Below are 101717 nucleotides of genomic sequence, written 5' to 3' on the forward strand. Positions count from 1 at the left end.
TTTTAATACACCTCTTATTCGATTTTAGTTATCTTTAATTAACCAATATCTTTAATGAATTATTATCTATTTTCGTTTTCATTTTTGTATATAAAGAAAGTTCCTCCTTCCTGGTACTATCACAATAGACATGTTGTTAGATAAAAAACAACAAAGCTTTTATAATGAATCTTTAAACCTACCTATACCTATAATCATGCACATCTTTTTGCATGATTATAGGTTAATTAAGATTATTTTCACTAGCCCATAACCATTTAGATAGCCCGTAAAAGATAGTCCGAGCATATTTTAACTCGTCAACTTCCTCTTAAGAGATAGAGATATAACTTTCTAAAGAATCAAGGTAAGAAATAGAGTCAGGAGTAAGTGCTTTATAGAATATAAGGGTGACCACTTCATCTAGAGTTATAAATATACATTTTACATCTAGCTGTACTACTCATTTGCAAATATTTCTTGTCCTCTCTTGCCACTATTCTTTCTTCAGTAAGCTTATTTTCTATTTTACTTCAAAAAACATATATTTCATATACATCTTAAAGGGGTGAATTTCTGCCTCAATGTTATGAAATCGAAAATTACATAAACCATGTTACAGTAATAAAGATTTTATACATTTTTTCAATTGTAAATACATTATTTCATAGAGGATAATTATCTTATAAGGTGTTTCTCACTCTACACATTAGGCCCTTGAAACAACGAATCTTGTTGTATGTCGTGTATTGGCTGATTCTGTTACAACTTGCATCGAGATGGCGTATGAAATTTCCCTCTATCAAAACAAACATCATTATTACCAAGTGCCACAGCTTGCTCAACAAGACATGCAAGAAATAATCAATGCATTTGCACCTGCTCAAGGTCAACCGCAGATGCCAAATAACAATACCACTCATTAATATAAAAGAAGTGGCTAAAGCGTAGTGTATTTGCTATTCGTAAATTATTTATATGAATGAATTGCAATGGCTTTAACAGATTACTTAAGAAACTGTAAAACTTCTATCCTTTAATGTAATATATGCAATAAAACAAAGTTCCTGATCGGCCCCAGGAGTTTTTAATTGTATACTTCATACATATCGAATCTATATAACGTTGTTTACCAAAAATTAAGTGTCAGTATATGTCGAACGGGTAATATAAAAGAAATAACATCAGGAGGGGAGGACATGCTGGATAACTATGAACGATCTCTATTTTATAGGGAGATGAAAGGTTTAATTGCAGATTACAATAGGTGTAAAGATTTAGCTATTAAAAATGAATTATATTATCAGATAGTACTTCTCAAAACAGCACTTAAATATAAACGAAATAAGATCTTGAGATAAAATAGGCTATGTATTTATTGAGGAAAACGATTTATCTCTCAAATTAAATTGTTTTTCTCTTTTTTTATGTAAATAGACTTTTAATCTTTAACACGAAATAAAGAAATAATAAATATGGAATAAAAAGCTACACTTAAGGTGCCTAGCCGAGGTGGTAATTAACTTGTTGTTAGTTTATATAAAAGATATTGGGCAATTGATCACACGATTGTTAGCATTAGAGGAAAACATCGTAATGTAGTCACTTATTTAATCTCGTTACTACGTGGTGAAATTTTATTAAGAGTTTCTCCTGACCGAGGGGCAGACCCTTACATAAGAAAAGGCAGATGTAGTTTCTTTCCTTAGAGCTGTAAAGCCAACTAAATCTTTTAATAAAGAAATGATCTTTGATGTAAATATTGTGAATGTTAATTATTCGCAGAATTAATCGGTGGATCGCTGGTTTAATTATAGGGAATGATGTTCCCTTTTTAGTTTGTTATAATAAAAGTACATATAATACGGGGGGCAAAGGATTTAAACATGATACTTATTAAAAACACTGAAGAAGTAATAAGAGAAGCAAAGTATCAACTTCACCTAACTATGGATGACTATCAAACCAAAATTATCTCTATTTTTGATAAACAACGTATTCTTGTGAATCAACGAATTAGATTGATGATTCTCCTTTCGGATATAAAAGAGCAGGCTGTATTAATTGGAAAACACTCTGCAGCCAAAGGGAGATTAGAATATGAAGGACAGGATCAACTAATTACAGAAGTTATAGATGAAGTTCCTTTTCAATACAGTAAAGAGACAGTAACTGATTTGGAAAATAATATACAAATTAGTAAAGGCGAAATTGAAGAGCTAGCAAAAGAGTGCGGATTAGATACAGAAGAAATAATTAATCTCAAGGCTCTTTTACTTAATTTAAAAGTATCTAGTTACATAAATGGGCATTATGAAATGTATGTAAAAGATAACACTTTATCTTGCAAAAGAACCTAGAATGTCAGTATAAAAACAGTAAATATTTACATATAAGTAAAACTACTCAAGATGTGTTGAGACATTAGTACTCAAACATAAGGTATCTGCGTAACAGAAAAATTACTATACGAAAGCAGTATTTGTCTATATTTAAGCTTTATACTTCATAAATTTTTAGTTACCATAATGGATTTTCTAGGAAAAAATATATTTTATGTTTCATTTTTAATCATAAGGGTAAAGTATTAAGCTGGATTGAATTTTAAAGAAACATTCTTGCCCAAGTTTGTTTCTTTTTTTTTGATATTATAGTATGAATAAATAGTATTTTGAGCAAACTACTCAAGATACGTTACGTATCACTTTTAATACCTTGATACGTTACTGAAAAAACTCCTGACCAATGACAGGAGTTTTTCTCTTTTTAATCTGTAGACGCTATACAATCTTAGTTAACATAATGTGAGTTATCGGTATCCAATCTTTATAGAGTTGATTTTAAGGTACTTATCCTTAAAAAAGAAGAACATCCAATTCAGTGTTCTTCTTTTTTATAAAATTAATTTACTTTAAAAACATTGATGCAACTATAAAGCCTATAATGATTAAAAGGATAAGTATCCCAATATCCTTATACTTTATAAATACGGAGGATATTATGATTAAAAAATATGTATTGGCTATATTGCTATCTTCAATTTGTCTATCTTTATTGTATTTAATCATTGAATACGGAGTTAAAGATCTTATTTCACCTGCATTGCCATTCATTATAATTATAAGTACAGTAGTTTACTTCATTTTATATACAGTTTTTGGGCTACCTACATCTCTACTTTTAATTAAAAAATTACCCAGATTCAGTATAATAAGTCTGCTTTGCTATTTATTAATATCTTCTATTGTTTACTATATTTTTTATACTTTAACGTATAACTCCGTTCCATTTATAAAAAGCTCTGAGGTTTACATTTATATAGTTAGTACATCAATTGTTTATTGGTTTTGGTGCAATATTCTGGTGTCAAAACCTAACTTATAAAAGGTTTTTGAATCGGTTAATAATTGTATACGATATACAAAGTTAGTTAACATAATCACTCTTAAAGGAATCAAGCAAGCAAAAGAACCCTTGCAGCAGTAGGGTTCAGCTAAGGATTCTTTTGCTTGAGTATGCAGCTTTTTATACATCTTTGATATGACGATGATCTTCAGGTGTGTGGTCGAAGAAAGAATGTATAAAAAGCGATCCTTTTATACATATGCTCAAGGTTGTCCTATATTGCCTTATTTATAAATTTGTTGTAAAATTATTCAGACTTTTTTATGAATTGAAGCATACAAATTCCCTAAAAGCTATCCGTCCTGCAACGATGGGGTAGCTTTCTTTTTTGTTAAAGATATTAATCACCTTCAGGGTGATTTTTTAGCCTTGAGGGTTTTTCTAACGAAAAAAATATAAAAAGACCCTTGTGATTCGAACAGCGAATTGATATTTAAATAGAGTGAGAAGAGATAATTAGAAGAATGTCGTAATATTAATATTTATAACGAAGTAACAATTTTTTCAGAAGGATAAAAGTAGAAAAACTCTCATTTTAATCAATATTTCCACTCTGAATTCAGTCGATTCTTAATACTTTCTTCTCTAGGACAAACTTTACTATGACCTATTTCATTACTATACCAATTAATTTTATGGTCAATCATTGCTTGATAAGACGTCAATTGATTTATTTTTGACTGTATATATTCATTTTGTTTTTTAAGCATTGATATGCGTTGATCAATTGTTTCATTCCCCTGCATTACGAGGGTCACAAATTCCTTTAGATCAGCAATAGTCATACCCGTAGCCCGAAAACAGCAAATATATTTAAGCCATTCAATATCTTTAGTTTCATAAATACGTCTGCCACTTTCATTTCGCTTAATAATCGGAGTAATACCTTCTTTTTCATAATAACGCAAAGTATGAATTGATAAGCCTGTTTGGTCTGATACTTGACTAATCGTGTAGCTCATAGTTAATACCTCCTATCTCTTTATTATTTATTCCATCATTGTCTGGAAGGTACGACTGGTTTAAACTGGTTGGCTTGTTCAAGTTTTTAAAACAGTATTGAGTTAATTAACTATTAAATTTCTTGCAATTAAAGGCCCACTTACAAAAAAAGTGAACCACAAATATCAATATCTTTTTTTATTATAGTTCTTGTTTAGTTGGTCTTACAATTATTTCATTGACATCTATATTATCTGGTTGAGAAATTGCATATAAAATCGAATTAGCGATAGCCTCTGCAGGAAGTCCAAATTCCATAATTTGTTCTTCAATACCTTTTTTAATTTCTTGATTAGAAATGCAATTGACCAATTCTGTATCTACTGCTCCAGGTGAAATAATGGTTGTACGAACATTATTTTCTACTTCTTCTTGCCTCAACCCTTCAGTAATAGCCCTTACAGCAAATTTTGTACCTGAATAGACAGCACTTGATGGAAAAGCTATGTGCCCTGCAACAGAAGAAACATTAATAATATGTCCTTGCTTTCTAGTTCTCATATATGGGAGAACTGCAGCAATCCCATAAAGGACACCTTTAATATTTACATCAATCATTTGTTCCCATTCTGTCACTCTTTTTTCATGTAAATAAGAAAGTGGCATAAAACCAGCATTGTTAATTAGGACATCAATCTGTCCAAAATTATCTAAAGTAAAGCTTGCCAGTTCTTCTACCTCTTGTTGAGAAGTAACATCCGTTACTTTATATTCAACTGTACCACCTTGTTTTTCAATTTCTGACTTGAGTTTTCGTAATCGTTCCTCACGTCTTGCTGATAGTACAACTTTAGCTCCTTTATTAGCAAGTACTTTAGCAGTTGCTTCACCGATTCCACTTGAAGCTCCAGTTAAAATAACTATCTTCTCCTCAACATTTAACATGTCTGATCAGCCCTTTCTATTCTTAAGATGTTTCTCATTATAATACCTAGACTACGCTCTAGCTCAAGAGTTTTATAAAAAAATTTAGTTAGCCTAAAAAACAATATAGTTCGTCTATGGTGAGTACTGTTCAATGTAGATAGTATAAAAAGGTACACTTATTTAGACAGTAAAAAAGCTAATGCCAAAACGTCTATGCTTTAATACTCTTCATTTTTCAAAAAATTCTTTATGTTTTTAAATATGTATATTTTATTTAGCACAATAAAAATCACGTATATTAGTTCTAATTGGAAGAAGAATACTCTTATCTTTTGATTTGGAGGAATCTATAATGAAGAAAGCACATATCTTACTTGTTGGTAGTTGTTTATGTTCCATCATTTTTGGTTCTGTTAATACTTACGCTTATACACCAGAAAAGCTTCCTACGTCTCAATCATCAGACCATTGGAAAGTAAAGATAGACAAACCCGATACTAACGACTTGAAGGATAATGATGAGTTTAATACCTATAGTATCGATGTGAGAAACTTAGGTGGACAGGTTTATGATGCTACAGTAGAGATCTATAGAGATGGGACAAATACAAATACTAAAGCTGAATTAATCACATATAAAATACCTGATTCACAGAATTTCTTCCATCATCAAAATCAACCTATTTCGGTTGACTCAAACAAGATTGAAGTAGTTGTGACATGGAAAGAAGAACCCTTTAGAGTTATGAAGGACGGAAAGAAATATCCTGCACGAAAGTTTAAACAAGCATTTTTATTTCCAAAAAATTAAACTTAAAAGCCCTCTTTGTTTAAAAGAAGGCTTTTCTTTATTTACTCTTCATTTAAATAATCACTATTTTCGGAAGGGAAATATGTATAAAAGGCTCAATTTCTTTAACACTTTATAATCGATTTTAATATCGCGTCCGCAAAAGTATACTTTTACGAACCTTTATTTTATATAAGAGATCTATTATTTTTATCGTCCGTTTAAAAGTTTGAAAATTAATTACGAACGAAAGTCTCATAAAATACACATTTTTACGAATGTTTTTGATAGAAGAAAATAGGAATTTTGCTTAAATATCATTCCTTTTTAACGGCCCTAAACTTTCCAAAATAATCTATCTATAATTGGACTGACTTATACAACTACTTACTTTTCTTGATATGTAAATTTTCACTTTAGCTTATTATACCCTTGTTTATTACCTGTTAATTAAACGATCCCTAGAATAAACTGATTTATCATTTTAACCCCTGCTATTCCTAATAAGAATTGTTTATTATTTGTTTGAGAAAGTAGATTTAAAATCCATCTGCACCAGCCAATTTCATCTTCGTTTAGTTTAATTGCTCGTTTAGTAACTATATATTTCCCAAAGTTTTTAGATGTAATATCTAACTCTTTTTGCTCAGAATTCATTTCAAATATTACTGTTTGTTCTAGGTGTTTTTGTAATTCTTGTGACAAATAATCAATCCGGTTTTGGATTAGATTCTCTGCTTTCTTCTGATCACTTAACCAGATAGAGTACATTTTAACAAGAAATTCGTCACGTATTACAGGGGCAGAAGAATTTGTATTTAGCCATTCTGCTAACTGCTGTTTTCCCCTCAAGGTAATTGAATATAACTTTTTATCTGGCTTACCTAGTTGCTCAACATATTCACAAGTAAGAAAATTTTCATCTTCTAATTTTTTTAACAAAGGGTAAACCTGGCTGTGTTTTGCTGGCCAGATAACTTCTAAATGGTTAGCTAAATCGTACCCAGAGCAAGAGTGTCTAGCAAGTACACTTAAGATAGCATAGCCTAAAGTATTCATAAAACCCACCTCATCCAATTCTAATATTTTTTAATTAAGAACATGTATGCCTTCACTAAAAATATTTCATTTATATTTGTTTGAAGGTATATTGTACTATTATTACTAAGCTTAAAGGCTATAAATCCTATTTTATAATTAAAAAAAGTATTTATACTCAAAAATATATGTGAAATCTCCGTTATTAAAAATTAGCATTAAATAAAATAGCATAAAAAAGCCAGTAATTCTGATGAATTACTGGCTTTTCATTTTAATATTTCCTTAAGGAACATGTGTTCAAATTAAACCAATCATTATTAATAATCCTATGACAAGCATTGAATACTCTTTCAATTAGCTGGGTAGAATTAGCTAAAACTCGAATAGATAATCCAGGTACTGATAGATAAGAAAATCCTATTTCACAGTCCTCACCAAATTCCTCTATACATTCAGATAGTTTCTCTAACAATTCGTCTCCTGTTTTTGGACCAATAGCAAACATTGAACCTAGGTGCGAGAATTCTTCCATATATCCCATTCCATTAATTTCTTTTATATTAGGTTGTAATTTTAGGTGATCATATACTACTATTTGTTCTTCCATGTATATTTTAGTTATAAGTTGCAACATATTATAACTAAATTGCTTTCCATTTGGAGACCAGCCAGGTGTAAGAATATCAGAACAGATCAGTGTTGCTTCCTTATCCATATGAATAATATTTTTCTGTTTATAACGTGCATGCTCATATGCTATGAGGGGATCGGGAATATACTCAAGGTGACTGCCTTTATCTAGCGTTATTATTGTCTCTTGATAAGCCTGCTCATAGGGTGTTTTATATACTTTTGTAGCAGATTGAGTAGTTAAGGTTACTTGAGCTTTCTCCCTTAGACAAATATTTAATTTATAGGTATCACCATCTAGATATCCCCCTCCAGGATTTAAAATATAATAACATACCTTTCCGGAGTTATCATGGTAAACTGGACGCATGATCTTTAAGGCACCTTGAAAGTACAAATTTTTTGAAACCGTTTTTCCATTTTTATTCTCAGCTGTTAACTGTAAGATACCTGTCCAATCTTCCACTTATACCAAGCCCTTTAGAAAAACATTTTGCTTAATCCATTCAATTACCTGTTCTATACCTTCGTGTTCTTTTAAATTAGTAAATACAAAGGGCTTATTTCCTCTAAAAACTTTTGTATCAGATTCCATTACTTCTAGGCTGGCACCAACATATGGTGCTAAATCTGTTTTATTTATAATAAATAAATCAGATTTAATCATTCCTTGACCTCCCTTCCGTGGAATTTTTTCTCCTTGTGCTACATCGATAATATAAATAGAGAAGTCAACAAGCTCCGGACTAAAAGTAGCTGCAAGATTATCTCCACCACTTTCAACAAATATAAGTTCAACATCTGGATGTTTCTCCTTAAGCTCTTCAATTGCAGCAAAATTCATTGAAGCATCTTCTCGTATAGCAGTATGAGGGCATCCGCCTGTTTCAACACCTACAATCCGATCAGCAGGAAGTATACCGGTTTTTATTAATATTTTTGCATCTTCTTTCGTATAAATATCATTAGTAATAACTGCTATACTAATTTCTTCACTTAAATACCGAGTGATTTTTTCTATAAGCATAGTTTTTCCTGCTCCTACAGGTCCCCCTACACCAATTCTAATAGGTTCCATAATGAACACTTCCTTTTTGTTTAAGTTGTATTAAGACATAAAAATACGAATATTAACACGTTCATGCTTCATTTGTGACAATTCTAATCCAGGGGAAACGATACCAAAATCATCTTCATGCAAATTTTGAATATTCATGGTTGCCTCATGAATTTTACCTTGAAACTCTTGAATAATCTGTTGACCCGCGGTTTGCCCCAAAGGGATTCCACGTACAGCATTTTGAACAAGGTTTAAAATGGATGAATATAGATAATATAGAATCGCTGTTGATTTATCCACTTCAAGGTGGTGAGCTATTAACGTAAAAGCAATACACGGATGTCCAGAAGATAGCTTTTTATTTATACGTTCACTGTATAGTGAAATTATGTCTGCATTATATAAGCTTCCTAAAAGCTTTAACATGTATCGCCCAACTTGTCTATTTCCTTCTCTCACCTCTCGAGGAAGACTTTGTACTGTTATCATCCTATCTATGTCCCATATTTTCTGAAAATTCCTTTGCTCTAAAGCTTGATACACTAAAAGACATGCAAGTCCGTCTGAATAAGTGAGTTGCTCATTTAAATATACTTCTAGCCATTTTGAAAAGGATTGCTTATCGTACACTTTATTTTCTTGAATATATGTCTCTAATCCGTAAGAATGACTGAAAGCCCCTGTAGGAAAGTTAGAGTCACATAATTGAAGCAAAGAAAGCTTATTATCAATCATGCTTATGACCTATGTGGCGAAATGCTTCTTTTACCTTTCTATTTTCGCGCTTAAAAGGAACGCCTAACTTTATTAACAATTCTTCTACTAAATAATCGTATTGAACCATCATCTCATCCTGTTCGAACTGGGCAGGTAGATGACGGTTACCTAACTGATGAGCAATCTCCCCCATTTCAGCTAAGCTACGAGGGCTTATGACTAACAGATCGTCAGCTAAAACATCTACTACAACCAAGTTTTTCTCATCCATGTATAAGACATCTCCGACCTTAAGCTCGCGTGCTTCCTTTAAACGTATGCCTATTTCTCTTCCATGATCTGTTTTAGCTCTTTGAATTCGTTTTACTAAATCTCCACTTTCCATATATATTTTTTCAATATGATACCTTTGGAGATCATCTTTCATTTCATCTAAATTTGTTATTACTTTTTCAATTAACAATTTATTCACCTCAAAATAAAAAGTATCTTTGGCCCATTGGCACCTTGCTAACAGGCTCACAGCTAATTAATTTACCATTTACCTTAACCTCATAAGTTTGAGGATCTACCTCAATGTTAGGAGTTTCACTATTTAGTTTCATATCTTTCTTAGTTAGGTTTCTAATATTTTTAACAGCACGAACATCTTTTTCTAATCTAAGTTTTTCGTGTAATTTATTATCGAATGCTGCTTGAGAAATGAATGTTAGAGAACTTCTCTTTAAAGCTTTATCGTAAGATGCATACATAGGACGATAAATAACTGGCTGTGGCGTTGGAATAGATGCGTTAGCATCTCCCATTAGACTTTGGGCAATCATTCCTTTTTTTAGAATCATCTCAGGTTTTACACCAAAGAATGCAGGCGACCAAATTACAATATCCGCAACTTTACCTAACTCTATTGAGCCTACATAATCAGAAATCCCATGAGTAATTGCTGGATTAATAGTGTATTTAGCGATATAGCGCTTTACACGGTTGTTATCACAGAGTTTGCTATCTCCCTCCATTGTTCCTCTTTGCATTTTCATCTTATCAGCTGTTTGCCAAGTGCGTAGGATGACTTCCCCAATACGTCCCATTGCTTGAGCATCAGAACTTACCATGCTAAATACACCCATATCTTGAAGAATATCTTCCGCAGCTATTGTTTCCCGACGAATTCGAGAATCAGCAAAGGCGATATCCTCAGGAACCGATGGATTAAGGTGATGACATACCATTAACATATCAAGGTGTTCGTCTATTGTATTAATTGTATAAGGTAAAGTTGGATTAGTTGATGAAGGAAGAACATTCATATAACTAGCAGATTTAATTAAATCTGGAGCATGCCCTCCTCCAGCTCCTTCTGTATGATACATATGAATGACCCTGTCTTTTATCGCAGACATCGTATTTTCTACAAATCCACCTTCATTTAACGTATCTGCGTGAATAGCAACTTGTACATCGTATTTATCAGCAACCTTGAGAGCATGATCGATTGCTGAAGCAGTTGCTCCCCAATCTTCATGAACTTTTAAGCCAATGGCACCTGCCAAAATTTGATTTACAAGTGGCGCTTCAGCTGCAGCTTGTCCCTTTCCTGTAAATCCTATGTTAATAGGAAACCCCTCAGCTGCCTGTAGCATTCTATGAATATGCCATTCTCCTGGAGTAACAGTTGTAGCTCTTGATCCAGCGCTCGGTCCTGTTCCTCCACCAATTAACGTAGTTAATCCAGAACTTAGGGCAGTTTCGACTTGAGCTGGATTTATAAAATGTACATGGGCATCAATGCCACCGGCAGTAACAATCATTCCTTCTGCTGCAATAATCTCTGTAGATGCTCCAATAATAATATCCACTTTATCCATAACTAACGGATTACCACTTTTTCCAATACCAGTTATTTCCCCTTCAGTAATTCCAATATCTGCTTTATATATTCCTGTATAGTCAACAATAGTGGCATTAGTAATGACCGTGTCAGCTGCCCCATCTGCACGTGTCGCAAGAGGGTGTTGACCCATCCCATCACGAATAACTTTTCCACCCCCAAATACTACCTCGTCTCCATAAGAGGTGTAGTCCTTTTCAATTTGAATAAACAAATTAGTATCAGCTAAGCGAATAGAATCTCCAGTAGTCGGCCCATACATTTGTGCATATTGTCTTCTTGACATATGAAAACTCATAAATTATCCCTTCCTTCTATACTTCCATCTATTTTATTATTGAATCCATATATCTTTTTTTCACCGGCAAAATCAACTAACTCTATCTCTTTTTTATCTCCTGGCTCAAAACGAACTGAGGCGCCTGCCGGGATATTTAATCGTTTTCCTAAAGTTTGTTCACGTGTAAACTTAAGTGCATCATTCACCTCGTAAAAGTGAAAATGGGATCCTACTTGTATAGGACGATCTCCTGTATTTAATACCGAAACGCTAAGGGGAACTCTTCCTTCATTACAAACTATTTTTTCCTCTTTTAAAAATACTTCACCAGGTATCATTTATAAACTCTCCCTCTCACTTATCGAATTGGGTTATGGATTGTGACAAGCTTTGTACCATCTGGAAAAGTAGCCTCAACTTGAACGTCATGAATCATTTCTGGAATACCTTCCATAACATCACTTGAAGAAAGAATAGTTGCACCGAATTCCATCAATTCAGCTACTGTCTTTCCATCACGGGCACCTTCAAGTACTTCATACGTAATAATAGCAACTGCTTCTGGATGATTTAATTTTAGTCCCCTCTCTTTTCTGCGTTTAGCTAGATCTGCTGCCACTACAATCATTAATTTATCTACCTCGCGGGGTAATAATTGCATTAAAAAACCTCCCATACATGCCATTAAGAAATTAATAAAGAAAACTCAGAATATTAATTGAATTCAACAAAATTATATATATAAAAATTTATATAGTCAATTTTAATACATTTAGATAATAATGATAATTCAACAATATAAAATCACTATTCATACTCATAATTTACCTATAAGTTTTTAATATACAAAAACTATTATTAATAATTCGTTGTTTATATATAAAAATTTATATATAATTCATTGTTATTAGAAGGTATAAGAAAAGTTAATAAGAAATTTAAAATAAAGGGGGAGATATAGAATGTTTATAAGACAGATATCTACATTAAAAAATAGCTCTATTGCTGATTCTATTAAAGTTCTCTTAAGGGGAATTTCACAAGTTATTCTTATAGAGAATGCCATAAGTGGCTTTCTTATACTATTAGCTATAATGATTTATTCTTATTCGCTAGGATTAATGGCCCTTCTTTCTTCTTTTATAGGAACTGTAGTAGGAAAACTTGGAGGGGCTGATACAAAGGATATTGATCAAGGTCTTTTTGGTTACAACTCTGTACTTACTGGAATTTCACTATCTTTATTTTTAGAAGGATCTTTTAGATGGTTTATAGCATTATCTGGAGCTTTCATTGCTGCGATCTTTACAGCAATAGTAATGCATATTACCAAAAAAATAAGGATTCCCACCCTTACTTTTCCATTCATTATTGTAACGTGGCTGATCCTATTATCTTCTTACAAGCTAAAAGCACTTAAATTGAGCCCATTATTAGTTCCTCAAGACTTAGTTCATTGGAAATTATATATATCAGGGAATATAAACTGGGTGGAAGGGGTTTTTAGTGGAATTGGACAAGTCTTCTTTTTAGATCATATATTATCAGGCATTATATTGTTTATTGCTGTCTTTTGGAGCAGTTGGAAATTTGGTGTTTTAGCGATTATAGGAAACGCCTTAGCATTAATGACTGCCTATCTATTAGGGGCCGAACACCCTTTAATTATAAAAGGTCTTTATGGATACAATGCAATATTAACTATGTTAGCCGTAGCAATTGTTTTTAGTTCTCCTCAAAAAAAATACAACTTTTTATCTGGAATTATAGCAACAATTTTAACAGTGCCTATTACCGCAAGTATAAGTATATGGTTAATCCCTTATGGTCTTCCTGCTTTAACTATGCCCTTTGTTCTTAGTTCTTGGATATTTATTGGGGCAAGGAACATCCTACCTAACTTATAAGTTATAACTTATTACAAAAATATTTTAAAAGGAATGAAGAAATTTGAACATTTATCGTGGGTCGTTTAAATATATACTTATAGTTGTTATATTACATATAGCAGGATTTATTGGTTTATATATCTCCTTACCCCAACATCCTTTTTTATTAGGTATGGGGGTCCTTGCTTACACACTAGGATTAAGACATGCATTTGATATTGATCATATTGCTGCAATAGATACTACTGTTCGTAAACTAGTTGAACAAAAGAAGAATCCAGCTGGCGTGGGATTTTTCTTTTCCTTAGGGCATTCAACCGTCGTTTTTTTATTGGCTATTTTTACATCATTTTCGGTTAAGTTTGTGAAAAATAATTTGCCACAGATGCAGGATATCGGAGGTTTAATTGGAACTGTTGTTTCTGGCACTTTTTTAGTAATTATGGGTGTAATAAATCTGGTTATACTACTTAATATAATTGGTGTCTTTAAGAAAATGAGGAAGAAAAATTATAAAGAATCTGAATTAGAAGTTCTATTGAACTCTAGAGGTTTTTTGACTCCAGTCATTCAACCTTTATTTAAATTTATAAACAAAAGCTGGCATGTATATCCAATTGGTTTCCTATTTGGTTTAGGATTTGATACTGCTAGCGAGATTGCACTATTGACTTTATCAGCAGGTGCTGCTCAACACAATTTATCATTTGTTAGTATTCTATCTTTACCTATTTTATTTGCTGCTGGTATGAGCTTAATGGATACGCTAGATGGTGCATTTATGACTTCAAGTTATAATTGGGCTTTTGATAAGCCTATACGTAAAGTGTATTACAACATCACAATAACCACTCTATCAGTTATTGCAGCTATATTTGTAGGATTTCTGGAACTTATACAAATAATAGGTGAAAAACTACATATTCGAAATAATTGGTTTAAAATTATAGATAAGTTAGATTTAGGCGATATGGGATATATTTTAGTTATAATGTTTATTCTTGTATGGAGCATCGCTTATTTTATATGGAAATACTTTAATATTGAAGAAAAGTGGAGCATGCATGTATAGTTGTCATCACTAAAAATTAATATGATACAAGGAAAGATTCTTGAACAAACAAAGTAGAAACCCAACGGATTTGTTTAGTTATATAGTCCATCTCCTACTTGGGTTACGTTCATATTGTGTTACACAACATAAAATTATCCTTTTCATCAGAAAGTAATTTCTGGTATAGATATTTCTGCATTAAACTCGAATAACATTATTTTTCGCATAAATTTACCTCTTATGATTTATATACTATATACAGGTCTCCCTAGTTTACATAAGCTCGATTTCCAGTACACATCATCAAAAAGAACCCTTGTTGCAGAACGGTTCAGTTCACCGCCGAGGGTTCTTTTTCCGGAGTATACAGCTTTTTATCCATCCTTGATATAACGGTTATTTTCCTCAGGTGATTGAAGATAAGATGTATAAAAAGTGCACGTTTTATTCATATGCTTAAGTTTGTACTATGTTGCCTTATTTATAAATTTGTTATAAAATTATTCAGACTTTTTATAAATTAAGTTTATGAATTCCCTTAAAAGCTATCCGTCCTGCAACGATGGGGTAGCTTTCTTTTTTTGTAAATGATAATAATTAATTTAATATCTTGTAATAGGTACGAATATCTCGCCAGTAAAAGTATATTTTTATTAAACAAAAGTTAAGGATGATAAAAGAGGTGAATTTATAAGAAAAAGCTTAGTACATAAAGTTGTTGATTTTCTACAAAGAGCATTTTGTCTTACTCACTGGTCTTTGAAAGCCTTAAGAATAGTATATAACCAGTTTAGTTTAATAAAGGTAAAAACTCGCTTTACCTCTAAGACAGTTTTTACTAGGGAGAAGGGAGCTATATTATATGAAAATGACAAAAATGATTGCAAACGCTTTATTATTAGTAGTAGCCGTGCTGTGGGGATCTGGATTTGTAGCAACAAAATTTGCGTTAGATGCCAATGTACCTGCAGGGTTTATTAACTTTTTTCGAGGACTAATCTTTGCTTTTTTTATATTTCTCTTTTTTTATAAGAAGATATGCAAAATGAATTTAAAAGAATTTAAAGTAGGATTAGTCGTAGGATTGCTTAATTTTGGAGGTTATATTACACAGACTGTAGGTATTAAATACACCACGCCTTCAAATAGCGCCTTTATTACAGCAGCATATGTAGTTATTGTTCCAATTATAGTCTGGGGGATTTATCGGAAGAAAATAGAGATAAAAAGTTGGATTTCTATTGCTTTTTGTTTATTTGGCATGACCATACTTACGGGGGTAATAAACAAGGGATTAACAATAAATGTAGGTGATATTTACTCCATAATTTGTGCATTATTTTGTGCAGGTTGTATTGTGTATTTAAGTTACGGAGCTAAGGATGTGGATGTAAGTATCGTATCCTTTATGATGGCAATGGTACAAGCAATTGGTGGATTAATATTTTGTCTAGTCAGTGAGAGGGCGCAATTTGTTTATATTGATTGGTCTGCAGCAATTGTTCCCTTGTTATATATGGGAATAATGTGTTCATTTGCTGCTCAAACTATCCAAGTTTTAGCTCAAAAGCATACCTCTGCGACCTCTGCTGCACTAATCTTAATGCTTGAGGCGCTATTTGGAAGCGTCTTCTCAATCGCTTTTGGCTTTGAATTATTTACAGTCAAATTACTTTTGGGTGGAATCCTTGTTATGTTTTCATTAATCATAATGGAAATCAAATTACAACCAATATCGACAAAGACCCATAGTAATTTTAAAGGATAATTGAATAGACAACTTTACCTTCAAATTTAAATTAAGCCATAATAATAATATTGATGAAATAAGTTCATAGCGTATCAAGCTATATGTTTATCTTGAGCTTTGGGATGACAAACAAAAAAGACTTGCTTCATGATGAAAGCAAGTTAAAAGAAAGATGATTGATTTAACAATTCCATTATAATCCATAATGCATAGCAAAACATTAAAATATAGTTAAGATTGAATTGAAAGTAAATTAATTCATAAAAAAGGATTAATTCACTTTTTCCTTCAACAGCGTTAAAAAGATTCAAAGAAAATTTTTGACTTTATCCCTATGGCTTTTAAAAAAGAATTAAGTGTACCTTCCGTAAAAGTATACTTTTACGGACTGTGAATATGTATAAAGAATTTATCATTCTCGACGTTTGTTTAAATTTAAAAACAATTTCCGAACGTTTTTGGCAAAATAAGAGGAAGAAAATCATAAAAAGAGTATAAAGATGGGAAATGGAAAATTTTAATCTATACATGTAAGCAGCTGAAATCAAAATGAAGGTCGTCAACTTCAATCAATGCAAGAGATGGATATTTCTCCTTGTGTTATTTTTGTCGACAAACAAAGTAGAAAACACTTCAATTGTGAAAACAACTACTAAGATGATTCATAAACTGGATGCCCTTTACATTCATTAGATTGCTTTGGTCGTGATAAAGAGAAAAGAATTTACAGTGTTATTAGTGACCTTATTCTCCCTTCATTTAATCAATTTAGTTGAAATAAGTTTTTATTAAAAAAAAGAAAGCTTAATTCCTAAGAGCCAAGCTTTCTTTTTTCTTATTATATTAAAAACAACACAGTTTTAATTATTAATAAGATTTAGTCATGTCTATAGTCGTAAGAACCTTTAATAACATCTATTTTCTTATTATTAATACTTACAATATTTTTATCTTTCCACACTATATGTGCAGACTTTGCTTCATCCCAGTAAATTACTCTTTTCTTTGAATCTTCATTATCCTGGACCACACCTTTTATTGTCCAGTTGGTAGTAGCGCCTCCACTTGACTTATAGGCTTTAACAGTATAATTCTCATCTGGTGAAGTTGAACTAGAAATTAGTTCTCCACCTGGCAACCTGTTTAAATCATATTGAAGATAATAATAACCCCAGGCAAGTAAACAAGCCGTCATCATAGTTGCAATTGTCATGGAGATGCACGTTGTTTTGGTAAATACTTTCATGGTGAACCCCTTCTATACATACAAAATTTAAGTTATATGGATATATTACACTAAATATAAGGGTTTGCCTGCCTAGATTCAAGAAAAACATACCTTTAAGTATGCGAGAGGCTTTGAGAGTTTAACAAAGTACCTCAACTGTAAACCCTCCAGGTGCCTCTACATAAAATGTATAACCGTGTAATTGTTTTGGAGGTTCGACATTAAATCCATCTTCTTTTAACCTTTGATTAATTTTATTTACCTGCTCTTCATTCTCTTGTGGGAATCCAATATGAAAGGTCTTTGGATAATTGACTTTGCTTCCCTTCATTAAAGTTAGTACAAAGCCATCTTCATCATGCATTATAGCAAAACCTTTACCTCTGTTCGCCTTGCATGTCATACCAAAATAAGTTTCCAAAAATTCTTGAGTAGCAGAGACATCTGTAACAGTTAGATTGAGATGATGAATTTTCATGTTTTCACCCTTTCTTAAATACATCCAATAATAAGACTTGTATTGTTCCCTATACAAAACCGTTTAGTTAGATGAATAGTTTACTCTATGAATGTAAATATTTATCTATATCTCTCTTAACCATTCGTTTTACCTCTTCAAAAGCTTTTGTCTGCCCCTCGTAAAATATGGAGCTATTTAAGTCCTTTCTTTTTTCTGCATCCTTAGACCACCTTTCCGACCTATCAATTAACTTATCTAGTACCTCAATTAATTTCTCATTTCCCACGAATATCCCACCCTCAACTGGAAATTTTTACACGATCTATTATCCATAATATCTTCTCCAGTTTTTATAGAATTCCTGTTTAACAAGTTTCTTCTATGTAAGTCTTAAGGTTCGTATTTATATAAAAACGAACCTATATATACAACCAGTGTTCAAAAATCAATGTCATATTCACACTTTTTCTTATGTCTTTAAGTTATATGTTTAGTTATCTTATTAATTCTTAAAATGATTGCCGAGGACGATGATTATGGTAACTAAAAAATCCTACTTAATACTAGCTTAGCTTTCCATCAAAAATAGAACCCTATTGACTTTGAGGCTCTATCTTTGATAGAAGATAAATGTTTCTTGATATTCTCTTTCTTCGCCTTTTTCTTTCCATGTTATCACAATATTTAAGTCGATTGCTTCTTCAGATAAACCAAAATTAGAAACATGTAAGGGATGTCCATCTTTCTGAGAAAGATCTGGTAACCCCAATACATTTGATAAAGAGGTTAATTTCTTCCACTGTGTCGAATATATTTTTACATGTTCCTTTTTCACTTAGCTCTTGCGAAAGTTGTAGAAGGTTCAATAAACCATATAGAAAGAATGAAAGGAGGATGTAGAGAGTGAAAACAAGCAAAGTAGAAATAATTGTAAGTGTCCTCATCAATATTGTTTTACCGTATTTAATCTATACCATTTTAAAAACGCATATAACAAGTATTATTGCATTATCTTTGGCAGCTTGTGTTCCATTAGTAGATACACTTTATCATCTTATAAAGGATAAAAAGTTGGATACGTTCTCTTCTTTTATTTTTTTAGGAATTGTTCTTAGCATAGTGGCGGCATGGATTGGAGGAGATGAACGTTTTATTCTGTTAAGGGAATCATATGTGACAGGCATAATGGGACTTGTCTTCTTACTTTCTTTATTGACACCGAAGCCACTGATCTATTACTTTGCAATAAGGTTTATTTCAAATAAATCCGTCATAACAAAACGATGGGAAGAAGAGGTATCATTCCGTCACTTTATACGGATAATGGCAGCTGTTTGGGGTATCGGCCTGATGATAGAAGCGTTAGTAAAAGTTGTGATTGTGTATGAGTTTCCTATCTCTAAAGCTTTAGTCATTTCTCCTATTGCGCAGTATATCATCATTGCCATTTTAATTTACTGGAATATTCATTTTGTCAAACAACATAAACAAAAAGCGTAGATAAGAGAGGGCACAGAGGGCTATTCTGTGTCCTCTTTTATTTATGTAAACCGACATTATATATACATTCTAATTAATTCTTTTTATGAGCATAACTAAATAATTTTATGATTTTATTGTTAGATCTAAGTAAAGGAGCTTTGGTTTTTGTAAACAAAGCTTCTTTACTTAGCTTAAGGGCACTACTTTTTTTATTTAAAATCTTCATCCTTGCTCTTCCCACTTTATTAGGTTGGGGTTTTCGTCCAATATGGAATCGTATTGTCCCTTCATTCCATATTGGCCATGAGGATCTAGGGTCAAATATCTTTTGTATTTTTCTAAACGATACTCTAATTTCGACCACCCATAATGTTTAACTCTTAAGTTGGAGATACTATTCGGTAATTGAAATATATTGTTAGGGAATCTCCCACAGTGCTGAGGAGTTTCTTTCCAGGTGTAGGAGAAATCATCTCGATATCTAACTAGAAACGGTCGATAGTAAAAATGTGATCGCCAGTAGTCATCCTCACGGTAATGAGTATCATTCCAAAAGTCATAGAGTCTAAAAGAATAAAGATCATAGTCTCCCTGAGTGAGAAGATGTTGTATGTCTCGATCAAATTTGTCCTCAAATATCTCATCCGCATCCATATTTAAAATCCAATTAGGTTCTGTATTGACTGTTTCCTCCTCCATTGCTGTTTACGAAGCTCCACTTCATTAGAGAATTTTGAGTCTTCATTTCGTATAATTTTATAGGACACCGTTTTTAACACTTCTTTACAAACTTCAACCGAGTTGTCAGTACTGCCGTCGTCGATAATCACAGCATCGTCAATATAGGGGAGGTGACTTCTCAAAACTTCTTCTAAATATCGATTTTCTTCATTTTTGATCACCATAGACAAAGTAAGTTTTGTTTTTTTAGGAGTAGAAACATAGATATTGGATTGGACTGGTTTCTGCCTTTCCTTTATTTTGGTTACAAATTCTTGCCCCTTTTTAATGTCAATATCCCGATAAATATGATGGGCGGGGTAATGTGTATCTACATACAAAGAAAGACCCATTGCAGCTGCGCGTATACAAAAATGGCGATCTTCTCCCCAAAATGTTAAATTAGGTATTTTACTAAAGTTGACTCCTTTTTTAAGGGCATTTTGCGAAATAAGAGTACAGGCACCAAGTCCTCCCACCTCATAAACCCCTGGATTTCTCATTTTAGTTATAAATTCTTGATAACGAGCATTTATCTGTTCAGTAGATAAATTCTCTCCCGGTTGTTTATCGTATTGGGTATATTCATCATAGAGCCATACCTGTGGTTGCTCCATCGAATCTGGCTGCCATTTTGTCCAAAATACCTCAGAGATAATATCTTTTTCTTGCTGAACTAGATGAGAAAGAGTCTCTGGAAATAATAAAAGATCAGAGTCCACCAAAAATAAATAATCATAATTTTTCTTCTTTGCATATTGAATGATTGAGTTTTTAAAATCAGCTACTTTCCAAACGAGATGTTCATTCCAGTAGTGTGTTTGTCCATCACGGGAATAAACATCTTGGTAATCTGATTTTTCGACAATCACTGATTGAATATACTCTTGAAATTGTATAAGAAGACAACTTGAATCTACATTTTCGTTATCATCTATGAAATAGAAATCTACTATCATTTCTTCTTTATTGAGGTGTTTTAAAGATTCTAGGAATAATGATAAAATTTCTCGTTTTTGGTGAACGGGACTTGCGACTAGTATCCTTTTTTTAAGTTTCATTTCCTACACCAACTTTTTCTATCGGAAGTTTCGTTTTTAAATATTCCTTATTATGAAGATATTTAGGGTCGTTAGGTCTGTAAGTACCTGCTAATTCATTATGATGATTTGCTTTTTCATAATCTCCTAAAGCATCGTAACAAACACAAAGCTGAATATGAGGAATCCATGTGGAATAGGCTTGATTTTGAATTCCTAAATTATCTGATGTGATTCCTGTTTTTGTTGCTAAGTCATACCAAAAAACAGCAGATTGGTAATCATTTTTGTCAATAAAATAATGAGCCAATCGACAACAAATTTCAGGTCTAGGAGCAGTATAAGTAAAGGATCGTAGTAGAGATTTAATCATTCTTTCTTTATCAAAAATTTCATGATAACAATCAGCTAAATTTCTACATGCTGCAATATTATCTTCAATCCATCCTTTTTCCGTTGAAAGAAATTTTTCATAAAACTCAATTGCCCTTTTAAATTGTCGATGATCTTTTAATTCATTTGCGAAATAATATAAATCCCTCGGAGAAAACTCTTCACCAGTAAGTAGCTTTCTCTCATAGATTTTTAAATTACGGTCGGAGTCGTGGTGAATACTTTTATGGGTCACGGCAACTTCGCTATTCATAATATTTCCCCATACTTCAAGGTATTCGTGGACAGCCCCAATCCAACGGAAGCCATTCCTTCTTTTTACTAATCGATTTCTCCTTAAACTTGACGTAACGTTACCATATTCATCTGTAGCTAAAATATATTTCATCGTTACTGAGTCAACAGAGGATTCTAGGTTCAGTTTTAGTGCCAGCAATTTCTGTTGATCTTCCTCTAGGAAAACATCATCCGCATCCAACCATAAAATATAATCTTTTGTGGCTTTCTCAAACGCGTAGTTGCGGGCCTTTGAAAAATCATGAACCCATTCAAAATCATAAATTCGATCCGTATAGTTACTCGCAATTTTTTTTGTTTGGTCATTCGAACCTGTGTCAATGATATTTATTTCATCAACTAATTGGTAAATACTCTCTAAGCATCGTCCAATCGAATCCTCTTTCATTTTTTACAATCATACATAAACTAATAGAAACCATAACTTGTTCCTCCTATAAATTTTTAATACATGTGTGGTTATCATCCATCTTTATAAATAAAAAAACTGGACGCCTCGTTATAAAGCAATATGGAATTTATCCAATCATGGGTTAGAGTAACAGTACATGTAGGATAAAGAGTGAAAAAAATTTAAAATTATCATTTTCTCATAGCTCATCTTATGTATGTTTTATTAAGATATTAACCTTAAATTTCGTTATATAAATAGTTAATAAAAACGGTTGTTTTCGTATATTTACAATAATTCTATTGAAATACTTGTAAAATATTTGTGATTTTAGTCATATCTATATCCTTGTAAGGCATTTTTAAAAGTAGGAGGGACCATAGAACGAAAATGGATGAATTCCTAAAAAGTCATTTAATGAAACGGAGGACAAATAATTGAATGTCTATTCAAAACCTAATCGTTAATGGAGGATTTGAAACAGGAACACTTTCATCGTGGATAACTGCTAATACAACAATCGACAGCCAGTATTCACATTCGGGATTTTATTCGGCGAGATTACAAGGAGGGGCAACCTTCTCTTATATTTCGCAATTTGTGCCAGTTGAACCAGGGGAGAGATTAGAGGTTTTGGCCTCCTTAGCTACGATAGGACAGGCACCTGCCATTTTCATTACTATCCAAGTGTTTTACTATGATAATCAGTCTAATTTACTTGAAAATGGACTTCTCGTAACAGTTCCAGGTGATCAAATTCCTAATGTAGAGAATCATACGTGGCTAGAAAACTATCACACTACAACCGCAGCTCCACCAGGTTCTACACGAGCCTTTATTGTTATTAATACTCTTCCACAAGTGGAGACTTCAGATGTTTTGGTGGATGATGTGGCCGTATTGGTTGTAAATACCAATGGAGCAATAGGAGTCACCGGAGCGACAGGTCCTACTGGAACCACGGGAACTACTGGAGTTACTGGGGCTACTGGAGTTACTGGGGCTACTGGAATTACTGGAGCCACTGGAACCACTGGAGTTACTGGAGCTACTGGAACCACTGGAATTACTGGGGCTACTGGAATTACTGGAACTACTGGTGAAACTGGCGCTACGGGAGTCACGGGGACAACCGGAGCTACTGGAATCACTGGAGTTACGGGGACAACCGGAGCTACTGGAATTACGGGAGTCACTGGCGCTACTGGAATCACAGGAACTACTGGAATTACTGGCTCTACTGGGGTGACGGGAGTCACTGGAGCAACCGGAATCACCGGGGCTACTGGAATTACTGGAGCCACTGGAACCACTGGAGTTACTGGAATTACTGGAGCTACTGGAACCACTGGCGCTACTGGGGCTACTGGAATTACTGGAACTACTGGTGAAACTGGCGCTACGGGAGTCACTGGGACAACCGGAGCTACTGGAATCACTGGAGTTACTGGGACAACCGGAGCTACTGGAATTACTGGAGTCACTGGGGCTACTGGAATTACTGGGGCTACTGGAGTTACTGGAGCCACTGGAGCCACTGGAGCCACTGGAACCACTGGAATTACTGGAGCTACTGGAACTACTGGAACTACTGGAACTACTGGAACTACTGGTGAAACTGGAGCTACTGGAACCACTGGCGCTACTGGAATTACTGGGGCTACTGGAATCACTGGAACTACTGGAATTACTGGCTCTACTGGGGTGACGGGAGTCACTGGAGCAACCGGAATCACCGGGGCTATTGGAATCACTGGCGCTACTGGAATTACTGGGGCTACTGGAATCACTGGAACTACTGGAATTACTGGCTCTACTGGGGTGACGGGAGTCACTGGAGCAACCGGAATCACCGGGGCTACTGGAATCACCGGGGCTACTGGAACCACTGGAGTTACTGGAACCACTGGAGTTACTGGAACCACTGGAGTTACTGGAACCACTGGAACCACTGGAGTTACTGGAATTACTGGAGCTACTGGAACCACTGGGGCTACTGGAATCACAGGAACTACTGGAATCACAGGAACTACTGGAATCACAGGAACTACTGGAACTACTGGAATTACTGGCTCTACTGGGGTGACGGGAGTCACTGGAGCAACCGGAATCACCGGGGCTACTGGAATCACTGGCGCTACTGGAATTACTGGGGCTACTGGAGCCACTGGAGCCACTGGAACCACTGGAGTTACTGGAGTTACTGGAATTACTGGAGCTACTGGAACCACTGGGGCTACTGGAATTACTGGGGCTACTGGAATTACTGGGGCTACTGGAATCACAGGAACTACTGGAATCACTGGAGTTACTGGAATCACTGGAGCCACCGGAGTTACTGGAATCACTGGAGCCACTGGAGTGACGGGAGCCACTGGAACCACTGGAGTTACTGGAATTACTGGAGCTACTGGAGCTACTGGAACCACTGGGGCTACTGGAATTACTGGGGCTACTGGAATCACAGGAACTACTGGAATTACTGGCTCTACTGGGGTGACGGGAGTTACTGGAGCAACCGGAATCACCGGGGCTATTGGAATCACTGGCGCTACTGGAATTACTGGAACCACTGGAGTTACTGGAATTACTGGAATTACTGGAGCTACTGGAACCACTGGGGCTACTGGAATTACTGGGGCTACTGGAATTACTGGGGCTACTGGAATTACTGGGGCTACTGGAATCACAGGAACTACTGGAATTACTGGCTCTACTGGGGTGACGGGAGTCACTGGAGCAACCGGAATCACCGGGGCTATTGGAATCACTGGCGCTACTGGAATTACTGGGGCTACTGGAACCACTGGAATTACTGGCGCTACTGGAACCACTGGAGTTACTGGAATTACTGGAATTACTGGAGCTACTGGAACCACTGGGGCTACTGGAATCACTGGCGCTACTGGAATTACTGGGGCTACTGGAATCACAGGAACTACTGGAATCACAGGAACTACTGGAATTACTGGCTCTACTGGGGTGACGGGAGTCACTGGAGCAACCGGAGTCACCGGGGCTACTGGAATCACTGGCGCTACTGGAATTACTGGGGCTACTGGAACCACTGGAGTTACTGGCGCTACTGGAATTACTGGGGCTACTGGGGCTACTGGAGCCACTGGAATTACTGGAGCTACTGGAACCACTGGGGCTACTGGAATTACTGGGGCTACTGGAATTACTGGGGCTACTGGAATCACAGGAACTACTGGAATCACTGGAGTTACTGGAATCACTGGAGCCACTGGAGCCACCGGAGTTACTGGAATCACTGGAGTTACTGGAATCACTGGAGCCACTGGAGCCACCGGAGTTACTGGAATCACTGGAGTTACTGGAATCACTGGAGCCACTGGAGCCACCGGAGCTACTGGTCCTACCGGACCAACTGCTAGTTCACCAACTCTAGCTTTTTCTGAAGTACCTGGAACAATAACTATCTTTCCACCTTTAAACACTGAAGTAACAGTTGCGAGTGTTACCCAAAACGTTCTGATTAATCAACGACTTAAAATTGATTATGCTTTAGCTGTTGAGATAATTACTACAGCCAACTGGTCATTTATACTTGAAATGCGATTATATAGAGACACAACATTAATTGATACCAGAATACTTAATAGCAACTCGCAGCAAGCAGGTACTCACAGATTTCCATTAGCTAATACACAGGTAGATGTAGCTCCTGCTACTACAACTTCTACCTATAGTCTCAGACTCATTGTTACAACAGCTTCAAGTGTTACTTCAGCTACGGCAATTAATCGAGATTTGAACATTATAACATTTACACCCTAACATGCTATAGATGTTACTTTGGATACTCTTTGAGTATCCTTTTTTAGTTAAAAACGTTAAGTTGTCAGTTGATGTTTTTCAACTGAAATTTACTATCAGATCAAGATTTCCCCAAAAGGCTAACTATTTGTTTTATGGTAACTAAGGTTGTATATCATAGTCGTCTAAAAAACAGAAAAACCTATCTCTTCCGAGTAAAAAGAGGTAGGTTTTTTCTGTTGCAGAATTTAGTTGTATGAGTCGATGTTTGGTGACATCTTGAGTAGTTGGCTTAAGTTGTTATTTATTATCCGTTTATAGTGGGGACAGAATATAAATCAATCTCTTTTACTGGTTATTTGTACCAAAAGGTCGGCAAGAAAGATAATAGCAAAGGGAACAATGCAAACAATGAAGATCTCACGAAAGACAATATAAGCCTTATTATTCATTTATATTGGATCCACCTTTATATTTTAGAGTAAACATTCTAGGGTTTCTTAAGTAGTAGAATGTGAAAGTATTCATATCAAGTAAAACAACAGGGTTAATCATGCTGATATTCTTATCATTTACTTCTCAGAATGGTGATATGATAGGTTATTTGTCTTGGATGGCATAAAAAAAGCCAGTTCATTGAATAAACTGTAGCTTATTGTTCTTTATTGGATTAAAACTGTTGAGATAGACCTTTTCTTGAGCATACTTGAAATAATACCCTAGTTCATCTTGGTGGATTTTACGAGTAAAGAATCTTTCAAGTGTAGTGTTCTTAGCAGAACCAAAAAAGTGATCTCCTGTATCAGTATAAAAGATGTCAATAGCGTAAATAGAGAAGTCATAAACATATGGAAGGCTGTACACAGCAAACTTACTAGTAATACCTTGTTCATACCTCTTGATGTGCTCTGTCTTTTTCACAATCTTTCAACTCCCTTGACTTAAGAATAACAGTACTCTGGAGAGTAATTCATTGTTTTTATATAAAATTAAAAGGAGGAACAACAAACAATGAAATTGTCCCTCCAAAGCAGAAAATGAACAAAACATGCTGCATATACAGTATTTTGTAATTAATCGACAGTATACCATGAGAACGATGTCCTATAACCTTTGACATACGTATGTATAGAAAATGAAACATCTTGTAGCACTACTGACACATTGTTGATAAAAAAAGGCATCATCCCATCATAAAACATGGCATATACAGCCTGAAATAGAAAAGCTACTGTGCCTCAACAGTAGCTTTTCATTAAAGAAAGTAGGTTGCAAATACCAATGTCGGAAGGTATTAAATTACATTTTCTCTATTTTCAAAAAATATACTAATAGCAAATGAAAAACCTACCCCAAATGCGTTAAGGTAGGTTTTTCGTTTATACGTTAGAAAAAAGAAAATGTTGGGAGGATTAATCCTCTTTTGTAGTTTGCTCAACATATAGAATGTTATTCATTATTACAAGTACGCAATGATCTAAAACTGAATATGATTGTTGAATCTTCATTTACCTAGTAGGCTTTTTTTCCTAAATTGTCCCTTCACAAAGGTGCAATTTCGTGTATGTTCGCTTAAAACTGCCGTTAGTTTAAATACAGTTTTTTACCAAGCTAATTATGTGTTCGCTATTATGTCGTGGCTTTCTTTTTTTCATCCAAAGAAGCAAGTGCAGATTCACTGAATCCTTTAACGATGAGCCATACTGCTAAAATCATTTCATTAGCTGCTACTGGTAGCGACAATATAGCACCCCAAACAGAGAGTTGAGAAAATACATCAAACATTTCTAACAGGCCTGCTATAAAAACAAGAGTTGCTCCAATCATACCTAAGATTGGTATAAATCTAGGCACAAGTTTAGATCTATAAAATATATAACTGTACATCATCGTATTTATACCTAGCATGATATTTGGTCCAAGTAAAAATGTCCAATCGTGTATTGCTTTTAATACAGTTCCTGAAGCTTGAAAAGAGGCAGTATCCTGAGTTCCTGTTGCTACAAATTCTTGACTTAAGGTCAACAAGGACAATACGCTGATTACACCCACAGTAATAATTACTGCTTCAAGAAATCTGAAGCAAACATGCCAAAGAGCTATAGTTTCGTTATACTTTTTTAAAAATGGAAACATTATAGTCGAAGTACCAATGGCTGATGCCACAAGGATTAACTCCATAAGTGCTCCCACTATCACTTGGTTGGTATGTTCAGAACCTTTAGTAAGATAATCGGGACTGTTTAAGATGGGGTCGTATAAAATGAGACCTATTATTGCCGTAACGGCTGCAAGTATAAACAGTACCCCCACCAGTTGTGCTGCTTTTTTGTTTGAATTCACTTTTCATCCCCTCCTTTGATCATTCTTTTTTGAACTAAACTAATATCGTAATTACCTCGATGACAACAGCTATTTTCACGTTATCATTAAGTATGTTGTTTGCTATGATATTATGACTGTCAAAGTTTGTATAGAAGGTTTATAAAAAGACCAACTCCCTTGTAAGCTAGTCTTTTTATTAGGTTGCTATTTATCATCTTCTACATTAAATCTTAATTAATTATATAAAAAGACATATATTGCGAGGAATAGAAATAATTTTGTGGAATTATACATCGTTTGTAGATGGGGATTAATCGCTTACCCAACTGCTAAAGATAAATCTACTATTATTATAATTTTCCAATGAAAATTCCTATGCATCAGGTGGATAGCATGCGTGACTATCATTGTATTTGGCGTAGGTGGGGCTCATACTGAAAGAAAGAATGAACTTTTTTAACTCTATATGATGTTACATAACGGATAATACAATAAATACATTATTAATTTGTATGTATAAGAGATTACTAGATAGGAGATGATAGAAGTAAGAAACATAAATAAAGGAGGGAAAAATGTTGAAGGAATATAAACAGGTATTTTCCAATTTTATTGACGAAGACCGATTCGAACTACATTCATACCTTACTTATTTATTCAATCAATCTCAGGACAAAGATGTAATTCAGGTAGAAAATGAACATCTAACATAATAAATATACACATATTGTAGAGCGAAAGGGTAAATATATGAATAAAAAATAAGATAAGCGATCTTACTGTTCGCGTTAGGATAGATGAGTCGCTTATTATTGTTCGCATGTAAAGGTTTCAAAATAGTAGGTTAATTCTATTACATAAGACATTCTATGTAATACCTCGGAGCTGTTTACTTAATCGTAAGAGAGTTTCTTTATCTTTATTCTTTGAAGCTTGTTCCATCTGTACCAAAATTTCTGTTTTTCGAACGTCGCGTAGATTTTTCATTGACAAGAGTTGATTAAACGTGGCATTCATGTCTTATAACCCTCCTATCCTTGCGCAACCGTTTTTCTTTGTATTCCACACCAATCATTCTTTTTCCTTTAAAAGCTTTCCGTATTTAATAAAAAAACTCAGTCAAAAAAGACTGAGTTTCTGCTTATTATATGCTATTTACACCACTTTCTACCATAGCATGTTCCCAGCTAGGGAAAAAATAAAGTGCATTTTTCATTAGTTTTGGATGCGTTTGCTTTACTTTTTTCTTTTTTAGAGATTGTCCATTTGTTCCTAAGTACTGGATTTGGGCTTTGACTTCTTCGACCGTCATATCGGCTTGCATAAGATCACTCCCTTTATCAAGTTGGCTCTATTATTCCCTTCTTTTAGAGAGGCAAAACATATGCTTCTAGAATTAGCTTATATTTGATACAAATTATGAAGAATAACTACAACAAAGACTGCCCTTTATGTATCTTTCAACTGAAAGAGGTAATTCTAAGCCTGAGTTATTTTTTAAAAGAAATGGTGTTTCAACAAATGAATCACGTATTTTAATGAGTGTCGGAATTGAAAACTAATATTTAGCTAATTAAACAAAAGCACACAAGCTTTTCAAGACTTGTGTGCTTTTGTTTTACTACCTAGAATTCTAAGTATATAACATAACGTATAAAAAGGTATATTATTTTTCGTACGTATAATAAGGTTTATTCCGAAGTATAAATTGTCACTTTAGGAGTTATTTTGCACCTTTTTCAAGCGATATTTTGCACTATAAATAAGTATAAAAAGCCCAATTTCTTAATATTAAAATTAAGAAATTGGACTTTTATCATCACTTCGGAATAGTGCTCTATAGTGGAATAACTGTAAAGCTAATAAAACTTTTTAAAAGCTGCATTTCTCTGCCCAAGCTCCTTGCATTTTACTAAGGAATACAATTTGCCCAATATGATATGCGTCGTGCATTGCTAAACTCTTCAGTTCAAGCACTAATGGATTGTCATCAGGAATCGATCTATACAAATCTTCTAGTTCTGATTTTGCTAGTATTTTTTCAAGTTCACGATGAACAGAAAAGTATTCTTGTTTTGTTTCCTTCCAATTTTGAAAGGTCTCAGTTGGTAATCGATATGTAGCGTCATTATTTTCTGCCTTTGGTTCATTTGCTGTTTCACCTAGAAAGCGTAACAGAATTCTCTTTTCATAGAAAAGTAAATGACAAACTAATTCCCAAATGGAATGTGCCCCTTCAACTGGTTTCCAAATTGCCTGTTCCAAAGTAATATTCTCTAGTACTTTTTCAAGTGGTGGAAACCAGTCTTCTTTATCTAAGCAGCTTGCCCATTGTTGTAACAAAAGTGTCCTTACATCCATTTTCTATTCCCTCCAATCTTATCCCTTTTAATAGATAATCCCTTTGGTCAATATTCATTTGAGGCATGTTGTTCTGGCATAACTTACAATTTCGAGATGAACCATCTGATTACCTCCCTTACCCAATTGCTGAGCAACGTTAAAAAAGCACACATTTTATTATTTGTTCCAAAACTCTTACCTTTTTGGACTTTATACATCAATGTGATGATATAAACTTTACGTTATATCGTTGATTTATCAATATTTTTAGCTTTTGTTGAATCATACGTACTGTATAAAAAAGGGGACTTTTATACAAGACAATTTATGGTACTTTAGAATAAAATTTAATTATTTTTAGATGTACCCTATCTAACTAACACACTTGAACAATGGAATTACATCAATTTCTTCAAACTACTACTTACTGCATTTCATTTACCATATTGCCGAGCTTTTTGATTGTTTTCCAATTGCGTGATGTTCCTGGAACACCAACCTTCTGAAGTTGAACAGAAAGCTTAGAATGTCGAATACTTTGTCGCAAATATAAATAAATCTCTTTGCCCTTTATGTAACATTGCTCCATCTCACTTTTATAATTGAGTAAATGATTTATACATTCCTTAGAAGGTTCTTTAGCTAACAAAGATATATGTACACTCTCCCCTTCCGATAACGAGTTAACTGGATAAGGACAACTGCTAATAATTTGTTCCCATTCTGAAGCTGTTCTTAAAATAATAATGACAGAAAAACCGAAAGCCCTTCTAATCTCTTGCTCCATTTGCTCTTCTAATTGTTCTGCATTTCTTTCAGACTGCAATATAACATTTCCACTTTGAATATAGGTTTTAACTTTATCTAATCCCATATTTGTTAATAGACTCTTTAATTCCTGCATCCTTATTAATTTGTGTCCACCTACGTTAATGCCTCGTAATAAAGCAATATAAATAGTTATTTTAGGCACCTCTTTTGTTTTATTTCATTACTTTGACATCTTAATTGTTTCGCAATTCTTTAAGTAATTGGAAAATTTGACCTCTATGATGAGATTCATGTTCAATCAAATGGTAAACAACCCACTCAGGTGTAACGTCATAATGTTCAAGTATTCTTGGTCTACGCCAGTCTGTTAAGTCCATTGAACGAAAGTGGGAAAGAAATGCTTCTCGTACCTTATTAAGGCGGTGAAAATGATCTTCTAAGCTTTGTCCCTCGATGTGGGCTAAAGAACCATCTTCAGAACGAACTGCAAATGAGAACAAAGAACGTATTTCGGGATCCCATTCAGTAACCAGGACCTCTTCATATAACCAATCTGCCTCAATCAATGCAATGTGATACAATAGTGTGCTAATTGTTTGTCTTTCATCAATTTTTTTATCGAGCATACGCTGGCTGATTCCATTTAATTGTGCTAGAAGCGTACGGCGAACATCTTCTAAACACCATAGCCATCGACCAATTTCTTCTTTATATTCTGGTAATGAAAATACCTGTAAAGTTCTTTTTTTCAACGGGATCGCCCTCCTCTTAAGTAAAGTACTAACATTCTATAAAAAAGGGAGGTTTCCTTCCTTCAAAGAACATTCTTTTACCTGTTCTCCATTTTATGAAAACAAATAATTGCTTTATTCCATTTAATCGTTATAATCATACTTGTCTACGGACTAAACTAAACAGTAAGAAAGAAGTGCCATTATGAGAAAGTTAAAACCCTCTTTTCAAAACCTAGTCAATGAAAACAGACATAAAATACTAGAAGATAAAAAGGTCATGGAAGAGATTGAAGAAAAAATTGAAGCTCGCCAAGAGCAGGCAATAAAGATAAAAACGAAATAAGAGTCGAATAAAAACATCCTATCCAAACGGATGTTTTTTTGTATTGTACTGTTGTTTCATTTCTAGGTGAATTTCTTTTTACGGGATATTTCATCTGCCGTATCGAATTTAGCAAGTCACCAGAAAGAAGCTGTCAATATGAATTCAAAAGAACAAAAGAAGTTAGCAACTATTAGGGAGCTAATGGGGAATGCTAAAGAACGAGCTTATTTATTCCACTTTTATGTAAGTTAGTTCCAATTACTTATGTATTCTCGTTACGACTCTCCCTAATTTCAGTTTAATTTAAATCAACTTGATAAAAGCTCTTTAGCATACTATTGACTAGAAAAGTGATTAATTTTTCATATGGTATACAACCTGAAGATAGAAAAAGCAATGAACCCTGAGTCCTATACGGATAAGGACTCAGGGTATGTATTGTATCCTCAATAAATCAATGTAACAACAACGCTAAAATAAATATAATGTTGCATATTTTTTTCTTATCAAACTAACTGTGCAGGATAACCCAATAAATTTGTTGTATAGATACGTAGTAAGTGCTAGAACAAATACGAACATTAGTTCTTTTTTTAGTTAGCTATGATTTATTGAAATCTAAATAAAATTTTAAAAGAGGTGTTTTTCATGGTTTTAGGAATCTATCCTTATTTAGTTATGAATGGTAATGGACAAGAAGCTGTTAAATTTTACGAGAAGGCATTGGATGCAAAAGTTATTGGAGTTCAAACTTTCGGAGAAATGCCCGGAAATCCAGAATTCCCCACTCCTATAGAAGCAATAGATCGTGTAATGAATGCGCATTTAAAAGTTGGTGATACGGATTTAATGCTTTCTGATACATTCCCAGGTCAACCATACCAAATTGGATCACAAGTGACGGTAGCTATCTCCATAGATAGCGTAGAAGAATCAAAAGAAGTGTTCGAAAAGCTAAAAGAAGGCGGGCAAGTAGGAATGCCACTTCAAGAAACTTTTTGGAGCCCATCATATGGACAAGTAACAGACAAATTCGGTGTTACTTGGCAAATTTCAACACAAATTGATGATAATAAGTAATTGATGAGAAGTTAGTTGTTTAACTAAATCAAATATTTTATTGAACTAATGCGCGCATGTGTTCAGTAGAGTACATCTAAATATATTCAATTATATTTTAAAGTAGCATGAGTTCTAGTATAAACGAATGCTTTTTTATACAGATATTTTTGTGCATTTAGATAGCGAAAATGTTTATATAAATAATGTATAAAAAGATGCATATTAAAAAACACCTATCACCTCAAGAATCCTTGTCTTGCAAGTTTTTTGTCAGGTTCCATAAAGGTATATTATGGTAACTAAAGACACATACACTATAAAGCTTAAAAACAGAAAAAACCACTAGGATATATTCTAGTGGTTTTACTGTTTAAAAATCGTTATATTCTTCTAAGTCGTCATCGTCTAATGATCCAGATATATTTTCTAAATCTGCAATCTTTCCTTCTCTCAGTTGTGGAACCTTCGAAGGCTCTTCTTTTTGGAAGGAATGGTTTCCTACAAAACTTGTCGTTTTTGCTAATGTTTTTAAATCAGCTAATTCATTCTGAATATGTTCAAGCATTTCGTAGGTTTTTTTGTCTTCTATTGCTTTTTTTCCATTAGATGAATCATCTAGATCACGTAGAATTAAAGATGAAATATAGTCCCCTAACTTACGCGATTTAGCATGTTTAGCTAGTTTATTATAAACTTCATCACTCAATCGATTTGTCTTAATCGTAAAGGCGTTTTGACGCTCTGACATCCCTATCACCTACGTTATTAGGATTTAACGGTTTTCTTCTCTGCTGCTTGCTTCTTTTGAACATAACCAATACTACGAATCTCCAAGCCAAATAAATTTAAGTGGCGGCTATCTTGAGGAACCTTATGATACTTCTCCGTACGTTCTTCTCCAATTTTCTCACGCATACTATTCATGATAGCTACTTCTAAAGTCGGAGCTACTCCGCCGCAATATACATACTTACGTAGTTTATTCGCCGGTGGTGGTGCAACATCATTTAATTTAGCTAATAAAATCTCCACATATTCTCGTAGTGAAGATTTGATGGTACTTGTTAAATCAATGGATTCTCCTGTATTCTCGTTTTTTAATACAAACTTTTGCTTGCTGTAGTTATCGAGAATAAATTGATCAAAGGCACGTAAGTCTGTAAATAATTCTAGAAATTTCTCTTTCCGCAATTTATCAATATGCGCTAAATAAGGAATTCCTTCAATGCTTTGGAACGATTCACGACTATTGGCAGCTTTCAACCCTTCAGGTAAAATAACCACATCAATGGAACCTCCGCCAATGTCCACCATGACCGTTTCACATTCTACATACTCATTTGCATCTTCACGATCTTGAAGTGTTAAGTCTTTTTTTAACGCAAAACGTGCACTTTCTCCCTCTTTTAAGCACGCACTTTCTTCTACTACTACCTTTAACGTATTTTCAAAACCAGGCGTATGGACAGTAAATGTGTGGTCGCCTAAGAAGCGATTAGCCATGGCTTTTTGAGCCGCCCCAAATGTGCTCTCTTTCTTAAGGAGCCAGATTGGTAACATGGTAGAAAAATAGTCAATTTCAATTGTATTGTCTTTTTTATTTTTCGCATGCAACGCATGGTAATACGCAATGGCAGCTAAAAAAGTGATGTATGGAATATGACTTGTAATTTTATTATGTAATTTATTAATGTGATTATTAGCCAGCAATTGACTAGCTGCAATGTCACCTACTAAGAAATAACGCTCTTTCTCTTCGCCCTCAATGGTTGTAGAAAGTAAAATACGCTTCTTAAATTCTTCTGGAGCTGTCACCGCATCTGTAAAAAAGGAGTCTGCAGCTTCTTTTTGAAGTTCAACTACATTCGTTGGAAAATCAAATAGATACCCATCCATAATATTCATATCAACAGAGTTACCGCAATCTTTATTAAAACGTGAAATTTTCATTTATAAACACCTCATTTTTTAAGTTGAACTTATATTCAACTTATTGTACTTGATATAGGATAAAAATTCAATATGTGGAGGCAACTAAGTTATCTACAAAACCTTACATATATCAACAATTATTCAAATTATGTAGAACTTGTATCTACAAGCAATATTGGGATTCAATCCTTATGTACCTTACTTTATACTATCAACATAATAAGAGCCTGCATCAAAAATGATACAGGCTCTCCTCTCTTACAACAAAATAATTCTCATGTTCATTTGCCCTTGTGAGGCCCTTTCGTTACGTATATCGGTTCATAACGAGAGTAGCCTTCGTTAAATCACAATACCTACTTGTCAATTGGGGTAATACATTTGCTGAAGTCGCTGTTACGTCTTTCAAAACCGAACCAGTCCCTTCATTAAGCTAAGTATTTAACCTTTCACAGCATTCAATTCTACATGATATTGATACTGTATTATATGTGTACCACATCTTTTAGAATTAAAACATACCGTATTTTATTCTATTTCCTTTGGTTGTACTTTTACAACGAAAATGCTTTGTTTTTCATTAAGGGTATTTAAATAAGCATTCATAATTAGTTTTTTACTCTCCTAATTCTATACCTTCCTGCTTTGTCTCCTCTTTTAGATTATATAGAGGTAATATAAAAAGCAAACCTATAATAAACAAGACTGCTGCTGCCTCAAATATGGCAACCAATGAAAACTGCTCTTTTAAAACTCCAGCTATACTCATCGTTAATACCATGGATCCCGTAAAGAGAGGACTTAAAATCCCATTGACCCTGCCAATAAAAGAAGCCTCCGTTCTCTGTAAGATCATCGTATTGATACCAATCTGAATACACGGTAACATGAGACCATTTAGAAACTGAGCTCCCAGCGTCAGCCATAGGTTTACTGATAATCCCATTATGGCAAACCCTATTGCATTACCAGCCATCCCAAATGCGAGCAGCCTTTGCGGAGCTACTGTTTTGGCAAAGATCATTACTACTGCTCCACCTAAGATCATGCCAATTCCATTAGCTGTAAGTAACCACTGGAGATTTTCTTTTGCTAAACCCAACTGCTCTGTTACAAGGAAAATGGAGAGAGGCTGAATAAACCCTATTCCTAGTCCAGCTGCTAAAAAGCATAGACCTAACAGGCTCAACTCTTTCTTCCCCAAAACATACTTAACACCACTTTTCATTTCACTTAGCAGTGAAGTAGTTCCATTCTCTTCTTCCATCTTTCGATCAGAAGGTAGGAAAGTGAGCGCTGCTGCTGAAAGTAAAAATGCTGTACCTGTGATCGCAATGGAGAGATTTATACCAAAGGCTTGAAAGGCAAATGTTCCTAGTATTGGTCCTAGAACCATGAATATCGCAAAGACCGTTTGATAGACTGACATTCCTACCTGCATTTGCTCCTCCGGTAAATGCATTTTAAACAGTTTCATCCCTGAAGGCTGAGAGAATTGGGAAAGGATTGCAGAAATTAAAGTTGCGAAAAAAACTACGTGCCAAGATCCAAGTATAAGCGTGACAAGCACAGCAAATACAGATATTGCACTTAAAATATCACACCACACCATGGTACGTTTTGGACGCCAGCGATCTGCAAATGTTCCGCCAATAAAAGAGAAAATAAAAATTGGTGCAAATTCTGCTACAGATATTAAAGATACTGCAAATGGGTCGCCGTTTGTCTTCTCCATTATGAAAAGAAGTACAGCAAAATTTCTAACCCATATCCCTATTTGCAAGAATAACCCAGAGATAATAATAGCTTGAAAAACACGGTTTCCAAACAACTTGGTTGAATGGTTTACGGGTAATTTTTCTTCCAAAACAAAAAACCTCCTGCGTATTTTCTGAACAGGAGGAAGTACAGTACAACAACAATATTGGCATGACATTCCGAAAGAAAGGAATACAATGATCAATTTGATTTGTATGTAAAAGTACAGTCTAATCCTATTCAGAAAAAACAATCGTATTATTTAACGAATTTTTTCTTAAAAAATAGGATTAATTAATCATTGTTTCACGTCCACCCTTCCTTTTTTTTACTAGTAATAGGATAATTTATTATTTGTAATAAATCAACGCTTTTAGAACCCGAAATTTCTACAAAATATTCGTTTCACTCATCATCAATCTATTAAAAATAAATAATTATTTTTTGGGCAGGTTTCTTCTATTAGGTATTAAAGAGAGATAGCTTATAGTAAATAAAGTTGTATATCGTAACTCGTCTCAGAAGTGGGACTTAGGAAGAAATCTCTTCTTTCTAAGCACTTATCTAACGATAAGCTTGCGTTTATCTATTCTCTTATCTGCTCCCAGATTTGCTGTGCAATTCCTATACAGTCCTCTTTTGTTAACGTACTATTAAATGACTGATTTAATATTTCTGTTATCTCAATCGCCAGACTCTCAGCGTTTGGTACTTTGTACACCATAGGAAGGATCCATGTAGCTTCATACTCATATTCCTCAGAAGCATGCAGAGAGAGGGGATTCCATGTATAGATAATTGATTGTATCGTTTCTTTTACATCATTAAACCTTGTACTCCATTGTTGTCCTTTCATTTCCATCACCTTCTATTAGCTTATTCATTGTTATCTTTAGTATAAATAAAAGAACATATAAAAGAAAAAATAGCATCTATACAATAGGCGTTGTACGAATTTAGAATGAATAGCTTATAGAAACTTATCCACGTCTATCAAGATGATTGCTGTAAATACAGATACTGCATTTGATGCTTCATTTTTTTCTTAATTCGGCAAAGCGCATTATCTACTGTTTTTTGAGAAAGATGGAGGTTCTGAGAGATTTGCATATACGTTTGTCCCTTCATATATAGAGCGAATACATCTTTTTCAATAGGTGACAGTATTTCTTGTAACATCTGTTCCCTTTCTCTTTTATTTTCTTTTTCCACGGTAGCTTGTTCGGGCTTACAGCACGTGGATGAGGAAGCATCTCCATAAGAATCAAATCGTCTTCCCATCGCTTTGAATTCTTAGGTATGTTTAAAGAGATGGCATTGTTTAAGGGGGAATGTTTTTGACGAGCACTTGCCTTTATAGCTGTAATGAGTTGACGTGTAATGCATAGATCAGCAAATCCTCTAAATGAACTCATCCCTTCTGTTTTAAAATCGCGAACAGCTTTATATAATCCTAGCCTTGCTTCTTGTAAGAGATCTTCTCGATCTCCCCCTAGTAGGAAGTATCGTTTTACCTTTGACCAGACCAAATACTCATATTTCTTTATGAGCACATTGAAAACATCTTCGTCGCCTTTTTGAAACGCTTGAACAATCTCTTCATCATTTAGGTTCGTCTTTTCTTCTCTTACTTCTACACCTGCTACCATGCTCATCTGCGCTCCTCCTCTTGTTTTATGCTTTCTGTGTACTTTACATTATAAAAAAGAGAAGGTATAAAAAATGTCGAAAAAACAAAGAGTAGAAAGAATATTTAGGAAGAAAAAAGGGAGACATTACGTAAAACCTTATATTATATATATGACCTGTATAATATGGACGATTTTTAATCTTGCTTACGACTTTAAAAAAGCTAACAGCTGTTTTCTCCCACGTTTTACCCGTTGCTACTGGATCAACGATTTCAATATAGCCACTGTTAAAATAAGCAAGTTTGTTGTAGTACTTATTGATAATAATCAAATTTTGATTACCCGGTTTGCTTGCTGCTTCTTCCCTCCTTCCACCTTCCTAGTATGAAAAAAGAAGACGCCTCAACCTTCATTCCGTCTTCAAACTTTTGCTTTTTTTAACGTTCCATTTCTTGTGTTGCATTTCTTTTATTTGTAGAATATGCTCCAATAATCCGTGCAAAAAAGTTAGCGAATCCATTTTATAAGTTCTCTTTTCCCCTTTGTTATAATCCTTTCTCTCTCTTAGTACCTCCCTCCTTTTTAAGCCGACTTTTAAAAATTCTTAGAAAGAAATGTTCTTTTCTTTCGTCATTTCATCTATTTTTTTTACGAGAATTAGACCGATATTTTGTAAAAACATATCCATGACATTTGTTTCTTTCCTGTAAATTGTGGTTCCCCACTACAAAAGAGAGAAGAGCATAAGGGGTTTTTGCTATCACACGGGGTGATAGGCTAGGCAGAGCCTAGCAAAACCGTGATATCACAAAAACCTCTAAAGTGTGAACCTGCTGTTGACCTAAACTCCTCTATGTGAACCTACTGTGAACATAAAAAACTAATGATGTGAACCTACTGTGAACCTCAAAAAAACACATGTTGACCTACTGTTGACATGTGTTTTTTCACTTCATGGCTAAATCCTGTTGCTTTTCATTCAACTTTTGGAGCTTTTCTTGTAAACTTTTTTGTTCATCTTCATAGAGCTGAATGCTTTCATCACTTGATTGAATCGCATCCTTTTTCATCGCAATTTTTGATTCAGTATTAGCTTTTTCCTCATTCACTTGGTACTTCATATCACGTTGTAACTCGTTCATTTCTTGTTGCGTTTGACGCTTATGCTTGGCTTCTACTGTGATTGCTTTTTCATAGTTTTTCATTTTCTTTTTGACAAACTGCTTCTCTAAATCATTGACCAAAAGTGCATATTCTTGTTTGCTTTTTGTTCCTTTTCCTTCATCACTTTTCGTTTTTCGTTGGTCAGAATAGAGCGTCGTAATTAACGCATGAGCATCTATTTCTTCTGGTGAATCTGATTCTGAATCACTCGTTACATCATCCACGTTTACCGTTTCTTTTTCTTCATTTTCTTGATACAGATCAAAGGCAAGTGCTTCCCAATTTGGAGATAAACCACTGATTCTTACCACATAATAGCCATGATCCTCATACAATAAATGAACAGGTAATTTGATGTTTGGATTCGCTTTTTCTTGTGCCACAAAGCTTACTTCCTCTTCATCTGTCTGATCCATTTTGATCACCATATCCAGTGAGCCATTAGCCGGATGATACACACGACTTTCAATGTTTACGGTTCCTGTTATGTTAGAAGAAACCGCCTCGTATAGATTTATAGTTAGTTTTTTAGCGTTAGTAAAACTTAAGTTTAACTTATTACACACTTAATATAGTTTTTTTAATAACACCCCCCTTTAGTTAAACTTTAGTTAAACCTAACATTAATTAAACACAGATTTATAGTCAGGTTTTTAAAGTCTAGTTGAATATAAGTTCAACTTAACAGTTACTTACTATAGATTCATAGTTAGATTTCATCTTTTTAGCCTTCTCCAATCCAAACTTAACAGTTACTTACTATAGATTCATAGTTAGATTTCATCTTTTTAGCCTTCTCCAATCCAAACTTAACAGTTACTTACTATAGATTCATAGTTAGATTTCATCTTTTTAGCCTTCTCCAATCCAAACTTAACAGTTACTTACTATAGATCCATAGTTAGATTTCATCTCTTTAGCCTTCTCCAATCCAAACTTAACAGTTACTTACTATAGATTCATAGTTAGATTTCATCTCTTTAGCCTTCTCCAATCCAAACTTAACAGTTACTTACTATAGATTCATAGTTAGATTTCATCTCTTTAGCCTTCTTAAGAACTTTGTTATAATGAACTATGGCTTTGAATTGCCCATTCTATCAAAAATAGCAAAAGAACCTGTAAATCTAACGAAAAATCCATTATTAAATCTCTCAAAATTTGATGTCAGTTCTGTTATAATAACAACAAATTTATTGTTATTATAATTGAGAAGAGGAGGGGTTAATTTGAAACAAACTGAGGAAGAATTCAAATTAAGTGAAGTAATAAAACTTACTGGGCTGTCTGATCAAACAATTCGAAGATATCAAGAGGACTTTAATATTCAAGGAATTCGTACTCAAGGTGGTCATCGTCGTTTCAAAAGAGAAGAGATTGATATGTTACTTGAGGCTAAGAGATTAAAAGAAGAACATGGTTATTCTATTAAGCAAATCCGTTCACATTTTAATGGAGAAACAACATCAGAGATGTTAGAAAAGAATGAACCTATGAAGACAGTTTTTGAGAAGAAAATAGTGAATTTAGAAGAACAATTAGCAGAGGCAACTGAGAAAATTGATTCTATGGTTCAGGTTTTAACAACATTTATGAATCAAAGTGGACAAACAAATCAAAAAATTTTATCTCAATTTCAAGATGTACTAAAGGCACTTCCTGAAACATCTACAACTACAAACAACCAAAGAATCTTGGAAAAAGAGCAACGTCTAAACGAATTGAAAATTAGGAACAAATTAAAAAAAGAAGCCATTGAAAAATGGGTTATGTTACCTGAGGAGGAACGGACTACCACTGTGAAAACTGGTCTGTTTAGTTTTAAAAGGGAAGAAAATCATAATAAAAAACGTGCTTTCATCGAAGATTACATAAGTGAACATTTAGTAGATCGACTTGAAAGAGAGTATGACATGAAATAAAATCAATGATTAACCTAATTTTAGTGAAAGATAAAAAATGAAAGAGGCATTGCCCTTAGTTAATTCAGCTTAACTAAGGGCAATGCCTCTTTCATTTGTAAGATTATTTTTATTGAAACTAAAAATTGCACTTTGCATGCTGGTTGAGAGTAGAGAGAAAGATTTCATTTAGATAATAAATAATTTTAAAATTATTTATTATCTAAATGAAAAAAATTAGCCTAAAATACTCGTTTTGATATATTTTGCTAATTTTTATTGAATTATGAGACTAGTTAACGCTATAATAAAACTAACAAAAAGGACCGGAATAGAAAAAAGACTTCAACTGTTTAAGAAGTGCTGTCAACACTCTTAAACCGTTCACCCTAATTACGGTAGGGAAAACACTTGTCGAAGTCTCTTGTTAATAGAGTTAGTTTTTCTATAAAATAAAACTTATGTTTTTATTTTATACGAAATTGACATCTATTTCAAGGGCTTAGTTCATCAAAATCAAGGCATTGTTTTCCTTTTTCGAGGGAAACAGTGTCTTTTTTGTGTTCCTTAAAGGAGAAGATGAACAAATGACAAAGATATTAACCTGCTATTTAAAAGATGTAGATACCTTCAATGGACGGTTCAAATGGTTATGGACCCACAAGTCCACGCTTCGGAAAAAGAAAGAAGAGTTTTTAGAGATTCTTTGTACCCACTTTAAACAACAACAATCAGCTATACATAAAGAATTCCCTAAAAAGAGAATGGAAATGCTCGATCACGTCATCTATAACCTAGTGGCTACGGGCATTCAAGCGATACGTTCTGAAACGCTTATGAAGAAATTTAATGTGTCCAAAAGTACGGTTTCTCGTTTTGTACGCTCGTTAAAAGCGACTCCGTTTGTGCTTGTAGCACGTTACATTAAAGAGGATGCAACAGGAACTCATCCTGATAGTTATGTATTTATCCTTAAAAGCCATAAAAACTTTCAGCACATTTGCGACGAAATCTTTTTTGCTCATGATACAACAGGTATACAAACGCTTCAACAAGAAGAAATGACCACTCCTGTGACATGTCCTGTGACGCATCCAGAAAGTGCTGCAAACGTTGATACACCAAGCTTAGAGGCCGATAAATCACCGAATGCCTTTATTAACCTTGATTTACCTGTAAATCATATAAATAATCATTTAATGTCTGTTTCACAGGCATTCACCTACATCAAAGGTGTGCCTAAGAAAGTCAATCAAGTCTATGCAAGTAAATATGGCCATCAACTACAAGACTTCTATGCTCGTATTCAAAATGCTGCAAAAGCCGTCAAACGAGATACAGAGATTACGATTGAGAAAGAGCAAGTACATGAGATTGCTTATTCGACCATTGTTGGATTAGATAAATATGTCCATGAAGCCAATCAACAAGGCAATCCTTTATCCCTACGGGATATGTGTCGATTAATCTATCAAATTGCAAAAAATCAATTCTATGAATTGGTAAACCCTAAAGGGCAGGATTATTCATCAGTATACGCAAACCAACAAGAAGTTATACATAACGAAAGTCAAACAACAACATTGGCTACACCAAAACGGATTATCCGTAAGGAACTCGTTCCTAATTGGTTACAAGCTGAACAGCAGCAAGAAGAAGCTAAAAAAGAAACAGAGATTTCTTTGGATCAACAGCTTGAAATGATTCAATTAAAGCAAGACTTAGGACAAGAGTTAACACCAGAAGAAGAAGGCCTACTGCAGGAGCACAGCTCTACGTATAGTTTGTTGGAGATAGCTAAGGTAAAACAAGACTTAGGACAAGCTTTAATGCCAGAGGAACAAGAATGTTTACGTCAACATAACCAGTTAAAAGACACAGCTTCCTAATCAAAAAAGTAGAGATTCCTTAGAAGCTGGTGTTTTAATAGAATATGTTTATTTAGAAATGTGTTCTAAATAAACAATAACTAAAAAGCTACGCAGGAGGAGACTATTATGCCACATAAAATTACCTTAACTGGATCAGCCACAGGACCACTACGAGAATATGATCGCTACGTTGCCTTTGATATGCGTGAAAAAGGGTCACCATCCGCGCCTAAGGGATTAAAGAAGAGTACTTTTATTTCGTATACCGTTTTTGTTGCGAAGAAAGCATTTAATAAAACAGGACTCACGAAGAAAAGCATCATGCATGAAAAGATTTTAATTCAAGGGGAACCAACGTTAGACATTCCCATTGATGAATGCCCTGGTGAAATAGGGGTGATTTGTTTCCAGATTACCGTTCTTCCGAATAAAAATGACAAAGAGAAGAAGAATGAGTCAGATGCGAAAAAAGAACCTAAACAAGAAGCATCTGAGCCTTCTGAAGCCCAAAAGAACACGGAATCTACTAAGCAGGAAGAAGAACAAGCATCTGTTTCTCAACCTGTAGCAAACGAACAAAAGAAAAAAGCAGAAACAGTACAGGCGGAAGTGAAGGAGACACCTGTTCAAGAAGAAAAGACTACGCCTGAAAAGAAACCTATGCCAAATCAGCCAAAGGGAACACAGGATCTTTTGAGCTTTGATGACATTATTGTACCTGAAGCGTTCTTAAAGACACGCCCAAATCCTGAAAAAACACAAAAGGTCATTGATTTTGTGAAACGTACAGGACGCCTGGATGAGCCATTAACAATTGAAAAAGGTTCAAATGTCTTAAAAGATGGTTATCGTCGCTATATTGTGGCCAAAACAGTGAAACTGGACAAAGTTCCTGTTGTCTATGAATATCAAAAGTAAGAGTGGTAGGCTCCATCCTATGATTACTTAACCGATATAATAATAATTACTCTAAACTAAAATGTCATCAGGAGAGACCATTATGAAAACATCAACACCTTGCCCAGGGTGTCAAAAACCTATTACAATCAAGGACTTTGAAGATTTCTCAAGTCCTTTTACGATGAAATGCCCACATTGCCGAGCAAGATTAAAAGAAACGAAGATGACACCTTGGTTATTGTTATTAGCTGTGATTGTAATTCCTTTATTGATCTACTTAGGCATTACGATAAAAAGCTTTCTAGCCGGTCATTTCCCTATCGTGGAAAAGGTACCTACTATGATTGTCTTTATTGCTTTTTGTTACCCAGTGTATGCCTTATACGAAGCTTATAATGCCGTTATTATTTTTAATAAAGGAAATCTACAATTGAAGAAGTCTCAGTAATAAAATGTGTAATTAAAAAGATGTCGTTTTAAAAAGTGCGAATGCCTAGTTATTAAAGCAATTACATTTTATGCTTGGGGATTGATGAACAGAAAAGGGGAACCCGTGAGAAAGAAAAAGAAAATACTACTAGCTGTCGCTGTAGGTATCCTTATCCTATTTCTAGGAGGAAAATACTTACTTGCAATGGTACAAAAGATTGGATGTAGCGATGATGTCATTCAGAAGATAGAAATGAAGAGTGGCTATGTAATGAAAGTCCATCAAACAAACTGTGGAGCTACTACTGATTTTGGATATAAACTGACTCTAACCCATCCCGATAAAGATGAGAAAGAAATCCTTTCTTATGGGATGCTTGAAGGTGATTCACATATTGATGCAATTGTACACAATGATCAACTCAACGTTACATATTCTCCTTCTACGATCGTTTATAGCAAGAGAGCCAATTACAAAGGAGTATCAATACACTTTGAACGAAAGGGCGGAAATGCGTCTGTCCCTGAAAGTTTTAAAGATCAGAGAAAAAGTTTCGATTTAGATATGGCTGACCTCTTTGCTAATTCGCTAATCGTATACAGAAATGAAGAAATTCCTGCGGGACAAGTTCATTTTGCTGTAAGTGAAAAAGGTATCCCTTCAACGGCATGGCAGAGGAACTGGTTAGTTATTGGCGAAATTGAGTATACGCTGCCTGTCTTTATCCATCGTGACGAAGAAAATTCTCCTGTTTATGTAGGACAAAAGGAAAGAAATAGTTCAACTTGGAAGGAAGTAAAAATAGCATCTACTTATCGAGATTTTCAAAAAGCTTTGAAACTAATAGATGACCCATCGGGAAACCGTTCTTTTCCCGAGGATGTTAAAACAAATCCTCTTCCTGAAAAAGAAATTAAACAGAATCTAAAAGAAATAAATAAGGGTAACATTAAACTTTCTTTTTGGAACGATTGGATGAGGGGAAAGTCCCTACCTGACAAATATATGGAATAATCACAACAAAGACCGCCCAATATGTATCAGTGTATAAGGCGGTCTTAACTGTATTCATGCTATATGATTATGACAAAAATATCGACATTATTCTAACTCTGTATAAGCAATATTCATATACTTTTTGTTTTGTAATTTATTATATGTTGTAGATTAAGATTTTTGCCTGTTTTTTTATACAAAAATGTATAGTTTTTTTAAAATGCGTCCATCCTTTATAAAAAGGAGCGTGTTAGTATGCCTAAAATCACTAAAAAAAGTAAATTAGGAAAATATTTATTAGGCAAGGGTTATACTCAAACCAAATTAGTTAAAGCAACTAATTTAAATAGACATACAGTCAGTAAAATTTATAACGATTCAAGTTATATCCCATCAGGCTCAACCATAAAAAAAGTAATGAATATCTTAAAAAAACTTGATTCAAAGGTTAAAGTAGAGGACTTTTTTAATTTATAAGCCCTATCCATAGGCAAATAGGGCTTATAATTTGTATTATGGCCAAAACTTTATAAACAGGGAATGTTATAAAATTTTACTAGCAATCTATATACAGAAGAAAATGAGCATACTACTTCAAGTTTTGATAAAAAAGGTAGATTGGAAATTCTATGATTTCTTCTTTTTCCTCATCAGGAAGAGTAGTAAATATTCTCTTCGCTTTTGCCTTATTTTTCAACAGAACTTCACATGCAAAACATATTGTTTGCTCTTTATTATTCTCTGCTCTTTCTTTTATGCTATAAAGATCATTTTGTTCTTCTTCCGATAATTCATGATCTTGCTTGAGCTTAATAAGATAAACATTAACCTTTGCGATATCATCTTGCGGAAACTTCGTTAGGTACCGTTGGTTCAGGTCAAGAGCAAGTTCCAAATAGTTTTTATCATGGGATTTATCGTAAAAGTCTATATAGTCTAAAGAACTAGTAATTGTTAAGTCAGTTTGTATATCATGATGTTCATCAGTAAAAGACAATTTTACTATTGTGAAATCAAAGTTCGTATCTTTCACCATTTCTTCAATTTTTCGAGAAGCGAAAATGCTTACTTTTTGGTTATAAATTTCCCGATTATCAGGTAACATAACAGGTTTAATAGTATCCTGCCCGTGGTTATTAGCTACATCTGTTATAGACGAATATCTATCCATTATTTTTAACGCTTCTTCACAATAAAGGTTAAGGAAATATCCATCTGCATACAACAATGCTAGTTTCACATATTTAGAAAGTTCAATATTAATTATCTGCGTTTTTTCTAGTTTTTCTTGACGAATATTCAGTATGCTATATTGTTTATTTTTAAAGATATTAATTATAGCATTGAATAGGGAAGGTAAATCTTCTTTATCATGGAATATATAGTCTTCACTTATTCCAATTTGAGTGCAAATATCTATTAGTTCTTTGTAAGATTCAATCTCTTCCTCAATTTTTTGGAGGTATCCCGTTACATTTAATGTTCCACCAGATAAACGTAAAGATTGAAAAGGAAATTTATTACGCTGTATGTAATAGTTTATTAACCGTAAACATTTCATATAGGAACCAAGGCTTTTTACTCTTTTAAGATGGAATAGACCAGATTTCTTTCTCCTATTAAAATTCAACGTTAAAGTATCTTCTATAACGACCTTGAATCCTTTCTCTGTTTCAATGATTTGGTAAGTAACAAGGGTGGATTCACTATTCATATAAACCACTTCGTTTTTTCTAATTTTCAACTCACCTGACTTAGCTTTCTCCATTGGTAACCTAATACCGTCATCTGGGATACCATATACGTGGATTATCTCTTCAAATAAATTAAAAGCTTCCTTTTGCATACCAACAAAATCTACTTTGTAAGGTGTAGATCCTGTTTTTTCAGATTCTTCAGTAAAATGCTTTTGCTGTTTATCTACCCCTTCTATAAATGTCTTGCCCAAAGGATCTAAATCTCCATTTTTAAATTTTTTGATATTGGGGGAAATAGACTTCTTTCCACTTGAATTAAGATGAGATAAGAGGGATCTAACTTCTAGTGGGGCTAACATTCGATAATACGTTAGCTGTTCAATAATGGTTGTATCTGTTTCTGGATCTTTTGTTGCAACATTTTTTTTAGTTTTTGTTGTAGCCATTAAATTCTCTCCTTATTTATGATGAACATTTACGTCCATAAAAAACTCATCGCATCTTAGTATAGCAATAACAGAACATCATCTGTTGGGTAATTTAAAGAGATCCATTTGCTGTCGTATCATAAGGGCCCTTATTAAAGATCTTATGCAGGATATTTACTAAGGAAGGATGAATATAGGAACCTAAAAACATAATGAAAGCAGGTGACTTTTATTTATGTTAGTAGGTGAACTAATTAAGAAAGTTACGAACAAAGAAATAACAATTAAAGAATTAGCAAAACTATACCATGTCACTGATCAAACCATCCAAAGAAAGATAAAAAAACTAGGCTATTCATGGGATAAAAAGAAGGAAGTTTACAAGTATGTAGGGAAATCACCTCAACCCGTGAATATTGATTTTAGTACATTGTTTAGAAAAAAACAGACTGTTCCTAATGCTCCTAGAAAAAATAAAAGTAAAAATAAAGTTATTGTCCGTAATAGTTCTAGCGATGTAATAGATGTTTTACTGATAGGAACGAAAGCCTCATCAAAAAGAGTTTACCAAGGTTTTTACTTCGACAAAGACGTATTAAGTATTATAAATAGTGTTCCTAAAAGCTACAAATCAGAATTAATAAATGAAGCTTTGAGGAAGGTATTCAAGGAGAAAGGGTTACTCTAAAAAACATCTATATCTCTTTTTATAATACCTTTTAATATCTTTTGCATTTCAATCTATAAAACTGGTTAGATTAATAAGTATTCTCTCTAACCCGATAAATTAGAGACTCCTTTGCTAATCAGCAAAGGAGTCTTTTTTGTTGCATTATCAAGGTAAATAATTCTAATCTTTATCCCTTATTTTATCTAGCCAGTTTTGTACAGAAGTACCTATCGTGTTTGCCCCATGTCGCAATTCTTCCATGATATAAAATACTAAATGACTAAGAGAGACTTCCTCTTTATAAGGGTTATTCCAATTTATATATTTTAACACTTCTTTTAGTTCTTTTAATCTTCCTTTATCCAACTCCTCTTCCAAGTGAGCCTTTACATAGTCGTTCACAAATCCCGTATTTTTAATGCTCGCTTCAATTAGAAAAGCTGTAGCTAATGTTGGAGTGCAATCTAATGCGTAGGCAAGACGTTTAATGACGTCATACGTATCTCCATGTCCGTCTTTCAGTCGTGTGGAAATACGTTCCTTGTCAATATTAACGTACATTTTTCTAATGGGGATTCTAGACATATCTCCCATATAAACTGTATTTTCAAAACTAAATCCTCTTCTAAAATAATTTGATAAATAGTCCATTACTTTTGGAGATTTAAGACCTGATATACATATTGATTCGGTCACATCTTTAACTGGTGTATTTGTAATATAAGACAATCTATAAATACATTCTTTAAGATGAATTGGAATTGTTGGTTTAACATCTCGCTTTTTGTCACAACGAACTTTTCGCTTCTTCTCCTCTACTGACACATAATCACTCCTAAACTATAAAATTATCTCTAGGACACTTTCTTTGTGTACATAGTTAGTGTATGTATATGGAAGGTGAGGGAAGGACATGTATATTTTTTGAATTTGTTGTCCAAAATCTATAATAGTAGATACGGAGAGGAGATTTATGTATGAAATTGACGAAAGAAGAGGCACAGGAAATAGCTAAGAAATCATTAGCCATAGCTAAAAAATACGGTCTTCCTACCCCAAAAAAGAAAAATGGAAAAAGGAAATAAAGTGAATACATTCCTAATAAAAGGTTGATGAGCATGTTATCTTGTAGATTAGTTTATTTACCTGGTATGTACAGAAGCCAAAAGTATTAAAGTTACAGCTGCTACACATTCATCTGTTCAAAAATCTTTAGTAAACACCCAAAAACGGTTAAAGGAATCCGAAAAACATTTAAATAAAGTTGCTAAAATAGTAAGTATAAGAAAACACTAATTCTTTGTTTTTCCTTACATGAATTCTTTATATCTTGAGCAAACTACTCAAGACGCTGTGAGGTATCATAATGCTAATTCTCCAGTTTCCTTACGAGAACAAAAAAAGCTGCTGCCAAGGCCAGTAGCTTTTTTTGTTAACCAGATAAATTGTCTTGGAGGAGATAGATAATATATTTTAGGGTCTCTTAGATCTAGATAACAAAATGTCCCTCGAATTGAGGTAATGATTCATAAGGACTAAGTTATTCCTCATAGTAGTATGCATGACAATTTTTATTAAATTAAAGGTTGGATTAATCAAATATTTAACTTCCCCCTCTAAATATTTTTATAGTTTTTTTAAAAGACAACGGGACTCCATGCACCTGTATAGAGGTAAAATAATATCCTTGAGCAAGATTAAGTGAATTGTTTTTTCTTTTTTATATAATTTAGGACAACTTCACGCTCATCTTCAAACAACAGGTTCAAATGATTAATTTTAGATATAGGTTGCCAGAAATATGAGTCTACGATCTGGAGTTTCTTTTCTCCAGCTAATATTTTAACTTCGAAATAGGTCATGTGAACATCAACATTATAGGTAGTAGACCTAGTCTCGTGCATTTTTTTTACTATCTCTATTTGATAACCCGTTTGATTCCATACTTCTCGAACACAACAATCTTCGAGTCTTTCATGTCCTTCGATAGCACCAGAAGGAACAGACCAACGCTTTGGCATGTTGGGTTTCTCTTGGGAGACCATTAATAATTCATCTTTATCATTTAAGCAAATTATTGCAAAACCACTACACGTATTCACTAAGATCTCCCCTTAACAAAACATTATAGGCATACAGGTGTTTCTTATAAATAGAACTCAATCAAACTCGATTATATTCTTAAGCAAATCCTTTAAAAAAGTTACAGCGTGAGTTTAAACACAGACGATTTCTTTATTTGGTAAGTGTAACTTTAAATACCACTTCTGTGTCATCTGCTACTTCAGCTCCTTGATAAAATGTACTATGCGAAACACTATGAGCTATAAATCTTTCACTTGTTTCAGGCATTATCACAGTATAATGAGTATTCTCAAAAAAGGAATCGTATAATTGATAATCTTGTTTACCTAAGACAGAAAATGAAAACTTAATTTGATCTCTCCCCTTAGTCATTTTTCCATTATTATTAATAATTCTTTTTTCAAGTCCCACTTCTTCTTTGTTTACTGTAGACGTAGTAAGATATTTTACATCAAATACAACATCATTAATGACTAATTCTTTCACTATTAAGTCCTCCTTCTCTATTTGTTTCCTTTCCTTAATTCGCCAAAGCTTAATAGGTCACCTCTTTTCTAATATATATCTTTCTATAACCAAGCTTAAAAAAGAACTCTTGTCTTTGAACCTCAAATATTTTTGTAATGAGTCCATTAAATATCTAACTAACTGATTAACTAAATTGTTTTATCTGAGCATGCACAAAAGGTGAAAAAAGAAGGAATTATAGGAACAAAAATACAGTATGAAGGTCGTATAGACGAATTAAAGAATATTTTGGAAAATAGAAAGAAGAAAAGATATTTAGAAACAAAAACTTAGTAATAAACCGTCGGAGGTAAACACGATTTATTTTATTAGTAACCGATAGTAAACACTAATATCCAGATACCTACAGTGGAATTAGATAAAGTAAATAGAAAAGGAAATGGGTTGGGATATAAATAAGGGATTGAAGGTACCATGGAAGAGGAACTAGATTGGCTAAATAGATATTTAAAGAAGATTCCCAAAGACTTTACATCTATATGATAGTAGCAAAATGAGAGGCAGTAAAAAGAAAGAGAATAAAACAACATTTGAAAGGTGAATTCCCTTGAAAGAACGAGAACTTCAAGAAGTAAGTCAACATCTAGATGAATTATTTGAAGATTTAATAAACGAGGATATCACAGAAGAGGAATTTAACTATTTGTCTGATGAGCTTTACAAAAGATAAACCAGACTTAGATATGAGATTGAAAATGGGATATATTATAGGAATTATTTCAGGCTTTAAAACTAGCTAACCAAAAGGAAAAGGGTAGCTTTTTTTAGAAGAAAGGAGCTTTAACAATGACCGATCCAAAACTATTATTTAAAAATGTTACATTAGGCAATATAACATTAAATAACCGAATAGGGGTTGCCCCAATGGCACGCGTAAGCGCAACTTTTGAAGGGTTGGCAACCAATCAGATGGTATCATACTACACATCATTTGCCCGTGGAGGATTTGGACTTATTATTACGGAAGCAATTTATACTGATGATAAGCATAGTCAAGGATATTTTAATAATCCAGGTCTTATCAATGAAGAACAAACACAAGCATGGAAGAAGGTCGTCGATTCTGTTCATCAAGTAGGTGCTAAAATATTTGCACAAATAATGCATGCAGGAGCTCTTTCACAAGGGAATCGTTTTATTCAAGAAACAATTGGACCATCGGCTGTGCAACCAAAAGGAAAACAAATGGAATTTTATGAAGGGAAAGGCCTGTACCAGACTCCAAGGGAAGCAACGAAAGAAGACATCACAGAAGTAATAAACGGGTTTGTTAATGCAGCTAAACATGCAAAAGCTGCTGGATTTGATGGAGTTGAAATTCATGGGGCCAATGGTTACCTACTTGACCAGTTTCTTACTGACTATACTAATAAACGTACAGATGAATATGGTGGTTCTACTGAAAATAGAGTCCGGTTATTGGTTGAAGTTTCTAGGGCAGTTCGTGAGGCTGTTGGAGGGCATTTTACCATTGGTATTCGGATTTCACAAGGAAAGGTAAATGATTATAATCACAAGTGGGCAGGAAAAGAAAAAGATGCGGAAATCATCTTTGGTCAGTTAGGGCATGCGGATCTTGATTTTATTCATATTACGGAGTATGAAGCATGGCAACCTGCATTTCCAAAAGATGAAGAAACAATTGGAACCAATTCAGGTTTGGACAACGGCGATTTGTCGCTTGCGGCTCTGGCAAAAAAGTATGGGGAAGTTTATGTAATAGCAAACGGGCATTTAGAGGATCCTGTTAAAGCAAAAGAAATTATTGAAAAGGGAGAAGCCGATATAATTACCTTAGGTAAAGGAGCCCTTGCTAACCATGATTGGGTCAACAAAGTCAAAAATGGGGAACCATTAACAAAATTTGATGAAGAAAAAGTGCTAAGACCAGATGTTAAAATTAAAGATTTTGAAGTTTGAAGGGGCATACTTAGGAATAAAATAAAAATTTCGTAGGGTAGATATTATGGACGTACTACAATGAATCCGAAGACTAAAAACAATTACGAAAAGGAGCGAATTTATTATGAACAAGCTGTTGACTTTGACGATAGCTTCAGAGATATTTCTTTTGCTTCCCTTTCTGCTTATTTTCTTCACAAATAGAAAAACAAAAAAAACATTCTGTTGCTACTTTTTCTTATTATTGGAGGTGCGCCACTTCTCTATCTAGCTATAGATGATTTAAACAGCAACTATATTGATGCTAATATCGGATTAGGTCTTGCTTTTATGTTTACCTGGATATATAGTGTAATTGCTTTAATCATTGCCATCATTATCGTAGTAAGAAAGAAACGAAAGAATAATAGTTCAAAAGATTAGTAATTATGTTGCTGCTGCAAAGATCTATTCTTAAAATCATGGGGAAAAGCATTTCATTCGTCAGAACCCTAAATTCTAAAAGAAACCTTTGCTCAGATTAAGACAAAGTCCACAAAAAACCACTATTCTCTCACTTCTTTTAAATGAATAAGAGAATAGTGGTTTTAAGACCCCTTTACTTGATTGCTGATAATTTCTTGTTTATTTTATTTCAATTGCTGAAGCTTTATTATCCCAATCAGAGGCCATATTGGCAGTTTTACCATACCAATCGGAGTGCCTAAAAGAGACCCCTTTGCCATACCCTTGAGATGAAGTATGCTCCCAAAGAGTTGTTGAATAGCTTGAAGAAGGCGATGCCGTACTTAAGGACGAAATTCTGTCATTCCAGCTGGAAGGCAAGTTTTTAAAACCGTCTCTCCAATAAATGTACTGGCCTCCTTTATTTTTAGCCTCGTAGAAATCCGTACAACAAGCACCACTTCCCATCATAGTGATTTTGTTTTGAAGTCTCTGTTTATCCTTCTCAATAAATGCGTTTAAAGCCTCCCTGCTTGTAAACCCATATGCCAACCAATCGCCCTCTTTATTCTGTTTAGGTAGAACCATGGTTACTTGTATATCTTTGTTGGAAATGCTATTCATCTTAACTAAAGAATCTACATCTTTTCCATCGACAGTTACATAATCAAATGTTTTAATTGTATACTCCTTTTCTGCATACGCTCCGTTCGTAGGTACTGCTATAAATCCCATCATAACAAAAAGAAAACATAGTGCGGAAAGGCAACGTTTCACTTGCAAGTCCTTCACTCCTTTATTATTCACATTTTGGTAATATGGTTGAAAAAGCGAACCGGTGTTAATACCCATGTGTAAAATCCAGATGTAATAACGATTTTTTGATCAAATGTTATAGCTAGTTACCTTAAATCCCCTATACCATAAATATAATAAATATTTGAAATGTAATAAAATGCTAAAATTACTAAATTAAATTTTAGTTAAAAGTGAGTAATTTTAACATTAAATGTAAAATAATCGTGAAATAAATAGTATTTAATTCATTTTTATAACCGTTTATTATTCCTAAGAGAATAGTTCCAGTTATCATAATGTACCTTATCAGAAGCAAAAAGAGCCTGTATCATTTAGAAACAGGCTCTTTTTGCTTTGAATATATAAATTCCTTTACTTCTACGATTGAAAGACCTATATGATATGCTTCTTTCATAAGACTTATCCATTCCTGATCAAACTTATTATCTTCTTTTAGCACTCATGATTCCTCCATCTGTCCTAATGGGGATTAACTAGACGCTATCGTTCAACGGGAAAATATTGAATATTAAGACTATTCATTCAACAAATTTCTTCTAAATTCCTGCAGTATACGTCTTTTTATATAAATATTTAAGATTTAATGTAGAAAAAAGTAAATCCAAAGAATTATTGTTGCTACTTTGAGCAAACTACTCAAGAGGTCGAAAGATTTCCATCCTTTGGTTAAATAAATGTAGCAGAAAAATTCCTGAACAGGCATCAGGGGTTTTTCTGTGTTTTAAACTATATATGATATACATCTTTAGTTAACAAAAGGCATCTTTCCAGAGCCCAACTAAAAAAGAGACCTTTTAGCATAAGGATTTTTAGTTGGGCCTTTTTTCTTGAGTATGCAGCTTTTTATACATCCTTGATATGACTGCGTTTACTCGATACCCAAGTAGCGTTCTATATGTATGCTCAAGGTCATCTTATATTGATTTATTTCTCGATTTATTGTAAAATTATTCTGACTTTTTATAAATTAGTTTAGGAATTCCCTCAAAAGCTCCCCGTCCTGCAACGATGGGGGAGCTTTCTTTTTTATTAGGAATCATATTTTCTTAGTATCCTATGTTAAGTTAATTTTGATTCCATTTGAGGATGATGATGATACTCTTGATCTTCCACCTCTTTGCTGTTTAGCTGAACTTCTGTATTTCTCCATCAATTCATCAATACTTGCTACCTGTATAATGGGGATATATTCCGAAGACACAGCATACCGAACAGGCGTAATCAAAATAACGGAAGGGAAGATGGCTGCCCGATCCTCTGGCTGCCATTGCAACGTTTTCCACTCATCTGAAAAGAAAAACTCCTCATATAAGCTAATTTTGCCCTGCATTTTCTGCTCAGAATAATGATTTCTCTGAATTTCAATCCAAAAAGGAGATCCTTTAAAGATACAAAAGAGATCCGGTTCAATGCCACCTTTTCGTCCAGTAGGCTTATCTTCCACAATGACACTCTTAGGTATACTGTATGAATACATCTGCTTATAGACATCCAAAATAGAAAGGAAATGTAATATTTTTTGAGAGTTCTTTTTAATCTTCGCATCCACAGGCAAATAGACGGTCGGAGAATACTGCTGTGTGCGTTCAATAATCCCTAGACGATACAAACGTACCATCACACTATTACATGCATTTACGGGCGATTTCAGCTGTTTAAAGAATAGTTCAACTAATGAGTCTCGATCTACAGCTCGAAACTGATTAATAAATCCAATGATGTCTTTATCACGTTGTGATAATCGAAAGCTCATCGCTGTTCCTCCTTCTCTAATAATCCAAAGATAGACTGTGGTACGACCTCTAGGTGAGGTTCAGGGTCTTTTACACGTGTTTTATAAGGGGAGAGTAGTTCCTTACAAGCTTCTTCATCTAAGAAAAAAGCCTGAAATTCTTTGACATTATCAATTTTAATTTTCATACGTCCTCTAGCTGCTGCATCAATCTCTTCTGCTCCAATGACTCCTGCCACCTTTGCATTCGTGGCATCTGCTTGCCTCCCAGATATCCTTACACGTAAGTTGGCTTTTAGCGCAGAGTTTAATAAATCCGCATCTGGACGTTGCATGGCAATAATCGTATGAACACCGAGCGCACGGCCTTGGCTTGCGAACTGTTGAATCATCTCTACGAGATCTGTTTCTCTCTTTACTATGGACATTTCATCAATTACCACAACGATACGAGGGAGCTTAAAAGGAAGCCTGCTGATATGTGTCACGCCATGCTCTAATAGTAAATCTCCTCGTCGATACATTTCAGCTCGAAGTAAGGCAAAAGGTTTTCGCATGTCTTTCGCTTCAAAGCAAAGCGCATCCACATGTTCAATCCCATAAAATAATCCTAAATCGGCTCGTTTCAGATCCACTAAAACTAAGCGCAAGTCTTCAGGAGAGGCATATTTCACCCATGTAGTCAGAATCACACGCATTAAGCTGCTTTTTCCGGCTCCAATTTCGCCAGATATCAATAAGGTTTCTAAATCCGCAAAATCCCATGAAACGGGGTTTCCATAGATATCTTGACCAATACACACCGGAAGCTCCATTTTCTCGATATGAGGATAAATGACTTCATAACTATAATTGAGCATCTTAGGTAGGCTTTTGTGATGAACGGTGATGCTAAAATTCTTTAGGTTGCCGTTTATCTCAATGTTGCTGCCTAATACTTGGTGTAACGCCCATCTCTTTTTATTTAAAAGCTCAGGGTCAATGCCATTTAGTAAGGAAAAAGCATATCTAGTGTAGGTGTGCTGATGATCGATTTGATGGATCTTGGGAAACTGATACGAGGTCCGATCCCCACGCTTAACAACCCGATAAATTTCTGCTGTACGAAACGCTTTTATTAATTGGCCACGTAATTTGAGTTTTTCAAACATCAACTTTCCTCCTCAAAACATAAATGTTGCAAAAAAGTAAAGTAAGGCGCTATAAAACGTAACAGGTAATATAAAGCGCATGACCTTTGCGAATTGATCCACAAGATCGATCACACCCCATCGTTCTAATATCCGTTCGATGATGGCAATTCCTAAGACAATGCCTCCTAGGGTCAGAATAGTGGGGTCAAGCAGGGCTAGTGGACTAAAAGGGACAAAGGAATAAGCCTTGAAGGGACGAGGTTTTGTTGAGGGCTTGGAGGATGGTTTATGGAAGAAGTTTCGAAAAGTAATAAAATGATTTTTTCTCATGTTGGTACCTTCTTTCACTTTTTTAATTTTTTTGCTTTTTACGTACCTGTTTTTTCAGCTCACCGCATCCGGTCGCCCCCTTCGCCTCTTCGGCTCAGCTCCCTTACAGATTCCATGAAGGGTTTCACGATGCGTATACAGCTTGTATTAACGCGGTAGCGATACTGAACCAGCTACTGATTAGGTAACGAAGTTGTAATTCTTTAGATACTATGTAGCTACTGCAGTAAGCTTGCCTGTCCAATTGAAAAATATTAAAGAACCCTTACCGGAGTAGGTAAGGGGTAGCTGATTATGTAAGAAGTATTGGGTTTTTATATGCTAGGGGTGGTCCCAGTCGCTTATATTTTTTATAGATTGGACAAGAGGTAGGAAGATGTCTCAACGATTAAAGCAGTACATAATGGGAAGCAGATGCAGCGTGAATAATGATAAATATCAAAAGGAAAAGGGGGAATGGAGCGAATCGGCATGCCACTATCATGCGTATGTAAAATCGTTAAACAGTACGGGAAAATATCTTGGCTTAAGTTCGAAGCCCTCCCCATTTTCTTTTGTCTTGAGAAGCTTCCACCTGTTTGTTGTAGCGAATCGACAAATGAATCGTTTGAGCTACTACTTGATGCATGCGTAAACGAACACACACATATATGGACAACTGGTTGGTATTCTCCTCTGTTCTTCTACGATATTTCAAATGCGACAACTAAGAAAGTCTTTTTGAAAATAAAAGACTGAAAAAATATTAATTTTCCCCAACAAAAGAAACGTTCCTGTAACTATGAAAGATGTCTTTTTAATAACCTAATAATCGATACCAAATTGGACATAATAAAATGGACAAAAATATCCATTGTTAGGGGAATTGAATCGTGAAGCAATTGTTTAAATTAAGCTCCTCGTGGTTTCCAATTTGGTTAATATCATTATTAATGTTAGTCATGGTATTTGTATATCTGCCTATATTTAAAGGTGCAAAACAAAACATGTCTGATGTTCCTCTAATTGTTGTAAATGAAGATAAGGGAAAAGTTGGCGATGCCATATTATTAAATCTTATCGAAAAGCAAAATGGGAACTCTTTTAAATGGGAAGTTGATAAAAGTAGGAAACAAGCATTCACTGATATAAGAAATAACAAGGCATATGGCGCATTAATTATCCCTTCAGACTATTCAAAAAGTCTTGATCGAGTCCATGATACGCTTATTTCCGGTCTTACGAATGATAAACCTGCTGATTTAGAAATTTTATTGAACGAAGGGATTGGGCAAACTGCATCCATGATTGCGAGTAATACCCTTCAGACAGTCGCTTTAACTGCTTCTAAAGGAATTAGTAGTCAACTAAAAAATGAATTACTGCAAAAAGGAATGAGAGTAGCACCAGAGAATGCTTCATTATTAGAAAACCCCGTACAGGTTGTTTCCAAAAATGTACTGAGGCTGCCGGTTAATCTTAATAAAGGAATGACACCGTTTGTCATGGCCCTTATATCATCTATTACTGGAATGTTGGGTGCAAATATGATACATGGATATCTTTTGCGAAGTAATGGCATTTTGAAGAAAAGGGGATCTGCATTAAGTGAATCTGAAGTCCTTACATCAGAAATAATTTTTGGTATCATTTTAACTTTCTGTGTTTCAATTTTTATTCAACTAGGGGTATTTGGAATTTTTGGGAGTGCACATGCTTCAAACATTTGGACGATATTCCTGTTTACTTTCTTTAGTTGTACGACCATGTTTTTGTTATTTAAAACGATAGCAGTATTTTTAGGTGGATGGGGAATGTTAGTAATGTTCCCGGTGAATTTTATGGGAATATTTTCTAGTGGTGGGGCATTTCCTCTATCAACATTACCTACCGTCCATCGACTGTTCAGTTATATTCTACCTACAAGATATATTGTGGACGGAATAAGAGCATTACTTTATTATGACGGAAGATTGGAGGCAGGACTTGGACCAGCCTTATTGGCACTCTCCATCTATTTTGTTTTGACATTAGCGATTCTTATTGTATTCATTAATCTTACTAAAAAATATAAAGAAGTAGCTGTTGATGAAAGTGGAAAGAAAATTGAAGTAGAAGTGGGAAATGAAATTCCTCATGAACCACATACTCATGAGCAAAGGGAAAGTCACCATATAGGAGAAAAAGATGGAATGTTTCGTCAAGCAGTGTCTAATTTAGCTAAAGGCAGTAATAAAGAGAAACAGGAAATGAATGATAATGAGTATCGAAACGCATTGAAGTCATTAGACAAAAATAAAAAATAAAATTATTGCTTGAAAATGAGAGCAATAATTTTATTTTTTGCATAATTGGACTGACACAATAGGCTAAGCTTGTACCAGATGGTTCACCAATCGAGTCAATTGCTGCTTTGGCTCCACGACCATTCGTCAATTCCATAACTGTATTGTAGACTGAAGTCATCTCTGTATTAATTACATATGAAGCACCAAGTTGAGTTAATTCCTCTGTGTAGATATTATTTCGCGTTACTGCAATCAAACGAAACCCTAAAATATGGGATAATTGAGCAAAAATACGACCAATAGAAGAGCCGCAGGCATTTACAATTAGGTCATCTCCTGGTTTTAACGCTAATACTTCCGTACAAATCACCCATACTGTGATAGGGTTGATATAAAGCTGTGCTGCTATGTAATCTTCTAGATAATCTGGAACTATAATGGCTAATTCAGCAGGAGTTTTTACAAACTCCTGCCATGTACCTTCACCTCGTAATGGTAATACTCGTTTGCCAAGAAACCATTTAGAAACAGATGGACCTACTTCTTCTATGATACCAACTCCCTCGTACCCTGGAATGGCAGGTAAAGAAATTCGGTTTGAATAGGCCCCTTTAATAGGAATTAAATCAGATGGATTGATTGGTCGAGTCTTCATTCGTACTAGCACTTCACCAACCCCTGGATCTTTCACTTCTGTATTTTCTATTTGTAGAACTTGTTGAGGTTCTCCGAATTCATAAAACTTAATGCTTGTTGCTTTCAAGATAGATAGCCTCCTTTAGTTTGTTTACTTATATAGTTATATTGTACAACCTCTTCATTTCCAGTTCGCATACCATCTATTACAGGTAGCTTGAAAGGAATTCCAGTTGGGTTTTTAATTCATATAATTCGGGTGTATATCTCGAATTTTATTAAACTATAAACAAAAATATATAATCCATTCTGAGTAAAAATCATATTTAATTAACAAGCTGACTTATTTTGCACCAAAGCCAATACTCATGTCTAAAATATAAAAACAATGACTGCATTTAATAAAGGGATTTAGATATCTGAGGAAGCGTATATATATCGTTATTTCTATTTACCTCTCAACCAGACCCATGATAAATGGAGTAAGGTCACTCAATTTTTCTTTATCGCTAAGGATTTTCAAAAAAACATTGGAGACATGTTCAGGTATAGGCGTTTGACTATCTACAGTTGCTGTCAAAAAATAATATAAAAAATCAAAATGATTTTCTCTTCTCATTGCATCAATTAAATAATAAGCATAAAGATTATTATTTAATAGCTTTCTCCTTAAAACTATTCCAAAATCATACAACTCGTTAACAGCTGTATTCACAAGCTCTTCCTCCTTCTAAGCTTTATACGGGGAAAAATTGAATTTTACATAAAATTACTTATACACGATTATAAACATAATTGATGCATCTACTCTATATCAAAAAAGGTTTATAACAGCAATAGACGACCTATTCATTTAGATTAGAAACGTGAGGTCGCCTACATTATTTTCATATTCATTTTTTATCCTTTCAATTTGCTTTATCAATAGATTTATTCTTCTATATTTTCATCCTCTAACTGCCTTGGACTCTCAACATGACATTGATTAAATAAATAAGTAAGGTACGAATGCAGTTCAAATCGGTCCTTTTGAATAAAATCAGACCATATTTGTTTGTTTTCTCCCATCATTCCTTCTCCTTTTTTATTTCATTTCTTTATCTTTACGATTTCCTATCTAGTAACCTTTTACACGTATAAATTGACCATTTGAAAAGAAACTGAGAAAACTCTTTACTAAATTAAAATCAATAAATATCTTCAATACCGGATAAGCGAATAAAAAAAATATTTTGTTTTTCATCTTTTAAAGACAGTGTCTGTTCATGAAGGTTAAGATTGTAAACACGACCTTTACATGTTTGTAGTGACCCATTTTCATAATAATTAACCGTAACTGATCCATTTTTGATTAGCTTTTTCAAAAACATAGATTAATCCTCCTTTTAATAAATGAAATTAGCAAAAATCTAAAAAGATAGATCTCGGATTGCCGGATTAACTATTTGATACTCCGTTTCTAACTCATGTAAGGTTAATTCATAAAGCTGTTTGTTTCCTTTTTTATAGATTCCTAAATGGATTAAAGAGTCTATAATCGAGTTTTTTTTACGTTGTATATCAGAGTAGATTTGTTCACTCATTATCCCACCGCCTAATTTTAGAATGGTCGTTGGCATGATTGTCAAACTATTTTAATTCATTATAAAGCTCGCCAGTTACAAGAAAATGAAAATGAAGTAAAACTGATGTAATAAATAAGTAAATTCGATTAGATAAGTATATATTTGTCCTATCTATTTACTTTAAAGTTAGTGTTTATCGCATCGACTCATAATTAAAAATGTCCCTATAAATTTCACTTTTAAGAAGTTCCATTTCACAGTCCTTGCATTCTTCTCTCAATCGATTCTAAAACACAAAAGATTGTATTCATTATTCACTGTAATAACTCCCCATAAAAACTAACATTAGGTATATTATGGTATCCTTTTTTGATTAATGAAATACTTTCTACAAAACTTCCTTTAAACTTACATAAAATCACAAAGTAAGACTAAATAATCTCACAGTAGGTGATGAGTAGATGATTATAGAGTATGTACTCTTTTTTAGAAATTGTTCAATTATTTCTTTTGCTTGAATTCCGTTTTCTACTACTCTTAGATTTTTCATAAAACAACCTCCTTTAGAATGTTTTCGTAAAATGAAATATCAGTCGTAGTATAAGCTAAAAAACCAATTAACAATTCTAATGAATTGTTAATTGGTTTTTCATAAATAATTAAGAGTAGTTCAATATAATTATTTTAGTTTAAAAAAATTATATTGGATATGAGGTGTTAATCGAAAACTGATAGTTAAGTAAGTTGCTACAAATTACAATTGTTTTTTGAATTCTAAAATCTATGGCCATACTATGGAAGAAGCAGCGTTTTCCTTATTTAATGATGCAGAAAAAAAGTTGTGGGAAACCACTGTAAAGAAAGGGAATGTGTATGCAAGAGAACCAAAATAAATTGAAAATTTTACTTAACAAGGTGCCGGAAGTTACAGTTTTCTTCTGGATAATCAAAATTTTATGCACAACTGTCGGTGAAACATTTGCCGATTTCCTAAATTTCAACCTAGGATTAGGGTTAACTCTCACTACTGTAATTATGGGAATAGCGTTTTTTATTGTATTGTATCTCCAATTCAGAGCAACTAAATATGTACCAGGCATTTATTGGGCAACGGTTGTCCTTATAAGCGTATTTGGAACGCTGGTAACTGATAATTTGACAGACGCAATGGGAGTCCCTCTTGAAGTTAGTACAATTGTCTTCTCCGTTCTACTTGGACTAACTTTTCTTTTTTGGTACCTTAGTGAAAAAACACTCTCCATACACTCAATTTATACAAGAAAAAGAGAGGTTTTCTATTGGCTTACCATTCTTTTCACATTTGCACTTGGAACAGCAGTAGGCGATCTATATTCTGAACAACTAGGTTTTGGATACCTTAAAACAGGAGTAACAGTCATTATTATCATAGGGTGTATCTTCTTGGCGTACAAATTGAAGCTTGATGGAATTTTATCGTTTTGGATCGCGTATATTCTTACTCGTCCACTTGGAGCATCATTAGGAGATTACTTATCTCAGACAAAAGTCAATGGTGGGTTAGGGTTGGGAACAACTGTTACTAGTGTTATTTTTCTTGTAGCTATTTTAGCTATAATCGTTTTTCTTGCTGTTACAAAAATTGATATAAATCAAAAAAAGGAAACAGCAGATATAAACCAACCAGATGGAAAGAAGAAAAATGTTTTGATACAAACCATTGTGGTACTATGTATTTTCTTAGTTCTTGGTATAGGTGGTTATATTTGGCGCAGTAATGATATAGCATCACAATCCACTGCTTCACAAGCGAGTTTATCTGGGCAATTAACGGATTTTATTAAAATTGAAAAAGGTATGCTAAAGGATGTAAACTCAAAAAACTTTACTTCGGCGAAAAAAGGAGCAGACGATTTGGAACATCAATGGGACTCTTCAGAAGCTAAGCTTAGAAAAATAGATGGTTCTACATGGACTAAAATTGATGGAACTATTGATGTTGTATTAGCATCAGTTCGTTCGTCAAATCCTGATGTCAATAAATCTAAATCTGCGCTAAACGATTCTCTTAATGTTTTAAACGGTGCAAATACATCACCATCAAAAACTAGTTCTTCACAAACGAGTTTATCTGGACAATTAACGGATTTTACTAAAATTGAAAAAGGTATGCTGAAGGATGTGAACTCAAAAAACTTTACTTCAGCGAAAAAAGGAGCAGATGATTTAGAACATCAATGGGATGCGTCAGAGGCTAAACTTAGGAAAATAGACGGTTCTACATGGACTAAAATTGATGGAACTATTGATATTGTACTAGCATCAGTTCGTTCATCAAACCCCGATGTCAATAAGTGCAAATCAGCACTCAATAATTCACTTAGTGTCCTAAACCGAGCAAATAAATAAAAAAAGGAATCGCAATTTGCGATTCCTTTTTTTATTTTGAAGACAGGTTTAATTATCATGTTTAAATATAAAGAAAAAAGTAACACGTCCACAACGTTCGTTTCTACATCTCAATTATATCCTTCTACTTGTTCTAAAAGCATATTCCACGTCAAAACTTTGTTGTTACTACGGGTGAAAAAGGCCAGAAGTTCGAATTCTTTGTTCGTAAGTCCAATGAGCATTTGGTCTTTTCTAACAGCCCATGATGCCAAATTAAGTTTAATACCTTTAAATGTCACCATTAGGTTTTAATCTGGCATCTTCTTCTCTTGGCGCCTAAAAATGACGCGCATTCTTGCAAACAATTCTTCAATTGCAAATGGCTTAGGGATATAATCGTCAGCACCATTATCAAGTCCCATCACCCTATCCATAACACTATCTTTAGCAGTAATCATGATGATCGGAGTATCTTTCATCGTCCTTAGCCTTCTACATGCTTCTATTCCATTTAACCCCGGCATCATTAAATCAAGTAGGATAATATCATAATCCTGTTTTGTAGCTTTCTCTAATCCTGTTCGCCCATCATATGCTATATCAACGGAATACCCTTGATGTTTAAGTTCTAATTCTAAAAATTCTACTAAACCTGCTCCATCTTCTATAATTAATACCTTTTCCATCTAGAAAAATCTCCTTTACATAAAAATGAAAAAGCAAAACAGAAAAGCTCCTGAAGGACCAACAAAAATACTTACAGAAAATAAGCTTTTAGTTGATTATATTTTAAGCTTTCACATTTTCACTTTATTTTGACGAACAGTTTTAATGGTAAAATAAAGAGCAATGGCTATAACAGCAAATACTAAAGCGACTTTTACATAAGAACCAGAGACTTGATTAATTTGATGCCAGTTGTTTCCTAAAGTTTTCCCAAGATAAATGAACAAAAAGCTCCAGGGGATGATAGCAGCAATAGTGTATCCTGTAAAACGAATGATAGGCATCTTTGTAATTCCTGCAGGAATTGAGATTGCATGCCGAATAACAGGAATAAAACGAGCAAAAAACACCACTCCTGCTCCATAATTGTCAAACCATACTTCCGATTTTTCAAGGTGTTTTGGATTTATTAAAAGAAACTTTCCGTACCTCAATAATAAAGGCCTACCCCCATAGGAACCTAATAGATATAAGAATATTTGTGCGATTAAGCCTCCAATTGTTCCAGCAATTACTGCTCCTATTATGGTGATTTTACCTTGCGAGACAAGAAATCCTGCGTAGGATAATACAACTTCACTAGGAATTACTTCTATCATTAATGATGATGCTATACCTATATATCCCAGTTTTGAAAGGTAAGCAAAGGCAGCTACAATAAATGTTTTCATTATTTCCGTCCTTCCTTAAAGACTTTTCTTCGATTTATCAAATGAAATTAGATTCGAATTAAAAAAGATTAAGAATAAATGAAATTATTTCTTAATCTTCTTTAATGAACGATATAAAGTGGTTCTTGAAATTCCCGTAGCTTCTTGAATTTCAAGAACCGTCATTTTTTGCGAAAAATATAAAGAAATAGCTTCATTAAGTTTTTGTTGATTGACTCTAGGTCTTCCTCCGTTTCTTCCTCGAGGCCTCCCTGTTTTTAAACTTGCTACTTTACGTTCACGAGTAATGTTTCGGTTAAATTCACCGAGAATTTCTAGCGTTTTAAGCATTAATTTTCCTGTTTGTATATGTGTATCAATCTGATCCTGAATACTAACAAATATGATTTTTCTTTCTCTGATATAGTTCATCGTCTCAACTAATTGATTAATGGAATCGGCTAGGTACTTTAATTTACATACAACAAATTGGTCTCCAGGCTTTAATACATCTAAAATCTTTACTAATTGGATATATTCATCTGTTGATGTAGATTTTTTCGAACGAATTATTTGATCACATCCGTATTTCTTTAATTTTTCTATTTGTGATTTTAAAGAATAATCATTATTACTATCTCCTACATATCCTATTATCACTGACGTTACCTCCTATATAACGAATGGCTATTATGGAGAAAAACATAAAGTTGTAACTTCCTGAGTAAAGATGAAAGATATTCATTTTTACTTAAGTGGATATATTTTTATAGAAAAGTAATCTTCAGGAATATAATCTAGGTTTATTCCTTTAATTTTCTTTAATCGTATATCCTATTCCTCTGATAGTCTGAATAAATGGTGAACTGAAACCTTCTTCAACCTTTTTTCTTAAGTAGCTTATATAAACATCAAGTACATTTGTATCTCCATCGTATTCGTACCCCCATATATTTAGTAAAATACCTTCACGCGTAACCGTTTTATTCTTATGGAGAACTAAATAAACCAATAAATCATACTCCTTAGGCGTTAAGTGGATTTTTTTTTCATCTCTAGTTACTTCTCTTGAATCAGTATTAATAACCATATCTTTAATTAATAATAGCGAGTCCTTTTTTGCTCTATCTCTAGTAGAAAAATGTTTATGACGTAGTAAAGAACGTATTCTTGCTAACAATTCTTCCGTTTTAAAGGGCTTAGTTATATAATCGTTTGCTCCATGATCTAGCCCCATTACCTTGTCTAGTGTTGAATTACGAGCAGTTAAAAGAATAATAGGTACATAAATTTGTCTCTTTCTTAATTTTCGTAAAACCTGGATACCACTCATTTCCGGTAACATAATATCAAGTAAGATTAAATCAAACGTATTCGATAAAGCCGTTTCGATACCACACCTTCCATTATTTTCAATTCCAACTTGATAACCCTCATGTTCAAGCTCCATTTTTAATATATTTCCTATCTCTACTTCATCTTCCACAATTAAAATACGTTCTTTCATATTATCCCTCTTTTCAATCTCCGCATTTATAACGTTCTGCTTTACTTACATATCGCTCCTTCCACCGCCAGTAGAAGTAGGTAGCTACTACAAGCCAACACCCCATCGTAAAATAGGAACCTATAATATCAGTGGGATAATTTAACCTAAAATAAATTCGACTTATCCCAATGGCCAAGACGATGACAGAAGTGATACACACTAAGAGAAAACGCCCCCATAGTCTAGAAATAAGGCCACATAACAGAAATGAGAGTATTCCATATACAATGATTAGGCTTACTGTATGTTCTCCTTTGTGTTGAAGGATATAACCACTGACTTTAATTAAGTGATGTAAATCTGGACGACCAATAGAGTAAAACATTTTTTGTATCTTATTAAGTATGAAAGATCCACTAATAATTCCCAAAAACAAAATAAGTTCAATCCTATATTTGAATATTTTATAGAAGAGACATAAGCTTCCAAAAGAAAGCGTTATAATAAAAGGGGTGGACCCTAGAAACATAAAAACCTTCATTATTCTTTTAGATATAGGAAACCTCAGATGTTGAACATACAATAATATGATGCTATTAATATGAATATATGTTTCTCCACTAATTAGAAACAAAATCATGTCTACAAAAATGATTAAATATAGACTTGAAATAAAGGCCACTAAAAATTGTATTTTAAAATTCATATAATACAATCCTTTGAATGCAAATTTTAGGAAACATTAATATAGTTTCTTACTTTTTATTTATTATCCTTTTGCTTTAATTACCATTACTTCACTAATGTCATTAAAGTTGGATATAGGTTTTACAACGGCCGATTGTGTTAGCCCATAATCATCGGGTTGTACCTTAATCACTTTTCCTAAAGCTAATCCTCCTTGAAATATGGAACTGATCGGAGAAGTTTGAACTTTATCCCCTACATTAACCTCAGCATCACTAGAGATTTTTCTAACAATTAAATTACCCTTCTTTTCATCATAGTTTTCTAATGTTCCGTTCACGTCTTTCTTATCTTTTAGAATTACAGCGATACGATTTGTTCTAAGATTTGAGCTAATTAGTTCTATCGTAGAAGTTGATGGAAAGACTTTGGATATTTTTCCAATAATCCCATTTGCATCGAGTACATTCATATTGACTTTCACACCCTGCTTAGACCCCTTATCAATAACTATTTCACTATTCCAATTGTTTATTGTACGGTCAATAACCGTAGCTGATAGAGCGTTATAGGCCTTCATATCATCTTGCACTTTTAGAAGTCTCTTCAGTACTTTATTTTCATATTCAAGGCTGTAAACAGTCGCTTCATCCTTATTCTCAGAGGCAAACTTCTTCTTTAATATAGAGTTTTCTTTGTAAGTAGAAAGTAACTCGCTCACTTGTTGAGGTTCACGTAAAGAAATCTTGTCAAGGAAAGGCAAGTTACCTTTGTATAAAATCCCAACGAAAATGAATAATCCTACAGTGGAAATACCTCCTATCCAGATATATTTGGTTTTTTTCTTCTTTTGAAAACTGATCAAACTAACACCTTCTTACCATTAATCATTCTGTTTATAATGTTACTATGTATTTTTTAAAAATTTCTTAAATCTCTGAGTGAAGAAAAGTCATGTATAATACTCCTTAGAAGATAAAAGAGTGTTATCCTTGGCTACTTCTAAAGGCTTTCAATCTTACTTTTCATGTGTAAGAGATATTTGATTTCTTTTTGTCTTAGTTAAATAAATAACTAAAGTTAAGGTGATTAACAGAAGTATGGAACTTGTTCCCATTATCCCTAAGCCAAGACCACCCAATTAATTCTAGGTGTAAGTTTGCATCCGAAAAATCTGTAGCCATCTCCCCAACAGTAGTTTTCATAATTTTAATAATCCAAAAGAAATTTGTCGTTTCTAGTAATTTATTGAGCATCTGTTTTATTACAGAATTAGAATTTAAAGTGGTTTCTAATCGAGGTGCATTTAAATCATTATTTTTTATTTCTGAATAGTACGCTATTTATGAAATATCTTCTATTTTTCCAGTATTCAGCCTTATTTCTCCTTTTTTGTTTTCATACGTTGTATCTATCATAATAAACGGTAATTAAATTAAGATGAGAATAAAATGAGAATTTAATAAAAAATATATCATCTATTGATTTTAAAATTACCATCCACCTAAATCCATTAGGATAAAAGGTGTTAATGATGGGACAGTATTGACAATCTAATTTGTTTAAATGAACCTGATATATTCTTGTTATATAAATAAGTCTTAAATAGCCATCTTTTGTGGTTTTATACTTCATCCCTGAGTATTTAAATCTTCACTAGTTTTTTCTTATTTAGTTCATCAGATATTTTTACAATTGTATTTTAAGGGGCTTTTAATAAATGGAGCTTTTAATTGTAACCCTATTGTGTGTAATCTTTTTTTCATAGTGTTGCTTATGCCACCAGTTTAGATACACAAACTACCCTCCCAAAAACTACGTTCCTGGCAACAAATTCGAAAGTTGCATGTGGAAACAGAGATTCAGTGAACAACTCGGAACACTACTAGGGGAAGATGATACAGTAGAAGGTAAAGTTTGTAGAATCTGTAAAGGTTAACTCAAGGTGGTGTAATAAGATTAATTAGAAAGATTTCATTGATAATTAACAATTTCATCGATATAATATCCATGTAATGAAAATGATTATCAATAACTATAGATAATAAAATACTGATACAATATAAAATCTCAATACTGTAGTACTTATAACAAATATGCTTCTCATGGTAAGTTCTATGGAAAATAAAGGATGAGTCAATGTTAGATAAGTTTTCTTCAAAAAATCTTAAAAATCGTCAGAACACTTCACTAGTATGTATTTTATTTATCATGGTTTTTTTAGGGTTATTAGCGTGCATGTTTTTATCTGTTACATTTGGAGCAAAAGAGGTCAAATTCCATACCGTCTGGTCAGCTATATTTCATTATAATTCCGCACTAACACCCCAACAAATAATTCATGAATTACGCCTTCCACGTATGATTGGGGCAGCAATCGTAGGAGCAGCTTTTGCTGTGGCGGGGGCATTAATGCAAGGAATAACCCGTAATCCTTTAGCTGATGCTGGTATTTTAGGTATTAACGGGGGGGCAATGTTTGTCGTTGCCCTTTGCTTTGCATTTTTTCCTGGTCTTCCTTATTCTCTCCTAATGCTCTTTTCGTTCATTGGAGCTGTATTAAGTACCTTGTTCATTTATGCTATTGGCTCAGCTTCTCCTGGGGGATTGACCCCAATTAGGCTTACTATATCAGGTGCAGTAATTGCAGCCCTTTTACATTCACTTACCTCAGGTGTGGCAATCTATTACGATTTGAGTCAGGACTTGGCCTTTTGGTATGCAGGAGGAGTAGCTGGTATAAAGTGGACTTATTTACGTATATTAGTCCCTGTTATTTTACTTGCAATTATTTCAAGCCTTTTTCTAGGACGATCTATATCTCTTATTACAATGGGAGAGGATATTGCAGCTAACCTTGGAGTTAAGATCAATCGAATTAGAGTAATTGGGATCACGTTAGCTGTTATCTTGGCAGGAGTTTCTGTTTCAGCTGTTGGTTCGATAGGGTTTGTTGGGCTTGTTATTCCTCACATTGCCAGAAAGCTAGTTGGAGGAAATTATCAACTTATCATTCCCATGTCAGCCTTATTAGGATCCATATTATTAATTTTAGCTGACTTAGCAGCTCGAACAGTTGATCCACCTCGGGAATTAGCTATAGGTATCATGGTGGCACTTGTGGGTGTTCCTTTTTTCCTTTATATTGCACGTAAAGTAGGGAGGGACTTATAAGTGAAACATAGAATGAATTCAGACGCCAAGAGAGCTTATATCGTTACTATGCTATTTATTTTTATTAGCTTGGCTTCAGTATTAATAAGTCTAAATACAGGAACATTACGTATTTCGCCAATAAAAGTGATTCAAACTTTTTTTGGATATGGTGATTTTAAAAGTACAACGATTTTATTTGACTACCGTATGCCACGAATATTGATTACGATGCTTGCAGGGATTGGCTTGGGAATATCAGGTGCAATTTTGCAAGGTATATCTCGTAATCCGTTAGCAGACCCAGGAATTTTAGGGCTGCATGCAGGAGCTTCTTTTGGTCTTGTTATCTTTGTTACATATTTTCATTCTATGGATGAAAAAGCATCAATCTTAATACCTTTATTTACGTTTGGTGGGGGAGTATTAGCAGCATTTTTAATTGTTGGATTGTCTTATGAGCGTTATAAAGGCATCATACCAATTCGTTTAATTTTAGTGGGCATTGCTGTTTCAGCAGGTTTTAGTGCGGTTACACTTTTTTTATCTCTTCGTTTAAATGAAGAAACCTACACATTTGCTTCTAGATGGTTAGTAGGAAATGTTTGGGGAAGAGATTGGATTCACGTCATAGCACTTCTTCCTTGGATTCTAATTCTAGTCCCTTATACATGGTTTCAATCTAAAACATTGAATGCATTATCTCTAGGGGATGATGTAGCTGCAGGGCTTGGTGCCTCTGTTGAAAGAAATCGTTTGTTGATGCTAGCAACGGCTGTAGGGATTTCCTGTGCTAGTGTGGCAATGGCAGGAGGGATTGGTTTTATTGGCTTAGTCGCGCCTCATCTCGCTCGTCGCCTTGTTGGGTCAATGTATCAACATTTCCTTCCAGTATCAGGACTGATTGGGATGGTGATTTTAGTACTTGCTGATACTATTGGACGATCTATCTTTGCTCCTAATGCTATTCCAGCAGGTATAGTGGTAGCAGCAATTGGAGCACCTTATTTCCTTTATTTACTTACAAAAACAAAATAGACATATGAATAAGGAGAACATTATGAAAAAGAAATTTGCAATTTTATTTAGTATTATGTTAATTATCGTATTATCAGCTTGTGGACAAAATAATTCAACAGAAAACAAAACAACAAGCAAAGGTAAATCCGGTAGTGAAGATCCAAAAATTGCTTCATTATCTATTCACTTAACAAATGACTTACTTGCTTTAGGTGTTACTCCAGTAGGTTCAGTGGTTGGAGGAGAGTTAAAAGATTTCCTTCCACATGTAAAAGACAAATTAAAGGGTACAAAAAAGCTTGGATCAGTAACAGACCCTGATATGGAGGCATTGCTCGCTTTAGAACCATCAGAAATCTATCTTGATGAAGAATACTCAGGGAAAAACGTAGATAAATTTAAAAAAATTGCACCAACACATGTATTTAACCTTAATGATGGAACATGGAGAGATCATTTAAAGTCTGTAGGGAAATTAGTTGATCGTGAAAAAGAAGCAGGTCAATTTATTTCTGATTATGAAAAGGAAACAAAAGAAGTAAAAGGATTAATACAGAAAAAACTTGGTAAAGACAGTAAAGTAATGGCTATACGTGTTACAGCAAAAGAATTACGTGTTTTTGGTACAAAACGACCAATGGGACCAATTTTATTTCAAGATTTAGGATTAAAACCTGCTAATGGCGTTGAAAAAATTGATAAAAACCAACCTTATCAAGTTATCTCTCAAGAAGTACTTCCAGATTTCGATGCTGATGCTATCTTTGTTATTGTCAACAGAGACGATCAATCCCAAACAGCTTTCAAACAATTAGAAAAAACAGCTATTTGGAAGGGATTGAAAGCAGTTAAAGGAAAGCATGTTTATGTAATTCCTGATCAGCCTTGGCTTGATTATTCAGCGTTAGGAAATAAAATGGCAATGGATAATGCGAAAGAAATCTTTTCAAAATAATAGATAGAAGACGTTTGTGGTATTGCTTAATATGTAAATGGAAAACATTCTAGTAAAAAAGAAACCCTAGATTATAAACTAGGGTTTCTTTTTCTATTCTTTCTATCGTACGTTTTTTACATCATTTTTTAATTAAATATTATAATTTCTCAATTTAGGTTTTTTTTGTCTCATCCTAGGAGAGTAGCCCCATGCCACTACAGATCTTTTTTTATATGAGTCACAAATCATTTGTCAAGGATACTCTTTTTCGTGTTTAGGAAACTATTTATTAAGGGAACTTAATAGAGTAAGTACTTATAATTGATGAATAAAAAATGCTAATTTTGAGGAGATAATTGATATGTATAACAAAGTTTTAGTAGCATTTGATGGTTCAAAGCCTGCTGTTCATGCTCTTCAACATGCAACCGAATTAGCTAAAATTGCAGGTACTAAAAAAATAATGATTCTACATGTTAATGATGAGCCTATGCATTTACCAGAACCTGTTTACAACGTAAATTTAGATCAATTAATTGATGAAGATAATGCTAAAGTTCTATCTACAGCATATGAGCTTCTTCTTGCAGCAGATGTTTCCTATGAAACTCAAATATTAGAAGGAGATCCTTCTGAAGAAATTATCTCTTATGTAGAAGAAAATCCATATGATGTCATTGTGATGGGAAGCAATGGAAAAGGGTTTATAAAGGAAACCTTCTTAGGAAGTGTAAGTCATGCAGTAGCACATTCTGTAGGTTGCCCAGTGATTATTGTGAAATAAACCAATCCATTGCTCAGATAGAGTAATAGAATGAAATGTTAAAAATTTCAAATGGTTGATCATTTATTTTTAATGATAGTAATTAAACAGTTTGGCAAAAAAGCTCTACGCATTCTCTCGTAAAACTTTTTTATAAAGGAAAGAATTAAAAATATTTATTTAACAGCTTCTTTTAATTCTTTTCCAGGTTTAAAGGCAGGAACCTTGGAAGCAGGAATTGTCATTTCTTCTCCTGTTTAAGGATTGCGTCCTGTACGTTCTGCACGTTCACGAACTTTAAATGTACCGAATCCAACTAATTGAATTTTTCCTTCCGTTGCAAGTGTATTAGAAATCGTTTCAAACAACGCATCTACAGCTTTTTTTGAATCTTGTTTCGTTAGTTCTGATTTTGTTGCTATCGCCTCAATTAATTCAACTTTATTCCTCTTTAAACTCCTCATTTCTTTTTTTATAGATTATGTATATATATAATCTATAAAAAAACGTAGGTTCCCCTTTGTGAGTGTTTTTTAAGTAACTATAAGCTCAGTACAAGATCTGTTGTAAACTGATTCATAGGAAGATCTTCCTTCTTTGAATTGGTTGTGGGGACTTAATTCTATAAGAAAAGGATATTCATCCATACATAATATCGTACGCTCTCAAATAAACTGTTTTTAACTTAATTCTTCTATTTTTAAGACTTATTTAAAAATACTATAGTAAATATGAAATAAGGAAGATCTCTTCATACCTCTCTTTCCTTATGGATAAGTTGTATATAGTTTAGATAACCCTTAAATGTTATAATGTGGAAGTTAAAAGTTACGAAAGGTTTTATTTATCTATGGACAAAAAACTTGTTAGCTATATTATCTTTCTTTTATGGTTTATCGTTTTATTTTTCTTGTGGGTTATTATCACGTTATTAGAAGGAACAAGTGGACAATGGTGGTCTATTTATCGATTAATTCCAGAAGAATATGGTCCTTGGGCCTTGGATGTATCTGAGGTCAAAGTAATAGTAGCCGGTATTATTTTTCTATTAGTCGCTTACCTCATGACCCTTTTATCCAAAAGAAAGCGATAATCATATCGCTCATTGCATGGACATCTTCTATTATGCACATATTTCTATGGAGGTGATGTTCATACTTAATCATATAGAAGAAGCATTACCCATATGTATTAATGGTTTAGAATTTCACTATTGACATCATCACGATCTTTTTAGTTTTCAGTGGTGATTAATTATCACTTTAAGTACATTCTTTCTTTTCAACTTCTATTTATTAATTGATAGACAAAGAATGCTTTTTATTTTCTTGGTATTTTTCATTAGTTTTGTCTTAGTAGGTATCGTAGATGAATTTAGGGGATTCTTGGAATGTGGAGCAACCCTCATCAATTTCTTGTCTTTACTACCGGTTCAATGCGGTTGATTTTGCTATTATCTCAGTGATTATCACATTATTGTATCAGTTCTTTTACAAGTGAAATTTTTTTGGGATTGCTTACCTCATTGCTTCAGCCATTATTGCGTTTATTGATATACAGGTTTTCGAGTTCTTCCCTTTATATGATTTAAATCATTTGAATACACAGAAGGCATTTATAACTGTGTTCCCTCTTGGAGTGCTAACCCAAGTAATTAGTGATTTTATCTACTATAAACAATAAAAGCTACATATTTTATAGAGATTGTTGCTCCTTTGTATAAACGAGATAAGAATAATCTACTTAAGAACAAGCAGGTTAGACCTCAACTATTAGGTTCCCCGCCGTAAACAAACTACTGGCTGTATAACCAGTAGTTTATTTTATTTTATACAATGATATATCCGAAAGTTCATATGTATTTTTAGAATTGTACTCATAAGGAAAGAAAAATGAAACATAAAAAAAGCTGACCTTTTGAGATCAGCCTATAGAGGGGAATATCTATGAAAAAATGCTTAATTGCATTAATAACGATATTTTATCATCTAATGATGAAAAATTAGTGAAACGGGCATAGTTGGTAGTCTAAAATGGTTATTATCTTTATCTATATGAAACCTCTATATACAATTTTTTACTTGTCATTAATTACGCAACCTCTTCCTGTACAAAACAAAGTTTTGAAAGGATGAATTATTTAGTAAACGAAAAAAGGGCGGCAGAATTAATAGAATAGTCATCAATCTTAGAGATTGAACGGCTACTACAAACGTTGAATCAGCGTGTAAAGTAAAGGACGTGGTAGCCATTTCTGCTACACCACCGGGAGCAAACGCTAAGATGCAAGTTATTAATGGAATATGTGTCCATATAGAGATAAGAAAGGAACATAAAGCCATTGCAGTAACCAGGCCAGTAGAAGTAAGAAGACCTACAGCTATAACCTGTTTAGAACCATTAAACATCTCCCTATGAACACGTGAGCCAATACTAGTTCCAATTAGTATTTGAGCTAGAATAATCAGCACATGTGGCCACCACGCAGCTAGATCTTTACCTATGACAGATGAACCCACTGTTTGAATAACAGCCGTTCCCAACATTCCTCCCACAAGCCAGGGCGCAGGTAAATTAGTTCTTTTTCCGGTATATGCACCACTCAAGGCACCGATGACTAATAAAATGGTCCACGTAAACGTCCACATATTCAAAGATGTACCCGAATGTGTAAATGTATGCTGCACTGGATTCGACTGAACGGCTCCAGCTAAAAGAGGGATAGTCCCAACTACAAGAAAAATACGTAATGTTTGCACAATACTTACTATCATTGTGTTTGCTCCTACCTCTTCTGCAATAGTAGGCATCGCAGAGATTCCACCAGGCGTAGTACCAAACAAACTGGTCATCATATCAGCTTTACTATAACGCCATAGAACTAACCCTGACAAAAGGGCAAAAATAATAGAAAAAATAAGAATAATAAAAATGATGATAAAATGATCCTCAAACGTATCAAAAATAGATAGACTTATACTTTGTCCTAATTGAATTCCTAAAATACCTTGGCCAACGTGACGCCAGTAAGGATGAATCCCTTTGTTTGAAGAGGATTCCTTTTTCCATTTGGATCCATAAAATGAAAGAAATCCAGCCATCATTAGACTGCCAATCATCCATCCAATAGACATACCAGTTAAAGAAAGAAGGAAACCACCCAAACTACTTACTATGATCAGAAAAACGTTGTGAAACAATGGATTGCTACATCTATTTCTCAATCCAAACTCCTCCTGTTTACCGATTTCGTACTACTTTTCTAGTATGCACAAATACAATAAAAAGCAATAAAGATATTTATAATAAGTCGACTCTCTCTTATAGGATAGAAGTTCAACGTAAACATCTGATGACATACAAATAAACTTTTATTAAAAATGTATGACAATCATATATTTTTAATAAAAGTTTATGTCTTTATTTTTTATTTGTTGCTTCTTTCAAATCATTTACAGAAACCCATAATTCATTTCCCTTACTTAATCCATTGACAGCCTTTAACAATACCATGCCCTCTGTGTCATTCACCTCCATAACTTTACATTCAAATCCTTTATCGAATTGAAATGTTCTTTTATTATCATTTTTCCACTTACCGGTTTGCTCTTGAAGTTGTTTCTCTGACTGATAAACATCCATTGCAATTGCACCATTTACAGGCTCAGATAAAATGACTTCCTTTTTTTCTTTTAAGTTCCCACAACCACCCAATAAACTTGTTATTAAAATAAATGCTCCAATTATTTTTAAGTTCATGATTTTTTTCTCCATTTATATCGTTTATTGTAAACGAAACATCTTTTTAAATGTCTTCTAACTTTATATTTATTTGATTACAGAAGATTTCAATGATTTAGCTTTTCTTCTAATTAAAAAGTCATAAATAGAAATTAGGCGAGTTACGAACGGATTAAGGAAATATGAAAATTTATAGGTTACCTTGTTGTGCTAAATGTTTATTCTTTTAGATTAATAAACAGCGCACTAAAATCAGAATCTTCCCTAGGAAGTATTAAATATAGTTCAAATTGTATATCCTTTGACTTAAATTAAAATGAAAATAAAATAAAAATTTAATAAGACTCATTTAAAAGTTCTTTATTATATTATTTTTCGTTTGCTAGTTCTTATAAAATCCACTATGGTAACTAAGGATGTATACAATATGCAACTCAAAAACAGAAAAAACTACCCTGGTGTATGATAGGGTAGTTTTTTCTGCTACAATATTTAACCAAAGGACTGAAGCCTCACGGCGTCTTGTATAGTTTGCTTAATAAATAAATTTTTATTCCTCATAGATAGTTTCAATAGAATAAGTTGTAAAATTGATTTATAAATTAGAAACATAGGACCATTTAGATTGAAATGAAAAAGGAGGTTATAATATATGTCTCAAACTACTATTCCCAGAGCTGCTGTGCGCGGTACAGCTTCTGGAGTTATCTTCATGGCATTTTTCGGCACTCTTTGGGCAGGAATTGGCATTAGAGGAATGCAAGGGTGGGAATTTCCTGTACTTATGATCCTATCTTTATTGATCGGGGTCATATTATTTATCGGTGCAATGATATTAATAAAGAATTCCAGTGAATTACCTAATGAAGTAATTAAAAAGGATAGGGATCTTTGGAGAAAAAAGAATAGATGGTTTGGTATTATTTTTAGTTTAGAAGGTATTTTTATTGCTGTTGCTGCTATTATTTGTGTATCTACTAATCACTTAAATTTGTTTGTTCCTGTTATGGCTCTTATTGTCGGTGCTCATTTTTTTCCTCTAGCATCCCTCTTTCAGGTTCGAGTTTATTATATTACAGGCACACTTCTGTGCTTACTTGCAACTATTGTAATGCTAACTTTCCCTGTGAAAATAATAATAAGAGATCATCAAGTTATGGCATGGTGGGGATCTCTAGGTTTTGGGTCAGCTTTAATATTATGGGGAACTGGAGTAATAGTTTGCCTTAAAGGATTTAGACTGCTTAGCATGGCCCAGAATGAAGCTGAAAATAGTAAGATATCTACACGACTATAATATGCTGTTTGCTACCGGTAAAATCTATTTTTTTGTATGAATGATGTAGAATGAAATGTACGTGACAGGAGGAGGAATGTTATGATAAATCTTTTCCACAAGTTGAAGATTAAGGATTTTCATAATAAGATGAATCATCAATTTGGCTTCGAAATATTAAATATTCTAAATGGACAGGTAATGTATGAGGTATTTCAAAGACATCAATTAATGGAAAAAGGTGATTATATTTCTTTTAACGAAGCTATGTGCTCACATAAGACAAGTGTTGCAATATTCAGTGACGAATTTAAAAGTTTAAGAGCTTTAGGACATAAGATAACTGTACAAGAATATGAGGATTTTACTATGGCACCTCTGGAACTACTGTTTGAAAGGGAGTATAAATGTATCGTCTTATGGTTTGGGGATGATATGTTTTGTCAAATGAATATGTTAACAGTACTAGCATATTTAGAACAAGTGGCGTATAAAGGGAAAATATTTTTTAATATGGTTAATGAAATAACTTATAAGATTGAAACAATTGAAATATTTTTAGGTAGTTATAAAAAGGTTTATCAACAAGTATTAATAGATCATCAATCCCCTGAAATACAAGTAATATCCAGTATATTTCAAGGAATTGGATTATACATGGAATACATAAAGGGCGATAATGAAATCGTAGCGTATATAAGGGAAAATGAAGATCAATCACAAAATGAGTTGCTGGAAAATTTGTTCCAGTCATTTCCTCAGTATGGTCTAGGGGATGTGCAATATTTAAAAATCATTGAGACTATAACCAAAGTTTAGCGCTTTGGTTATAGTCTTTTATATAGAATAAGTGGTAACTCTACAACATTGAAAGTCGGAGCATTAATCAATTTAAAAAGTAATATAACAAATGGCTTCATAAAGATTTGTAGTGAAATTCGCTCTGTTTCAGGAATATTATCTTATTCACCACAAGTAAATACAAAAGCTGGTGGAATGTTCCAAAGTACTTTTTCCACCTCAATATTTACAAAGAAAGACTGAAAAAATTGTTGTTTGAGACGTGTATATTGAAACGAAATAAATTTCCCATCACTACCTAACACTTCCCTGGTTACCTGCAATATTTTTTCCGAAGTCACCAATGGTAAGCTGGTAAAGGGTAATCCTGATACAACATAATCTACTTTGGCAATCTTATATTGCTGAAGATATTTGTCTGCATACTCAGCAGAGCCATGAATAATGTGTATGTTTTCCATGGCTCCATATTTGCTTTTAAGCGTATGAACAAATTGTTTGTTGTTCTCAATGATTAGTAAGACTGTTGCGTTATGTTTATTTTGAATGAGCTGTTCCGTAAAAACCCCTGTTCCTGGTCCATACTCAATAATACATTTTGCTTGTTCAAAATTAATAGGAGCTATCATGTGTTTTGCAAGTTGTCTAGAACTTGACATTAATGCTCCTACAGTTCGTGGATGCTTTATATATTCGTTTAAAAAATAAAATACATTCATAGTCCTCTTCCTCTTTCCTTGTGAGATACAGGTATACTATAGCTAAATAAAATTAAGATACGATTAAAAAAACGTACTTGTAGAGTTTCTCTGTATCAGCCATGACCTTTTTATTGTTAGCGAAGGATAAGCGAAGACAAATTAGAAGAATGGTTAGTCCACTGAAAGTATCTTTTACATAAATCTCTTCGACTCAGTTGCTTCGTTGTTTAGTATAAAAAAGATATTATTGAGTTTAAACGGTAGGTAGACCGATAAATAATTAAGGCTTGAGTTGTAGATGATTTATTTATTATGTTCGTTAAAGTACACTCTTATGACCAAGAAAAAGCTCACCTTTTTTAGGTAAGCTTTTTTCTTATAATCTTCATTTTGTTGACAAACGTCTATTTAAACAACAGACCAGTCACATAGAAAATTGAAGGAATGCATAATTATTAGTGCGTACTTTCAAATGTTTTTAATAGCTCCGAAATTGTAACACATTCATACCCTTTTTCTTTTAGGGCGGGCAAAATACGTTTGAGAGCTAAAATAGTCTGGCTTTTTCCATTCACATGGTCGTGCAAAAGAATGATGTCTCCATTTTCTATGTCATTTAATACATTTTGAACAATATAATTCACCCCAGGTCGATCCCAATCACGCGTATCATGCTTTTGAGACCACAACACAACCTGCAAGTTAGAGTGTTCTACCACGTCCACGAGCTTCTGGTTATAAAATCCTTGAACAGGCCTAAATAATGAAGGCTGATACCCACTTATATTAGAAATAGCTTCCTGAGTTAATTCAATTTCCTCGATCAATTGTTTCTCGGAAATATTGCGAGTCCAAATCAAATGATGAAATGTATGGTTTCCAACTTCATGACCTTCTTGTATTTCCCTTTCAACAATAGGTGCATAACGTTCTACACGAGACCCTACGACGAAGAAAGTCGCTTTTGCATCGTATTCTTTCAAAAGATCTAAGATTTGTACCGTTTCATCTGATGTCGGTCCATCATCAAACGTAAGAGCTATTTTCTTCTTTTGAATAGGAATAGAATGAATGACGTGCTCTTGAGGTAGAGAGATAGAAAATAACGGACTCATAAATGAATACGCATTAACTGTTTTTTCACTCATTATGAACAAAGTAAATAAAGATACCCCAACCAATAAAACCATCCGACTCATAAGCATCCCCTTCTTGAGAACATTATTCGTTAAGATAACCTATTGATTGTTTTTTATGTATAAGCCCTCTACCAGGAGCTATGAATGTGTCAACAAAAGAATACCAAATATATGCATCTAATATGTAGAGAAACACTACCTAAGGAAATTAACTTCCTATTAAAATAGGAGGTGTAAAATAATCCTATGTCACATCCATATAAACATTTAGAAGAGAATTCTTTATGGAAAGTTATTGATAAAGGAATAAACAATCTTGTAGAAAATAATGATTTGGAAGAGATAACATCAAGGGAATACATAGTAGGTTACCTTTGTAAATTGATAAATGAAGAAAAAATAAAAAATAAGTAACGTTATGAAAGATGTTACTTATTTTCGTGACGGGAACATGAATTATGTTAACTACAGATCTATACAATATACAGGTTGAAAATAGAAAACTCCCTATTTCCGTAGGAAGTTTTTTAGTGTGTACATTATTCCGTTTTATTTGATACTTTGAAGCATCTTGGGCAGTTTGCTCCAAGTATTAAATTCTATGCATTTTAATACTTTCAGGAACAAGAAATATCCCTGTATATATTTATGAGAGAACTAACACCTTAAAAGAAGTTATAACAATTTATTGTCCCAGTGCTTTTTTGGTTAAAAGAATTTCTTGCTTGTTTGCTTCTTCTTCTTCTTGTTTAGAAATTATATGATTTTCTTCCATTAATGAAAGAACGATCGAGCGTCGTTCTTTTGCTAGCTCTATATTGTTACGAGGAGAATATTTACTAGGTGCTTTAGGTAAACCAGCTAATAAAGCAGACTCCGCAATCGTTAAATCTTTTGCTTCTTTCCCGAAGTATTCTTGTGCGGCTGCCTGAATTCCGTAGGCTCCACTGCCAAAATAAATGTGGTTTAAATACATCTCTAAAATTTGATCTTTGGAGTATTTTCTCTCTAATTCTAAAGCATAGGCAATTTCCTTCGTTTTTCTGTTAAGTGTTTTTTCATTTGAAAGAAATACGTTTCGGGCAAGTTGTTGTGTAATCGTACTGGCCCCTTCACTTTTACTTCCTTCTAAGACATCTCTATATAGAGCTCGAAGGATACCTTTCGGATCAACACCTTTATGTTCATAGAAGCGTTTATCTTCAGTTATAACAAAAGCCATTTTAAGATAATCCGGTAATTCCTTTAAAGTAGCAACTTTCTTGTCTTCAGTTGGAGGAAGATCCTGAATGTCAGCCACATTTACTTTGTCTAATATGACCCCTTGTATATAGTTTTCAGCTGAACAACTAGTTAACAACAAAGTGCATAATAAAAGAATGAAAAACCTTCCAATTAATTTCTTTCTTATAGAACCCTTAATCATGATGTTATTCCTCTTTGTGTGTTATTTAGATAAATTAAATGCTCATTACACATTTTTTCCTTCGACAATTCCTTCACATAGGTATACTTTCTCTGTAAATTCTTCAAGCACTTTATTGCTTTCTTCAAAGAGATCCGATGCCTTTTTATTTGTCTCACATAAAAAATAATCTCGTTTCTTTATTTTTACCAACCATTTTTTTAACCTTCTTAATTCCGCCTCGTTTTCTTCTATTTCTCTAAATGAAAAGTTTTCTTTATTAGTCTCATCTTCTATTTCTTTTAAAAATTTATTTGATTCCTCAATAAATTCATCGTATTCCAAGGTGCGTTCCTGATTGAACTTTGATATTATCATTTGCTCAGAAGAAAACGAAAGCTTTTCAATTTCAAGGATAGAGGTTTCCCCTCCACTTTCATGGATAAATAATTCAAGCTTTTTTAACTTTTTTATAATTTCTTCTTTAGAAGGTAAGATACAAACGGATTGTTGAAGATAATGAACTCCAAGTGTCTTGAGATTCCTCCAAACTCTAACCCTTGCTGAAGAAGGTTCCGAAGGAATCTTATACGTGAAAATAATCCAATTGATTGTAGACATATCTCAGACTCCTCATACTATTTTTATTCATTTTAACACAAAAATAAAAAATGTAACATCTGTTTCATTATATAATAACAGAAGATACAATTTATTAGATAACAAAAGATAATGCACATAACAGGAGGAAATATAGATGGGAGAAGCACTAACTAAATTAAAAGAACAAGCAAAGAAGTTAAAACAGGAAATTTTTGTGTTAGTAGAAGCTAACAAACACCCTAAAGTTCCATTTTACGTAAAATTGTTATCCATATTAATCATAGCCTATGCATTTAGCCCAGTAGATTTAATTCCTGATTTTATACCTATACTGGGATACCTAGATGATATCATCCTTATTCCTTTCGCAATCAAATTTGTCTTAAAACTAATTCCTAAAGATATCCTTGATGAATGTCGCGAAAAAGTAAGAGAATCGGAAAATGTTAAAAAGAAAAATTGGACTGCTGGAATTTTCATTATCTTATTGTGGATAGCCGTCTTATATTGGATCTTTAAATTGTTTTTTTAGTAATACCTTAAAGGGTTCTGCTACAAAAACTTGAAGAGAATATAAAGAGACAAAAACAAGAATTTCACCATTAGTAATATAGACTTTCTTTAAAACAAAGTGTGTTATATATCTTTAAAAGGAGAAGATATGATAGGACTTATTCTTGCTATTATTATATTTAATGTTATTGCTTTTAAAACAAATAAAAGATTAACAGCTAATCAAATCGTTCACAGTTGGATATTTACAATCGCTTTTCATCTGATATTTGATCTAATTATTGAACGTAAGTACGAGGGATACTGGTATTTTGATAAAAAAGTGGATTGGCTAGATCTCCCTCTCCACACCATACTACTTCCCCCCGTTATTATGATGTTCTTAAATTGGTACCCTTTCAAAAGCAAAATGATTAAACAGGTTCTTTATATCATCTTTTGGGTCATAGGAATTGTCATTTATGAAGCCATTGCATTACTTCCTAAACCTTGGGGATACTTTCACTATGGTTGGTGGAGTTTAGGTCATTCGGCTATTATAGACCCCATACTCCTACTTATCGTATTAGGGTATTATAAGTGGATATGTAAGCTGGAAAATAAGCTTTTAGCAAGAAAGAAACCAAAATGATTTAAGCAGCATTCTCTCATGGGATGTTGCTTAGATCATTTTGGTTTTTAACATCTACCACATTGTATATTCTCACGTAGTCCCTACTCACGTATTTTCTAATGTTGCTTTTATTATTACTTTCATAAAGACTATTTTATGAGGATTAGCATATGCGACAAGTTTTATTTTTTGTAAGGGGTTCCGGAAAAGGGTTTTGTGTTAACTAAAAGTCTATGACGTATACAGCTAAAAAAAGAAAACAACTATCTCCGTGAGAAGATAGCTGTTTTCTACTGATAAAATTAAGTTGCGGGTGAAGTCTCTCTCGACTTCTTAAGTAGTTTGCTCAAGTACTTAAAAAGTTATGTACTAAACTATATTTTTACTGATTCTAAAACCACCGCCCGTTAATATCAGTACTTTTGATGATCCACCCTTTCACCCACCTAATTATGAATACAGTCACTTGCTGTTTTAGACTATAAGGTTATCTCAGTGCTGATATATGATTTTATTCATTCTTCACTTTGAGTAGGTCTTCTTTGCTCAAAATTCTTCTCCTGATAGCGTTGGTAGAACCAAATAGCAATAGCTAACCAGCAGCCACTAGCAAAATAGCCTCCAATAACGTCGCTAGGATAATGTACACCTAAGTAAATACGACTAATACCTATTGCTAAAATCATTATAATGCTAATAACGATTAAGAGTGTACGTCCCCAGCGAGTCGGAATATGACGCCAAAGCAGAAATGAAAGAACACCGTAAACAGCAAAGGCACTCATGGCATGTCCACTTGGAAAACTATAACCATTTATTTTGATTAATCGATGAAAATCAGGACGTGCACGATGAAAAAGCAGTTTTAGCAATTCATTAAGAATTGGAGAGCCTACAATAATGGCTATAAATAAAATAAGCTCCGTTCGATGTTTTAATACTTTATAAAGAAAAAATAAACTAAAGAGAGAAATCACTGCAACGGATGGCGTAGAGCCAATGAAAGTAAAGCACTTCATAATAGTCGTTAACCCAGGAGTTTCGAGCCCTTGAATAAACGATATAATAGACTGGTCAAATGCAGCAATCTTTGATCCACTAATTAAGATAGCCATCCCACTAAAACAAATCAGGGACAACACGCTTAACATAAACGCAAGTGTAAATTGAAATTTCAACTTCATACTAGATACCTCTACTTTCTGTGCTTTACCAAGTTCCTTTTAATGAAATGTGATAAGGTCTTTTCATGTTTAGATTTTAATTTTTCTTTGTTTGTGAAGTTAGAAGTATTAAAAATAAAGACCTTGTTTTATATGCACATTTATAGAGAGTTAGTAAACAGAGGCAGCACAACCGTTACATTTGTTCCTTCGCCTTCTTTACTCTCAATGTTAATGGTACCGTGGTACTTTTCAACCCATCGTTTGGCTATAGCCAGTCCTAAGCCAAGTCCTCCTTGTTTTCTGCTCCTTGCCTTATCCACTCGGTAAAATCTATTTAAAATATAAGGTATATCCTCTTCTGGAATTCCAATTCCTTTATCCATTACTTTAAGGGATACCTTTTCATTGATGAGAGAACAGTCTATAACTACCTCTTTCTCTTCCTTCTTAGAATATTTGACTGCATTATCTAACAAAATGATTAATATTTGTTCTAGATGGCGAGAAGAAATATTCACGTACAGATTTTCATGTGAGTGTCTTATTTTAAACTCATAGTTGTTATACAGTACTTCAAAATTCCTTACAACATGTTGAACAGTGGCCAATACGTTAATAGGTTCAACATCTATAGGGTTTATCAGACTATTTTCAGCTCGGGATAGCTCCAATAATTCTTGCACTAGGTTAGTTAAACGCTCTACTTCTTTCAGGCTAGATTTCAAGGATTTATCTAATACTGCCGCATCATTTTTCCCCCAGCGATTTAACAATGTCAAATGGCCTTGAATAATGGCTAACGGAGTCCTTAATTCATGTGAAGCATCCTCTACAAACTGTTTTTGCTGTAAAAAGGAGTCTTCTAGGCTATCCATTAACTCATTAAATAAACTGCCTAATTGAGCAAATTCATCGTTTTTTTCATTAACTGGAACCCGTTCCTCAAGGCCATTTGTTTTTATTTTTTTCATCGTCAATGTTAACGCTTGAACGTTAGATAGTATTTTCTTTGCTAGAATGGTTCCACCTAAAATACTAAAGATAAGCGAGCCTACTCCTGCAGCAAGCATTAACAAAAAAATCTTGTCCATAAAAACATCGGACATCTCCATATTTCTAACAATTTCAACCGTTCCAGTGAAGTTGTCGGTGACAATTGGAGAACGAAGAACGAGTAGACGTTCATCGTGGTTTCGAATTACTTTATACTCTTGATGCTTCACCGTTTTCGGTTGTTGCCAGGTTGGTGAGACATTATTTGTGGTACTAGTTATGACGTTTCCTTTCCTATCAAGAACACGAATCAACTGATTCTTTTCATTAATTTTTGATAAGTACCCTTCACTGTTTTTAATTTGGTTTAAAGATAAAGGTTCATCATCAGATTGAATAAAAGTGAGAACTTCTTTTAATTGATGAATACCATTTTGCTTCTCATAATTTAAAATACTGTTATCAATCACAAGATATTGAAAGAGGTTATAAGAAAGAAAAAGAAAAAATAAAAACATGGAAGACCATAGAGTTATCTTCCACCTTATAGGTAAGTCTTTCATATATTTTATCCATTTTCTCATTTAAACATCACGCATCACGTATCCAACCCCTCTGACGGTCTGAATATATAACTCTTTATCCTCTGCACTTAATTTGTTTCTTAGGTATCTAACATATACATCTACAACATTCGTTTCAACAACTGAATCGTATCCCCGCACTTGCTCTAAAAGTATATCTCTCGTTAATACTTTATTAATGCTACGCATGAAAATGACTAGGAGTTCAAATTCTTTATTCGTGAGTTCAATTAGTTTTTTTTCTTTTATCACTGTTCTTGATTCCAAATCAAGTTCAATATCTTTAAATGTTAATAGTAGCTTCTGATCCAGCATCTTGTTGTTTTCTTGACGTCTAAAAATGACACGCATTCTTGCAAATAATTCTTCAATGGCAAATGGTTTCGACAAATAATCATCAGCTCCATTATCAAGCCCCATTACCCTATCCATGACGCTATCCTTAGCTGTGAGCATAATAACAGGAGTATCCTTAGTTGTTCTTAGTCTTCTGCATACCTCAATTCCATTTAATCCAGGCATCATTAAATCCAGTAATATAATATCGTAATCCTGCTTGGTTGCTTTGTCTAAACCAGCTCGCCCATCGTAGGCTATATCAACTGAATGTCCTTCATATTTAAGCTCTAATTCTAAAAAATCTACTAGTCCTTCTTCACCCTCTATAATTAGCACTTTTTGTATATAAAGTATTCTCCTTTATTTCCAAATGAAAGAATATAGAAACTTATAAACATTAAATTTTTATCTTCTCACTTTTTTAACTCTTGATAGTTTGACTTTTCTTTATTTTTGCGAATAATTTTAAAAACAAAATAAAGACCAAAAGCTATAACTGAAAGTAATAAAGCTAAATGTACATATGATCCAGAAATTTGATTAATTTGCCTCCAATTGCTTCCTAATGTTTTTCCAAGGTAAATAAATAAAATACTCCAAGGAATGATGGCAGCAATTGTATACAAAATAAAGCGAGTAAAAGCCATTTTTGTAATTCCAGCAGGAATTGAAATAGCATGTCGAATGATAGGAATAAAGCGAGTAAAAAAGACTACCCCTGCCCCGTACCGATTGAACCATGTTTCGGATTTTTCGAGATGCCTTGGACTTATTAAGAGAAATTTTCCGTACCTCAACAACAAAGGTCTTCCCCCATACGAACCTAATACATATAAAAATATTTGTGCAATTAAGCCTCCTATTGTTCCAGCAATTGCGGCTCCTATAAAGGTGATTTTTCCTTGGGAGACAAGAAATCCTGCATAGGATAATACGATTTCACTAGGAATTACTTCTACCATTAATGCTGATGCTATACCTATGTATCCTAGCTTTGAAAGGTAAGCAAATGCAGCTGTAATAAATGTTTTCATTATTTCCGTCCTTCCTTAAGCACTTTTCTTCAATTTATCAAATGAAAATTAGATTTAAATAAAAAAAAGATTAAGAAAAAATGAAATTACTTCTTAACCTTCTTTAATGAACGATATAAGGTTGTTCTTGAAATTCCTGTAGCTTCTTGAATTTGCATAACTGTCATTTTTTGAGATAAATATAAAGAAATGGCTTCATTAAGCTTTTGTTGATTAGCTTTAGGCCTTCCGCCTTTTCTTCCTCTAGGCCTACCTGTTTTTAAACTTGCTACTTTGCGTTCATGAAGAATGTTTCGACTAAACTCATTGAGAATTTCTAAAGTCTTAAACATAATCTTCCCTATTGGTATACGTGTATCAATCTGGTCCTCAATACTAACAAATATAATGCCTTTTTCTCGGATATAATTCGTAATCTGCAATAATTGAGTAATGGAATCTGCTAGATGCTTTAATTTACATACAACAAAGATGTCACCGGGCTTTAATAAATATAAAATTCCTAGTACTTGGCTATCTTTCTTTTCTGATGTAGAATTTTTGGAGTGGAAAAATTGATTACAACCATATTTTTTTAATGTCTCTACTTGGAATTTTAAGGTGTAATCATCATTACTATATCCTACATATCCCACTATCATGGATGTTACCTCCTATATAACATGGGTATTACGAAGAGGAGTTTTAAGCTAGGACTTTCTGAATAATAATAAAAATGTTACTTTACATTTCTTTAATCGTATATCCTATTCCTCGAACTGTCTGAATAAAGGGTGAATTAAATCCTTCTTCAATCTTCTTTCTTAGATAGCTTATATAAACATCCAGTACATTTGTATCTCCCTCGTATTCATACCCCCACACATTTAGCAAAATACCTTCACGCGTAACCGTCTTATTTTTGTGAAGGACTAAATAAACCAATAAATCATATTCTTTAGGCGTTAAGCAGATATCTTGTCCAGCTCTAGTTACTTCTCTTGAATCCGTATTGATGACCATATCGTTAATTAATAATAACGAGTCTTTTCCTATTTTTTCTCTAGTAGCAAGATTTTTATAACGTAGTAAAGAGCGTATTCGCGCTAATAATTCTTCCGTTTTAAACGGCTTAGTTATATAATCATTTGCTCCATGATCCAACCCCATTACCTTGTCTAGTGTTGAGTCACGGGCTGTTAAAAGAATGATAGGTACGTTAATTTCTCTTTTTCTTAATTTACGTAAAACCTCGATACCACTCATTTTAGGTAGCATAATATCAAGTAAAATTAAATCAAACGTATCCGATAAGGCCGTTTCGAGCCCGCACCGTCCATTGTTTTCAATTTCAACTTGGTAATCCTCATGTTCAAGTTCCATTTTCAATATATTTCCTATCTCTACTTCATCTTCCACAATTAAAATACGTTCTGTCATATGATCCCTCTTTTCAACCTCAACATTTATTTATAGCTTTCTGCTTTACTTGTCGTTTTTCCCATCGCCCATAGAAATATATAGCTACTACAAGCCAACACCCCATCGTAAAATAGGAACCTATAATATTACTAGGATAATTTAACCTAAAATAAATTCGACTTATCCCAATGCCCAAGATGATGACAGAAGCGATACATACTAAGAGAAAACGCCCCCATAGTCTAGAACTAGGACCCCATAATTGAATTACTAGTATTGCGTATACAACGATTAGACTTACTGTATGTTCCCCTTCGTGTTGAAGGCTATAACCACTGACTTTAATTAAGTGATGTAAATCTGGACGACCAATAGAGTAAAACATTTTTTGTATCTTATTAAGTATGAAAGATCCACCGATAATCCCCAAGAATAAAATAAGTTCAGTCCTATATTTGAATATTTTATAGAAGAGACATAAACTTCCAAAAAAAAGCGTTACAATAAAAGGGGTGGACCCTAGAAACATAAAAACGTTCATTATTCTTTTAGATATAGGGAACCTGAAGTGTTGAACATAAGATAAAATGAGGCTATTAATATGAATATATGTTTCCCCACTAATTAAAAAAAAATCATGTCCACAAAAATGATTAAATATAGACTTGAAATAAAGGCCACTAAAAACTGGATTTTAAAATTCATATAATACATACGATCCCTTAAATGTAAATTTTAGTAAACAAGAATGTGATGTCCCACTTTTTATCTATTGTTTTTTTGCTTTAATCACCATTACTTCGCTAATATCATTAAAGGCGGATGAGGGTTTTACAACAGCCAATTGCGTTAATCCATATTCATCAGGTTGTACCTTAATTACTTTTCCTAAAGCCAATCCAACTTGGAATATGGAACTGATGGGAGAAGTTTGAACTTTATCTCCTACATTGACCTCAGCCTCACTAGGGATTTTTCTAACAATTAAATTACCTTTCTTTTCATCATAGCTTTCTAGTGTTCCATTTACGTCTTTTTTATCCTTTAGTACTACGGCCATACGATTTGTTCTAAGATTTGAGCTAATTAGTTCAACTAAAGAAGTTGATGGGAAGACTTTAGCTACTTTGCCAATAACTCCATTTACATTAATCACATTCATATCTACTTTTATTCCTTGCTTAGCTCCCTTATCAATAATTAACTCATTATCCCAATTGCTTATTGAACGATCAATTACAGTAGCAGATATAGGATTATAAGCTTTCATTCCATTTTGGACTTTTAAAAGTTCTGTTAGTTCTTTATTTTCATGTTTTAGCTTATAAACATTCGCTTCAGCCTGACTTTCAGTGGCTAGTTCATTCTTTAGGGTAGCGTTCTCTTTGTAAGTTGCAAATAACTGACTCAATTGTTGAGATTCACTCCAAGAAACCTTGTCTAAAATAGGCAAGCTACCTTTGTATAAAATTCCAACGAAAATGAATGATCCTACAGTAAGAATACCTCCTACTAAAACATATCTGTATCTTTTTCTCTTTTTTTGAAAACGTATCAAATCTACACCTCCCTACCATTAGTCATGCTATTTATAACGTTACTATCTATTTTTTAAAAATTTATTAATTTTTTGAGTGAGGAAAGGTTACGTATAATACTCCTTAATCATTAGGGAGTTTTATTTGTATGGTCTCATGATAATTTCAAAACCTTTCAATAAAATACATTTTCAGTATAGTGATGGGAATAGTAATAAACAGATATTTTGTATGAGTAGAATCGCCAAAGAGAAGAAATATGCTTTAAAAATAATTTAATGGATGTGTAATAAATGTCAGTGGCTACAACAGGAAAGAGAAAAGAAAAAATCTATATTATCAGTGCACTTGTACTAATTTTTCTTTATTTTCTCCCTATGTATGTATTAGGAGAAGACGCTCACATACGTGTTCATGATAATTTAGATTCTAATATTGCCTGGTATAAGGTGTTGGCTGAAAGTGGTCAGATATTTGGGGGCCTTCACTCTACAATTCCTCAAGTAATCAATGGATTGCCCCGTGATGCATTCGGGACAGCGTTTAGTGGGATTGTTTGGCTTCACGCTCTCTTTCCTCCTATGACTGCTTATGCTTTAAGCCAAACAATTACTCGGTTAGTTGCTTATGGTGGAATGTATTTACTATTGAAAAAGCACTTTATTAAACACGAAGATGCCCACTTTGTTCGTGTTGGTGTATCACTTGCATTTGCACTTACTCCATTTTGGCCTTCAGGCATGTTAAGTACATTAGGTTATCCCCTTGCTTTATGGGCATTTCTAAATATCCGTTCTGGAGATTTTTCATGGAAAGAATGGGTAGCTCTTTTCCTTTTACCCTTTTATTCAAGCTTTGTACTTGGCTTTTTCTTCTTTTTGGTGGCGATTTCTTTTTTATGGATCTATGACTTAATTAGAAAGAGGAAGTGGAATTGGCCATTTCTATTTAGCCTTATTTTTATGACATCCCTTTACCTTTTAATTGAATACCGCCTTGTCTATTCAATGGTTCTTTCAGAACAGCCAAATCATAGGATGGAATTTATATCTTCTCGACATGATTTTTGGCACTCTATGCGCCTTTCACTTAAAAACTTTCTCATAGGGCATACACATGTTATGACTGTTCATACGCACGTTATTCTTCCAATATTATTTTTGACCCTTATTTTATTAGCTGTTAAGAAGAATATAAAACATAATAAATTATTCGTTTTTTTATTTCTTTTAAATGCTGCTTTATCAATATGGTACGCTTTTTGGTTTAATAATTTATGGATTCCTCTCAAAGAAAAGATCAGCTTTCTAAATACATTTAACTTTGCGAGGTTTCATTTCTTACGAATTATTGTTATTTACCTTAGTTTCGGACTAGCCTGTTATATTCTATGGTCACTAGGAAAGTTTTGGAGGCAACTAGCTACTATAGCGATCCTAAGTCAGATCGTAACACTTCTTCTGTTTAACGAAGAACTTCTTTATGGCTACCACTTTCACTCTCCTTCCTTTAGAGAGTTTTATGCTACAGAACAATTTAACGATATAAAAGAATACATTGGGGACCCTCAAGATTCGTACCGTGTAGCAAGTATTGGACTCCATCCAGCTATTTCACAATACAACGGGTTCTACACACTAGATACGTATAACAATGTATATCCCCTTGAATACAAGTATAAATTTCGAAAGATAATAGCAAAAGAGTTAGAAAAAAATAAGCAATTAAGAAAATATTACGATGAATGGGAAAGTCGCTGTTACATCTTTGTCAATGAACTCGGTAAAACATACGAGTTCACAAAAGATCAAAATATAAAAGTACGTCGTTTGCAGCTAAACACGAATCAATTTAAAGCAATGGGTGGTCGTTATATCTTTTCATCGGTGCCTATTTTGAATGCGAAAGATAATAACCTTGCGCTCTTGAAAGAATTTAATCATAAAGAATCTGCGTGGAAGATTTACTTGTATCAAGTAATGTAGGAGGTATAAAAATTGAAGTCAACGCTGCCCTTAGTAACCATAGTGGTTCCATGTTATAACGAACAAGAAGTATTAAAAGACACCATTACGCAACTCTCCTCTGTGTTAGATGATTTAAGAGAAGAAGAGTTAATTTCAGCTAATAGCAAGATATTATTTGTAGATGACGGTAGTAAAGATCGGACATGGTCATTAATTGCGATGGAAAGTACCATTAATTGCTATGTAACAGGACTAAAGCTATCATGCAATGTAGGACATCAGAAGGCGCTTCTTGCCGGACTTGAAAAAGCTAAATCTAAATCGGACTGTGTCATTTCCATCGATGCCGATTTGCAAGATGATATTTCAGTTATTCGAAGTTTCATCTTGAAATATCATGAAGGAGATGAAATTGTATATGGTGTACGCGATAGCAGAGAAACAGATACCTTTTTTAAACGAAATACTGCTTTATGTTTTTACCGTCTTATGCAAAAGTTAAATATCAACCTTATTTATAACCATGCAGATTATCGTTTAATGAGCAAGCGAGCGATTGAAGAACTTTCACGTTATAAAGAAGCAGATTTGTTTTTAAGAGGAGTTGTTCCTTTGATTGGATTTAAATCCTCAAAAGTGACATATAATCGAAAAGAGCGTCTAGCCGGGGAAACCAAATATCCTTTGAAAAAGATGGTCTCTTTCGCATTTAACGGCCTCACCTCATTTAGTGTGTTTCCAATCCGAGCCTTTACTTTTTTAGGTTGCGTGTTATTTTTTATAAGTATGATTACAGGCTGTTATGCGTTTATTCAAAAGTTATTAGGTAACACGAGTATAGGATGGACCTCTTTAATTATCTCTATTTGGCTGTTAGGTGCCATACAGTTAATAAGTATTGGAGTAGTAGGAGAATATATTGGAAAGATATTTATAGAAGTAAAAAAGAGGCCTCCTTATGCGGTTGATATTGACTTATACACAGAAAGGTTAGGGGTGTCCACGTTCGCAGAAGAAAGTTTATTAACTAAAGAAGAATTCAACTAAATCAGCTCTTCTTATAATAAAGTGTATAGATTATATATACCAAACTTACCTCTTTCTTCTTTATGACTATTTTTTGTGTTAATTTCTCTCTATTACGGCATTTTTTATTTTTACATGACTATTTGGTAGTATGAATTTTTGTTTCATTCTAGGTTTTGTTTTAGCACTTATTAGACACTTTTAAAAGTTATTCAGATAAATGATTTGCATCTATCTAAGACAAACAAGCATATCTAAAAAGGTATGCTTGTTTCGTTATGTAATGAAGTTCTTGCCTCTTAATAAAAAATTAAAGCATAACTATTTTACTGCATTTTACATGTTTCCTTTAGAATACATTAATCATTCATTTATTTTATCCTTTTAATGGTTTAAAAACCCAAAAACGAGTACCTATATAGTTTAATCCAACGCTTATAATTGTTACTAAAACCTTGCTGTAAGGAAGTGGTATGTTAAATTTATAGTGAAACAAAGTTAACAAGAAAGATGTAACAATTAAAGTGAAAACATTCAACACAGTAAACTCGAGAAATTCATGCTTCCTTCTTTTCCCCTGTTGTTGAAACGTCCATGTTTTATTTAAAAGATAACTGTTTAATACACCACACCCATAAGATACGCATTGAGCTATTATATAATATACGCCTAAATAAGATAAGAGAGAAAAAACGAAAAAATCAATAGCTGTATTTAATCCCCCCACAGTACAGAATTTTAAGTAGTGAATGCTTTCTTTATTAACAACGTTCTTCATACAAAACACCTTCTCGAAATTTTCTAGCTGCTTTTTCCTTCATTTTACATGAACAAATCTCTTACGCTCATGTCGAACACTTTATTAATTAATATTACTTAAAAAGGTCTTATTGTTGCATAAACAAGGGTATCTTTTTAACCTTTGAGAAGATATTAATGATATGGAATATATGGTTGAAAGTGAGTTGAAATAGAAGATGAGTATTTCTAAATTTAAAGAGGCTATTATAATTGAAGGAGATTCTGTAGTTGATCGAATGGAGAGCCTATATAAATTAGTTCACGAATGTATGGGTAAAAAGGATTTAGAGAACCTTGTATTAATTACACTGACTCAAATCGCTTTTTGTCACTACTTGTTAGGTATAGAAGTCGATGAAAATTGCCGACTTGCTTCTTTGATTACTATTGTAAACGAGCATTATGATGTTAATTATAAGCTTAGTGATTTAGATATAAGCTTTTAATCTTTTTAAATTCAAATGTTGATATAGGTGACAGAAGTGTAGTCCAAGTATTAGTAAATACTTTTTTAGCTTAGAAAAAGGAAGAATGGATTCCCATTCTTCCCTAAACCATCACTTTATAATATTGTCTTAGAAACGTCCTTCGCCAAGTTGTTACTCACCCATTTGTACAAGAAGCTTGGTGAATTCCTCACCTAATGATCCGTTTGCACGTGAAATCCTATCAGTACCAAGGTTTACACCAAATTCATTAGCAATTTCGTATTTCAATTATAAAATATACTGCTTTTATACGTGTATTTTCCTGTACTGATACTATAAAACGGAACAGCTTACCTTTTAATGCGACGTTTTTTATTTATTGATGTCTAAGCTTTTCAATTTCGTCTATAGAAAGACCTGTCAACTTACTGATTATGTTGTTAGTTATTCCTTCTTGAATCATTCCAATAGCCATCGCTTTTATTGTCTTTTCACGTCCTTCTTCTAGTCCTTCTTGCTTTCCTTTTTTTTCAGCTCTTTTTAAAGCAGATTTTTCATCCAAAAGAGCTTTTCGTCTTGCTTCATAAGCAAGTAATACTTCTGGATCCTGACTCACGCGTTCCCATTCATCTATTGCTTTCTTTAGTACTTGATCTTCTTGCATCGCAATCTCCTCCAATACTTGAGTGATTTCTTCATCTTCGGATGCTTCAAGTAATAATAACCATCTCACAAGTTGATCTTCTCGTGGATCTACCTCTTTATTTCGCCATTTAATTAATAGCTTAGGTAGCTCCATAAAATGAATTTCCAGCATATCGGTTAAAAGCAATTTCTGTTCTCGCTCATATAACTGAAAGGTGGAGTGATAATCATTCATATGTGATAAATAACGGAAGTTCACAATGTTAATGGTAATCGTTTTACAAAGTTCTCCGTAGTCCATGCCTTCTTTCATCTGACTACTATACATTTTGGACCAATAATAGAGTGTTCGCTTTTCCATATCATGTTTATTATTAAGTTGAATTTCAATATTAACGCGGCTTCCATCTTCTAGTTGCGCGTGTACGTCTAGAATTGAGCGTTTATCTTCTTGATTTTCTTTGTTAAAATGCGGGTCCAATAACTGGACTGTTTGAATCTTCTTCTCATCTGGAAAGCAAAGTGCCGCATTTAAAAAGGCTGCTAAAATGGATTCATTTCCATGAGTGCCAAATAACGATTTAAACGCAAAGTCAACACGTAAATCTAATCGTTTCGTCATAATGCCCTCCGTTATGTTCATGTTTGTTATTAGTATACCATGACTAGATTTCTTCTTCCTATATCACACGTTTTAACTGGTTAGATTTATAATGAACAGTCTAAATACTTTGGAGTTTTTATAAATATAAGCGAAGGTAAAAAACTATTGGGTATTAAAACCCTTTTCAAATTGCATAAGATATTCATCTTTAGTTCTATATAGTCAATTTTTTTGAAACTCTAATAAAAAAGAAACTTTCACTGCATGAGTATGAGTTTAACATAAAGCATATATCCTGAAATAAAATGGTAAGAAGCCATTCTCACGTACAAATTATGGGGGAATCATCATGTTAAATTACAAATTCAAAAAAAATCCTATCATTTTTATACCGGGCCTGTTCGGTTCAATGAGTAATGTCATAATTCCTGGCACTGGTAACTGGAGCTTTGGAGGAGCAAGCTTTATCTATGACCCTTTTATTCAACTACTAGAAAGCATTGGCTATCAACGTAATAAAAATCTCTTTACTTGCTTTTATGACTGGAGTCAAAGAATTTCTCATTCTGCACAACGTTACTTAATCCCAAAAATTGAGGAGATAAAGCTAAAGACTGGCTATAACAAAGTTAACTTGGTTTGTCATAGCATGGGAGGATTAGTCGCTCGCTCTTATATTCAAAGTGAACAATACCTCTACGATGTAGATAAACTCATTTTATTGTGCACACCTAATGCAGGATCTGCTCCCAATTACAGTTTTTGGACCAGAGGAAAAGCACCTGTAAAATCGTCATTAGAATTCAATATTGTTTACAACGCGATGGAGATGTATATACGGTACCTTAGTACACGTTATAGACTAGATAGGATACAGGCTGTTCATACTTACTTTAAAGGATTGCAAGATGTTATTCCAGGAAGAGATTATGGTGACTATTTGTTAATAGAAAATCATCATTCAAAGGAATTTATACCTTACCAAACGATGAAGATGAAAAATAAATTCCTAGATGAGCTAAATAGACATAAGAGTATAATAAAGAATAGGGGTATAGATGTTACATTAATCGGAGGATATGAAAAAGATACCAATTTATACTTAAAAGTTATTCCTACTATGTCCCCTAACATCGAAGGAGAAGTAGAAAGTGTATTGAAGACAAATATGGGGGATGGGAATGTGGTACTAAATAGCTTGCTTTCTTTAGATGGAGACAAATATATATTACAAGGGGATCATGTAGAAGTTTTATATAAGAGTGGGCCTATCTTACGTGAAAAACTGCAATAGCAAGGACAGGCAGTTTTAATAATTGATGAGAAGTAATCTAAAAGAGGAATAAAACTTAAATTTTTGAACAAACTAAGATGATAAGGACCCCAATTCCTTTTATCTCAAAGTATGATGTTCTTAAGAAAAAGAAGCTATCCTAAGATAGCTTCTTTTTCTTATTTTTAAAACATACATTCAAGAAGTTTCTCTATTTTTCTACGATAAAAAGGAAGAATGGAGTGCATTCTTCCTTTAGCCACTACTTTATAAAGTTGTTTTAAGAACGTCCGCCGCCGAGTTGTTGCTCAGCCATTTGTACAAGACGTTTCGTGATTTCGCCACCTACTGATCCGTTCGCACGTGCAGTTGTATCAGGACCGAGGTTTACACCAAATTCGCTAGCGATTTCATATTTCATTTGATCGATTGCTTGTTGCGCACCGTATACTAATAATTCGTTATTGTTGCTATTTTTATTGTTTGCCATTTTATTCAGCTCCTTTAAAGTTTACAACGTTAACATGTGTAAAAGAAAAATCATTTATTCATAAAATACAAAAATTTTTTTTAGGTAGTGTTGCTTTTATAAATATATATATCAAGCAGAGAAACTGCTTTTATCTTATAAATAACCATCTAGTTCCTATTTAAACAAAGATTAATACTTGAAGGTTCACTTACAGATAGTTCCCATCAACATACTAATAGGAAGATATAAAAGATGAAAGCCACTTATCTAAGTGGCTTTTATTCTTTATTTCTTTAGGAATGTTTGCTTTATCGCATGCTCATGTCGATAGTCAATGCGTTCTTCAATTTGATCCAATAATCTCTTATCTTGTTGAATCTGATTTTTATTCTCATTAATGAGATGTTGAAATGAGGGTTTTAACTTTCGCATAAAGGCCACTTCTCTCTTTTAAAGATTTTTATATAAATTAGGTGTAATTATAATCGTTATACGAAATAAAACAACTTATAAGACTTGATGGAATAAATCTTTTCTTCCTCTCCAAATATTATTTCTACTCTTTGTTTTTTGTACATTTTTTATACATTCTCTTTTTATAATAGAAAATGCACAGAAAGCATAAGACAAGAGGTATTTTTTCATTCCTCTAGGTTCCATCTCTTTTTCCTCCTTACGCTTTATGGCCACCCATAAGGCCATTTCGATAACGATCTGTTGAATAAGGAAGATGACTAGACGCACGTAGTACACTATTCTTCCCATAACGCAGCAGAATCTTATCAATCGTTTTGGCAAGAGCATAGGCTCTTTCACGCTGATCAATATCCTCAAATAAGCTCATTTTCTTCTCATCTTGAATGCTAGTATTTGATAATGAAATCCCAATAGAGCGAATCGGCATTCCACTATCATGTGTATGTAAAAGGGTTAAACAGTACGGAAAGATATCCTGGTTTAAGTTTGAAGCTCTCGCCATTTTCTTTTGTCTGGAGAAACCTCCACCTGTTTGTTTGCTATAGCCAATGGATAAATGGATGGTTTGTGCGACGACCTGATGCATTCGTAAGCGAAAGCACACATCGTCTAATAGCTCCAACAGCAATAACTCCACTTCTTTTCGGTTTGTATAATCACGGAATAGAATTTGACTCTTTCCAAAGGAACGAGAACTAGGAATATATACATCTGAAATGCGACTGTAATCAATGCCATTCGCATGTTGGTGTAACTCTTCGCCTAGTATGCCAAATTCCTTTTGTAACACCCCTTTTGAAAAAAGAGCGAGTTCCTTTATGGAGTGAATGTCCAAACGATTTAAGCGCCTTTCCGTAGCAGAAGATATCCCCCAGAAATCTTTCATCGGATGAATGGACCACAACTTAAAGGGAATATCCTCATATCGCCAATAGGCAACTCCTGTTGGGCTATTCTTGGCTTCATGATCTAAGCTCACCTTCGCCAGTAAGAGATTCGGACCGATACCTGCGGTAGCTGTCAGCCGTGTCTTGCGATAAATTTCGTTGATGATTTTATGGGCCAGTTCTTCCGGTGTTTTAGCGAATAAATGCAGAGAAGCTGTCGCATCAATAAATAACTCATCAATGCTATACGCATGAAAGTCTTCAGGAGCCACATACTGTAACACCAAACTCGAAATATAGTTCGAAGCCTTGATATATCTCTCCATAGATGGATTCACCACATGGATATCTTTCCTTTTAGGAATATCGAAAAGGCGACTTCCCGTTTTGATGCCTTCTTTCTTTAATAAAGGTGTGGCAGCTAATACAACGGATCCCGCCCTCTTCGTATCTCCTACAACTGCCAACTTTGTTTTCAACGGATTTAATCCCCGTATGACAGAAGAAACCGAAGCAAAGAAACTTTTCATGTCTATGCAAATAATAACTCTGTTTGGTAGCTGCCCATAATCCATTGGAATAACCCCTCAATAAAGAACGTTTGTTCTTTATTATATACGAACAAACGTTCTTTATTCAATGGAATCTTTTCCCGATTATTGTTACAATAAGAAAAAAATACTCTATATGAATGAGAACGAAGGGGAATCTATGATTAAAGCTTTCAGCGCATTTTTACTGACTACTATTACTTCTTTTGTTGTAATGGTTGGTGCCTTACTAATTTGGGTTACTATACAAGGAAATCACATAACTGATCCGTCACTTGCAGACGGATTAGGGTTTGCGGTTGCTTATGGGGTAATAGCTGCTGTTCCCGTTTCGCTTGCAATAGGAATCTTTGGTGGTATTATTGGTTATTTGAGAAATTGAATTTAAAAATCCTATTTATTATTTAAGGAGAAGTAACAAA

106 protein-coding genes and 6 pseudogenes (1 of these 112 running past the window's edge) are annotated in these 101717 nt (G+C 33.7%); 38 read left to right on the plus strand and 74 right to left on the minus strand.

The window, feature by feature from the left end:
• Window position 1, minus strand: partial view of an STAS domain-containing protein gene (locus tag JNUCC25_RS26910; RefSeq protein ID WP_116327454.1) — a 1-nt sliver only. Its footprint begins 836 nt before the window's first position; a 1-nt sliver of its 837-nt coding sequence is all that appears in the window; only part of the start codon is in view: it crosses the left edge, with 1 base visible at window position 1; its stop codon lies off the left edge, out of view.
• Window positions 2–692: 691 nt separating this feature from the next.
• On the opposite strand from JNUCC25_RS26910, the pseudogene JNUCC25_RS26915 reads away from it, so the two are divergent.
• From JNUCC25_RS26915 to JNUCC25_RS26925, 3 genes and pseudogenes are all read left to right on the plus strand, one after another.
• Window positions 693–905, plus strand: a pseudogene (locus JNUCC25_RS26915) (spore coat protein); the annotation flags it as partial.
• Between the two features lie 960 nt (window positions 906–1865).
• Window positions 1866–2339 (plus strand): hypothetical protein, encoded by a 474-nt coding sequence (locus JNUCC25_RS26920; protein ID WP_272812566.1) that lies wholly within the window; start codon window positions 1866–1868, stop codon window positions 2337–2339.
• 640 nt (window positions 2340–2979) lie between these two features.
• Window positions 2980–3363 (plus strand): UPF0715 family protein, encoded by a 384-nt coding sequence (locus tag JNUCC25_RS26925; RefSeq protein WP_454223374.1) that lies wholly within the window; start codon window positions 2980–2982, stop codon window positions 3361–3363.
• Window positions 3364–3923: 560 nt separating this feature from the next.
• On the opposite strand, the gene JNUCC25_RS26930 is transcribed toward JNUCC25_RS26925, so the two are convergent.
• Together JNUCC25_RS26930 and JNUCC25_RS26935 are read right to left on the minus strand one after the other, a co-directional pair.
• Complete coding sequence (locus tag JNUCC25_RS26930) at window positions 3924–4346, minus strand: MerR family transcriptional regulator (protein ID WP_454223375.1); 423 nt, start codon at window positions 4344–4346, stop codon at window positions 3924–3926.
• 181 nt (window positions 4347–4527) lie between these two features.
• Window positions 4528–5271, minus strand: a complete 744-nt coding sequence (locus tag JNUCC25_RS26935) for an SDR family oxidoreductase (protein ID WP_454223376.1) — start codon at window positions 5269–5271, stop codon at window positions 4528–4530.
• 334 nt (window positions 5272–5605) lie between these two features.
• On the opposite strand from JNUCC25_RS26935, the gene JNUCC25_RS26940 reads away from it, so the two are divergent.
• Window positions 5606–6064, plus strand: coding sequence for a hypothetical protein (locus JNUCC25_RS26940; protein WP_454223377.1), 459 nt, complete (start codon window positions 5606–5608; stop codon window positions 6062–6064).
• Window positions 6065–6493: 429 nt separating this feature from the next.
• Here the strand turns inward: JNUCC25_RS26940 and JNUCC25_RS26945 are convergent, their stop codons facing one another.
• The 8 genes from JNUCC25_RS26945 to JNUCC25_RS26980 all read right to left on the minus strand — a co-directional run bounded on the left by JNUCC25_RS26945 (window position 6494) and on the right by JNUCC25_RS26980 (window position 12320).
• Window positions 6494–7102 (minus strand): PadR family transcriptional regulator, encoded by a 609-nt coding sequence (locus tag JNUCC25_RS26945; RefSeq protein ID WP_454223378.1) that lies wholly within the window; start codon window positions 7100–7102, stop codon window positions 6494–6496.
• Between the two features lie 253 nt (window positions 7103–7355).
• Entirely contained in the window at window positions 7356–8180 is an 825-nt protein-coding gene (locus JNUCC25_RS26950; protein WP_454223379.1) for an urease accessory protein UreD, read from the minus strand.
• Window positions 8181–8792, minus strand: coding sequence for an urease accessory protein UreG (gene ureG, locus JNUCC25_RS26955; protein ID WP_454223380.1), 612 nt, complete (start codon window positions 8790–8792; stop codon window positions 8181–8183).
• A 30-nt stretch (window positions 8793–8822) separates the two neighbouring features.
• A complete protein-coding gene (locus JNUCC25_RS26960; RefSeq protein WP_454223381.1) occupies window positions 8823–9509 on the minus strand; it encodes an urease accessory protein UreF in 687 nt (228 codons plus the stop codon).
• A complete protein-coding gene (gene ureE / locus JNUCC25_RS26965; RefSeq protein ID WP_373274926.1) occupies window positions 9502–9918 on the minus strand; it encodes an urease accessory protein UreE in 417 nt (138 codons plus the stop codon). Before ureE ends, JNUCC25_RS26960 begins: the two co-directional genes overlap by 8 nt.
• 46 nt (window positions 9919–9964) lie before the next feature.
• The gene (gene ureC / locus JNUCC25_RS26970; protein WP_176585947.1) at window positions 9965–11677 is read right to left on the minus strand and encodes an urease subunit alpha; all 1713 of its coding nucleotides are present in this window, start codon (window positions 11675–11677) and stop codon (window positions 9965–9967) included.
• Window positions 11674–11997: an urease subunit beta gene (ureB, locus tag JNUCC25_RS26975; RefSeq protein ID WP_454223382.1), complete on the minus strand. Its 324-nt coding sequence runs from the start codon at window positions 11995–11997 to the stop codon at window positions 11674–11676. Before ureB ends, ureC begins: the two co-directional genes overlap by 4 nt.
• Window positions 11998–12017: 20 nt before the next feature.
• Window positions 12018–12320: an urease subunit gamma gene (locus JNUCC25_RS26980; RefSeq protein WP_176585949.1), complete on the minus strand. Its 303-nt coding sequence runs from the start codon at window positions 12318–12320 to the stop codon at window positions 12018–12020.
• 301 nt (window positions 12321–12621) lie between these two features.
• Between JNUCC25_RS26980 and JNUCC25_RS26985 the strand changes: the two genes are divergently transcribed.
• The 3 genes from JNUCC25_RS26985 to JNUCC25_RS26995 all read left to right on the plus strand — a co-directional run bounded on the left by JNUCC25_RS26985 (window position 12622) and on the right by JNUCC25_RS26995 (window position 16370).
• Window positions 12622–13566, plus strand: coding sequence for an urea transporter (locus JNUCC25_RS26985; protein WP_454223383.1), 945 nt, complete (start codon window positions 12622–12624; stop codon window positions 13564–13566).
• A 43-nt stretch (window positions 13567–13609) separates the two neighbouring features.
• Window positions 13610–14620, plus strand: coding sequence for a HoxN/HupN/NixA family nickel/cobalt transporter (locus tag JNUCC25_RS26990; protein WP_454223384.1), 1011 nt, complete (start codon window positions 13610–13612; stop codon window positions 14618–14620).
• A gap of 844 nt (window positions 14621–15464) precedes the next feature.
• Window positions 15465–16370, plus strand: coding sequence for a DMT family transporter (locus JNUCC25_RS26995; protein ID WP_289921187.1), 906 nt, complete (start codon window positions 15465–15467; stop codon window positions 16368–16370).
• Window positions 16371–17229: 859 nt separating this feature from the next.
• Here JNUCC25_RS26995 and JNUCC25_RS27000 read toward each other — a convergent pair.
• The 4 genes from JNUCC25_RS27000 to JNUCC25_RS27015 form a co-directional block, all read right to left on the minus strand.
• Complete coding sequence (locus JNUCC25_RS27000) at window positions 17230–17598, minus strand: DUF5412 family protein (RefSeq protein ID WP_454223385.1); 369 nt, start codon at window positions 17596–17598, stop codon at window positions 17230–17232.
• 121 nt (window positions 17599–17719) lie between these two features.
• On the minus strand, window positions 17720–18058 hold the full coding sequence (locus JNUCC25_RS27005) for a VOC family protein (RefSeq protein WP_098449828.1): 339 nt from the start codon (window positions 18056–18058) through the stop codon (window positions 17720–17722).
• A gap of 85 nt (window positions 18059–18143) precedes the next feature.
• Complete coding sequence (locus tag JNUCC25_RS27010; RefSeq protein ID WP_098449829.1) at window positions 18144–18326, minus strand: hypothetical protein; 183 nt, start codon at window positions 18324–18326, stop codon at window positions 18144–18146.
• Between the two features lie 324 nt (window positions 18327–18650).
• On the minus strand, window positions 18651–18875 hold the full coding sequence (locus JNUCC25_RS27015) for a hypothetical protein (protein WP_454223386.1): 225 nt from the start codon (window positions 18873–18875) through the stop codon (window positions 18651–18653).
• A gap of 68 nt (window positions 18876–18943) precedes the next feature.
• On the opposite strand from JNUCC25_RS27015, the gene JNUCC25_RS27020 reads away from it, so the two are divergent.
• Window positions 18944–19540, plus strand: a complete 597-nt coding sequence (locus JNUCC25_RS27020) for a VC0807 family protein (RefSeq protein ID WP_098449831.1) — start codon at window positions 18944–18946, stop codon at window positions 19538–19540.
• A 204-nt stretch (window positions 19541–19744) separates the two neighbouring features.
• Here JNUCC25_RS27020 and JNUCC25_RS27025 read toward each other — a convergent pair.
• Window positions 19745–21303, minus strand: a pseudogene (locus JNUCC25_RS27025) (glycosyltransferase).
• Window positions 21293–22394: pseudogene (locus JNUCC25_RS27030) on the minus strand (tetratricopeptide repeat-containing glycosyltransferase family 2 protein). Before JNUCC25_RS27030 ends, JNUCC25_RS27025 begins: the two co-directional pseudogenes overlap by 11 nt.
• Window positions 22395–22804: 410 nt before the next feature.
• Here JNUCC25_RS27030 and JNUCC25_RS27035 point away from each other — a divergent pair.
• Window positions 22805–26164: an NTTRR-F1 domain gene (locus JNUCC25_RS27035; RefSeq protein WP_454223294.1), complete on the plus strand. Its 3360-nt coding sequence runs from the start codon at window positions 22805–22807 to the stop codon at window positions 26162–26164.
• A 612-nt stretch (window positions 26165–26776) separates the two neighbouring features.
• On the opposite strand, the gene JNUCC25_RS27040 is transcribed toward JNUCC25_RS27035, so the two are convergent.
• From JNUCC25_RS27040 to JNUCC25_RS27070, 7 genes are all read right to left on the minus strand, one after another.
• Entirely contained in the window at window positions 26777–27064 is a 288-nt protein-coding gene (locus JNUCC25_RS27040) for a hypothetical protein (protein ID WP_454223295.1), read from the minus strand.
• Between the two features lie 708 nt (window positions 27065–27772).
• Window positions 27773–28486 carry a DUF4386 domain-containing protein gene (locus tag JNUCC25_RS27045; RefSeq protein ID WP_176586627.1) on the minus strand — a complete coding sequence of 238 codons (714 nt, stop codon included), beginning with the start codon at window positions 28484–28486 and terminating at the stop codon, window positions 27773–27775.
• Between the two features lie 849 nt (window positions 28487–29335).
• Complete coding sequence (locus JNUCC25_RS27050) at window positions 29336–29485, minus strand: phosphoesterase (RefSeq protein ID WP_289921168.1); 150 nt, start codon at window positions 29483–29485, stop codon at window positions 29336–29338.
• Between the two features lie 127 nt (window positions 29486–29612).
• Window positions 29613–29792, minus strand: coding sequence for a hypothetical protein (locus JNUCC25_RS27055; RefSeq protein ID WP_025751503.1), 180 nt, complete (start codon window positions 29790–29792; stop codon window positions 29613–29615).
• 548 nt (window positions 29793–30340) lie between these two features.
• Complete coding sequence (locus JNUCC25_RS27060) at window positions 30341–30829, minus strand: DinB family protein (protein WP_454223296.1); 489 nt, start codon at window positions 30827–30829, stop codon at window positions 30341–30343.
• Window positions 30830–31235: 406 nt separating this feature from the next.
• Window positions 31236–31775 carry a DUF1697 domain-containing protein gene (locus JNUCC25_RS27065; RefSeq protein WP_289921320.1) on the minus strand — a complete coding sequence of 180 codons (540 nt, stop codon included), beginning with the start codon at window positions 31773–31775 and terminating at the stop codon, window positions 31236–31238.
• A 40-nt stretch (window positions 31776–31815) separates the two neighbouring features.
• The gene (locus JNUCC25_RS27070) at window positions 31816–32334 is read right to left on the minus strand and encodes a DinB family protein (protein ID WP_029325568.1); all 519 of its coding nucleotides are present in this window, start codon (window positions 32332–32334) and stop codon (window positions 31816–31818) included.
• Between the two features lie 184 nt (window positions 32335–32518).
• Between JNUCC25_RS27070 and JNUCC25_RS27075 the strand changes: the two genes are divergently transcribed.
• Together JNUCC25_RS27075 and JNUCC25_RS27080 are read left to right on the plus strand one after the other, a co-directional pair.
• Window positions 32519–32659: an FbpB family small basic protein gene (locus JNUCC25_RS27075; RefSeq protein WP_081715163.1), complete on the plus strand. Its 141-nt coding sequence runs from the start codon at window positions 32519–32521 to the stop codon at window positions 32657–32659.
• Window positions 32660–33289: 630 nt separating this feature from the next.
• Window positions 33290–33721, plus strand: coding sequence for a VOC family protein (locus tag JNUCC25_RS27080; RefSeq protein ID WP_029325567.1), 432 nt, complete (start codon window positions 33290–33292; stop codon window positions 33719–33721).
• Between the two features lie 352 nt (window positions 33722–34073).
• Here the strand turns inward: JNUCC25_RS27080 and JNUCC25_RS27085 are convergent, their stop codons facing one another.
• The 7 genes from JNUCC25_RS27085 to JNUCC25_RS27115 all read right to left on the minus strand — a co-directional run bounded on the left by JNUCC25_RS27085 (window position 34074) and on the right by JNUCC25_RS27115 (window position 40604).
• On the minus strand, window positions 34074–34451 hold the full coding sequence (locus JNUCC25_RS27085; protein WP_454223297.1) for a hypothetical protein: 378 nt from the start codon (window positions 34449–34451) through the stop codon (window positions 34074–34076).
• 17 nt (window positions 34452–34468) lie between these two features.
• Window positions 34469–35653, minus strand: a complete 1185-nt coding sequence (locus tag JNUCC25_RS27090) for an Alp7A family actin-like protein (protein WP_029325565.1) — start codon at window positions 35651–35653, stop codon at window positions 34469–34471.
• Window positions 35654–36251: 598 nt separating this feature from the next.
• Window positions 36252–37502 carry an MFS transporter gene (locus tag JNUCC25_RS27095; protein WP_454223298.1) on the minus strand — a complete coding sequence of 417 codons (1251 nt, stop codon included), beginning with the start codon at window positions 37500–37502 and terminating at the stop codon, window positions 36252–36254.
• A 477-nt stretch (window positions 37503–37979) separates the two neighbouring features.
• Window positions 37980–38249 carry a DUF1871 family protein gene (locus JNUCC25_RS27100; RefSeq protein ID WP_029325563.1) on the minus strand — a complete coding sequence of 90 codons (270 nt, stop codon included), beginning with the start codon at window positions 38247–38249 and terminating at the stop codon, window positions 37980–37982.
• Between the two features lie 137 nt (window positions 38250–38386).
• Window positions 38387–38572: a LuxR C-terminal-related transcriptional regulator gene (locus JNUCC25_RS27105; protein ID WP_454223299.1), complete on the minus strand. Its 186-nt coding sequence runs from the start codon at window positions 38570–38572 to the stop codon at window positions 38387–38389.
• A complete protein-coding gene (locus tag JNUCC25_RS27110) occupies window positions 38518–39048 on the minus strand; it encodes a sigma-70 family RNA polymerase sigma factor (RefSeq protein WP_454223300.1) in 531 nt (176 codons plus the stop codon). Before JNUCC25_RS27110 ends, JNUCC25_RS27105 begins: the two co-directional genes overlap by 55 nt.
• A gap of 923 nt (window positions 39049–39971) precedes the next feature.
• Window positions 39972–40604 (minus strand): hypothetical protein, encoded by a 633-nt coding sequence (locus tag JNUCC25_RS27115; RefSeq protein WP_454223301.1) that lies wholly within the window; start codon window positions 40602–40604, stop codon window positions 39972–39974.
• Window positions 40605–41417: 813 nt separating this feature from the next.
• Between JNUCC25_RS27115 and JNUCC25_RS27120 the strand changes: the two genes are divergently transcribed.
• The 6 genes from JNUCC25_RS27120 to JNUCC25_RS27145 all read left to right on the plus strand — a co-directional run bounded on the left by JNUCC25_RS27120 (window position 41418) and on the right by JNUCC25_RS27145 (window position 46763).
• Window positions 41418–42110, plus strand: coding sequence for a helix-turn-helix domain-containing protein (locus JNUCC25_RS27120; RefSeq protein WP_029319673.1), 693 nt, complete (start codon window positions 41418–41420; stop codon window positions 42108–42110).
• A gap of 566 nt (window positions 42111–42676) precedes the next feature.
• Entirely contained in the window at window positions 42677–43978 is a 1302-nt protein-coding gene (locus tag JNUCC25_RS27125) for a replication protein (RefSeq protein WP_454223302.1), read from the plus strand.
• Window positions 43979–44086: 108 nt separating this feature from the next.
• Window positions 44087–44878 carry a plasmid stabilization protein gene (locus JNUCC25_RS27130; RefSeq protein ID WP_454223303.1) on the plus strand — a complete coding sequence of 264 codons (792 nt, stop codon included), beginning with the start codon at window positions 44087–44089 and terminating at the stop codon, window positions 44876–44878.
• An 82-nt stretch (window positions 44879–44960) separates the two neighbouring features.
• Window positions 44961–45308: a hypothetical protein gene (locus tag JNUCC25_RS27135; protein ID WP_116299462.1), complete on the plus strand. Its 348-nt coding sequence runs from the start codon at window positions 44961–44963 to the stop codon at window positions 45306–45308.
• Window positions 45309–45413: 105 nt separating this feature from the next.
• Complete coding sequence (locus JNUCC25_RS27140; RefSeq protein WP_454223304.1) at window positions 45414–46304, plus strand: hypothetical protein; 891 nt, start codon at window positions 45414–45416, stop codon at window positions 46302–46304.
• A 237-nt stretch (window positions 46305–46541) separates the two neighbouring features.
• On the plus strand, window positions 46542–46763 hold the full coding sequence (locus JNUCC25_RS27145) for a helix-turn-helix domain-containing protein (RefSeq protein WP_116299460.1): 222 nt from the start codon (window positions 46542–46544) through the stop codon (window positions 46761–46763).
• Between the two features lie 112 nt (window positions 46764–46875).
• Here JNUCC25_RS27145 and JNUCC25_RS27150 read toward each other — a convergent pair whose 3' ends face one another.
• Window positions 46876–48429 (minus strand): DUF4365 domain-containing protein, encoded by a 1554-nt coding sequence (locus JNUCC25_RS27150; RefSeq protein WP_454223305.1) that lies wholly within the window; start codon window positions 48427–48429, stop codon window positions 46876–46878.
• A gap of 217 nt (window positions 48430–48646) precedes the next feature.
• On the opposite strand from JNUCC25_RS27150, the gene JNUCC25_RS27155 reads away from it, so the two are divergent.
• Window positions 48647–49099 (plus strand): HTH domain-containing protein, encoded by a 453-nt coding sequence (locus JNUCC25_RS27155; protein ID WP_116299458.1) that lies wholly within the window; start codon window positions 48647–48649, stop codon window positions 49097–49099.
• 162 nt (window positions 49100–49261) lie between these two features.
• Here the strand turns inward: JNUCC25_RS27155 and JNUCC25_RS27160 are convergent, their stop codons facing one another.
• The 3 genes from JNUCC25_RS27160 to JNUCC25_RS27170 all read right to left on the minus strand — a co-directional run bounded on the left by JNUCC25_RS27160 (window position 49262) and on the right by JNUCC25_RS27170 (window position 51652).
• A complete protein-coding gene (locus JNUCC25_RS27160) occupies window positions 49262–49906 on the minus strand; it encodes a hypothetical protein (RefSeq protein ID WP_116327420.1) in 645 nt (214 codons plus the stop codon).
• A gap of 872 nt (window positions 49907–50778) precedes the next feature.
• Complete coding sequence (locus JNUCC25_RS27165; RefSeq protein WP_225519578.1) at window positions 50779–51183, minus strand: NUDIX hydrolase; 405 nt, start codon at window positions 51181–51183, stop codon at window positions 50779–50781.
• A gap of 133 nt (window positions 51184–51316) precedes the next feature.
• Window positions 51317–51652 (minus strand): hypothetical protein, encoded by a 336-nt coding sequence (locus JNUCC25_RS27170; protein WP_328243106.1) that lies wholly within the window; start codon window positions 51650–51652, stop codon window positions 51317–51319.
• Window positions 51653–52241: 589 nt separating this feature from the next.
• Between JNUCC25_RS27170 and JNUCC25_RS27175 the strand changes: the two genes are divergently transcribed.
• Together JNUCC25_RS27175 and JNUCC25_RS27180 are read left to right on the plus strand one after the other, a co-directional pair.
• The gene (locus tag JNUCC25_RS27175) at window positions 52242–52364 is read left to right on the plus strand and encodes a hypothetical protein (RefSeq protein ID WP_328243107.1); all 123 of its coding nucleotides are present in this window, start codon (window positions 52242–52244) and stop codon (window positions 52362–52364) included.
• Between the two features lie 116 nt (window positions 52365–52480).
• On the plus strand, window positions 52481–53614 hold the full coding sequence (locus tag JNUCC25_RS27180; protein WP_116299454.1) for an NADH:flavin oxidoreductase: 1134 nt from the start codon (window positions 52481–52483) through the stop codon (window positions 53612–53614).
• A gap of 606 nt (window positions 53615–54220) precedes the next feature.
• Here JNUCC25_RS27180 and JNUCC25_RS27185 read toward each other — a convergent pair.
• The 5 genes from JNUCC25_RS27185 to JNUCC25_RS27205 all read right to left on the minus strand — a co-directional run bounded on the left by JNUCC25_RS27185 (window position 54221) and on the right by JNUCC25_RS27205 (window position 58054).
• Window positions 54221–54778 carry a hypothetical protein gene (locus JNUCC25_RS27185; RefSeq protein ID WP_454223388.1) on the minus strand — a complete coding sequence of 186 codons (558 nt, stop codon included), beginning with the start codon at window positions 54776–54778 and terminating at the stop codon, window positions 54221–54223.
• Between the two features lie 388 nt (window positions 54779–55166).
• On the minus strand, window positions 55167–55298 hold the full coding sequence (gene sinI, locus JNUCC25_RS27190; protein WP_116299452.1) for a DNA-binding anti-repressor SinI: 132 nt from the start codon (window positions 55296–55298) through the stop codon (window positions 55167–55169).
• A gap of 615 nt (window positions 55299–55913) precedes the next feature.
• Entirely contained in the window at window positions 55914–56612 is a 699-nt protein-coding gene (locus tag JNUCC25_RS27195; protein WP_454223306.1) for a hypothetical protein, read from the minus strand.
• A complete protein-coding gene (locus JNUCC25_RS27200) occupies window positions 56609–57742 on the minus strand; it encodes an FtsK/SpoIIIE domain-containing protein (protein ID WP_454223307.1) in 1134 nt (377 codons plus the stop codon). Before JNUCC25_RS27200 ends, JNUCC25_RS27195 begins: the two co-directional genes overlap by 4 nt.
• 12 nt (window positions 57743–57754) lie before the next feature.
• Window positions 57755–58054 (minus strand): hypothetical protein, encoded by a 300-nt coding sequence (locus tag JNUCC25_RS27205; protein WP_116327426.1) that lies wholly within the window; start codon window positions 58052–58054, stop codon window positions 57755–57757.
• A 376-nt stretch (window positions 58055–58430) separates the two neighbouring features.
• Between JNUCC25_RS27205 and JNUCC25_RS27210 the strand changes: the two genes are divergently transcribed.
• Together JNUCC25_RS27210 and JNUCC25_RS27215 are read left to right on the plus strand one after the other, a co-directional pair.
• Window positions 58431–58688, plus strand: coding sequence for a hypothetical protein (locus JNUCC25_RS27210; RefSeq protein WP_454223308.1), 258 nt, complete (start codon window positions 58431–58433; stop codon window positions 58686–58688).
• 238 nt (window positions 58689–58926) lie between these two features.
• A complete protein-coding gene (locus tag JNUCC25_RS27215; protein ID WP_116327427.1) occupies window positions 58927–60339 on the plus strand; it encodes an ABC transporter permease in 1413 nt (470 codons plus the stop codon).
• Here JNUCC25_RS27215 and JNUCC25_RS27220 read toward each other — a convergent pair.
• The 5 genes from JNUCC25_RS27220 to JNUCC25_RS27240 all read right to left on the minus strand — a co-directional run bounded on the left by JNUCC25_RS27220 (window position 60254) and on the right by JNUCC25_RS27240 (window position 62540).
• Window positions 60254–61084: a zinc-dependent alcohol dehydrogenase family protein gene (locus tag JNUCC25_RS27220; RefSeq protein WP_289921113.1), complete on the minus strand. Its 831-nt coding sequence runs from the start codon at window positions 61082–61084 to the stop codon at window positions 60254–60256. The genes JNUCC25_RS27215 and JNUCC25_RS27220 overlap by 86 nt on opposite strands.
• A gap of 324 nt (window positions 61085–61408) precedes the next feature.
• Complete coding sequence (locus JNUCC25_RS27225) at window positions 61409–61672, minus strand: hypothetical protein (protein WP_116327428.1); 264 nt, start codon at window positions 61670–61672, stop codon at window positions 61409–61411.
• A 215-nt stretch (window positions 61673–61887) separates the two neighbouring features.
• On the minus strand, window positions 61888–62025 hold the full coding sequence (locus JNUCC25_RS27230; protein ID WP_190238277.1) for a hypothetical protein: 138 nt from the start codon (window positions 62023–62025) through the stop codon (window positions 61888–61890).
• A 119-nt stretch (window positions 62026–62144) separates the two neighbouring features.
• Complete coding sequence (locus JNUCC25_RS27235; RefSeq protein WP_074897649.1) at window positions 62145–62327, minus strand: YolD-like family protein; 183 nt, start codon at window positions 62325–62327, stop codon at window positions 62145–62147.
• A gap of 39 nt (window positions 62328–62366) precedes the next feature.
• Window positions 62367–62540 (minus strand): Fur-regulated basic protein FbpA, encoded by a 174-nt coding sequence (locus tag JNUCC25_RS27240; RefSeq protein ID WP_080967619.1) that lies wholly within the window; start codon window positions 62538–62540, stop codon window positions 62367–62369.
• Between the two features lie 855 nt (window positions 62541–63395).
• On the opposite strand from JNUCC25_RS27240, the gene JNUCC25_RS27245 reads away from it, so the two are divergent.
• A complete protein-coding gene (locus tag JNUCC25_RS27245; protein WP_454223309.1) occupies window positions 63396–64910 on the plus strand; it encodes a hypothetical protein in 1515 nt (504 codons plus the stop codon).
• Between the two features lie 113 nt (window positions 64911–65023).
• On the opposite strand, the pseudogene JNUCC25_RS27250 reads toward JNUCC25_RS27245, so the two are convergent.
• From JNUCC25_RS27250 to JNUCC25_RS27280, 7 genes and pseudogenes are all read right to left on the minus strand, one after another.
• Window positions 65024–65578 (minus strand): annotated as a pseudogene (locus JNUCC25_RS27250) (response regulator transcription factor); the annotation flags it as partial.
• A gap of 111 nt (window positions 65579–65689) precedes the next feature.
• Window positions 65690–66292 carry a VTT domain-containing protein gene (locus JNUCC25_RS27255; RefSeq protein ID WP_435369171.1) on the minus strand — a complete coding sequence of 201 codons (603 nt, stop codon included), beginning with the start codon at window positions 66290–66292 and terminating at the stop codon, window positions 65690–65692.
• A gap of 81 nt (window positions 66293–66373) precedes the next feature.
• On the minus strand, window positions 66374–66928 hold the full coding sequence (locus JNUCC25_RS27260) for a recombinase family protein (protein WP_454223310.1): 555 nt from the start codon (window positions 66926–66928) through the stop codon (window positions 66374–66376).
• A gap of 151 nt (window positions 66929–67079) precedes the next feature.
• Window positions 67080–67775, minus strand: coding sequence for a response regulator transcription factor (locus JNUCC25_RS27265; RefSeq protein ID WP_454223311.1), 696 nt, complete (start codon window positions 67773–67775; stop codon window positions 67080–67082).
• 13 nt (window positions 67776–67788) lie between these two features.
• A complete protein-coding gene (locus JNUCC25_RS27270; RefSeq protein ID WP_454223312.1) occupies window positions 67789–68463 on the minus strand; it encodes a phosphatase PAP2 family protein in 675 nt (224 codons plus the stop codon).
• Between the two features lie 63 nt (window positions 68464–68526).
• Window positions 68527–69309: a rod shape-determining protein MreC gene (gene mreC / locus JNUCC25_RS27275; RefSeq protein WP_116327435.1), complete on the minus strand. Its 783-nt coding sequence runs from the start codon at window positions 69307–69309 to the stop codon at window positions 68527–68529.
• 193 nt (window positions 69310–69502) lie between these two features.
• A complete protein-coding gene (locus tag JNUCC25_RS27280) occupies window positions 69503–69700 on the minus strand; it encodes a hypothetical protein (protein WP_454223313.1) in 198 nt (65 codons plus the stop codon).
• A gap of 883 nt (window positions 69701–70583) precedes the next feature.
• Between JNUCC25_RS27280 and JNUCC25_RS27285 the strand changes: the two genes are divergently transcribed.
• The 4 genes from JNUCC25_RS27285 to JNUCC25_RS27300 all read left to right on the plus strand — a co-directional run bounded on the left by JNUCC25_RS27285 (window position 70584) and on the right by JNUCC25_RS27300 (window position 74338).
• A complete protein-coding gene (locus tag JNUCC25_RS27285) occupies window positions 70584–71618 on the plus strand; it encodes a FecCD family ABC transporter permease (RefSeq protein WP_454223314.1) in 1035 nt (344 codons plus the stop codon).
• A 12-nt stretch (window positions 71619–71630) separates the two neighbouring features.
• The gene (locus tag JNUCC25_RS27290) at window positions 71631–72635 is read left to right on the plus strand and encodes an iron chelate uptake ABC transporter family permease subunit (RefSeq protein ID WP_435369169.1); all 1005 of its coding nucleotides are present in this window, start codon (window positions 71631–71633) and stop codon (window positions 72633–72635) included.
• Between the two features lie 22 nt (window positions 72636–72657).
• Window positions 72658–73572 (plus strand): iron-hydroxamate ABC transporter substrate-binding protein, encoded by a 915-nt coding sequence (locus JNUCC25_RS27295; protein WP_116327439.1) that lies wholly within the window; start codon window positions 72658–72660, stop codon window positions 73570–73572.
• 343 nt (window positions 73573–73915) lie between these two features.
• Entirely contained in the window at window positions 73916–74338 is a 423-nt protein-coding gene (locus JNUCC25_RS27300; RefSeq protein ID WP_454223315.1) for a universal stress protein, read from the plus strand.
• A 155-nt stretch (window positions 74339–74493) separates the two neighbouring features.
• Here the strand turns inward: JNUCC25_RS27300 and JNUCC25_RS27305 are convergent.
• Window positions 74494–74781: pseudogene (locus JNUCC25_RS27305) on the minus strand (HU family DNA-binding protein).
• Window positions 74782–75167: 386 nt separating this feature from the next.
• Here JNUCC25_RS27305 and JNUCC25_RS27310 point away from each other — a divergent pair.
• Complete coding sequence (locus JNUCC25_RS27310; protein WP_116327441.1) at window positions 75168–75410, plus strand: hypothetical protein; 243 nt, start codon at window positions 75168–75170, stop codon at window positions 75408–75410.
• Window positions 75411–76404: 994 nt separating this feature from the next.
• On the opposite strand, the gene JNUCC25_RS27315 is transcribed toward JNUCC25_RS27310, so the two are convergent.
• Together JNUCC25_RS27315 and JNUCC25_RS27320 are read right to left on the minus strand one after the other, a co-directional pair.
• Window positions 76405–77541 (minus strand): AbrB family transcriptional regulator, encoded by a 1137-nt coding sequence (locus JNUCC25_RS27315; RefSeq protein ID WP_454223316.1) that lies wholly within the window; start codon window positions 77539–77541, stop codon window positions 76405–76407.
• Window positions 77542–77737: 196 nt separating this feature from the next.
• Window positions 77738–78076 (minus strand): hypothetical protein, encoded by a 339-nt coding sequence (locus JNUCC25_RS27320; RefSeq protein WP_116327443.1) that lies wholly within the window; start codon window positions 78074–78076, stop codon window positions 77738–77740.
• A gap of 634 nt (window positions 78077–78710) precedes the next feature.
• Here JNUCC25_RS27320 and JNUCC25_RS27325 point away from each other — a divergent pair.
• Window positions 78711–79355 carry a DUF7010 family protein gene (locus JNUCC25_RS27325; protein WP_454223317.1) on the plus strand — a complete coding sequence of 215 codons (645 nt, stop codon included), beginning with the start codon at window positions 78711–78713 and terminating at the stop codon, window positions 79353–79355.
• An 81-nt stretch (window positions 79356–79436) separates the two neighbouring features.
• Window positions 79437–80153 (plus strand): AraC family transcriptional regulator, encoded by a 717-nt coding sequence (locus JNUCC25_RS27330; protein WP_454223318.1) that lies wholly within the window; start codon window positions 79437–79439, stop codon window positions 80151–80153.
• A 143-nt stretch (window positions 80154–80296) separates the two neighbouring features.
• On the opposite strand, the gene JNUCC25_RS27335 is transcribed toward JNUCC25_RS27330, so the two are convergent.
• Together JNUCC25_RS27335 and JNUCC25_RS27340 are read right to left on the minus strand one after the other, a co-directional pair.
• On the minus strand, window positions 80297–80854 hold the full coding sequence (locus JNUCC25_RS27335) for a class I SAM-dependent methyltransferase (protein ID WP_116327446.1): 558 nt from the start codon (window positions 80852–80854) through the stop codon (window positions 80297–80299).
• Window positions 80855–81291: 437 nt separating this feature from the next.
• Complete coding sequence (locus tag JNUCC25_RS27340; protein WP_289921089.1) at window positions 81292–82035, minus strand: polysaccharide deacetylase family protein; 744 nt, start codon at window positions 82033–82035, stop codon at window positions 81292–81294.
• 186 nt (window positions 82036–82221) lie between these two features.
• Here JNUCC25_RS27340 and JNUCC25_RS27345 point away from each other — a divergent pair, with 186 nt between their 5' ends.
• On the plus strand, window positions 82222–82389 hold the full coding sequence (locus tag JNUCC25_RS27345) for a hypothetical protein (protein ID WP_289921088.1): 168 nt from the start codon (window positions 82222–82224) through the stop codon (window positions 82387–82389).
• Window positions 82390–82660: 271 nt separating this feature from the next.
• Here JNUCC25_RS27345 and JNUCC25_RS27350 read toward each other — a convergent pair whose 3' ends face one another.
• Both JNUCC25_RS27350 and JNUCC25_RS27355 read right to left on the minus strand, forming a co-directional pair.
• Entirely contained in the window at window positions 82661–83401 is a 741-nt protein-coding gene (locus JNUCC25_RS27350) for a transglycosylase domain-containing protein (RefSeq protein WP_116327349.1), read from the minus strand.
• A 45-nt stretch (window positions 83402–83446) separates the two neighbouring features.
• Entirely contained in the window at window positions 83447–84001 is a 555-nt protein-coding gene (locus JNUCC25_RS27355; RefSeq protein WP_454223319.1) for a Chromate resistance protein ChrB, read from the minus strand.
• Between the two features lie 136 nt (window positions 84002–84137).
• Here JNUCC25_RS27355 and JNUCC25_RS27360 point away from each other — a divergent pair, with 136 nt between their 5' ends.
• Window positions 84138–84515, plus strand: a complete 378-nt coding sequence (locus JNUCC25_RS27360; protein WP_116327351.1) for a YkvA family protein — start codon at window positions 84138–84140, stop codon at window positions 84513–84515.
• Between the two features lie 129 nt (window positions 84516–84644).
• Window positions 84645–85127 (plus strand): CBO0543 family protein, encoded by a 483-nt coding sequence (locus JNUCC25_RS27365; RefSeq protein ID WP_116327352.1) that lies wholly within the window; start codon window positions 84645–84647, stop codon window positions 85125–85127.
• Window positions 85128–85624: 497 nt separating this feature from the next.
• On the opposite strand, the gene JNUCC25_RS27370 is transcribed toward JNUCC25_RS27365, so the two are convergent.
• The 8 genes from JNUCC25_RS27370 to mreC (JNUCC25_RS27405) form a co-directional block, all read right to left on the minus strand.
• Complete coding sequence (locus JNUCC25_RS27370) at window positions 85625–86293, minus strand: phosphatase PAP2 family protein (protein WP_454223320.1); 669 nt, start codon at window positions 86291–86293, stop codon at window positions 85625–85627.
• Between the two features lie 140 nt (window positions 86294–86433).
• A complete protein-coding gene (locus JNUCC25_RS27375) occupies window positions 86434–87852 on the minus strand; it encodes a HAMP domain-containing sensor histidine kinase (protein ID WP_454223321.1) in 1419 nt (472 codons plus the stop codon).
• Entirely contained in the window at window positions 87853–88536 is a 684-nt protein-coding gene (locus JNUCC25_RS27380; RefSeq protein WP_454223389.1) for a response regulator transcription factor, read from the minus strand.
• 68 nt (window positions 88537–88604) lie between these two features.
• Complete coding sequence (locus JNUCC25_RS27385; RefSeq protein ID WP_454223390.1) at window positions 88605–89228, minus strand: DedA family protein; 624 nt, start codon at window positions 89226–89228, stop codon at window positions 88605–88607.
• Between the two features lie 83 nt (window positions 89229–89311).
• On the minus strand, window positions 89312–89866 hold the full coding sequence (locus JNUCC25_RS27390) for a recombinase family protein (protein WP_454223322.1): 555 nt from the start codon (window positions 89864–89866) through the stop codon (window positions 89312–89314).
• Between the two features lie 82 nt (window positions 89867–89948).
• Window positions 89949–90644, minus strand: coding sequence for a response regulator transcription factor (locus JNUCC25_RS27395; RefSeq protein WP_454223323.1), 696 nt, complete (start codon window positions 90642–90644; stop codon window positions 89949–89951).
• 19 nt (window positions 90645–90663) lie between these two features.
• Entirely contained in the window at window positions 90664–91167 is a 504-nt protein-coding gene (locus JNUCC25_RS27400) for a phosphatase PAP2 family protein (RefSeq protein WP_454223324.1), read from the minus strand.
• A gap of 228 nt (window positions 91168–91395) precedes the next feature.
• On the minus strand, window positions 91396–92184 hold the full coding sequence (mreC, locus tag JNUCC25_RS27405; protein WP_454223325.1) for a rod shape-determining protein MreC: 789 nt from the start codon (window positions 92182–92184) through the stop codon (window positions 91396–91398).
• Window positions 92185–92457: 273 nt separating this feature from the next.
• On the opposite strand from mreC (JNUCC25_RS27405), the gene JNUCC25_RS27410 reads away from it, so the two are divergent.
• Both JNUCC25_RS27410 and JNUCC25_RS27415 read left to right on the plus strand, forming a co-directional pair.
• Window positions 92458–94149: a DUF6044 family protein gene (locus tag JNUCC25_RS27410; RefSeq protein WP_454223326.1), complete on the plus strand. Its 1692-nt coding sequence runs from the start codon at window positions 92458–92460 to the stop codon at window positions 94147–94149.
• 12 nt (window positions 94150–94161) lie between these two features.
• A complete protein-coding gene (locus JNUCC25_RS27415) occupies window positions 94162–95178 on the plus strand; it encodes a glycosyltransferase family 2 protein (protein ID WP_454223327.1) in 1017 nt (338 codons plus the stop codon).
• Between the two features lie 355 nt (window positions 95179–95533).
• On the opposite strand, the gene JNUCC25_RS27420 is transcribed toward JNUCC25_RS27415, so the two are convergent.
• The gene (locus tag JNUCC25_RS27420) at window positions 95534–95935 is read right to left on the minus strand and encodes a GtrA family protein (RefSeq protein ID WP_454223328.1); all 402 of its coding nucleotides are present in this window, start codon (window positions 95933–95935) and stop codon (window positions 95534–95536) included.
• A 199-nt stretch (window positions 95936–96134) separates the two neighbouring features.
• On the opposite strand from JNUCC25_RS27420, the gene JNUCC25_RS27425 reads away from it, so the two are divergent.
• Window positions 96135–96404, plus strand: coding sequence for a hypothetical protein (locus tag JNUCC25_RS27425; protein WP_454223329.1), 270 nt, complete (start codon window positions 96135–96137; stop codon window positions 96402–96404).
• A gap of 153 nt (window positions 96405–96557) precedes the next feature.
• On the opposite strand, the pseudogene JNUCC25_RS27430 reads toward JNUCC25_RS27425, so the two are convergent.
• Window positions 96558–96674, minus strand: a pseudogene (locus JNUCC25_RS27430) (small, acid-soluble spore protein, alpha/beta type); the annotation flags it as partial.
• An 88-nt stretch (window positions 96675–96762) separates the two neighbouring features.
• The gene (locus JNUCC25_RS27435) at window positions 96763–97653 is read right to left on the minus strand and encodes an Rpn family recombination-promoting nuclease/putative transposase (protein WP_454223330.1); all 891 of its coding nucleotides are present in this window, start codon (window positions 97651–97653) and stop codon (window positions 96763–96765) included.
• Window positions 97654–97984: 331 nt separating this feature from the next.
• Between JNUCC25_RS27435 and JNUCC25_RS27440 the strand changes: the two genes are divergently transcribed.
• Complete coding sequence (locus JNUCC25_RS27440) at window positions 97985–98929, plus strand: lipase/acyltransferase domain-containing protein (RefSeq protein WP_454223331.1); 945 nt, start codon at window positions 97985–97987, stop codon at window positions 98927–98929.
• 259 nt (window positions 98930–99188) lie between these two features.
• On the opposite strand, the gene JNUCC25_RS27445 is transcribed toward JNUCC25_RS27440, so the two are convergent.
• The 4 genes from JNUCC25_RS27445 to JNUCC25_RS27460 all read right to left on the minus strand — a co-directional run bounded on the left by JNUCC25_RS27445 (window position 99189) and on the right by JNUCC25_RS27460 (window position 101319).
• Entirely contained in the window at window positions 99189–99398 is a 210-nt protein-coding gene (locus JNUCC25_RS27445) for a small, acid-soluble spore protein, alpha/beta type (protein ID WP_454223332.1), read from the minus strand.
• A 267-nt stretch (window positions 99399–99665) separates the two neighbouring features.
• Window positions 99666–99812: an FbpB family small basic protein gene (locus JNUCC25_RS27450; protein ID WP_454223333.1), complete on the minus strand. Its 147-nt coding sequence runs from the start codon at window positions 99810–99812 to the stop codon at window positions 99666–99668.
• Between the two features lie 75 nt (window positions 99813–99887).
• Window positions 99888–100040, minus strand: a complete 153-nt coding sequence (locus JNUCC25_RS27455) for a hypothetical protein (RefSeq protein ID WP_454223334.1) — start codon at window positions 100038–100040, stop codon at window positions 99888–99890.
• 13 nt (window positions 100041–100053) lie between these two features.
• Complete coding sequence (locus JNUCC25_RS27460) at window positions 100054–101319, minus strand: Y-family DNA polymerase (RefSeq protein WP_454223335.1); 1266 nt, start codon at window positions 101317–101319, stop codon at window positions 100054–100056.
• A gap of 112 nt (window positions 101320–101431) precedes the next feature.
• Between JNUCC25_RS27460 and JNUCC25_RS27465 the strand changes: the two genes are divergently transcribed.
• A complete protein-coding gene (locus JNUCC25_RS27465; RefSeq protein ID WP_454223336.1) occupies window positions 101432–101677 on the plus strand; it encodes a hypothetical protein in 246 nt (81 codons plus the stop codon).
• The last annotated feature ends 40 nt before the right edge of the window (window positions 101678–101717 follow it).

Source organism: Priestia sp. JNUCC 25, from assembly GCF_053667915.1.

Coding starts and splice junctions, on each gene's coding strand:
- JNUCC25_RS26920 (WP_272812566.1), top strand. CDS start 1,866: ATGATACTTATTAAAAACACTGAAGAAGTAATAAGAGAAGCAAAGTAT.
- JNUCC25_RS26925 (WP_454223374.1), top strand. CDS start 2,980: ATGATTAAAAAATATGTATTGGCTATATTGCTATCTTCAATTTGTCTA.
- JNUCC25_RS26930 (WP_454223375.1), bottom strand. CDS start 4,346: ATGAGCTACACGATTAGTCAAGTATCAGACCAAACAGGCTTATCAATT.
- JNUCC25_RS26935 (WP_454223376.1), bottom strand. CDS start 5,271: ATGTTAAATGTTGAGGAGAAGATAGTTATTTTAACTGGAGCTTCAAGT.
- JNUCC25_RS26940 (WP_454223377.1), top strand. CDS start 5,606: ATGAAGAAAGCACATATCTTACTTGTTGGTAGTTGTTTATGTTCCATC.
- JNUCC25_RS26945 (WP_454223378.1), bottom strand. CDS start 7,102: ATGAATACTTTAGGCTATGCTATCTTAAGTGTACTTGCTAGACACTCT.
- ureG (WP_454223380.1), bottom strand. CDS start 8,792: ATGGAACCTATTAGAATTGGTGTAGGGGGACCTGTAGGAGCAGGAAAA.
- JNUCC25_RS26960 (WP_454223381.1), bottom strand. CDS start 9,509: ATGATTGATAATAAGCTTTCTTTGCTTCAATTATGTGACTCTAACTTT.
- ureE (WP_373274926.1), bottom strand. CDS start 9,918: ATGAAAGATGATCTCCAAAGGTATCATATTGAAAAAATATATATGGAA.
- ureC (WP_176585947.1), bottom strand. CDS start 11,677: ATGAGTTTTCATATGTCAAGAAGACAATATGCACAAATGTATGGGCCG.
- ureB (WP_454223382.1), bottom strand. CDS start 11,997: ATGATACCTGGTGAAGTATTTTTAAAAGAGGAAAAAATAGTTTGTAAT.
- JNUCC25_RS26980 (WP_176585949.1), bottom strand. CDS start 12,320: ATGCAATTATTACCCCGCGAGGTAGATAAATTAATGATTGTAGTGGCA.
- JNUCC25_RS26985 (WP_454223383.1), top strand. CDS start 12,622: ATGTTTATAAGACAGATATCTACATTAAAAAATAGCTCTATTGCTGAT.
- JNUCC25_RS26995 (WP_289921187.1), top strand. CDS start 15,465: ATGAAAATGACAAAAATGATTGCAAACGCTTTATTATTAGTAGTAGCC.
- JNUCC25_RS27000 (WP_454223385.1), bottom strand. CDS start 17,598: ATGAAAGTATTTACCAAAACAACGTGCATCTCCATGACAATTGCAACT.
- JNUCC25_RS27005 (WP_098449828.1), bottom strand. CDS start 18,058: ATGAAAATTCATCATCTCAATCTAACTGTTACAGATGTCTCTGCTACT.
- JNUCC25_RS27035 (WP_454223294.1), top strand. CDS start 22,805: ATGTCTATTCAAAACCTAATCGTTAATGGAGGATTTGAAACAGGAACA.
- JNUCC25_RS27050 (WP_289921168.1), bottom strand. CDS start 29,485: ATGAATGCCACGTTTAATCAACTCTTGTCAATGAAAAATCTACGCGAC.
- JNUCC25_RS27055 (WP_025751503.1), bottom strand. CDS start 29,792: ATGCAAGCCGATATGACGGTCGAAGAAGTCAAAGCCCAAATCCAGTAC.
- JNUCC25_RS27060 (WP_454223296.1), bottom strand. CDS start 30,829: ATGGATGTAAGGACACTTTTGTTACAACAATGGGCAAGCTGCTTAGAT.
- JNUCC25_RS27075 (WP_081715163.1), top strand. CDS start 32,519: ATGAGAAAGTTAAAACCCTCTTTTCAAAACCTAGTCAATGAAAACAGA.
- JNUCC25_RS27080 (WP_029325567.1), top strand. CDS start 33,290: ATGGTTTTAGGAATCTATCCTTATTTAGTTATGAATGGTAATGGACAA.
- JNUCC25_RS27085 (WP_454223297.1), bottom strand. CDS start 34,451: ATGTCAGAGCGTCAAAACGCCTTTACGATTAAGACAAATCGATTGAGT.
- JNUCC25_RS27090 (WP_029325565.1), bottom strand. CDS start 35,653: ATGAAAATTTCACGTTTTAATAAAGATTGCGGTAACTCTGTTGATATG.
- JNUCC25_RS27100 (WP_029325563.1), bottom strand. CDS start 38,249: ATGAAAGGACAACAATGGAGTACAAGGTTTAATGATGTAAAAGAAACG.
- JNUCC25_RS27105 (WP_454223299.1), bottom strand. CDS start 38,572: ATGTTACAAGAAATACTGTCACCTATTGAAAAAGATGTATTCGCTCTA.
- JNUCC25_RS27110 (WP_454223300.1), bottom strand. CDS start 39,048: ATGAGCATGGTAGCAGGTGTAGAAGTAAGAGAAGAAAAGACGAACCTA.
- JNUCC25_RS27115 (WP_454223301.1), bottom strand. CDS start 40,604: ATGGATCAGACAGATGAAGAGGAAGTAAGCTTTGTGGCACAAGAAAAA.
- JNUCC25_RS27125 (WP_454223302.1), top strand. CDS start 42,677: ATGACAAAGATATTAACCTGCTATTTAAAAGATGTAGATACCTTCAAT.
- JNUCC25_RS27130 (WP_454223303.1), top strand. CDS start 44,087: ATGCCACATAAAATTACCTTAACTGGATCAGCCACAGGACCACTACGA.
- JNUCC25_RS27135 (WP_116299462.1), top strand. CDS start 44,961: ATGAAAACATCAACACCTTGCCCAGGGTGTCAAAAACCTATTACAATC.
- JNUCC25_RS27145 (WP_116299460.1), top strand. CDS start 46,542: ATGCCTAAAATCACTAAAAAAAGTAAATTAGGAAAATATTTATTAGGC.
- JNUCC25_RS27150 (WP_454223305.1), bottom strand. CDS start 48,429: ATGGCTACAACAAAAACTAAAAAAAATGTTGCAACAAAAGATCCAGAA.
- JNUCC25_RS27155 (WP_116299458.1), top strand. CDS start 48,647: ATGTTAGTAGGTGAACTAATTAAGAAAGTTACGAACAAAGAAATAACA.
- JNUCC25_RS27180 (WP_116299454.1), top strand. CDS start 52,481: ATGACCGATCCAAAACTATTATTTAAAAATGTTACATTAGGCAATATA.
- JNUCC25_RS27185 (WP_454223388.1), bottom strand. CDS start 54,778: ATGATGGGATTTATAGCAGTACCTACGAACGGAGCGTATGCAGAAAAG.
- JNUCC25_RS27195 (WP_454223306.1), bottom strand. CDS start 56,612: ATGAGCTTTCGATTATCACAACGTGATAAAGACATCATTGGATTTATT.
- JNUCC25_RS27200 (WP_454223307.1), bottom strand. CDS start 57,742: ATGTTTGAAAAACTCAAATTACGTGGCCAATTAATAAAAGCGTTTCGT.
- JNUCC25_RS27205 (WP_116327426.1), bottom strand. CDS start 58,054: ATGAGAAAAAATCATTTTATTACTTTTCGAAACTTCTTCCATAAACCA.
- JNUCC25_RS27210 (WP_454223308.1), top strand. CDS start 58,431: ATGTCTCAACGATTAAAGCAGTACATAATGGGAAGCAGATGCAGCGTG.
- JNUCC25_RS27230 (WP_190238277.1), bottom strand. CDS start 62,025: ATGGGAGAAAACAAACAAATATGGTCTGATTTTATTCAAAAGGACCGA.
- JNUCC25_RS27235 (WP_074897649.1), bottom strand. CDS start 62,327: ATGTTTTTGAAAAAGCTAATCAAAAATGGATCAGTTACGGTTAATTAT.
- JNUCC25_RS27240 (WP_080967619.1), bottom strand. CDS start 62,540: ATGAGTGAACAAATCTACTCTGATATACAACGTAAAAAAAACTCGATT.
- JNUCC25_RS27245 (WP_454223309.1), top strand. CDS start 63,396: ATGCAAGAGAACCAAAATAAATTGAAAATTTTACTTAACAAGGTGCCG.
- JNUCC25_RS27265 (WP_454223311.1), bottom strand. CDS start 67,775: ATGAAAGAACGTATTTTAATTGTGGAAGATGAAGTAGAGATAGGAAAT.
- JNUCC25_RS27270 (WP_454223312.1), bottom strand. CDS start 68,463: ATGAATTTTAAAATACAATTTTTAGTGGCCTTTATTTCAAGTCTATAT.
- JNUCC25_RS27280 (WP_454223313.1), bottom strand. CDS start 69,700: ATGCTCAATAAATTACTAGAAACGACAAATTTCTTTTGGATTATTAAA.
- JNUCC25_RS27285 (WP_454223314.1), top strand. CDS start 70,584: ATGTTAGATAAGTTTTCTTCAAAAAATCTTAAAAATCGTCAGAACACT.
- JNUCC25_RS27290 (WP_435369169.1), top strand. CDS start 71,631: ATGAATTCAGACGCCAAGAGAGCTTATATCGTTACTATGCTATTTATT.
- JNUCC25_RS27295 (WP_116327439.1), top strand. CDS start 72,658: ATGAAAAAGAAATTTGCAATTTTATTTAGTATTATGTTAATTATCGTA.
- JNUCC25_RS27300 (WP_454223315.1), top strand. CDS start 73,916: ATGTATAACAAAGTTTTAGTAGCATTTGATGGTTCAAAGCCTGCTGTT.
- JNUCC25_RS27310 (WP_116327441.1), top strand. CDS start 75,168: ATGGACAAAAAACTTGTTAGCTATATTATCTTTCTTTTATGGTTTATC.
- JNUCC25_RS27320 (WP_116327443.1), bottom strand. CDS start 78,076: ATGAACTTAAAAATAATTGGAGCATTTATTTTAATAACAAGTTTATTG.
- JNUCC25_RS27325 (WP_454223317.1), top strand. CDS start 78,711: ATGTCTCAAACTACTATTCCCAGAGCTGCTGTGCGCGGTACAGCTTCT.
- JNUCC25_RS27330 (WP_454223318.1), top strand. CDS start 79,437: ATGATAAATCTTTTCCACAAGTTGAAGATTAAGGATTTTCATAATAAG.
- JNUCC25_RS27335 (WP_116327446.1), bottom strand. CDS start 80,854: ATGAATGTATTTTATTTTTTAAACGAATATATAAAGCATCCACGAACT.
- JNUCC25_RS27340 (WP_289921089.1), bottom strand. CDS start 82,035: ATGAGTCGGATGGTTTTATTGGTTGGGGTATCTTTATTTACTTTGTTC.
- JNUCC25_RS27345 (WP_289921088.1), top strand. CDS start 82,222: ATGTCACATCCATATAAACATTTAGAAGAGAATTCTTTATGGAAAGTT.
- JNUCC25_RS27350 (WP_116327349.1), bottom strand. CDS start 83,401: ATGATTAAGGGTTCTATAAGAAAGAAATTAATTGGAAGGTTTTTCATT.
- JNUCC25_RS27355 (WP_454223319.1), bottom strand. CDS start 84,001: ATGTCTACAATCAATTGGATTATTTTCACGTATAAGATTCCTTCGGAA.
- JNUCC25_RS27360 (WP_116327351.1), top strand. CDS start 84,138: ATGGGAGAAGCACTAACTAAATTAAAAGAACAAGCAAAGAAGTTAAAA.
- JNUCC25_RS27365 (WP_116327352.1), top strand. CDS start 84,645: ATGATAGGACTTATTCTTGCTATTATTATATTTAATGTTATTGCTTTT.
- JNUCC25_RS27370 (WP_454223320.1), bottom strand. CDS start 86,293: ATGAAGTTGAAATTTCAATTTACACTTGCGTTTATGTTAAGCGTGTTG.
- JNUCC25_RS27375 (WP_454223321.1), bottom strand. CDS start 87,852: ATGAGAAAATGGATAAAATATATGAAAGACTTACCTATAAGGTGGAAG.
- JNUCC25_RS27390 (WP_454223322.1), bottom strand. CDS start 89,866: ATGATAGTGGGATATGTAGGATATAGTAATGATGATTACACCTTAAAA.
- JNUCC25_RS27395 (WP_454223323.1), bottom strand. CDS start 90,644: ATGACAGAACGTATTTTAATTGTGGAAGATGAAGTAGAGATAGGAAAT.
- JNUCC25_RS27400 (WP_454223324.1), bottom strand. CDS start 91,167: ATGAACGTTTTTATGTTTCTAGGGTCCACCCCTTTTATTGTAACGCTT.
- JNUCC25_RS27410 (WP_454223326.1), top strand. CDS start 92,458: ATGTCAGTGGCTACAACAGGAAAGAGAAAAGAAAAAATCTATATTATC.
- JNUCC25_RS27420 (WP_454223328.1), bottom strand. CDS start 95,935: ATGAAGAACGTTGTTAATAAAGAAAGCATTCACTACTTAAAATTCTGT.
- JNUCC25_RS27425 (WP_454223329.1), top strand. CDS start 96,135: ATGAGTATTTCTAAATTTAAAGAGGCTATTATAATTGAAGGAGATTCT.
- JNUCC25_RS27435 (WP_454223330.1), bottom strand. CDS start 97,653: ATGACGAAACGATTAGATTTACGTGTTGACTTTGCGTTTAAATCGTTA.
- JNUCC25_RS27440 (WP_454223331.1), top strand. CDS start 97,985: ATGTTAAATTACAAATTCAAAAAAAATCCTATCATTTTTATACCGGGC.
- JNUCC25_RS27445 (WP_454223332.1), bottom strand. CDS start 99,398: ATGGCAAACAATAAAAATAGCAACAATAACGAATTATTAGTATACGGT.
- JNUCC25_RS27450 (WP_454223333.1), bottom strand. CDS start 99,812: ATGCGAAAGTTAAAACCCTCATTTCAACATCTCATTAATGAGAATAAA.
- JNUCC25_RS27455 (WP_454223334.1), bottom strand. CDS start 100,040: ATGGAACCTAGAGGAATGAAAAAATACCTCTTGTCTTATGCTTTCTGT.
- JNUCC25_RS27460 (WP_454223335.1), bottom strand. CDS start 101,319: ATGGATTATGGGCAGCTACCAAACAGAGTTATTATTTGCATAGACATG.
- JNUCC25_RS27465 (WP_454223336.1), top strand. CDS start 101,432: ATGAATGAGAACGAAGGGGAATCTATGATTAAAGCTTTCAGCGCATTT.